The following is a 115343-nucleotide window of genomic DNA, read 5'->3' as shown; positions in this document are numbered from 1 at the left end:
CGGCACCCTGGGCGTCGTGGGCCCATATCGTCATGCCGTTGGCGTGGTAGGGCAGGGCCTTGCGGCGGTGCAGGACCAGGTGGTCGTCGTAGGAGAACGGGATCTCGTGCGAGTCCAGCAGCCGCAGCCGGCCGGAGCCCTTGATCTGCTCCACCCGGTCGTCCGCGCCCTCCACGTCCACCGTGCGCGGCGAGGAGCCCTCCAGGCCGAGCAGCACCGCCTTGGGCGTGCCGTGGCCGTGGCCGGTCGCGCCGAGCGAGCCGTACAGCTCGCAGCGCACCGACGCGACGGAGTCCAGCAAGCCCTCGCCCCGCAGCCGCCGGGCGAACATGCGGGCCGCGCGCATCGGGCCGACCGTGTGGGAGCTGGACGGGCCGATGCCGATCGAGAACAGGTCGAAGACCGAGATGGCCACGGGGAACTCCTCAATGCAGGGTGGTGCGGGGTGCCGCCCACACCTCTCAGTGTGCGCGGCACCCGGGAAAAGGAACTACTTGCTCAGACCGGGATACAGCGGGTGCTTGTCGGCCAGGGCCGTGACCCGGGCCTTGAGCGCCGCCGCGTCGGCCGCCGCGAACGGGGACGGCGCCTTCAGCGTCTCGGCGATCACGTCCGCGACCTCGGCGAAGTCCTCGGCGGTGAAGCCGCGGGTCGCGAGGGCGGGCGTGCCGATCCGCAGTCCGGAGGTGACCATCGGGGGGCGCGGGTCGTTCGGGACCGCGTTGCGGTTGACCGTGATGCCGACCTCGTGGAGCCGGTCCTCGGCCTGCTGGCCGTCCAGCTCGGACTCGCGCAGGTCGACCAGGATCAGGTGCACGTCGGTGCCGCCGGACAGGACGTTCACGCCGGCCGCGCGGGCGTCCGGCGCGGTCAGGCGCTCGGCGAGGATCTTCGCGCCCTCGACCGTGCGGGCCTGACGCTCCTTGAAGTCCTCGCTCGCCGCGACCTTGAAGGAGACCGCCTTGGCCGCGATCACGTGCTCCAGGGGACCGCCCTGGAAGCCCGGGAAGACGGACGAGTTCAGCTTCTTCGCGAACTCCTTCTTCGCGAGGATGATGCCGCCGCGGGGGCCGCCCAGCGTCTTGTGGGTGGTGGACGTGACGACGTCGGCGTACTCCACCGGGTTCGGGTGGAGACCGGCCGCGACCAGACCCGCGAAGTGCGCCATGTCGACCCACAGGAAGGCCTCGACCTCGTCCGCGATCCGGCGGAACTCCGCGAAGTCCAGCTGCCGCGGGTACGCCGACCAGCCCGCGATGATCACCTTCGGGCGGTGCTCCTTGGCGAGCCGCTCGACCTCGGCCATGTCGACCAGGCCGGCGTCGTCCACGTGGTAGGCGACCACGTCGAACTGCTTGCCGGAGAAGTTCAGCCGCATGCCGTGGGTCAGGTGACCGCCGTGCGCCAGGTCCAGGCCGAGGATCGTGTCGCCGGGCTGGGCCATCGCGAACAGGGCGGCCTGGTTGGCGGAGGCGCCCGAGTGGGGCTGGACGTTGGCGTACTCGGCGCCGAACAGCTCCTTGATCCGGTCGATCGCGATCTGCTCGGCCACGTCGACGTGCTCGCAGCCGCCGTAGTAGCGGCGGCCCGGGTAGCCCTCGGCGTACTTGTTGGTCAGGACCGAGCCCTGCGCCTCCATCACCGCGAGCGGAGCGAAGTTCTCCGAGGCGATCATCTCGAGCGTGGACTGCTGGCGGTTCAGCTCGGCGTCGACCGCGGCGGCGATCTCCGGGTCGAGCTCGTGCAGGGGCGTGTTCAGGACGGACATGCGTCTACGACTCCTCAGCCGGCGGTGAAGGCGGTGTATTCGTCGGCGGTGAGCAGGTCGTCCTGCTCGCCCGCCGTGCGTACCTTGAACAGCCATCCGCCCTCGAAGGGGGCGGAGTTCACCAGCGCCGGGTCGTCGACGACGTCCTGGTTGACCTCGACGATCTCGCCGGAGACCGGCGCGTACAGCTCGCTGACCGACTTGGTCGACTCCAGCTCGCCGCAGGTCTCGCCCGCGGTCACCGTGTCACCGACCTCCGGGAGCTGTACGAAGACCACGTCGCCGAGCGCGTTGGCCGCGTGCTCCGTGATGCCGACCGTCGAGACGCCGTCCTCGGCGACCGACAGCCACTCGTGCTCCTTGCTGTAGCGCAGCTGCTGGGGGTTGCTCATGGCTTGAATTCTCCTGTACGCGGGAGGGTGCTGGTGAATGGGGGACTGCTGAAACGCACGTGAGCAGCGCACATGTGCGCAGGGTCACGCGCGCGGGCGCCGACGCGCCCAGTGTCTACTTCCGGCGCTTGTAGAACGGCAGCGCCACGACCTCGTACGGCTCGTGGCTGCCTCGGATGTCCACGCCGACGCCCGGGGTCCCCGGCGCCGCGTGCGCGGCGTCGACGTACGCCATCGCGATCGGCTTGCCGAGGGTGGGGGAGGGGGCGCCGGACGTGACCTCGCCGATCACCTCGCCGCCGACGACGACGGCGAACCCGGCGCGCGGGACCCTACGGCCCTCGGCGACCAGGCCGACGAGGACGCGCGGCGGCTGCGAGGCGGCGCGCCCGGCGGCCGCCTCCAGCGCCGTACGTCCGACGAAGTCGCCGTCCTTGTCGAACTTCACCACCCGGCCGAGCCCCGCGTCGAACGGCGTGAGGGAGGTGCTCAGCTCGTGCCCGTACAGCGGCATGCCCGCCTCCAGGCGCAGCGTGTCCCGGCAGGACAGACCGCAGGGCACCAGTCCGACGCCCTCGCCGGCCTTGGTCAGCGCCTGCCACAGCTCCACGGCGTGCTCCGGCCGGACGAACAGTTCGAAGCCGTCCTCGCCGGTGTAGCCGGTGCGTGCGATCAGGGCGGGGACGCCGGCGACGGTGCCGGGCAGACCGGCGTAGTACTTCAGGCCGTCCAGGTCGGCGTCGGTGACGGCGGCGAGGATGCCGGGGGATTCCGGGCCCTGCACGGCGATCAGCGCGTAGGCGTCACGGTCGTCGCGGACCTCCGCGTCGAAGCCCTCGGCGCGCTCGGTCAGCGCGTCCAGCACGACCTGCGCGTTGGAGGCGTTGGCCACCACCATGAACTCGGTGTCGGCCAGCCGGTAGACGATCAGGTCGTCCAGGATGCCGCCGTCCGGCCGGCAGATCATCGTGTAGCGGGCGCGGCCGTTCCGGACCGCCCCGATGTTGCCCACCAGGGCGAAGTCGAGAAGGGCGGCGGCCTGCGGGCCGGTGACGGTGATCTCGCCCATGTGCGACAGGTCGAAGAGCCCGGCCCTGGTGCGGACGGCGTGGTGCTCGTCGCGCTCGGAGCCGTAGCGCAGGGGCATGTCCCAGCCGGCGAAGTCGGTCATCGTCGCGCCGAGCGCGCGATGCACCGCGTCGAGGGCGGTGTGGCGCTGTTCGGCGGTCTGGTCGGATGCGGGGTCGGTACTGCTCATCGGGCGTTCGTCTCCCAAGGCATGACGGCACGGCGAGGTCGTTCCTCCCCATCTGTCATCGGAACCTGAGAGGTTCGCCATGACGCCCCGCACGGGATCGGTCATGACTTGCACCTTGGGTGGGGCCACTGGAGACAGCGGCCCGCTTTTCAGATGTGCCTCGCCCGCGCGGTAACGGGGCCTGAGAGATTCAAGGGAGGGACTTGCTCCTTCGGCGCCCCAGCGAAGCTGCTGCTGAGGACTCTCCCGCGCGGATTCAAACGGCCGGTATGCAGTTGGCGCGGCCATCATTGCACGGCTCGCCCCGATCACGTCAGGCCGCATCTGTAACCGGCTTGTGGCGGTACGCGCACGAAATCGCCGGGCGCGGCGCATTACCTTCTCTTTACGCTCGGTGGGGATGAGGACACCATCTGACCCCAGGGGAGGACGATCACGGTGAACAGGACGACCAGGGCAAGGCCCACGGCATTCGCGACCGGCTCGGGGATCGCGCTGCCCGCGCAGCCCGTCGCCCCGGCCCGGGAGGCGTGCGGCCCGCAGTCGGCGCCCGTCGTCCGCGACCTGCGCGAACGGGCCGGCCGCAGCCCGCACGGCCTGCACTTCGGCCCCCGTGACCTGGTCGTGGTCACCGGTCTGCCCGGCAGCGGCAAGTCCACCCTCATGCGGCGGACCGTGCAGGGCATCCGCGTCGACTCCCAGGACACCCGGGACCGCTGGGACGCCCGCGCCCCCCGCTTCCTGCCCTACGGCCTCTACCGCCCCCTCGTCCGGCTCGCCCACTACGCCGGACTGCGCCGGGCGCTGCGCAGCGGCGAGGGCGTCGTCGTGCACGACTGCGGCACCCAGGCCTGGGTCCGTGACTGGCTGGCCCGCGAGGCCCGCCGCCGCGGCGGCACCCTCCACCTGCTGCTGCTGGACGTCGCCGCGGACACGGCCCTGGAGGGGCAGCGCGAGCGCGGCCGGGGCGTCTCCCGGTACGCGTTCCTGCGCCACCGTCACGCCGCCGCCCGGCTGGCGCGCTCGGTGGAGAAGGGCCGGCTGCCCCAGGGCTGCGGCTCGGCGGTACTGCTCGACCGCGCGGCGGCCGACACGCTGCGCCGCATCGGTTTCACGGGCTGAGGGCTCGGGTGCCGCCCCCGGTACCCGCTAGCCTTTCAGCCACAGCGAAGTGAGCGGTTCTCAGCAGGCGGTAGGCAGATGGATTTCCCCCCGGCGAACTTTCCGACGGACTTCTCCGCGGACTTTCCGGCGCAGGCACACCCTCATCCGCACGGCGGATGGCCCGGCAACGAGCTGGAGGAGGTGCTCTCCGTCTCCCTCGGCGTGCCGGGAGCCGGCGGCCGGATCGTCGAGGTGCTCGGACGCAGCTTCGTCTGGGTGCCGCTGCCCGGCGGCGGCGGCCCGCACAGCGGCCCCCTCGACCTGCCCACGATGGAGATCGAGGGCCAGGTGTACGTGCCGGTCTTCAGCTCCGAGGAGCAGTTCCGGCAGGTCGTCGGAGCGCACATGTCGTTCACGATCGCGCCGGCGGTGGAGTTCGCCCGGGGGCTGCCCCCGCAGGTGGGCATCCTGGTGAACCCGGACGGCGTGGTCGGTGTCCCGCTGCCCCCGCCCGCCGTGGCCGAACTCTGCCGGGCGGGCCGCACCCCGCTGGACGGCACCGCGGCCGGCGGCCGGGTCCGCCTCTACGAGCCCGACTGGCAGGACGACCCGATCGACTTCCTGGCCGCGGCCTCGGCCGAGTTCGAGGCCACGGGCGTGGTCCGCACGGCCCGCCGCTGCCTGGCCGCCATCGAGACGGCGGACCCGGTGATGTTCGTGGGCGTGGAACTCTCCCGGCTGGAAGGCGACCTGAGGGCCCTGCCGCTGGAGGCTCTGGGCAGGGCCCTGGGCAGGACCTCGGCCCCCTGGCCGGTCAACCTGGTCCTCCTGGACGTCGCCCAGGACCCGGTGGGCGACTGGCTGCGAGCCCGCGTCCGCCCCTTCTACACGAGGGACCGGTGAAGCCACCCGAAGGGCGCGGGGCCGTGTCCGTGGGCGGCTCCGCCGCCGGGCGCGCCCGGCCACACACGATCCGCGGCCCGAAGATCACAGCGGGCCCCGAGGCCTCAACGGCCGGACCGGCGGAGCGCCTAAGCTGGACTCCGACGCGGGGCAACTTCTCGAAGGGGCGATAAAAAGTGAGCGCTGGCACTGCCGCGACCGGCTCGGTCGAGCACATGCTGCGCCAGGTCACGCCCGGGCGCTACGACGCCTACGAGGCGCTCCTGCGCGCGCTCGCGACCCCCTCCTCCGGCCAGGTCTGGATGCTGCTGTGGCACGGCCAGGCCGGCTCCCCGGACGCCCAGTACGGAAACATGGAGGTCGAAGGGCACGGCTACGCCCCCTGCGTCACCTCCGCACAGGAGCTCAGCGCGAGTGGCTGGAACAGGTCGTACGAGGTGGTGGACGGGCTGGACGTGGCCCGCACCCTCTACCCCGACCACTACGGGCTCTGGCTGAACCCGCACGCCCCCGGCGGCGGGGTCGGTATCCCGTGGCTGGATCTGCGCCGGATCGCCACCGGTCTGGAGCGTCAGCCGGCCGGGCCGCTGCGGCTGTCCGAACCGGGCATCGAGATCCCGCAGTTCTACGCCCTGCTCGCGCAGAACGCCCACCGTACCCCGGCGGTCCGCGCGTTGCGCCGCGCCTGGGTGCAGCCGGCGCTCGGCGCGCCCTATCTGGCCATCGGGCTCGACGTGTACGACTCCTCCCCGCCGGCCGTGGACGCCGTACGGGCGATGATGCAGCAGTCCATCGGGGCCGTGCCGGACGGGCTGCCGGTGTCGACGGTCGCCATGACGGACGAGTACGACCCCGTCGTGATGTGGATGCGTGCCACCGCCCGGCCCTTCTACGACCGTGAGGCGCACGCACCTGCCCCGGCCCAGGCTCCCGCCGGCGGCTACGGGTATCCGCCCACCGGACGTTACTGACCCCCGGCACGGGTCCGCCATAAAGTGGAGACCGGACTTCTTCGCGCGTAGATGAAGGCGATTGGTCCGTTTTTCGCCCGATCTGCCCCAATAAGCCACTGTCCGGGGGGCGTTACCCGCCGTCCGGATAACGGAACCCCACTACCCGGATCACGTTTACGCATCCATTCACTGCCAAGTCTGGCAACAGATCGCCAAAGCGTTGAAGACTCCCGCTCCAGGGGACTTATCCCCTGCGTATTACGGACTGATCACGCCGCTACAGCGGCAAGTGCGGGCCGGCTACCGCCGGTTGAGAGGGGTCCCTGCCAGATGACGGCACCATTGCACGAGCCGACCGCGGAAGCGGCCCCGAGCGCGGCCGAGGAAGCGTCGGTCGCCTCCAGCGGCGCCAAGGCCGTTCAGGGCCGTTCCCTGGGCCGGATCGCCTGGGAGCGCCTCAAGCGGGACAAGCTCGCCCTCACGGGCGGCGTCGTCGTGCTCGTCCTGGTCGTGGTCGCGCTCCTCGCGCCGGTCATCACCGGGCTGCTCGGGCAGGACCCGAACGAGTACCACGAGAACCTCATCGACCCGCTCTTCGGTACGCCCACGGGCTCCCTGGGCGGCGTCAGCGGCGACCACCTGCTCGGTGTCGAGCCGGTCAACGGCCGCGACATCTTCGCCCGCATCCTCTACGGCGCCCGGATCTCACTGCTGGTCGGCTTCCTGTCGGCCGTGGTCGCGGTGATCCTCGGAACGGTGCTGGGCATCCTCGCCGGCTTCTTCGGCGGCTGGGTCGACTCCTTCATCAGCCGGGTGATGGACGGTCTGCTCGCCTTCCCGCAGCTGCTCTTCATCATCGCGCTGGTCTCCGTCATGCCGAACGACCTGCTCGGCCTCTCCGGTTCGAGCGTGCGTGTCTTCGTGATGATCCTGGTCATCGGCTTCTTCGGCTGGCCCTACATCGGACGCGTGGTGCGCGGCCAGACGCTCTCGCTGCGTGAGCGCGAGTACGTCGAGGCCGCCCGATCGCTGGGCGCGGGGCGGCTGTACATCCTGTTCAAGGAACTGCTGCCCAACCTGGTCGCCCCGATCGTCGTGTACACGACGATGATGATCCCCACCAACATCCTCACCGAGGCGGCGCTCAGCTTCCTGGGCGTCGGTGTCAAGCCGCCCACCGCCTCGTGGGGGCAGATGCTCTCGAGCGCGATCGACTACTACGAGTCCGACCCCATGTACATGGTGGTCCCGGGTGTGGCGATCTTCATCACCGTGCTGGCCTTCAACCTCTTCGGTGACGGCGTCCGGGACGCGCTGGACCCGAAGGCCTCGCGCTGATCCGCCCCGTCGGGGATCAGCGAGAACAGCGAGCCGCAGAACCGCCGAAACACGGCGCCCCAACCGTCCCGTGGTCTTCACACGGGGTATCTCTCATCTATCCGGAGGATCCGAGATCGTGACTACCCAACGCACCTCAGGGCGGCGGAAGCAGGCATTTGCCGCTGCTGCCGCGGTCGCCGCGCTGCTGACCACGGCGGCGTGCGGCGGCGGTGGAGACGACGGCGACAAGGGCTCGAGCTCCGGTGCCGCCGGCTTCGACGCCGCGAACAACAAGGTCGCCCAGGCCTCCGCCGTCAAGAAGGGCGGCACGCTGAAGTTCGGTGCCGCGCAGGATGCCGACTCGTGGGACACCACGCGTGGCTACTACGGCATGATGTGGAACTTCGCGCGCTACTACAGCCGTCAGCTCGTCACCAACAAGGCCGAGCCGGGCGCTGCGGGCGCCGAGGTCACTCCGGACCTCGCCACCGAGACCGCGAAGGTCACGGACGACGGCAAGACCTACACGTACACCCTGCGTGACGGCATCACGTGGGAGGACGGCAAGGCGATCACGTCCAAGGACGTGAAGTACGGCATCGAGCGTGTGTGGGCGCAGGACGTGCTGTCCGGCGGTCCGACGTACCTGAAGGACGTGCTGGACCCCAAGGGCGAGTACAAGGGCCCGTACAAGGACACGTCCGCGGACAAGCTGGGTCTGAAGGCGATCGACACGCCCGACGACAAGACCATCGTCTTCCACCTCCCGCAGGCCAACTCGGACTTCGAGGAGATGCTGGCCCTGGTCTCGGCCTCGCCGGTCCGCCAGGACATGGACACCAAGTCCAAGTACGGCCTGAAGCCGTTCTCCTCGGGCCCGTACAAGTTCGCGTCCTACAGCCCGGGCAAGGACCTCAAGCTGGTCCGCAACACCTCCTGGAAGCAGGCCTCGGACCCGATCCGCAAGGCCTACCCGGACCAGATCACCATCCAGTTCTTCTCGGACGCCAACCAGCTCGACCAGCGTCTGATCAGCGGTGACCTGGACCTCGACCTGAACCAGACCGGCATGTCGCCGCAGGGCCGCACCACCGCCCTGAAGCAGCACAAGGCCAACCTGGACAACCCGGTCACCGGTTACGTCCGCTACGCGGTCTTCCCGCAGAGCGTCGCGCCGTTCAACAACATCGAGTGCCGCAAGGCCGTCATCCTCGGCGCCGACCACGTGTCGCTCCAGACCGCCCGCGGCGGTCCGGTCGCCGGTGGTGACATCGGCACCAACATGCTGCCGCCGTCCGTCCCGGGTGCCGAGGGCCAGAAGTACGACCCGTACGAGATCTCCGGTGCCAACAAGAGCGGCAACGAGGCCAAGGCCAAGGAGGCCCTGAAGGCCTGCGGTCAGCCGAACGGCTTCAAGACCACCATCGCGGTGCGTAACAACAAGCCGGTCGAGGTGGCCACCGCCCAGTCCCTCCAGGCGTCGCTGAAGAAGATCGGCATCACCGCCGAGATCGACCAGTACGACGGCTCGCAGACCGCCGGCATCATCGGTAGCCCCTCGAACGTGAAGAAGAAGGGCTACGGCATCATCATCATGGGCTGGGGTCCGGACTTCCCGTCCGTCCAGGGCTTCGGTCTGCCGCTGTGGAACAGCAAGTACATCTCCGAGAGCGGTAACAACAACTACGCGCTCATCAACGACAAGACGATCGACGGTCTGTTCTCGTCGTACGTCACCACGCTGGACGACGCCGGCAAGACCAAGATCGCCACGGAGATCAACCACAAGGTGATGGAGGGCGCGTACTACCTGCCCTTCGTCTTCGAGCGGTTCCTCAACTGGCGCTCGGACAACCTGGCGAACGTCTACACCACCGACGGTTACAGCGGTCAGTACGACTTCGTCAACCTCGGCCTGAAGAACCCGAAGAAGTAGTCCCGGCACACCCGCCGAACGGCACGAAAGGCAGGTGAAGGCCGGCGCGGCGGACCCGCGGGTCACTGGACACAATCCGGTGGCCCGCGGTCCGCGGCGGGCCGAGAGCTGTGCTCGCTTACCTCATCAGGCGGCTGTTCGCCGCCGCAGTGATGCTCGTGGTCATCGTCATGGTGGTCTTCGGCATCTTCTTCCTCATCCCCAAGTGGGCTGGCGTAGACATCGCCTTGAGCTTCGTGGGCAAGCAGGCCGACCCTGCCGCCGTCGAGGGTGTGCGCGAGAAGCTGGGCCTGGGCGACCCGATCTACGCCCAGGTCTGGGAGTTCTTCAAGGGCATCTTCGCCGGGCGGACCTACACGGGCGGTGGCGATTCCATCCACTGCGCCGCTCCGTGCTTCGGCTACTCCTTCCGCAGTGAGCAGTCCGTCTGGCCGGTGCTGACCGACCGCTTCCCGGTGACCCTGGCGCTCGCGCTCGGTGCCGCCGTGCTGTGGCTCATCTTCGGTGTCTCGGCGGGTGTGCTCTCCGCGCTCAAGCGGGGCAGCCTGTGGGACCGCGGCGCGATGGTGATCGCGCTCTCGGGCGTCTCCCTCCCGATCTACTTCACCGGCATGGTCGCCCTGTCGATCTTCGTGTACGGATTCGACCTGTTCGACGGGCAGTTCGTACCCCTGGAGGACAGTTTCAGCGGGTGGTTCGGCGGCATGATCCTGCCGTGGGTCACCCTCGCGTTCCTGTACGCGGCCATGTACGCCCGCATCACCCGGGCCACCATGCTGGAGATCCTGGGCGAGGACTACATCCGCACCGCCCGCGCCAAGGGCCTCAAGGAACACACCGTCATCGGCAAGCACGCCATGCGCTCCACGATGACTCCGCTGCTGACGATGCTCGGCATGGACCTCGGCGCCCTCATCGGCGGTGCGATCCTGACCGAGACGGCGTTCAACCTGCCCGGCCTCGGCCAGGCGGTGCTCAACGCCATCAAGAACCAGGACCTGCCCATCATCCTGGGCGTCACCCTGATCACTTCTCTGGCGGTGCTCGTCGCCAACCTCGTGGTGGACATCCTGTACGCCGTGATCGACCCCCGAGTGAGGCTCTCATGACCGAACTCAGCAAGAGCGGAGCGGCCGTGGGCGAGCCCACCCCCGCCTCGCCCGCGCCGACCGCCTTCCTCGAAGTGCGCGACCTCAAGGTGCACTTCCCGACCGACGACGGACTGGTCAAGTCCGTCGACGGGCTCAGCTTCCAGCTGGAGAAGGGCAAGACCCTCGGCATCGTGGGCGAGTCCGGTTCCGGCAAGTCGGTGACCTCGCTCGGCATCATGGGTCTGCACACCGCCGGCCAGTACGGCAAGCGCAAGGCCCAGATCTCCGGTGAGATCTGGCTGGACGGCACCGAGCTGCTGTCCGCCGACCCGGACCACGTGCGCAAGCTGCGCGGCCGTGAGATGGCGATGATCTTCCAGGATCCGCTGTCGGCGCTGCACCCGTACTACACGATCGGTCAGCAGATCGTGGAGGCGTACCGGATCCACCACGACGTCACCAAGAAGACGGCCAAGCGCCGCGCGGTCGAGATGCTCGACCGGGTCGGCATCCCGCAGCCGGACAAGCGCGTCGACAGCTACCCGCACGAGTTCTCCGGCGGTATGCGTCAGCGCGCGATGATCGCGATGTCGCTGGTCAACAACCCCGAGCTGCTGATCGCTGACGAGCCGACGACCGCCCTGGACGTGACCGTCCAGGCGCAGATCCTCGACCTCATCCGTGACCTCCAGAAGGAGTTCGGCTCCGCGGTCATCGTGATCACCCACGACCTGGGCGTCGTCGCCGAACTCGCCGACGACATCCTGGTGATGTACGGCGGCCGCTGCGTCGAGCGGGGCCCGGCGGACAAGGTGTTCTACGAGCCCCGGCACCCCTACACCTGGGGTCTGCTCGGCTCGATGCCGCGGCTGGACCGTGAGCAGCAGGAGCGCCTGATCCCGGTCAAGGGCTCCCCGCCCTCGCTGATCAACATCCCGTCCGGCTGCGCCTTCAACCCGCGCTGCCCGTACGCGGACCTCCCGAAGGACAACGTCACCCGCACCGTCCGGCCCGAGCTGGCCGAGGTCGGCAGCCGGCACTGGGCCGCCTGCCACCTGGGCACGGAGCAGCGGGAGCGTATCTGGACCGAAGAGATTGCGCCGAAGCTGTGAGTGACGACGAGAAAGCGGTGAAGATCCCCGCGCAGGCCGAGGGCCCGACGCAGGGCGCGACCCTCACCAAGGACCCCGCCCCGGGCGAGGTCCTGCTGAAGGTGACCGGCCTCCAGAAGCACTTCCCGATCAAGAAGGGCCTGCTCCAGCGGCAGGTCGGGGCGGTGCACGCGGTCGACGGCATCGACTTCGAGGTGCGCTCCGGTGAGACGCTCGGTGTCGTGGGCGAGTCCGGCTGTGGCAAGTCCACGATGGGCCGGCTGATCACCCGGCTGCTCGAACCGACCGCGGGCAAGGTCGAGTTCCAGGGCAAGGACATCACGCACCTCGGCGTGGGCGGCATGCGTCCGCTGCGCCGCGATGTGCAGATGATCTTCCAGGACCCGTACTCGTCGCTGAACCCGCGTCACACCATCGGCACGATCGTCGGCGCTCCCTTCAAGCTCCAGGGCGTCGAGCCCGAGGGCGGCATCAAGAAGGAAGTCCAGCGGCTGCTGTCGGTCGTGGGTCTCAACCCCGAGCACTACAACCGCTACCCGCACGAGTTCTCCGGCGGTCAGCGTCAGCGCATCGGCATCGCCCGCGCGCTCGCGCTGAACCCGAAGCTGGTCGTGGCGGACGAGCCGGTCTCGGCGCTCGACGTGTCGATCCAGGCGCAGGTCGTCAACCTGCTGGACGACCTCCAGCAGGAGCTCGGCCTCACCTACGTGATCATCGCGCACGACCTCTCGGTCGTCCGGCACGTCTCGGACCGCATCGCGGTGATGTACCTCGGCAAGATCGTGGAGCTGGCCGACCGCGACCTGCTCTACAAGTCGCCGATGCACCCGTACACCAAGGCGCTGATGTCGGCGGTGCCGATCCCGGACCCGCGCCGCAAGCACGCCAAGAGCGAGCGGATCCTGCTCAAGGGTGACGTGCCCTCGCCGATCTCGCCGCCGAGCGGCTGCCGCTTCCACACCCGGTGCTGGAAGGCGACCCAGGTCTGCAAGACCACCGAGCCGGTCCTCGTCGAGCTGCGGACCGGCCAGCAGGTCGCCTGCCACCACCCGGAGAACTTCGAGGACCAGGCCCCGCAGGACACCGTCCTGCTGACCGTCGCGAAGGAGGCGGCGGAGCTGGTGGCCGACGAGGTGCTCGCGGAGTCGGCGGAGACGTCGGCCGCGGTGGCGGCGGAAGTGGCGGCCGAAGCGGCTGCCGAGCCCGTCGTGACCGCCGAGCCGACCGCGGCCACCGGGGACGCCGAGACGGCCGGCGAGGCCGCCCCGGAGGCTTCCGGTGACGACGCTCCGGCCAAAGAGAAGTAAGTAACACCGAGCCCCCGCCTTGCAATGTAAGGCGGGGGCTTCGTGCTGGGTGAGAATATAGGGGTGCTCCATCAAATCTTCAGCCCCTCCGTCCAGCACACGCTCGACCTGATCGGCATCTTCGTCTTCGCCATCTCGGGCGCGCTGCTGGCCGTCCGCAAGAACTTCGACGTGTTCGGCATCGCCATGCTCGCGGAGGTCACGGCGCTGGGCGGCGGAGTGTTCCGGGACCTGGTCATCGGGGCGGTGCCGCCGGCCGCCTTCACCGACCTGGGGTCCTTTCTCACCCCGCTGCTCGCCGCCCTCCTGGTCGTCTTCCTGCATCCGCAGGTGGAACGCATCCAGACGGGCGTCAACGTCTTCGACGCGGCCGGCCTCGGCCTGTTCTGCGTGACGGGGACGACGAAGGCGTACGACTACGGGCTCAACCTCACCGCGTCGGTGGCACTGGGCCTCGCCACCGCCGTCGGCGGCGGTGTGCTGCGCGACGTGCTGGCCAACGAGGTGCCCTCACTGCTGCGCTGGGACCGCGATCTCTACGCGGTCCCGGCGCTCGTCGGCGCCACCATGGTGGTGCTCTGCATCCACTACGACGTGCTCACCCCGCTGGCCAGCGGACTGGCCGCGATCACGGCCTTCGTGCTGCGGCTGCTCGCGATGCGGTTCCACTGGCGAGCGCCGCGTGCTTGGAATCGGCGCTCGACGGTGCGCGAGGAGTAGCCGCCTTCGCCTTCCCCTTCCCGTCGGGGGGCACCGGGCGCTGGTCCAGCTGCGTGGTCAGCCAGCGGAACGCCGGCACGACCTGCGGCCGCCACAGCGCCATGGTGTGGCCGCCCGCGCCGCTCGGGATGTAGACGACGTGCACGGCCGTCGGTGCCTTCGCCTCCTGCCGCAGGGCCAGGGCCGCCTCGTAGCCGTCCTTCGGCTGGCCGGAGAGGTAGAGGGCCACGGGCGGCGGCACGGTGGACCTGCGCAGCAGCAGGTAGGGGTTGTTGGCCCGGCGCAGGGCGGGGCTCTGCGCCGCGAGGGAGTGGGGCTCGACGATCGGGTCGCTGTACCCGGACAGGCTCACGGCCGCCCGGTAGCGGTCCGGGTGGGCGACGGCGAGCTTGGCCGCGCAGTGGCCCCCGGCGGAGTACCCGGCGACCGCCCAGCCCTTGGGCGCGGGCTGGGCCCGGAAGTTGTCCCTGACCATCTTCGGAACGTCGATGCTGAGCCAGCTGTCGGCGTTGACGGTGCCCGGCACGTTGGCGCAGCCGGTGTCCACGCCCGGCAGCAGTGTGGTGCGCGGCGCGACCAGGATGAACGGGGCGACCTTGCCCGCGCGCATCAGCGGTGCCAGCTGCTCGTGCACGTGCAGCGTCCCGTACCAGGACTTCGCGGAGCCCGGGTAGCCCGGCAGCAGCTCCACCACGGGGAAGGAGCGGTGCGCGTAGGCGGGCTCGTCGTACTGCGGGGGCAGCCAGACGTAGACCTCGGCGTTGACGCCGGAGACCCGGCCCTCGACCTGGGTGACGCGTACCCCGCCCGCCGCGTGCATGCCCGGCCCCTCGGCCTGGGTGAACGTCTGCCGGACCTTGGGCAGCCGGTCCAGCGCGATTCCGCCGGTGCCGTCGGCGCCCAGATCGGCGGCCTGCTGCACATGGGTGCCGGTGCCCAGCAGGTCGTCCCAGGTGTCGTACAGGCCGTTGGCGTTGTTGACCAGGACGAAGACCAGGGCCACGGCCGTGCCCTGGGCGAACAGCAGCATCACCATCCGGGCCGCGGCGCGCAGGACCCGCGGCCCGCGCAGCCGCGACCACATCAGCAGCGGCAGCGCGACGGCGACCACGGACAGCGCGATCAGGGTGTAGAGGAACGGAGTCCCGGTGAGGCTCATGTCCTTGCAGAGGGGAATCCGGGCGTCGAGGTTACGGACGAGTTCGGACACTTACCAAGAAATTGCCGACCGCTCACCCGAACCGGTCACCGGTGAGCCCTGAATCGGTCATGACCGGGGCTCGATCTGTTCATCCGGCCGTAGCGCGGTCGCCGCACGGCCGTAGCAGCCAAAGCTACCGCTTAGTAATGAGCTGTTGTACGGTTCAGGCATGCCAGAAGCAGCTACCGCGGCGGCCGAGCCGGCCTCCATCGCCCTCGTCACGGCCCCGACCGGAGACGGTGAGTTCGAGTTCGACCGCGACACCGCGCTCACCCGACGTGCGCCCGGCGTCTACGACATCGACCTCTCGGCCGGCTGGACGATCATCAGCGCCGTCAACGGCGGCTACCTTCTCGCCGTCCTCGGCCGCGCGCTCGCGGACGCCCTGCCGCACCGTGACCCGTTCACGATCTCGGCGCACTACCTCACGGCGTCCCAGCCCGGTCCCGCGGTCGTCCGCACGGACGTCGTGCGCACCGGCCGCACCCTCTCCACCGGCCAGGCCTCGCTCTTCCAGTACGACGAGAACGGCGCCGAGGTCGAGCGGATCCGGGTCCTCGCCTCCTACGGCGACCTCGACACCCTGCCGGACGACGTCCGTACGACGGCGAAGCCGCCCGCGATCCCGCCGATGGACCAGTGCTTCGGTCCCGAGGACGGCCCGGCGCCCGTCGACGGCAGCTCCGCGATCGCCGACCGTCTGATGCTCAAGCTCGATCCGTCGACCCTCGGCTGGGCGCTCGGACAGCCCTCCGGGAAGGGCGAGATGCGGGCCTGGTTCGGCCTGAAGGACGGCCGCGACCCCGATCCGCTCTCCCTCCTCCTCGCGGTGGACGCGCTGCCGCCCACCGCCTTCGAGATCGGCCTGCGCGGCTGGGTCCCCACGGTCGAGCTGACGGTCCACGTCCGCTGCCGTCCGGCTCCGGGCCCGCTGCGCGTCTCCATCACCACCCGCAATCTCGCGGGCGGCTTCCTGGAGGAGGACGCCGAGGTCTGGGACAGCGCGGACCGACTGGTCGCACAGTCACGGCAGTTGGCCCGGGTCAGGCTCGGCTGAGCCCCGGTGTGCGGGGGCTTGTGTCACGGAGCTGTACCAGCGCACCGACCGGTCCACCCGGGTGAACTCCCAGGTCGGCAAGGTTCCTTGAGAAGTGCTTTACCTGATTGACAGTCGGGGGACAGACGGGCCCCAAGGAAGGCCTAAGCACCGTTGGTTGAGTTCCGGTCTCAGGTTCTCCTCATCATCTCCGGAGCTGTTTCTCATGAAGCGTGCGCTGATGCCCGTCCGTCTCGTCCCCGCGGTGGCGTTGCTGGCGCTCTCGCCCCTCGCCCTGGTGGCCTGTGGCTCGGACGACTCCTCCTCGGGCAGCGGGACGTCCGCCCAGCAGTCCTGCTCGCCGCCGTCCGGCAACCCGTCGGGCATGCCGAGCGGCGCCCCCTCCGGGGCCCCGTCGGGTGCGCCGACCGGTGCCGCCTCGGGGCAGCCGACGGGCACCCCGACCGGCGTCCCGTCGGGCATGCCGAGCGGCGGTCCCGGCGGTGGTGGTCAGGGTGGCCCCGGCGGCGGCCAGGGCGGCGGCTGTGGCGGTCCGGGCGGCGGCCAGGGGCAGCAGGGGCAGCAGGCCCAGCAGCAGGGCTGACGGCGGTTCGACCACAGGGGCGGCGCACCCGTTTCCGGGTGCGCCGCCCCTGTGGCGTACGGGCGCGTCGGGGGGCCGTCAGTCCAGCCAGTGCCGGCGGCCGATGCTGATGAGCCGCATCTGACGGGCGGCGAGCCGGCTGACCCGCTCCCGCTCCTTCGGCGAGGACTCCAGCGCCTCCAGGAACAGCGAGGCCGTGATGAGCATCTGGTCGACGTAGAGGTGCGAGAGCATCAGCAGGTCGTCGTCGTTCCAGTCCTCGGCCTCGGCGTCCTTGGCCAGTTCGGTCTTCACCTCTTCGGCGAACCGGGCCAGTTGGTCCCGGATCGCCTCCCGTACCGGCTGTACTCCGCCATGTCGCTCACGGGCGATGAAACGGACGGGCGCGGGGTACGCGGTCACATGACCGGCGATCAACTCGACAGCGCGCGTGATGCGTTCCTCGCTCGTGCCGTCCGCGGTCACGGTGGTGCGGATCATCGGGTGGAGGCTGCCGAGCGCCTCCTCGACCAGGGCCACGCCCAGATCCGCGGTGGAGCGGAAGTGACGGTAGAAGGCGGTCGGGGCGACCCCGACGGCACGGGTGACCTCGCGCAGCCCCAGGCTGCTCAGGCTCTGCTCCTCCAGCAGCACCAACGCCGCGTCCATGAGCGCCTGCCGCGTCTTCTGCTTCTGGGCCTGCCGGATGCCGAGGGTGTGACTCATGTCATCCAGTTAACAACTGTTCTCTGGAATTGGAAAGCCGGGGTACACGCTAGACTCAAGAGTCAGTGAACAAGTGTAACCACAACTGTTCACCCAAACTTTACGGAGGGGGATCCGATCCCATGCTGTTCCTCGTTGCGGCCCTGCTGCTGTTCGGCGTGGTCATGGGCACCGTGGCCCACGCGCCGTTCGCCTTCACCCTCGTCGCCGCCGCCGTGATCGCCGCCTGGCTCGGTGTCTTCGCGCTCCGCGAGCGCCACGGCCGTCGTCGGCACACGACCCACTGACCCGTCGCACTTTCCTCCACAGGAGCTGACCAGCCATGCAACTCACCGCACCGGCCACCACCACCCGCCGCACCGGCATCCGGGACACCGACGGAATGGCCGTCGCGTCCTTCGTCCTCGGTCTCCTCGGCCTGCTCGTCCTCAACGTCTTCCTCGGCCCGATCGCCATCGTCCTGGCGTCGGTCGCCCTCTGGCGCGGTACGGCCCGCCGCGGGCGTGCCTTCCTCGGACTGGGTCTGGGTGTCGCCGACCTGCTGGTCCTGGTGGCGTTCATGCAGGCCGACTCGACGGTTTCCTGGAGCTTCTGACCGCTAGGGCTCACCTGGCAGCGAGGCGTGCCACCCGGCCCCCGTAGAATCGGGCCCACCATGGCATACCTCGACCACGCCGCGACCACGCCGATGCTCCCCGAGGCGGTCGAGGCACTCACCGCGCACCTGGGCGTCACCGGCAACGCCTCCTCCCTCCACGCGGCCGGCCGGCAGGCCCGCCGTACGGTCGAGGAAGCCCGGGAGACCCTCGCGGACGCGCTCGGCGCCCGTCCCAGCGAGGTCGTCCTCACCTCCGGCGGCACCGAGGCCGACAACCTCGCGGTCAAGGGCCTGTACTGGTCCCGCCGCGACACGGACCCGGCCCGCACCCGCGTCCTGGCCAGCCCGGTCGAACACCACGCGGTCCTCGACGCCGTGCACTGGCTCGGCGAGCACGAGGGCGCCACGGTCGAGTACCTGCCGGTCGACTCCTACGGGCGGGTCCACCCCGAGGCGCTGCGCGAAGCCGTCGCCCGCGACCCCCACGACGTGGCCCTGGCCACCGTCATGTGGGCGAACAACGAGATCGGCACGATTCTGCCGATCCGTGAACTGGCCGACGTGGCAGCCGAGTTCGACGTCCCGCTGCACGCCGACGCGGTGCAGGCCTTCGGTCAGATCCCCGTCGACTTCAGCGCCTCCGGCCTTGCCGCGATGACGGTCTCCGGCCACAAGATCGGCGGCCCGTACGGCATCGGTGCCCTGCTCCTCGGCCGCGAGTACACCCCCGTACCCGTGCTGCACGGCGGCGGCCAGGAGCGTCATGTCCGCTCCGGCACCCTCGACGTCCCCGCCATCGCCTCCTTCGCGGTCGCCGGACGCCTCGCCGCCGAGCAGCGCGAGTGGTTCGCCCGCGAGATCGGCGCCCTGCGCGACGCGCTGATCGACGCGGTCCGTACGGCCGTCCCGGACGCGATCCTCGGCGGGGACCCGGTGGACCGGCTCCCGGCCAACGCCCACTTCACCTTCCCGGGCTGTGAGGGCGACTCCCTGCTGCTGCTGCTCGACGCCCAGGGCATCGAGTGCTCCACCGGCTCCGCCTGCACGGCCGGCGTCGCCCAGCCCAGCCACGTCCTGCTCGCCACCGGCACCGACCCGGACCTGGCCCGCGGCACCCTGCGCTTCTCCCTCGGCCACACCTCCACCGAGGCCGACGTCGAGGCGGTCGGCAAGGCCATCGGCCCGGCGGTGGAGCGGGCGCGCGCCGCCGGACTGACGTAGCGCCGAGGGTCTGCGGGTGCGGTGATGTGCGGCTGCGGCTGCCGCCTCTTGTTCAAAGGTGCGTGCCGGCCGCCGCCCCCACCATGGACCTGGCCCGGTGCGCCGGGCCAGGGGCTGCGGCCGGCACTTCCACTGCCGGCGGCAGCCTGCTCAGGAGGCTGGAGCGACTGGCCCGGGGTGCGACCGGCCCGCTGGGGCCGGCCTAGCCGTCCGTGACCATGAGGGCCGCCATCATGCCCTCGTCCTCGTGCTGGAGAAGATGGCAGTGGAGCATGTACATGTACGTGTCGTCGGTGAAGTCGGTGAACTTCATCGCGATCTTGATGGAGCCGCCGCCGACCACCTCGAACGTGTCGAACCAGCCCAGGTCGACGCCGGTCGGCGCCTCGCCGTTGATCTCGATCACCTGGTAGGGCACGTCATGCAGATGGAACGAGTGCTCGAGCTGCGTGCTGTTCGCGATCGTCCAGACCTCCTCGGCGTCCAGCGTGGTGCTGATCATCGCCATTCCGGCCATGGTGGTGCCCACCGAGCCGTTGATCGACATGGTCCCGCCGGTGCCCTGACCGAGGGTGATCGTCCGCGCGGTGAAGTCGCTCGTGTCGTACCGGGTGATGGTGTTGAGCGTGCTCGGCAGGGCGGCCGGGGTGTCGGTGGCGTCCGGGGTCACGGTCAGGAAGTCGTACGTGCCGCTGCCGCCGCGGATCCAGCCGGTGGTGACGACGGCCTGGAGCGTGACCGCGTCCTCGAGGTCGAGGACGAACTCCGCGCGGGCGCCGGCCACCAGCCGGATCGTGGTCACCTCGGTGGGCTCGGTGAGATAGCCCTGGTCGGTGGCGATCTGGGTGAGCGTCCCGCCGTCGCCGCGCTGGACGGTCATGATGTCGGCGGGGGAGGCGTTCAGGACCCGGAAGCGGGTGCGCTTCTTGGTGGCGGTGAAGCCGAGGGTCGTCGAGTCCACGTTGGTGCCGTTGACCAGCACCGGGAAGACGACGCCGGAGCTGCGGTAGCCGGTGGCCTCGTACTTGATGTCGCCGGCGGCGTCGACCGCCAGACACTGCAGGATGAGCGGGATGTCGTCGACGCCGTACTCGCTCGGCAGCGCGGCCGAGACGTCCGAGTCGTCCTCCACGATGATCATCCCGGCCAGGCCGTGGACGACCTGTTCGGCCGTGGTGCCCAGGGCGTGCGGGTGGTACCAGAGGGTCTTGGCCTCGTCGAGGACCTCGAAGGTGGGCGACCAGGTCACGCCGTCCGCGAAGGCGTTCTGCGGGCCGCCGTCCATCTTGGGCGGGATGTGGGCGCCGTGGAAGTGGACCGAGGTGTCGGCGCCCAGGGTGTTGGTGAAGTTCATCAGGACCGTGTCGCCCTTGGTCCACTTCATGGTGGGGCCGAGGTACGCACCGTTGTAGCCGGCCGTGGTGCTGGTGACGCCGCTGAGCACCTCGCCGGTGCCGGTCTTCGCGGTCAGGGTGTAGGTGGTGGTGCCGTCGGTGGTGGTGGCCTCCAGCAGGTCGGGGATGGTGAGGGTGCCGGTGGCGTCGGCGGCGGACGCCTTGTTGCCGTTGCCGCCGGTCAGCAGGGAGAAGGTGACCCCGGCGGTCCCGACGGCGGCCAGCCCGGCCGCCCCCGCCATGCCGCTCAGGAACTTGCGCCGGTGCAGGCCCTTGCCGTGCCCGCCCTTGCTCTCGCCGCTCTTCGTGTGGCGCTCGTCCTTGGCGCCGCGGTCGCTTCGCGCGTGGGCGCCCTTGCTCTGCCGTCCCGCGCCGGAGGCGGGATCTGTGGTGTGGGTCATGGCCGTGGAGCTTTGGGCTAAGGCCTATGTGAAGACTGGGTCGAACATAGGAGTGAGCCGAGGAGGCTGTGCGGCCGCCGTGTGCTGCAACTCCCTTGAAGAAAAGCCAAGTTGGTGGAACGCAGGTCATGTTCATGGTGCGGGACACATCGGACGGCCGGCTCTCATCGACCGTTCACGATTTTGAGCACATGTGACCTGCATCACATTGCTCTCAAGCGGCCGCGGCCTGCGCCTCCCGCACGAGCCGCAGATACCGGTCCCAGTCCCAGTGCTCGCCCGGGTCGGTGTGATCCGTGCCCGGCACCTCCACGTGCCCGATGATGTGCTCGCGGTCGACGGCTATGTCGTACCGCCGACAGATCGCGGCGGTCAGCCGGGCGGAGGCGGCGTACATCGCGTCCGTGAAGTCCTTCGGCCGGTCCACGAAGCCCTCGTGCTCGATGCCGACACTGCGCTCGTTGTACGCGCGGTTGCCCGCGTGGTAGGCCACGTCCAGTTCCCGGATCATCTGCGTGACGTGGCCGTCCTTGCCGACGATGTAGTGCGCGGCCGCCCGGTGCCCCGGGTCCTCGAACGCCTTCACCGCGCTGTCGAGATCGCCCTGCGTGACATGGATGACGACCATGTCGATCCCGTAGTCGTCCGGCCGGTCCGCCCAGCGGAAGTTCGCCTCCGACGCCGCCACCCACCGGGCGCCCCGGAAGTCCACGGCGCCCTCCACCCGCTGCCTGCGCACGCCCGGCAGCCGCCAGTACAGCCGCGCCAGTTCGTCACGCGCCAGCACGCCCGTGCCGACGGCGGCCGCCGCCCCGCCGATCAGCAGGGCGCGCCGCCCGATCCGCCGGTCGGAGTCGCTCTTCCCGTCCCCCATGTCCGTGCCCTTCTTCGCCCCTTGTGATCGTCAACGGATACTCGCGGGCTCCGGTTCCCGGGGACCCGTACCCTGGAAGGGTTATGACTGAGACCTCGCAGCGCTCCCGCCCCCTTCGCGTACTCGCCGCCATGTCCGGCGGGGTCGACTCCGCCGTCGCCGCCGCCCGCGCAGCCGAAGCCGGCCACGACGTGACCGGCGTCCACCTCGCGCTCTCCGCGAACCCGCAGTCGTTCCGCACGGGCGCGCGAGGCTGTTGCACCATCGAGGATTCCCGCGACGCCCGCCGCGCGGCCGACGTCATCGGCATCCCGTTCTACGTCTGGGACCTCGCGGACCGCTTCCGTGAGGACGTCGTCGACGACTTCGTCGCCGAGTACGAGGCCGGCCGCACCCCCAACCCGTGTCTGCGCTGCAACGAGAAGATCAAGTTCGCCGCGCTGCTGGACAAGGCGCTGGCGCTGGGCTTCGACGCGGTGTGCACCGGCCACTACGCGAAGGTCCTCGTCGACGAGGACGGCACGCGCGAGCTGCACCGCGCCTCCGACATGGCCAAGGACCAGTCGTACGTCCTCGGCGTCCTCGACGACCGGCAGCTCGCCCACGCGCTCTTCCCCCTCGGCGACACGGTGACCACGAAGGACGAGATCCGCGCGGAGGCCGAGCGCAGGGGCCTGGCGGTCGCCAAGAAGCCCGACTCCCACGACATCTGCTTCATCGCCGACGGCGACACCCAGGGCTTCCTCGCGAACCGGCTGGGCCGGGCGGAGGGAGACATCGTCGACGAGTCCGGCGCCAAGGTCGGCACCCACGAGGGCGCGTACGGCTTCACCATCGGCCAGCGCAAGGGCCTGCGCATCGGCACCCCGGCCGCCGACGGCAAGCCGCGCTACGTCCTCGACATCTCCCCGGTGAACAACACGGTGACGGTCGGCCCGGCCGCATCCCTGGACGTCGCCGCCCTGACCGCGATCAGGCCCCGCTGGTGCGGCGCCGCCCCGACCGGCCCCGGCACCTACACGGCCCAGCTGCGCGCCCACGGCGGCGAGACCGAGGTGCGGGCCGAACTCGTCGACGGCTCCCTCGAGGTCACCTTCACGGAGCCCGTCCGGGGCGTGGCCCCCGGCCAGGCGATCGTGCTGTACGACGACACGCGCGTGGTGGGCTCGGCGACGATCGCGGCCACCGTGCGGGCGACGGCCGGGGTGTCCTGACCGTCAGTCGCGCGACCCGAGGAACTCCGCCAGCACCGGCGCGAGGACGGCCGGGTCCACCATGTGGGTCTGGCCCTCGAGCACGCGGTAGGTGCCGTCCGCGACCGCGTCCGCGACGGCGCGCGTCGCCTCGCGCAACCACGGGGGACTGGCCTCGCCCGCGGCGGCGAGCACCGGGACCGCGATCGAGGCCAGCCGCTCGCGGGGCGGCGCACCGCCGCCCATGACGGCGTCGTCGTGGGCGAGGGTCGGCGCGATGGCCTCCATCCCCGCCCACATCGGTGACTGCCGGGCGCCCCGGATCATCTCCTCGGCCAGCCCCGTCAGCCGCAGGAACAGCTCGACCGCGTCCCCGCGCCGCCCCTGCGCGAGCGCCTCGGTGAGGTTCGCCGTGTAGGCGGCGCGTCCCTGCACGCCCTCCTCGTCCAGGGCGTACGGCGTCTCGTACACGGCCACCCGCCGCACCGGCAGTCCGGCGGCCGCCGCCTCCAGCACCAGCGCGCCGCCCGAGGAGATGCCGTAGAGCGCCGCCTCGCCGTCCGCCGCGTCGATGAGGGCCGCCAGGTCCTCGATCTCGCGTTCCACCGCGTACGGTGCCGTGTCGCCGCTCTGGCCGCGGCCCCTGCGGTCGTACCGGAGGACGGTGCAGCGGTCCGCGAGCAGGCCGGCCAGGGGCGCCATGGTGCCGCCCGTGGACATCGCCCCGCTCACCAGGATGACCGCGGGCCCCTCGCCGGCGCGTGTGTACGCGAGTTCGGTGCCGTCGCGCGAAATGGTCTTCTTGTCCATGCCCATGCAGACTGCCGCACGGCACGGCGGTCATCGGCCTACGACACCTCCGCTTGCGGCACTTCCGCCTCCGAGACCTCCACTTCGTAGAAGCACAGGTGGTTCTTGATCTCGGCGACGTCGGGCTTGGGGTCGGGATAGCCCCAGACGAGGTCCGCCGCGTCCGGCAGCGACCAGTAGGAGGCCGTTCCCTTGAAGGGGCAGTACGTGTGGGTGTCGGAGGGGGTCAGCAGGTCGAGCCGTACGTCCTCGGCGGGGATGTAGTACCGCACCGGACAGCCGGTCTCGCGCAGGGCGAGCGCCCGGTCGGTCTCGGCCAGCACGTGGCCTCCGTGGACGACCCTGATGTGCCGGTCGCCCCGCTCGATGGTGATCGTGTGTCCTCGGGTCATGCCGGAACAGCGCCCGCGGGCCGCCGGTTCTTCCCGCGTACGGTGGCCGCATGCGTATCTGCGTCTTCCTCTCCGCCGCCGATCTCGACGACCGCTACACCCGCCCCGCGCGCGAGTTCGCCGAACTCCTCGGCAAGGGCGGCCACACCCTCGTGTGGGGCGGCTCGGACACCGGCCTGATGAAGGTGGTCGCTGACGGTGTGCAGGAGGCCGGCGGCCGGCTGTGCGGGGTGTCGGTGGACTTCCTCGCCGCCAAGGCGCGGGCCGGGGCCGACGAGATGGTCGTCGCGCGCGACCTCGCCGAACGCAAGCGGCTCCTCCTGCAGAAGTCCGACGCCGTCGTGATCATGGTCGGCGGGACCGGGACGCTGGACGAGGCGACCGAGATACTGGAACTGAAGAAGCACGGACACACCGACAAGCCGGTCGTGCTGCTCAACACGGCGGGCTTCTACGACGGCCTCAAGGAGCAGTTCCGGCGCATGGAGGACGAGGGGTTCCTGCCCCGGCCCCTCACCGACCTGGTGTTCTTCGCGGAGGAGCCGGTCGGCGCCCTCGCATACCTGGAGGAGAGCCAGGGCGTCGAGTGACGTGCCGGTGATGCGAGCATGGCGGGCATGGCTACTCATGTGATCACCGGAGCCGGTTCCGGCATCGGCGCGGCCGTCGCCCGCCGCCTGCACGCGCGCGGGGACGAACTCGTGCTGCACGCGCGCGACGCGGGCCGCGCGAAGGAACTGGCGGCGGAGTTTCCCGGGGCCCGGACCCTGGTCGGCGACCTGGCCGAGCCCGCCAAGCTGAGCTGGGCCTTCTCCCACCAGACGCTGCCCGACCGGGTGGACTCCCTCCTCCACATCGCCGGCGTGGTCGACCTGGGGCCGGTCGGCGACCTGACCCCGAAGTCCTGGCGCCACCAGCTCGACGTCAACCTGATCGCCCCGGCCGAGCTGACCCGGCACTTCCTGCCCCAACTCCGGACCGCCCGGGGGCACGTGGTCTTCGTGAACTCCGGGGCGGGCCTGCGGGCGAGCGCCGACTGGTCCGCGTACGCCGCCTCCAAGCACGGCCTGAAGGCGCTGGCGGACGCCCTGCGCGCCGAGGAGCACGGCAACGGCGTCCGCGTCACCTCCGTCTACCCCGGCCGCACCGCGAGCCCCATGCAGGCCAAGGTCCACCAGCAGGAGGGCAAGGAGTACGACCCGGGGGAGTGGATCGATCCCGAGTCGGTCGCGACGACGATCCTGATGGCGATCGACCTGCCCCGGGACGCGGAGGTCAACGACCTGACGGTGCGTCCGGGGCGGTGAACCGCCCGCGGGGGCGAGACCGCCCTCGCGCGTACGTAGGCTTCACCCCGTGAACGCACACTTCAGTTTCGGCCCCGCCACCGGTGTCGGCTCCCTGCCCGGCGGTGACGCCCGCGAGGCCGCCAGGACGGCCACCGGGTCCTTCGAGGACTTCCCGTTTCTCGCCGAGCTGCCGGCCCGCGGCCCGGGTGCCGACATGATCGGCCGCACCGCCGGGATGCTCGTCGAGCTGTTCGCGCGCGTGGAGCCCAGCGGCTGGCGGATCGGCGACCGGCCGGGCCGGGACACCAAGCGGGCCCGGTCCTGGCTGGGGGAGGACCTCGACGCGCTGGAGGAGTTCACCCAGGGCTACGAAGGCCAGGTGAAGGTGCAGGCCGTCGGGCCCTGGACCCTCGCCGCCGCGCTGGAGCTGAAGAACGGCCAGTCGGTGCTCTCCGACCACGGTGCCCGGCGCGATCTCGCCGGCTCCCTCGCCGAGGGGCTGCGCCTGCATCTCGACGAGGTGCGCCGCCGTCTGCCCGGCGCGCAGATCGTGCTCCAGCTCGACGAACCCTCCCTGACCGCCGTCCTGCGCGGCCAGGTGAAGACGGCCAGCGGCTACCACACCCACCGCGCCGTCGACCGGCAGGTCGTGGAGGCCACCCTCCGTGAGGTCGTCGGGGTGCACGGCGACGGCCCCGTCGTGGTCCACTCCTGCGCCCCGGACGTCCCGTTCGCCCTGCTGCGCCGGGCCGGCGCGGCGGCGGTCTCGTTCGACTTCTCGCTGCTCACCGAGCGTGACGACGACGCGATCGGCGAGGCGGTCGAAGGGGGGACCCGGCTGTTCGCCGGTGTCGTGCCGGGCGTGGACGCCCCATTGTCGGACCCTGCCGGTAGCGTCATGGGTGTCAGGACGCTGTGGCGCAGGCTGGGGCTGCGACCGGGGCTGCTCTCCGAGGCGGTCACGCTCACGCCGTCGTGCGGCCTCGCGGGAGCTTCCCCCGCGTACGCGCGCGAGGCCCTCGCGCACTGCGTCCGGGCGGCGAGATCCCTCGCGGACAACCCAGAGTAACGGGAGGACGACACGGTGGCCGGCGACAGGCAAGCGGAGACGACGGTGCCCAGCGAGGCACGGGAGAAGCACGCGCAGCTGGCTGAGCAGATCGAGGAGCACCGCTTCCGGTACTACGTGAAGGACGCTCCCGTCATCAGCGACGCGGAGTTCGACCGGCTCCTGCGCGCCCTGGAGGAACTGGAGCAGGAGTACGCCGAGCTGCGGACGCCCGACTCGCCGACCCAGAAGGTCGCCGGCGCGTACGCGACGGAGTTCACGGCCGTCCAGCACCGCGAGCGGATGCTCTCGCTCGACAACGCCTTCGACGACCTGGAGCTCGCCGCGTGGGCCGAGCGCGTCCACAAGGACGTGGGCAGCTCCGCGTACCACTTCCTGTGCGAGCTCAAGGTCGACGGCCTCGCCGTCAACCTCACCTACGAGAACGGCCGTCTCACGCGCGCGGCGACCCGGGGCGACGGTCGCACGGGCGAGGACATCACGCCCAACGTGCGCACCATCGCGGAGATCCCCGACCGCCTCACCGGTGACGGGGTCCCGTCCCTGGTGGAGATCCGGGGCGAGGTCTACTTCCCGATGGAGAAGTTCGAGGAGCTGAACGCCCGTCTGGTCGAGGCGGGCGACAAGCCCTTCGCCAACCCGCGCAACGCGGCCGCCGGTTCACTGCGCCAGAAGGACCCGCGCGTCACCGCCTCGCGTCCGCTGCACATGGTCGTGCACGGCATCGGCGCCCTGGAGGGCTACGAGGGACTGACCCGCCTCTCCGAGGCCTATGACCTCCTCGAGACCTGGGGTCTGCCCACCTCCCCGCACAACAAGGTGGTCGGCGACCTCGACGGCGTACGGGCGTTCATCGCGTACTACGGCGAGAACCGGCACTCGGTGGAGCACGAGATCGACGGCGTGGTCGTCAAGCTCGACGAGATCCGCCTGCAGGGGCGGCTCGGTTCCACGGCCCGTGCCCCCCGGTGGGCGATCGCGTACAAGTACGCGCCGGAGGAGGTCAACACCAAGCTCGTCAACATCCGCGTGGGTGTCGGCCGTACCGGCCGCGTGACGCCGTACGCCCAGGTCGAGCCGGTCACGGTGGCGGGATCGGAGGTCGAGTTCGCCACCCTGCACAACCAGGAGGTCGTCAAGGCCAAGGGCGTCCTGATCGGTGACACCGTGGTGCTGCGCAAGGCCGGTGACGTCATCCCGGAGATCCTCGGCCCGGTCGCCGACCTGCGCGACGGCAGCGAGCGCGAGTTCGTGATGCCGTCCGAGTGCCCGGAATGCGGGGCGGCGCTGCGGCCGATGAAGGAGGGCGACATCGACCTGCGGTGCCCCAACGCCCGCACCTGTCCTGCCCAGTTGCGCGAGCGGGTGTTCTACCTGGCGGGCCGCAGGGCGCTGGACATCGACCACTTCGGTTACGTCGCCGCGGCCGCCCTCACCCATCCGCTGGAGCCGGCCGATCCGCCGCTGCGGGACGAGGGCGACCTCTTCGATCTCACCATCGACCGGCTGCTGCCCATCAAGGCGTACGTCCTCGACCAGGACAGCGGCCTGCCCAAGCGGGACCCGAAGACGGGCGAGGAGAAGATCGCCACGGTCTTCGCCAACCAGCAGGGCGAGCCGAAGAAGAACGCGCTCGCCATGCTGGAGACCATCGCGGCCGCCAAGGAACGCCCGCTGGCGCGCATCCTCACCGGCCTGTCGATCCGGCACGTCGGACCGGTCGCGGCCGAGGCGCTGGCCCGCGAGTTCCGCTCGATCGAGCGGATCGAGCAGGCCTCGGAGGAGGAGCTGGCGGCCACCGACGGGGTGGGCGCCATCATCGCGGCCTCGCTCAAGGAGTGGTTCGCCGAGGAGTGGCACCAGGAGATCCTGCGCAAGTGGCGGGCCGCCGGCGTCCGCATGGAGGAGGAGGGCTCCGGGGAGGACGAGGGACCGCGTCCCCTCGAAGGGCTGACGGTCGTCGTCACCGGCACCCTCGAGCACTTCACCCGGGACGGCGCCAAGGACGCCCTGCAGAACCAAGGGGCGAAAGTGACCGGTTCGGTTTCGAAGAAGACATCTTTCGTCGTTGTGGGTGACAATCCGGGATCGAAGTACGACAAGGCGATGCAGCTGAAGGTGCCGGTTCTGAACGAGGACGGCTTCACCGTCCTGCTGGAACAGGGACCCGAGGCGGCGGCCGAAGTGGCCCTTCCGACCGAGGAGTAGCGACGAGTGGCGGTTGAAGGTCACCCGATCGGCGCATACCAGATGCATACGGGTGGCCGGGGCGCATTCGGGCAACCGTCGACGACCGCTGCCCGTGGAAGCCTTCTGCGGCCTACTGTTGAGACGTGCGCCTGCCGTGCCCAGCTGCGGTCGGGGCACCTCCGTGCTCCTGGTGAGCAGGGGGAAGGGTTCTCCAACGCGGCGCCGCCCGAGGTTGTCGGGCAACGGGCCGCGTGGCGTGGGCACCGCCGGCTGTGAGAGGGACGGGAATGGAACCGACCGAGAGCGCCGCCCCGGACGAACGGCTGCGCCGACGCCGGGTCGCCGGCGTCTGGTGGGGGAGCTGGCGGACGGCGCGCTCCGAGCGGCCTCGGGGCGTGGAGGCCTATGTGCCGCACACCGCGCCGTACACGACGCCGCCTTCCGGTCCGGACCTCCGCGTCACCTCCGCCCCGCATCCCGGGATGCCCGACACCGAGGCCGACCGGCACCTGTCCTGGCCCGCGCTGCCCGCCTCGGTCGTCTCCGGCGCCGCCTTCGCCCTCGGCGCCGGCTTCTACCGCGCCTTCACCGGCCACCACGCGCTGTTCCCGTCCGGCACGGCCGGCTGGGCCCTGGCCGTGCTGGCCGGCGTCATCGTCGGCCATCTGGTCCTGCTCGGCCGCGCCCGCTGGTGGGGCGGCACCGGCTCCGGCGCCGCGCTCACCCTCGCCGTCCTGCTGCTGTACGGCTGGGTGGCGGCCGGACTGGTCAGCCTCACCGTCGTCGTCCTGGTCGGCATAGCCCGGCGCCACCGCTGGCGGCAGGGCATCCTGCACGGCGCGGTGGACATCCTCGGCATCGGCGCGGGCGCGCTGCTGCTGGCCGCCTGCGGACCGATACCGTCCGTGGAGCGGCCCTGGACCCCCGACAGCTGGACGGTCTACACCGGCCCCCAGGTGGTCCTGGTGGCCGTCGCCTATCTCGCGGTCACCCGTGTTCTCCTCTGGTACCTGCACGCCCCGCGCTCCGGCGGACTGCCCACCGTCGCCCGCACGGCCCTGGTCAGGCAGGGCCTGGTCGCCGTCGCCCTGCTGGGCATCGCGCCCCTGATCTGCGTGGTGGCCGTGGCCAAGCCGATCCTGCTGCCGCTGTTCGCCATCCCGCTCATCGCCCTCGACTCCACCCTGTGGATAGCCCGCGCCCGCGCCGAGGAGCAGCTGCGTGACCCGCTGACCGGGCTGCCCAACCGCCAGTGGCTGCTGGAGCGCATCTGGACCGCCCTGGACGACGCGGAGCGCATCGGCGCCCGCGCCGCCCTGATGCTGATCGACCTCGACCGCTTCCGCTCGGTCAACGACACCCTCGGTCATCTCGCCGGTGACCGGCTGCTGCTCCAGATAGCCGAGCGGCTGAAGCTCGCCCTGCCCCGCGGGGCGGAGGTCGCGCGGCTCGGCGGGGACGAGTTCGCCGTCTTACTGCCCGTCGCCGACTCGACGACCTCGGCGTCACGGATCGCCCGCGGGCTGGTCTCCGACCTCGGCTCGCCGCTCGACCTCGACGGCCTCACCCTCGTCCTGGAGGCCAGCGCCGGCGTCGCCGTCTTCCCCGACCACGCCCTCGACGCGGAGGGCATGCTGCGCCGGGCCGACGTGGCGATGTACCAGGCCAAGCGGGACCGTACGGGCGTCGAGGTGTACGAGTCCAAGCGCGACTCCAACACTCCCGACCGGCTCGGGCTGCTGGGCGACCTGCGGCGGGCGCTGGACGCGCACGAGGTCGAGCTGCACTACCAGCCGAAGGTCCGCTTCGACGGACAGGTGGCGGGGCTGGAGGCGCTGGTCCGCTGGGTGCACCCGGAGCGCGGGAAGGTACCGCCGGACGAGTTCATAGCGATCGCCGAGTCGTCCGGGCTGATGCCCCTTCTGACGGAGTACGTGCTGGAGACGGCGCTCGGCCAGGTCGCGCGGTGGCGGGCCCAGGGACTGTACGTGCCGGTCGCGGTCAACGTCTCCCCCCGCGACGTGCACACCCCGGGTTTCGCCGGCTCCGTCGCGGCCCGGCTGGCCCGGCACGGAGTGCCCGCGGGAGCGCTCCAACTGGAGATAACCGAGCACGTCCTGCTGGAGGACCCGCAGCGTGCCGCCGACACCCTCAACGCGCTGACCGGGCACGGCGTGAAGATGTCGCTGGACGACTTCGGAACGGGCTATTCCTCCCTGGTGCACCTGCGCCGGCTCCCCGTGAGCGAGCTGAAGATCGACCGTTCCTTCGTGGCCCGGCTGGCCGTCGACACCGAGGACGCCGAGATCGTGCGCTGCACGGTCGACCTCGCCCATTCGCTGGGGCTGCTGGTGGTGGCCGAGGGCGTCGAGGACGACGAGACCTGGGAGCGCCTGCGTGACCTGGGCTGCGACGCCGTCCAGGGCTGGCTGGTGGCCGCGGCGATGCCCCCGGAGGAGACGACGGCCTGGCTGCGGGCCCGTGGCTCACGCGGCTGGCAGCGCCCCGCGGCGGCCCTCCCGGCAGCCGCGTCCGACGAGTAGCCGGCCCCTCCGCCCGCGCGTCACCGGGGAGGCGAGCCGAACCGTTTCACGGGTATGCCGCCCCGCACCCTAGGATTGGGCCAAACCACACACTCACTCACTCCACCCCAGAGGAACGCTGCATGCCTGGCATCACGCGCGAGGAGGTCGCCCACCTCGCCCGGCTGGCGCGTCTGGAGCTGAAGCCCGAAGAGCTCGAACACTTCGCGGGACAGCTGGACGACATCATCGGCGCGGTCGCCCGCGTCAGCGAGGTCGCCGACCAAGACGTACCGCCGACCTCGCACCCGCTCCCGCTGACGAACGTCATGCGGGCGGACGAGGTCCGTCCGTCGCTCACCCCCGAGCAGGCGCTCTCCGGCGCCCCGGCCCAGGAGCAGCAGCGTTTCAAGGTGCCGCAGATCCTGGGGGAGGACTAACCGCCATGACGGACAACGTCAACATCATCAAGCTCACGGCCGCCGAGACCGCCGCGAAGATCGCCTCCGGCGAGCTCACGGCCGTCCAGGTCACCGAGGCGCACCTGGCGCGCATCGAGGCCGTCGACGAGAAGGTCCACGCCTTCCTGCACGTCGACCGTGCGGGCGCGCTGGCCCAGGCGCGCGCCGTCGACGAGAAGCGGGAGCGGGGCGAGAAGCTCGGCCCGCTGGCCGGCGTCCCGCTCGCGCTCAAGGACATCTTCACCACCGAGGGCATCCCGACGACCGTCGGTTCGAAGATCCTCGAAGGCTGGATCCCGCCGTACGACGCGACGCTCACCAAGCGGCTGAAGGCCGCCGACGTCGTCATCCTCGGCAAGACCAACATGGACGAGTTCGCCATGGGGTCGAGCACCGAGAACAGCGCCTACGGGCCGACCGGCAACCCCTGGGACCTCACCAAGATCCCCGGCGGCTCCGGTGGCGGTTCCTCCGCGGCGCTCGCCTCCTTCCAGGCACCCCTGGCCATCGGCACCGACACCGGCGGCTCCATCCGCCAGCCGGCCTCCGTCACCGGCACGGTCGGCGTGAAGCCGACGTACGGCGCGGTCTCGCGGTACGGCATGGTCGCCTTCTCGTCCTCCCTCGACCAGGGCGGCCCCTGCGCCCGTACGGTCCTGGACGCGGCGCTGCTGCACGAGGTCATCGCCGGGCACGACCCGCTGGACTCCACGTCCATCGACGCGCCCGTCCCGCCGGTCGTCGAGGCCGCCCGCAACGGCAGCGTCGAAGGCATGCGCGTCGGTGTCGTGAAGCAGTTCCGCGGCGAGGGCTACCAGGCCGGCGTCATCCAGCGGTTCGACGAGTCCGTCGCGCTGCTGAAGGAGCTGGGCGCCGAGATCGTCGAGCTGGACTGCCCGTCCTTCGACCTCGCCCTGTCGGCGTACTACCTGATCGCGCCGTCCGAGTGCTCGTCCAACCTCGCCCGCTTCGACGGCCTGCGCTACGGCCTGCGGACCGGCGACGACGGCAGCCACTCGGCGGAGGAGGTCACCTCCCTCACCCGTGAGGCGGGCTTCGGCCCCGAGGTCAAGCGCCGCATCATGCTCGGCACGTACGCCCTGAGCTCGGGCTACTACGACGCGTACTACGGCTCGGCGCAGAAGGTCCGCACGCTCATCACGCGGGACTTCGAGAAGGCCTTCGAGCAGGTCGACGTGATCGTGTCGCCCACGACGCCGACCACCGCCTTCGCGATCGGCGAGCGCGCCGACGACCCGATGGCGATGTACCTGGCCGACCTGTGCACCATCCCGACCAACCTCGCGGGCAACGCGGCCATGTCGCTGCCCTGCGGTCTCGCCCCGGAGGACAACCTCCCGGTCGGTCTCCAGATCATCGCCCCGGCGCTGAAGGACGACCGGCTGTACAAGGTCGGCGCCGCCGTCGAGGCCGCCTTCGTGGAAAGGTGGGGTCACCCGCTTCTCGAGGAGGCTCCGTCGCTGTGAGCGCACTGAACAAGGCCAAGGGCTTCAAGAAGTCCAAGTCCGGTACGTACCTGTCCATCGCCGGGACCGCGTTCGGCGCGTTCGGCGTCGCCAAGCGGCTGAAGAAGGCCCGCGCCGAGAAGGACACCCTGGTCCTGATCGACGCCACCGTGTCCGCCGTCGCCATCGTCACCGGCCTCGCCATCCTCTACCGCGAGCTGAAGCGGCTGGGCGACGACGACGTCCTGCTGGGCTGAGAGGGAAGTTTCACCGTGACCACCACGACCGACCTGGTGTCGTACGAGGACGCGCTGGCGTCGTACGACCCCGTCATGGGCCTCGAGGTCCATGTCGAACTCGGCACCAAGACGAAGATGTTCTGCGGGTGCTCGACCGAGCTGGGCGCCGAGCCCAACTCGCAGACGTGCCCCACCTGCCTCGGCATGCCCGGCGCGCTTCCGGTCGTCAACGCGATCGGCATCGAGTCCGCGATCAAGATCGGTCTCGCGCTGAACTGCGAGATCGCCGAGTGGTGCCGCTTCGCCCGGAAGAACTACTTCTATCCGGACATGCCGAAGAACTTCCAGACCTCCCAGTACGACGAGCCGATCGCCTTCGACGGCTACCTCGACGTACAGCTGGAGGACGGCGAGACCTTCCGGGTGCAGATCGAGCGCGCCCACATGGAGGAGGACACCGGCAAGTCGCTGCACGTCGGCGGCGCCACCGGCCGTATCCACGGCGCGTCCCACTCCCTGCTGGACTACAACCGCGCGGGCATCCCGCTCATCGAGATCGTCACCAAGCCGATCGAGGGAGCGGGCGCGCGTGCCCCCGAGGTCGCGCGGGCGTACGTCCGTGAGCTGCGCGAGCTCATCAGGGCGCTCGGTGTCTCCGAGGCCCGTATGGAGCAGGGCCAGATGCGCTGCGACGTGAACCTGTCGCTGCGCCCGCACGGCCGGGAGAAGTTCGGCACCCGGTCCGAGACGAAGAACGTGAACTCGCTGCGGTCCGTGGAGCGCGCGGCCCGTTTCGAGATCCAGCGGCACGCCGCGGTGCTCGACGGCGGCGGCACGATCATCCAGGAGACCCGCCACTTCCACGAGGACACCGGGTCGACGACCTCGGGCCGCGTGAAGGAGGAGGCCGAGGACTACCGGTACTTCCCGGAGCCCGACCTGGTGCCGATCGCCCCGTCCCGCGAGTGGGTCGAGGAGATCCGGGGCGGTCTGCCGGAGCTGCCGCTGGCGCGCCGCAACCGGCTGCTCGCCGAGTGGGGCATCTCCGCCAACGACATGCAGTCGATCCTGAACGCCGGCGCGCTGGACCTGATCATCGCCTCCATCGACGCCGGCGCCGACGCTGCCTCCGCCCGCAAGTGGTGGATGGGTGAACTGGCGCGCAGCGCCAACGAGTCGGGCGTCCCGATCGACGCGCTGGCGATCACGCCGGAGCAGGTCGCCCGGGTCACCGAGCTGGTGAGCAAGGGCGATCTGAACGACAAGCTGGCCCGTCAGGTCATCGAGGGCGTCCTCGCGGGCGAGGGCACCCCGGACGAGGTCGTCGACAAGCGCGGTCTGAAGGTCGTCTCCGACGAGGGCGCGCTCACCACCGCCGTCGAGGAGGCCATCGCCGGCAACCCGGGCATCGCCGACAAGATCCGCGGCGGCAAGGTGGCCGCGGTCGGCGCCCTGGTCGGCGCGGTGATGAAGGCCACGCGCGGGCAGGCCGACGCGGCCCGTGTCAAGGAGCTGATCCTGGAGAAGCTGGGCGTCAGCGAGGGCTGAGCCCGCCGTTCTCCTCGCGCCCGGGGGGAGTGCGCCGCACCGGTGCATTTCCCCCGGGCGTCTCTCTTCTCGGCTCGACGCGCTACGCTCGCCCGCCATGAGGGCACGAACCGACTCCGACACGCAGGACGACATACACGACGGCCCGCAGGCCGAAACGACCGGAACGACCGAAGCCGCGGACGTGGCCGAACCGGACGACGACGCCGACGCGGACGAGGAACACGGCACCGAGGACGCCAGGCGGGCCCGCTGGACCGCGATCGGCACCGGAGCGCTGCTCACCCTCGCCGGACTCGCCGCGTCCCTCCTGCGCCTCACCGGCTCCGCCCCCGCCTTCGTCCCGGCGGCCTACGCCCTCGGCGCCGCCGTCTGTGCCCTCGCCGCCCTCCTGGGATCCCGCGGCCGTACCCGGCGCGCGCTGTGGCTGCTGATCGCCGGGGTGATGGTGATGGCCATCGGCGACCAGGCCGACTGACACGTGCCGTACTGACACGCGCCCGACGAGGCCTGACACAGCGGCCGTTATTGTCCTGTGATCTGCCTCCCACTCCTGTGAAAAGCCCCACGAAAACGGCAAACGATCACATTCGCCTGTAAGAGTGGCCTCGCATCGCTCATACGTTCTTTGCGGGCTGTTCAGGTCAGGCGCGACTGTTCCCGGTCAAAGATCCACAATTCACCCTCCGGGAGCACGTCAAGTGGCAGCCCTCGCACGCTGGTGTGTTCGCAACCGCCTCATGGCGGTGCTGATCTGGCTCCTGGCTCTCGGCGGCACCGCGACGGCCGCGCTCGCCGCCGGCTCCGCGTACTCGAACGACTACGAGGTCCCCGGCACCGAGTCCGACCGCGCCACCCGGCTGCTCACGGAGGGCTTTTCGGACCTCGGCGGCGACAGCGACACCGTCGTCTGGCACACCGCCTCGGGCTCCGTCCGCGCCGCCGACGTCGAACAGAGCATGAACCGCGCGCTGGAGAAGATCGCCGACCTGCCCGGCGTGGCCTCCGTCGCCGGCCCCTACGACGACCAGGGCAGGGCGCGGATCAGCGCGGACGGGCACACGGCGTACGCCACCGTCACCTTCGAGGACCGCGCCGAGGACATCGACGAGTCCGAGGCACGGGCCGTCGTCGACGCCGCCGAAGCCGCCGAGGACGACGGCCTCCAGGTCGAGCTGGGCGGCTCCGCGATCGGCCTCACCGAGTCCTCCGGCGGGCATCTCGCCGAGGTCGTCGGCGTGGTCGTCGCCGCGGTCGTGCTGTTCCTCGCCTTCGGTTCGCTCGCCGCCTCCGCCCTGCCCATCGCCACCGCCCTGGTCGGCGTGGGCACCGCGTACGCGGGCATCGTGCTGCTCGGACACGCCATGACCGTCGCCGACTTCGCGCCCATGCTCGGCCTGCTCGTCGGGCTGGGCGTCGGCATCGACTACGCGCTGTTCATCGTGACCAGGCACCGGCGCGGACTGAAGCGGGGGCTCACGGTCCCCGAGGCCGCCGCGAGCGCCGTCGCCACCACCGGACGCGCGGTCGTCTTCGCGGGCGCCACGGTCTGCATAGCCCTGCTCGGCATGCTGATCCTGCGGCTGAGCTTCCTCAACGGGGTGGCGATCGCCGCCTCCCTGACCGTGGCCCTGACGGTCGCCGCCTCCGTGACGCTGCTGCCCGCCCTGCTGTCCTTCATCGGCATGCGCGCCCTCAGTCGCCGCGAACGCCGTCGACTCGCCGAACACGGACCCCAGCCGGAGCTGCCGACCGGGCTCGCCGCCCGCTGGTCGGCGTTCGTGGAACGCCGGCCCAAGCTGCTCGGCGCGTTCGCCCTCGTCGTCATCGCCGTCCTCGCCGTGCCCACCTTCTCCCTCCGCCTGGGCACCTCCGACCAGGGCAACGCCCCCGAATCGGCCACCACCCGGCAGGCCTACGACCTCCTCGCCGAAGGCTTCGGCGCCGGTGTCAACGGCCCGCTGACCCTGGTGACCCGCGTCGGGGGCGCCGAGGACCGGCTCGCCCTCGACAACCTCGACACCGTCCTGCGCACCACCGAGGGCGTGGCCTCGGTGACACCGGTGACCTTCGGCTCCGGCGGCCGCGCCGCGTACCTCACCGTCGTCCCCGATTCCGCCCCGCAGTCGCGGCGCACCAGTGATCTCGTCGACCGGCTGCGCACCGAGGTGCTGCCCCGCGCCGAGACCGGCACCTCCCTCGACGTGCACGTCGGCGGGATGACGGCCGGCTACGACGACTTCGCGGACGTCATCGTCGGCAAGCTCCCGCTGTTCGTCGGCGTCGTCATCGGTCTGGGCTGTCTGCTGCTCCTGCTCGCGTTCCGGTCCGTCGGGATACCGCTCAAGGCCGCCGTGATGAACGTGGCCGCCGTCGCCGCCGCCTTCGGGATCGTCGTGGCCGTGTTCCAGTGGGGCTGGGGCAGCGATGCGCTGGGGCTCGGCCGCGCGGGGCCCGTCGAGCCCTTCCTTCCGGTGATCATGGTGTCGGTGCTGTTCGGTCTCTCCATGGACTACCAGGTCTTCCTGGTCAGCCGGATGTACGAGGAGTGGCTGGAGACCGGCGACAACCGGCGTGCCGTCCGGGTCGGCCTCGCGGAGACCAGCCGGGTGATCAACTCCGCCGCGGTCATCATGATCTCGGTCTTCCTCGCCTTCGTGCTCAGCGGCGACCGGGTGATCGCCATGTTCGGCATCGCCCTCGCCGCCGCCGTCGCCCTGGACGCCTTCGTCCTCCGGACGCTGCTGGTGCCCGCCCTCATGCACCTGCTGGGCAGCGCCAACTGGTGGCTGCCCCGCCGGCTCGACCGGCACCTGCCGCGGATCAGCATCGAGCCGCCCGAATGCCGTGCCGCCCATGAGAGGCTCACCGAGGTGGTTCACGGACTGGAGAAGGAGCGGCGGCCGGATGTACGCGATATCGCTGGGTGACGACGGGGCCGAGCTGCGCCCGCTGGAGCCCTGGCACGCGGAGGAGTTCCTGGCGCACCTGGAGCGCGGCAGGGAGTTCATCAACCAGTACGTCCCGTTCGGCTCGAAGGCCACCGACGTGGCCACCGCGCGGGAGACGCTCCAGAGGTACGCCGACATGCGCGCCGCCGACACCGGCTCGCTGCACGGACTGTGGCTGGACGGCACGCTCGTGGGCGGTGTGCTCTTCCTGAACTTCGACGCCGAGGACGCGAACTGCGAGGTCGGCTGCTGGCTGGAACCCGCCGGTACCGGGCGCGGTCTGGTCACCCGGGCCATGCGGGTGCTGATCGACTTCGCGGTGGAGCAGCGCGGGATCCAGCGGGTCGAATGGATCGCCTCCGCGGGCAACACCCCCAGCCTGGACGTGGCCCGGCGGCTGGGAATGACCCGCGACGGCGTCCGCCGGCAGTCGTACCCCTATCGTGGGGTGCGGCACGACCTCGAGGTGTGGTCCGTGCTCGCCCAGGAGTGGCGCGACGCACGCGCGCGCGGCGCTCACAACGATCATTAAGGGACCTCTCAGAGAGCGTCCGTACGGTGCGAGGTATGGGAACGAAGACTGTGGACGAGGCCGGCACGGAATCCGGCACCGAGGCGAAGCGCGACGAGGAGAAGGTGGACGTCACGAAGACCGAGGCGCCGGACGAAGCGACCGAGGCGGAGGCCGTCGAGGGCGCCGCCGCCGACGACACCGAGGACGGTGACGAGGTCCTCGCCGAGGAGGGCGCCGACAAGGCGGCGGGTTCCACCGGCGTCGGCCAGGGCGCCGGCGCCGTGGTCTCCGCCGCGCTCGGCCTCGTCTCTCTGACCGGTGGCTGGATCGGCACCATCGCCGCCCAGAAGGAGAGCCTGCTGAGCCAGATGCAGAACTCCTCCCAGACCTCGAGCGTCGCGACGCTGCTGAAGGAGGGCTACGGCGACGTTTGGAACGTTCAGGCCCTGTACAGCGGGACCTTCGCCCTCGTCGCCCTGCTCGTCGGCGTCTTCGTGCTGGTCCGGCCCGCCTTCGGGGCACCCGGCAAGCCGCAGGCCGCCTGGATCAAGTCGGTCTCCTGGGCGGGCGTCTCGCTCGGCGTCATCGGGCTGCTGATCGCCGTCCTCAAGTACACCGACGTGCTGGTCAGCCTGCCGTCGGCCAGCTGAATCACCGCAGGTCCCGAGGGGTCTTAGGCCCGCCGTAAGCACCTTACGGCGGTGCCTGAGGCCCCTCAGGCATGTCTAAGGCCCCCACGGCCCCCGAAGATGCGGAACTCTCCCGATGTGGCGGACCCCCCTGGGAGACGAAGGTTGAGGCATCGCAACAAGCGAAGCCGGAACAACCGACCTCTCAGGGGACACACCATGTACGAGTACGAACTCCAGCAGGCCCGTTCCGCCGAACTGCGCCGCCGGGCCGAGCACGAGCGACTGGCCCGCTCGGTGGTCCGCGGTCGTCGCGCCGCCCGCCGCGAGGCCGCCGATCGCGCCGCCGAGCGGGCGGAGGGCGGCGCCGGGAGCGAGTCGCATACCCACCTCCTCGATCGGCTCCGGTTCGCCCGGCCGGCGTGAACGCGGGGGCGGGGGAGGGCGGCCGCACGGGGGTCGGCCGCCCTCCCGCCGGAGCCCCGGCGATATCCGCTGGGCCGGCCTCCCACCCGCGTGCGATGCTCGCCTCCGTGGAGACCCGGTCCGTCAGCCCTGTCTTCGTCGGTCGAGCCGACGAGTTGCACACCCTGAACGACGCGCTCTCCCGCGCCGCCGCGGGAGAGCCACAGGCGCTGCTCATCGGCGGTGAGGCCGGGGTCGGCAAGACCAGGCTCGTCGAGGAGTTCGCCGCGGCCGCCCACCGCGGGGGCGCCGTCGTCGCGCTCGGCGGCTGTGTCGAGATCGGCGCCGACGGACTGCCGTTCGCCCCGTTCTCCACCGCACTGCGCGCCCTGCGCCGGTCCCTGCCGGACGAACTGGCCGCCGCCGCGGCCGGCCAGGAGGAGGAACTCGCCCGGCTGCTGCCCGAACTACGGAAGACGGCCCCCGGACGACGCCACGAAGAGGAGGGCATGGCCCGCCTCTTCGAACTCACCGCCCGCCTCCTGGAACACGTCGCCGCCGAGCGCACGGTCGTGGTCGCCCTGGAGGACCTGCACTGGGCCGACGCCTCCACCCGCCACCTGCTGTCCTATCTGCTGCGCACCCTGCGCACCGGCCGCCTCGTCGTCCTCGCCACCTACCGCGCCGACGACATCCACCGCCGTCACCCACTGCGCCCCCTGCTCGCCGAACTCGACCGGCTGCGCACCGTCCAGCGCCTCGAACTCGCCCGCTTCACCCGGGACGAGGTCTGCCGTCAGGTCGCCGGCATCCTCGCCGCCGAACCCGACTCCGCCCAGGTCGACGACATCTTCGAACGCTCCGACGGCAACGCCTTCTTCGTCGAGGAACTCGCCGTGGCGGCACACGAGGGCTGCTGCACCGGCCTCACCGACACCCTGCGCGACCTGCTGCTCGTCCGCGTCGAGGCGCTGCCCGAGAGCGCCCAGAAAGTCGCCCGGATCATCGCCGAGGGCGGCTCCACCGTCGAGTACCGGCTGCTCGACGCCGTCGCCCGGCTCGCCGAGGACGACCTCATCGAGGCGCTGCGCTCCGCCGTCGGCGCCAACATCCTGCTCACCACCCCCGACGGGGACGGCTACCGGTTCCGCCACTCCCTGGTCCGCGAGGCCGTGAGCGACGATCTGCTCCCCGGCGAACGCGCCCGCCTCAACCGCCGCTACGCCGAGGCCCTCCAGGCCGATCCGACCCTGGTCCCCGCCGACGAACGCGTCATGCGACTGGCCAGCTACTGGTACCACGCCCACGACCCGGCGAAGGCGCTCCCCGCCGTCCTGGACGCCTCCGTCGAGGCCCGCTGCCGACGCGCCTACAGCGAGCAACTGCGGCTTCTGGAAAGGGCGATGGAACTGTGGGAGACGGTCCCCGAGGACATCCGGGCAGCCCTGCGCCCCGTCGACCACACGGAGGCCTATCCGCCCTGCGGCTGCGATCCGGCCACCACACCGCTGCGCTACCTCGACCTGATGGCCGAGGCCGCCGTCGCCGGCCGCTACTGCGGGGAACGCGAACGCGCCCTGAAGATCACCAAGCGGGCGCTGCGCCTGCTGGAGGACGAGGACGACCCCCTGCGCTCCGCCTGGTTCTGGGTACAGCGCTCCCGGCTGACGCACTCCCTGGGCCGCGGCGGCGGCCGCGAGGAACTGGCCAGGGCCGAGGACCTGTTGCGCGGTCTGCCGCCCAACGAGGTGCACGCCGAGTTGCTCACCCACATCGCCTGCTGGTCCTTGGTGCACGTCCCGGGACCCGAGGCCTACGGAGCCGCCGAGCGGGCCGTGGAGTACGCCCGCCTGGTCGGTGTCCGTGAGATCGAGCTCGACGCCCGTCAGGTCCTCGGCGTCCTCATGGTCGACGCCGGCCACATCGAGGCCGGCCTCGCGGAGCTGCACGAGGTCAGGGAACAGGCACTCGTCGAGGACACTCCCTCCGTCGCGCTGAACGCGTACGTCAACCTCCCCTCCGAACTGGAGGGGATCGGCCGCTCCCGGGAGGCCGTGCCGATCCTGGAGGAGGGCCTCGCCTTCGCCAAGCGGCACGGACCGCCCGACTCCGAGGCGTGGGTGTGGGGCAACCTCGCCGAGTCCCTTCTCTCCCTGGGCCGCTGGGACGAGGCCGACCGGGCCTGCGCCGCCGCCGGAAGGGTGGGCCAGGGCGTGGCGGTCCGCGGCTTCCACGCCACCCTCGTCGCCGAACTCGCCCTCGCCCGCGGCGACCTCGCCGAGGCCGACCGTCAACTGGTAGCGGCGCAGGGCTTTTTCGGCTCCCACGAACACGCCCCGCAGAACCACCTGCCCCTGACCCGCCTCGCCATCGGACTCGCCGCGGCCCAGGGCCGGCCGCTGGACGCCCGCACCCACTTCGCGGGCGCGCTCGACCGGGACTTCCGGCCCGGCACCCAGCGCTACGCCTGGCCCCTGCTGCTCGCCGCGGCCTCCGCCGAGGGCGACGCCCGCGCGACCCCCGCCGCCGACACAGGCCGCGCCGGCCTCCTCGACCGGATCAGGGCAGCCGCCCGGCGGCTCGCCACCATCGCCCCCGTCTGGCAGGCCCACGAACGCTGGGTCCGCGCGGAGCTCCTGCGCGCCGAGGGCCGGACCGACCCGGAGGACTGGTCCGAGGTGGTCGCCGCCTTCGAGTGCCTGGAACGGCCCTACGACCTCGCCCGCACCCGGCACCGCCTGGCCGAGGCCCTTCTCTCCGTCGGCGGTGACGACGAACGCGACCGGGCCGCCGAGTTGCTGCGTCTCGTCCTTGCGGTCGCCGCCCACCTCGGCGCCCGTCCGCTCACCGAGGCCGTCACCCTGCTCGGCCGGCGCGCCCGCCTGTCCCTGACCCCCGCCGCGGGCCCGCCGGACACCCCGGCCGGTCCGACCGACCCGCTGGCGACGCTGGGCCTGACCAGCCGGGAGCGTGACGTGCTGCGTCTGGTCTCGGCCGGCCGCACCAACCGCCAGATCGCCGAGGTGCTCTTCATCTCCCCGAAGACGGCGAGCGTCCATGTCTCGAACATCCTGTCCAAGCTCGACGTCTCGGGCCGCGGTGAGGCGGCGGCGGTGGCCCACCGGCTGGGGCTGTTCCCGCCGGGGGCCGAAGAACGGCTGATCGCGCGATAATGGGGCAGGCCACCCCGGAGGAGCCGCACAGGCCACCGACCGTGATCCGGCCCGGCATGGGAGAACGATGTTCAACGCATTCGAGGACCTCTTCGCGCCGGGCCGCAAGCACACCCGGGACGAGCAGAACCGGCTGGAACTGACCCGGGAGGACGTCGGCGACGCCGATCCCGGGCACGGGCCGATAGACCTGGCGTCCGGAAAGGTCGTGGTGCGGCCCTCCGAGCCGGCGGCGGAGGACGGGTGACGGGTGACGCCGCTCGGCCGAGTGAGCCGTTCGGCCGGGTGAGGCCGCTCAGCTCACCTTCAGTTCCAGGATCCGGTCGTCCCCCGACTTCGGGTCGCCCCGGCCGTCCGTGTTGCTGGTCGTGACCCACAGCTTGTCGCCGCCCGCGGAGACCACCGTGCGCAGTCGGCCGTAGTCGCCCTCGAGGAAGGCCTGCGGGTCCGCCGAGGCCGCCGTGCCCTTCAGCGGGACGCGCCACAGGCGCTGCCCCTTCAGCCCCGCCATCCAGATCGAGCCCTCGGCGTAGGCGATACCGCTGGGCGAGGCGTCGTCGGTGTGCCACTGGGCTGTCGGGTTGCGGAACCTCGTGTCCTCGGACCTGCCCTCGGCCGTCGGCCAGCCGTAGTCGGCGCCCGGCACGATCGCGTTCAGTTCGTCCCAGGTGTCCTGGCCGAACTCCGCGGCGAACAGGCGCTGCTTGGAATCCCAGGCGAGCCCCTGCACATTGCGGTGTCCGTACGAGTACACCGCGGAGTCCGGGAACGGGTTGCCGGCGGCCGGTTCGCCCTCCGGGGTCAGCCGGAGGATCTTGCCGCCCAGGGACTTCTTGTCCTGGGCCAGGCCCCGGTCGCCGCTCTCGCCGGTGCCGACGTAGAGCAGCCGGTCGGGACCGAAGGCGATCCGGCCACCGTTGTGGATCATGCCCTTGGGTATGCCCTTGAAGACCGTGTCGGGTGCCCCCAGCTGGTCGCCGGCGGGCCGCGCGGGGTCGTAGATCATCCGGACGACGCGATTGTCCGAGGCCGAGGTGAAGTAGGCGTAGACCATGTGGTCCGACGCGTAGTCGGGGGAGAGGGCGAGGCCCAGCAGGCCGCCCTCGCCGGCCGCCGAGACCCCCGGCACCTCGCCCAGCTCGGTCTTCTTGCCCGTCTCCGCGTCCACCCGGGTGATCGTGCCCTCGTCGCGGGAGGCGACCAGGAGGCCGCCCTCGGGGAGGGGCGCGAGGCCCCAGGGCGTGTTCAGGCCCTCCGCGACCGTGCGCACCACCGTGACCGTGCCCTTCGCGGGCGGGGTCTCCTCGGCGGACGGGGAGACCTGGGCCGCCGTACTGCTCGGGGCCGCACTGGCCGAGGCGCCCGAGGACCTCCCGGCATCGGAGGAGCAGCCGCCCGTCACCAGCAGAGCACTCGCGGCCAACACGGCTGAAACAGCTCGACGTTGCACGATCATGGTCCCTTCGACACGGCGGTTCCTGCGGGGGCCTTCACCTGTCCTACGCCGTTCACGCCTCATGGGTTCCCGATCCGGGCCATCGCGACCCGAAAGCGGGACTACTCCCACGATCCCTGTGCTCCGGGCAGCTCCGCCACCTCCGTCAGATCCTGCGGCGTCAGACGCAGGGCGGCCGCCGCCGCGTTCTCCGTCACCCAGCGTTCCCGCTTGGCGCCCGGGACCGTGATCACGTGCCGACCCTGTGCCAGCACCCAGGCCAGCGCCACCTGCGCGGCCGTCACGGCCTCGCCGTGCCGGGCGGCGACCCGGCGCAGACCGACGACGATCGGCTGGTTCGCGGCCATCATCTCGGCGGTGAAACGGGGGTGCCGGGCGCGCATGTCGTCCGGTTCGAAGCCCTGGCCGGGAGTGAGCGTGCCGGTGAGGAAGCCGTTGCCGAGCGGCATCGCCGCCAGGAAGCCCACACCCCGCGCCTCGCACCAGGGCAGCAGGGTGTCCAGCGCCTCGGGCGACCACACCGACAGTTCCGCCTCCACGGCGCTCACCGGGAAGACCTGCTGGACGCGCCGCAACTGGCGAATCGTTCCGTCGTACAGTCCTCCCGAGCGGCGACCACCTCGTGCGCCCACCGCGCACAGCCCCAGCGCCCGCACCTTGCCCGCCCGGACCAGCTCGGCCATCGCGCCCCAGGTCTCCTCGACCGGGACCTCGGGATCCGCCCGGTGCAGTTGGTAGAGGTCGATGACGTCGGTCTGGAGGCGCCGGAGCGAGGCGTCGCAGGCCCGCTTCACATACGCCGGCCGGCCGTTGGCCACGATGTGCTGCTCACCGACGAGCAGACCGACCTTCGTCGACACGAACGCGTCCTCGCGCCGCTCCTTCAACGCCCGCCCCACCAGCAGCTCGTTGGTGAACGGGCCGTACATGTCGGCGGTGTCCAGCAGGGACGAACCCGCGTCCAGCGCCCGGTGCACCGCCCGGAGCGACTCGTCGCCCCGCTGCCGAGACCCGCTGTACGCCCAGCTCATCGGCATGCAGCCGAGACCGACGGCACCCACCTCGAGCGCCCCCGCGCCGATCGTCCTGCGCTCCACCTGCCCGTGACCCTCCCTCTCCCGAGCCCCCAACCTAACCTCTGCACGCGCGCGTACCTGACATAGCCTCCTGACCATGAGCGCTGACGTCTGGCTTCCCATCCCCCCGGGGGAGATCGAGGGCCTCCCGGAGGGGCCGAACTACCGCTTCTGGAACGGTGAGGAGGACTTTCCGGCGGACCCGGCCGACTGCGTCTTCTACGTCGTCCCCTACATGAAGCCCGCCGGTCTCGGGCAGCGGCCGCTGCCCGAGATGACCTCACTGGAGGTCGTCCAGACCCTGTCCGCCGGCATCGACCACGTGGTGCCGGCCCTCGCGTCGCTGCGTCCCGGCGTGCGGCTGTGCAACGCGCGGGGGGTGCACGAGGCGAGCACGGCCGAGCTCACGCTCACCCTGGTCCTCGCGTCGCTGCGTGGCATCCCCGACTTCGTCCGGGCCCAGGACCGGGGGGAGTGGCTCAGCGGGTTCCGGCCCGCGCTCGCCGACAAGAACGTGCTCATCGTCGGGTACGGCTCCATCGGCTCCGCCATCGAGGACCGGCTCGTGCCCTTCGAGGTGGCGCGGGTGGCGCGCGTCGCGCGCTCCTGGCGCACGACGGCGCGCGGCCCCGTGCATCCGATCGCCGAACTGCCCGCCCTGCTCCCCGAAGCGGACGTCGTCATCCTGTGCACGCCCCTGAACGACAGCACCCTCGGCCTGGTCGACGCCGAGTTCCTGGCCCGGATGAAGGACGGCGCGCTGCTCGTGAACGTGGCCCGCGGCGGGGTCGTCGACACCAAGGCCCTGCTCACCGAGGTGGAGAGCGGGCGCCTCACCGCGGCGCTGGACGTCACCGACCCCGAGCCCCTGCCCCCGGGCCACCCGTTGTGGAGCGCGCCGGGCGTCCTCGTCAGTCCGCACGTCGGCGGGCCCACCTCCGCCTTCCTGCCCCGCGCCGTGCGCCTGCTGGTGGACCAGTTGGGCCGCTTCGTGAACCGGGAGCCACTGCGCAACGTGATCCTCACTACGGGCACGGCGAACGGATCGTGACGGCCGGGGCGCTCCTGTAGTCCGGCGTCGGCACCCTCCGCAGTCCTCCGGACGCGGTCCGTACCCCTTCCGGGCGCATATGCCGATGATCGTCACGCAGCGTAGAGGAACTATGTCCCTGAGTGACGAGTCTGGTGTATCGTCCCGACAGGGGCTACGCCGCGCACGTTCGGCGTCAGGGATGGACATTTCAGACTTGCGAGGGGGGCGACGGGCGATGCACGGCCTATGGACGAACGATCCGACGCGGCGGAACCGCCGGCGGCGACCCTGGCGCTCCACCACGCGCCGACACGGTCACAGCACTCACCCCTGCCGTCACCGCCACCGGTGCGGCGGCCACGGGAAGCAAGCGCCACCGGCGGTCCGGGACCCGAGGGATCCGGGAGTGACGCGGACCGGGAGGACCCGGTGAGTCCGCCGCCGACCTCCACGCCCCTCCTCGACGGAGCGCCGCGGACGCAGTCCTCGACGAGGGCACCGCGTACCGCCCTGCCGTCCGCCGGCGGCTCCGGGACCAACCTGGTCCACCAAATGCTGCTCGCTCTCCTGTGCGCGGGATACGCCGTCGGTTCCGCGCTCGGCTGGGGCTCCGACCGACTCGCACTGATCATGGGCGACTTCGGGCTGTCCGCGGCGGCGGGCACCGCCGCCGTCTCCTGCTTCCTCTACGCGCGCAGCCGCCGCGTCCGTTTTCGACCCGCCTGGCTGCTGTTCTCGATCTCCTCGGCGATGGCCGCCCTCGGCAACCTGGTCTGGGGCTGGTACGAGGTGGTCCTGGGGCGGCCCGTGCCCAGCCCCAGCTTCGCCGACCTGTTCTTCCTGTGCTTCGCGCCCCCCGCCATCGTGGGGCTGCTCGTGCTCGCCGCCCGGCCCATGACGAAGGCGGGCTGGGTCTGCCTGGCCCTGGACGCCTGGCTGATCGCCGGCTCGCTGCTCACCCTCTCCTGGAGCCTCGCGCTCGCCCAGGCGGCGAAGTTCGACGGACCGAGCGTGGCGCACGCCGCGCTGTCGCTCGCGTACCCGCTGCTCGACATCGCCCTGGTGAGCATGGTGCTGGTGCTGCACTTCCGGCGCACGGCGGTGAACCGCACGGCGGTCAACACGGCCGTCGGCGCGCTCGCGCTGACCGTCATGTGCGACGCCCTGTTCACCTCGCCGCTGCTGCACAACAACTACCGCTCGGGCCAGCTCCTCGACGCGGGCTGGTTCGCGGGCTCGCTGCTCCTGGCGTACGCGCCCTGGGCCGCCTCCCGCCGGCAACGGTCGGCCGCGGACGAGGGGCACACGCGTGTGGTGCACGAACACGTACCCGGTCCGCGCCCCACAGGGCGCCGCCCCCAGGGGCCGCCGCGCACGCCGGCCGCCGCGTCCGGGCAGCCGTCCGCCCGGACAGCCACGCAGACCTCCGCGCAGGCGCCTCCCCAGGGAGGTGATCACAGCCGGTTTCCGGTCACCCGGCCCATCACCGGCTCCCTGGCCGCCCTCACGCCCTATCTCGCCGCGGCCGTCTGCACCCTGGGCATCCTCTACAACGTCCTCAACGGCCGCAGCGTCGACCGCGTGGTGCTGCTGACCGGCGGCACGGTCGTGCTCGCCCTCGTGGTGCGCCAGGGGATCATGCTGCTCGACAACATCACCCTCACCCAGGAACTGGCGCAGAAGGAGAACCACTTCCGCTCCCTGGTGCAGGGCTCCAGCGACGTCATCATGATCGCCGCGCCCAGCGGCGTCCTGCGCTACGTCTCCCCGGCCGCCGCCGGGGTCTACGGCCGGCCGGCCGAGGACCTGGTGGGTTCCGAACTGGCCGACCTCATCCACCCCGAGGACCTGGGCTGCGTGGTGCACGAGGTGCGCCGCTTCCTCGCCGCCAGCCCCCAGGAGGAACCCACCACACGCATCGAGTGCCGCTTCCGCTCCGGCTATGCGGGCACCTCCCGCTCGGGCGAAGCCGGGAGTGGGGGAGGTTGGCTCAATGTCGAGTCGACCGTCAACCGCCATCACGGCGGCCTGATCTTCAACAGCCGGGACGTGACCGAGCGGGTGCGGCTCCAGGCGCAGCTCCAGCACAACGCCGAACACGACCCGCTCACCGACCTGCCCAACCGCGCGCTGTTCACCCGCCGCGTCCAGCAGGCCCTGTCGGGCCGCCGCAGTTCCGACCGGGGTCCCGCCCTGCGCAACACGGCGGTCCTCTTCATCGACCTCGACGGTTTCAAGGCCGTCAACGACACGATCGGCCACGCGGCCGGTGACGAACTGCTGGTCCAGGCCGCCCGCAGGCTCCAGGACGCGGTCCGCAAGGGAGACACCGCCTCCCGACTGGGCGGCGACGAGTTCGCGGCCCTGATCGTCGGCGACGGCACCCGCGACCGAACCGCCCGGGAACGCCACATAGTGGAACTCGCCGACCGCCTCAGGCTCACGCTGTCGCAGCCGTACCTCATCGACGGCAACGAGGTCCGTGTCGCCGCTTCCATCGGCGTCGCCTTCGCCGAAGCCGGTCTGGGCGCCGGTGAGCTGCTGCGCAACGCCGACCTCGCCATGTACCGCGCCAAGGCGGGCGGCAAGGGCCGCGTCGAGCTGTACAAGCCGCAGATGCAGCAGGACGTCGTACGCAAGGCGGAGCTGGCCACGCGGCTGCGTGCCGCGCTGCACGACGGTGAGTTCGCGCTGCTGCACCAGCCCGTGGTGCGCCTGGAGGACGGCCGGATCTCGTCGGTCGCCGCACAGGCCCGCTGGCGCTCCTCGCAGGGGGTGCTCTTCACGCCCGCCGAATTCCTGCGGGTCGCGGAGGACAGCGACAAGACGGCCGAGCTGGGGCGCTGGGTGCTGGAGGAGGCCGTCGAGCAGGCCGCCGACCGGGCCGCGAGCGGGCTCACCCTGCCGGTGGTCGTACGGGTGGGCGCCCGACGGCTGCTGGACCGGTCGATGCCGCTGGGCTCCGTGGAGGCGCTGCTGACCCGGCACGGGCTGCCGTCGGGGTCCCTGGTGGTGGAGCTGTCCGACACCGACCCGAGGGTGCCGCTGGACGAGCTGGAGCGCCGCCTGGGGGCGCTGCGGCGCCTCGGGGTGCGGATCGCCCTCGACGGCTTCGGCAGCGGCTACGCGGCCCTCACGGCGCTGCGGAGACTCCCCGTCGACGTGCTCAGGCTGGACCGCTCGCTGGTCGAGGGGGTCGTCGAGTCCGCGCGGTTGCACAAGATCACCAGTGGGCTGCTGCGGATCGCCACCGACCTCGGGCTCCAGTCCGTCGCCGAGGGCGTGGATCTGCCCGAGCAGGTGGTCGCCCTGCGCGCGATGGGCTGTACGCACGGCCAGGGGATGGCGTTCTCCGGGCCGCTCGACGAGTACCGGCTGCGCCGGGCCCTCGCGACCGGCCGCTATCCGGTGCCCCACGGGCCGGCCGAGCCCGCGTTCGCGGGCGGCGGCGCGGGGGTGTACACCAGTGGTGTCCACGCCGGTGGGGTCGCCGGCGGTGTCACGGCCGTCCTGGGGAGCGGAAGTGCCCTTCGCTCACATAATGAGACTCCCGTCCCACCCACTTGACAGTCGGTGCGCGCCGGGGGGAGGGTCAATGCCATGCGCACCCGAATTCTCGTACTTGGAAAGCGCGTCGGCTGAAGTTGGTGACGCTCCGGACGGACCCGGAACTCCCAGCGACCCACACCCGGCGCGCTCCCCTCGCTTGCCTTTTGGCACGAGGGGTTTTTTGTTGCACAAAACCCGCTGCGGCCCGCGTGCCGCAGCTCTGAAAGACCCTGAGCAAGACCCTCAGTAAAACCCTCAGCATCGAGAAGAGAATGCCGATGACCGAGCAGGCCACCGGGGCCCATCCGCAGCCGCGGCCCCGATCCGGAGGACAGCACTCCGCGACCGTCGAGCACGTGACGGGTGCGCAGTCCCTCATCCGTTCTCTCGAGGAGGTCGGCGCCGAGACGGTATTCGGCATTCCCGGCGGCACGATCCTGCCCGCCTACGACCCGATGATGGACTCGACGAGGGTCCGCCACGTCCTGGTCCGGCACGAGCAGGGCGCGGGTCACGCGGCCACCGGATACGCGCAGGCCACCGGCCGGGTCGGCGTCTGCATGGCCACCTCGGGGCCGGGCGCCACCAACCTGGTGACCCCGATCGCCGACGCCCACATGGACTCGGTGCCGCTCGTGGCGATCACCGGCCAGGTGGCGTCGAAGGCGATCGGCACGGACGCCTTCCAGGAGGCGGACATCGTCGGCATCACCATGCCGATCACCAAGCACAGCTTCCTGGTCACCAAGGCCGAGGACATCCCCCGGGTGATCGCGCAGGCCTTCTACATCGCCTCCACCGGCCGACCCGGCCCGGTCCTGGTCGACATCCCCAAGGACATCCTCCAGGCGAGGACGACGTTCTCCTGGCCGCCGGTCATGGACCTGCCCGGCTACCGCCCGGTGACCAAGCCGCACGCCAAGCAGATCCGCGAGGCCGCCAAGCTGATCACCGCCGCCAAGCGGCCGATCCTGTACGTCGGCGGCGGTGTCCTCAAGGCCGGCGCCACCGCCGAGCTGAAGGTCCTCGCCGAGCTGACCGGCGCGCCCGTCACCACCACGCTGATGGCGCTGGGCGCCTTCCCCGACAGTCACCCGCAGCACCTGGGCATGCCGGGCATGCACGGCTCGGTGGCCGCCGTCACCGGTCTGCAGAAGGCCGACCTGATCGTCGCCCTCGGCGCCCGTTTCGACGACCGGGTCACCGGCAAGCTCGACAGCTTCGCGCCGCACGCCAAGATCGTCCACGCGGACATCGACCCGGCCGAGATCGGCAAGAACCGGGCCGCCGACGTGCCGATCGTGGGGGACGCCCGCGAAGTCATCGCCGACCTGATCCAGGCGGTGCAGAAGGAGCACAGCGAGGGCCAGGCCGGCGACTACACCGCCTGGTGGAAGGACCTCGACCGCTGGCGCGAGACCTATCCGCTGGGCTACGACCAGCCCGCCGACGGCTCGCTCTCCCCGCAGCAGGTCATCGAGCGCGTCGGGCAGCTCGCCCCGGAGGGCACGATCTTCACCGCGGGCGTCGGCCAGCACCAGATGTGGGCCGCCCACTTCATCCAGTACGACAAGCCCGCCACCTGGCTGAACTCGGGCGGCGCGGGCACCATGGGCTACGCCGTCCCGGCCGCGATGGGCGCCAAGGCCGGCGCGCCCGCGCGGACCGTCTGGGCCATCGACGGCGACGGATGCTTCCAGATGACCAATCAGGAACTCACCACCTGCGCCCTGAACAACATCCCGATCAAGGTCGCCATCATCAACAACGGCGCCCTGGGCATGGTCCGCCAGTGGCAGACGCTGTTCTACAACCAGCGCTACTCCAACACCGTGCTGCACTCCGGCCCGAACGACGTCAACCCGGACGCCCGCGGTACCCGCGTCCCCGACTTCGTGAAGCTGTCGGAGGCCATGGGCTGCTACGCGATCCGCTGCGAGTCACCCGAAGACCTTGACAAGGTCATCGAGGAAGCCAACTCCATCAACGACCGCCCGGTCGTCGTCGACTTCATCGTCCACGAGGACGCGATGGTGTGGCCGATGGTCGCCGCCGGCACCTCCAACGACGAGATCCTGGCCGCCCGGGACGTCCGCCCCGACTTCGGCGACAACGAAGACGACTGAGCGAGAGAGACGTAAGAAGACATGTCCAAGCACACGCTCTCCGTCCTGGTGGAGAACAAGCCGGGCATCCTGGCCCGGATCGCCGCCCTGTTCTCCCGTCGGGGCTTCAACATCGACTCGCTCGCCGTCGGCGTCACCGAGCACGCCGACATCTCCCGGATCACGATCGTGGTGAGCGTCGACGCCCTGCCGCTGGAGCAGGTCACCAAGCAGCTCAACAAGCTCGTCGAGGTGCTGAAGATCGTCGAGCTGGAGCCGGGACAGGCCGTTCACCGCGAACTCGTTCTGGTGAAGGTGCGCGCCGACAACGAGACGCGCTCGCAGATCGTCGAGATCGTCCAGCTGTTCCGCGCCAAGACCGTCGACGTCTCCCCGGAGGCCGTGACCATCGAGGCCACCGGCAGCAACGACAAGCTGTCCGCCATGCTCAAGATGCTGGAACCGTACGGCATCAAGGAGCTGGTCCAGTCCGGCACGATCGCCATCGGCCGCGGCGCCCGTTCGATCACGGACCGGTCGCTGCGCGCTCTCGACCGGTCGGCGTAAGTACGCAACCGGTCTTCGTACGAACGGATCCGGGCGGCCGGTGATCACTGACCGCCCGGATGCCGAGACCCCGAAACTTCCCTTCCGCTCGCCGTCATACGGTGGGACGCAACACCTGCACTCAAGGAGAGAACCCAAAGTGGCCGAGCTGTTCTACGACGCCGACGCCGACCTGTCCATCATCCAGGGCCGCAAGGTCGCGGTCATCGGATACGGCAGCCAGGGCCACGCCCACGCCCTGTCGCTCCGTGACTCCGGTGTCGACGTCCGGGTCGGTCTGCACGAGGGCTCCAAGTCCAAGGCCAAGGCCGAGGAGCAGGGCCTGCGCGTGGTGACCCCGGCCGAGGCCGCCGCCGAGGCCGACGTCATCATGATCCTCATCCCGGACCCGATCCAGGCCCAGGTCTACGAGGAGTCCATCGCCCCGAACCTGAAGGACGGCGACGCGCTGTTCTTCGCCCACGGCTTCAACGTGCGCTTCGGCTTCATCAAGGCCCCGGCCGGCGTCGACGTCGCCCTGGTCGCCCCGAAGGGCCCGGGTCACCTGGTGCGCCGCCAGTACGAGGAGGGCCGCGGCGTCCCCGCGATCGCCGCCGTCGAGCAGGACGCGACCGGCAACGCCTTCGCGCTGGCCCTGTCGTACGCCAAGGGCATCGGCGGCACCCGCGCCGGCGTCATCAAGACGACCTTCACCGAGGAGACCGAGACCGACCTGTTCGGTGAGCAGGCCGTCCTCTGCGGTGGCACCTCCGCGCTGGTCAAGGCGGGCTTCGAGACCCTCGTCGAGGCCGGCTACCAGCCGGAGATCGCCTACTTCGAGTGCCTGCACGAGCTGAAGCTGATCGTGGACCTCATGTACGAGGGCGGCCTGGAGAAGATGCGCTGGAGCGTCTCCGAGACCGCCGAGTGGGGCGACTACATCACCGGCCCGCGCATCATCACCGACGCCACCAAGGCCGAGATGAAGCAGGTCCTCGCCGAGATCCAGGACGGCACCTTCGCCCAGAACTGGATGGACGAGTACCACGGCGGTCTGAAGAAGTACAACGAGTACAAGGACGCGGACTCCGAGCACCTGCTGGAGACCACCGGCAAGCAGCTGCGCAAGCTGATGAGCTGGGTGAACGAAGAGGCGTAAGGCCTCGGGACGGGGGGCCGGAGCAGATCGCTCCGGCCCCGTTGTCCATCCCGTCCACCACGGACGGGTGATCCTTCCGCGGAGGCGTGAGGCGACCGCCGTCGCGGCACTAGACTGCTGCACTACATACGCGTCAGGCCCACAGCGTCGTGCGTCTTCCACGCGGCTAGCCCCTCCTCCGCCTGCGGCCGTCGGGACGGCCGTCCGCACGCATTGGACTTGTGAGGACTCACGTGAGCTCGAAACCTGTCGTACTCATCGCTGAAGAGCTGTCGCCCGCGACCGTGGACGCGCTTGGCCCGGACTTCGAGATCCGGCACGCCAACGGAGCGGACCGAGCCGAACTGCTCCCGGCCATCGCCGATGTCGACGCGATCCTGATCCGCTCGGCCACCAAGGTGGACGCCGAGGCGATCGCCGCCGCGAAGAAACTGAAGGTCGTCGCACGAGCCGGCGTCGGCCTGGACAATGTCGACGTTCCGTCGGCCACCAAGGCCGGCGTGATGGTCGTCAACGCCCCCACCTCCAACATCGTGACCGCCGCCGAACTGGCCTGCGGTCTGCTGCTCGCCACCGCCCGCCACATTCCGCAGGCCAACGCCGCGCTGAAGAACGGCGAGTGGAAGCGCAGCAAGTACACGGGCGTCGAGCTGGCCGAGAAGACCCTCGGCGTCGTCGGCCTCGGCCGCATCGGCGCGCTCGTCGCGCAGCGCATGTCCGGCTTCGGTATGAAGGTCGTCGCCTACGACCCCTACATCCAGCCCGCCCGCGCCGCGCAGATGGGCGTGAAGGTCCTTTCGCTGGACGAGCTGCTCGAGGTCGCCGACTTCATCACCGTCCACCTGCCCAAGACCCCCGAGACGGTCGGTCTGATCGGCGACGAGGCGCTGCGCAAGGTCAAGCCGAGCGTGCGCATCGTCAATGCCGCGCGTGGCGGGATCGTCGACGAGGAGGCGCTGTACTCGGCGCTGAAGGAGGGCCGCGTCGCCGGCGCCGGCCTCGACGTGTACGCGAAGGAGCCCTGCACGGACTCCCCGCTCTTCGAGTTCGACCAGGTCGTGGCCACCCCGCACCTCGGTGCCTCGACCGACGAGGCCCAGGAGAAGGCCGGTATCGCGGTCGCGCGTTCGGTGCGGCTGGCCCTCGCGGGCGAGCTGGTGCCGGACGCGGTGAACGTCCAGGGCGGTGTCATCGCCGAGGACGTCAAGCCCGGTCTGCCCCTCGCCGAGCGCCTCGGCCGCATCTTCACCGCGCTCGCGGGTGAGGTCGCGGTCCGCCTCGACGTCGAGGTGTACGGCGAGATCACCCAGCACGACGTGAAGGTGCTGGAGCTGTCGGCTCTCAAGGGTGTCTTCGAGGACGTCGTCGACGAGACCGTCTCGTACGTCAACGCCCCGCTGTTCGCGCAGGAGCGCGGCGTCGAGGTGCGGCTGACCACCAGCTCCGAGTCGGCCGACCACCGCAACGTCGTCACCGTGCGCGGCACGCTCTCGGACGGCGAGGAGGTGTCGGTCTCCGGCACGCTGGCCGGTCCGAAGCACCTCCAGAAGATCGTCGCGGTCGGCGAGTACGACGTCGACCTCGCCCTCGCCGATCACATGGTCGTCCTCAAGTACGAGGACCGTCCGGGTGTCGTCGGCACCGTGGGCCGGGTCTTCGGCGAGGCGGGCATCAACATCGCCGGCATGCAGGTCGCCCGCGCGGCGGTCGGTGGCGAGGCGCTGGCCGTTCTGACCGTCGACGACGCGGTGCCCGCCGGGGTGCTGGCGGAGGTCGCCGAGGAGATCGGCGCGACGTCCGCTCGTGCGGTGAACCTCGTCTGAGGCTGCCGCACGTACTGGGGGCTGCCGCCCCCAGGCCCCGGCTTCGGCCCTGAAGGGGCCTCGTCCTCAAACGCCGGACGGGCTGGAATCACTGAACGTGGCTCGAAAGCGGGAGCCGGGCGGGCCGGAGTGATCCGGCCCGCCCGGCTCCTTTCGTTCGTGTCACTTCACGCCGGTCCTGCGCAGCGTCAGTGAAGCCGCTGCCGCCGCTCCGGCGAGGAGTACCGCTCCGGCGATCGCCGCGCCGTGCATGCCACTGGTGAACGCCTCGCGTGCCGTCGTCGTCAGGGCGTCTCCCGTGCGCCCCGGGAGACGGCCCGCCACCGCCAGGGCGCCGCCGAGGGTCTCGCGGGCCTCGGCCGGGGCTGTGGCCGGGATGTCGTGGCGGTAGATCGCCGTGCCGATGGAGCCGAGGACGGCCATGCCGAGGGCGCCGCCGAACTCGGTGCCGGTCTCCAGCAGGGCGGACGCGGAGCCCGCCCGTTCGACCGGGGCCGCGCCCAGCGCCAGGTCCGTCATCTGGGACAGGACCATGACGATCCCGCAGGCCAGAACCGCGCAGGCGGTCAGCACGAGCCACATCGAGTCCGTACCGGCGAGGGCCAGCAGCGCGTAGCCGCTCGCGCCGATCGCGAAGCCGGCCGTCACCACGTAGGCGCGGTCGACGCCCTTTTGGACCAGGGAGGTCGCGACCGGGGCCGCCAGGCCGATCGGCACCGAGGGGAGCAGCGCCCACAGGGCCGCTTCCAGCGCGCTCCTGCCGAGGACCGACTGCAAATACTGGGTGGTGAAGAACGCCGAACCCAGCATGCCGAAGGCGGAGACCAGGTTGAGGGCGAGGGCCGGGGCGAAACCGCGGCCGCGGAACAGTGCCGGGGAGATCATCGGTGCGGCCGTGGTGCGCTGGCGGTGGACGAAGAGGGCCGCGAAGAGCAGACCGACGGTGACCGAGACGACGTACTGCGCGTGCCAGCCCTCGGAGGGGATCTCCTTGAGGCCGTAGATCACGGGCAGGACGGCGGCCATCGACAGCGGGACGCTCGGCCAGTCGAAGCGGCCGGGGGCGGGGTCGCGGGACTCCGGCAGGAGCGCCGGGCTGAGGGCGAGCAGCAGGACCATCGCGGGCAGGTTGACCAGGAAGACCGAGCCCCACCAGAAGTACTGCACCAGCAGGCCGCTCATCACCGAGCCGAGCGCGATGCCGCCCGTCATCACCACGGACCACATGCCGATCGCCTTCGCGCGCTGGCCCGGGTCGGTGAACATCGTGCGGATCAGGGCCATCGTCGCGGGCATCAGGGTCGCGCCGCCGATGCCGAGGACCGCGCGGGCCGCTATCAGGGTCTCGGCGCTGTTCGCGTACGCGGCGGTCAGTGAGGCGGCGCCGAAGGCGGCGGCGCCGATCATGAGCAGCCTGCGGTGGCCGATGCGGTCGCCGAGCGAGCCCATCGTCATCAGCAGGCCCGCCAGCACGAAGGCGTAGATGTCGAAGATCCACAGCTGCTGGGTGCCGGTCGGCCCCAGGTCCGCGCTGATCGCCGGGATGGCGAAGTAGAGGACGGAGACGTCCATGGAGACCAGCAGGAGCGGAAGCATCAGTACGCCCAGTGCGGTCCATTCGCGGCGGCCGGCGCGGCCTGCGGGAGGCGCGGGGGTGCTCAGCGTGCTCACCGTGGTCGTCGCGTCGGTCGCGTCGGTCGAGTTCGTCGGGTTGGTCATGACGGTGACTGTACGAGCGTATTAAACGCTTGTCTAGAACGCTTGTATAAGTCATGCGTATAGGACGGTTGTATGGATCGGAGGTAGGGTGGCGGGCATGGGACACCGTGAGGATCTGCTCGAGGGCGCCAAGCGCTGCCTGCTGGAGAAGGGGTTCCTGCGTACGACCGCGCGGGACATCGTCAAGGAGTCGGGGACCAACCTGGCGTCCATCGGCTACCACTACGGCTCGAAGGACGCGCTGCTGGTGCAGGCGTACGTCTCGTTGATCGAGGGCGCCGGTGACGAGTTCGACCCCGGGTGGGGTGCGGGGGGCGAGATGACGGCGGCCGCCGGATCGCTGGAGCGCTTCCAGGAGGTGTGGGCGGGCATCATCGGGTCGGTGCCGCGGACGCGGGCCGTCTGGCTGCTGAGCTTCGAGCTCATCGTGCAGGGCGACCGGCTCCCCGAGGTGCGCAAGCTGCTGGCCGAGGCGCAGGAGCAGGGCCGGTCGGGGATCGTGCCCATGTTCAACGGCGTCCCGGAGGACGAGCTCGACAAGGAGACCGTCGACACGGAGGGCCGCTTCTACCAGACCCTCCTCAACGGGCTCATGGTCCAGTGGCTCTTCGACCCGGACTCGGCGACCGACGCGGCACAGCTCACCGAGGGGCTGCGCCGGGTGATCGCGGGCGCCGCGAAGGGCTGACCCGGGCGGGTCGTCCGGGCGGCCCCGGAGGGGTTCAGGGCAGCCGGGCCGCCTTGAGCGTCATGTGCAGGAGCAGCCGGTCCTCGCCGTCGTCCAGGTCCAGGCCGGTCAGCTGTTCCACCCGCGACAGCCGGTAGTAGAGGGTCTGCCGGTGGATGCCCAACTCGGCTGCCGTGCGGCCCGCTTGGCCCGCGCAGTCGAGGTAGACCTCGGCCGTACGGGCGAGTTCGTGGTGGGCGGGGGCCAACAGGGTCCGTACGGCGGGGTCCTGGGAGCTCTCCTGGGGCAGGGCGGTCAACAGGCGGTAGGGGCCGATGGACGCCCACCGGGCGACCGGGCCGAGGCCGGGCTCCGCGAGCGCCGCCCGCGCCGACGCCGACGCCTCCTGCCAGGCGGCGCCGAGTTCCGCGAGGCCGGCCCGCCCGGCGGCCACTCCCGCGGCGGACTCTCCCGCCCGCTCCAGCAGCCGGGCCGCCGCCGTCGTCGCCGGGGTGAGGGTGTCCGTCGAGCGCAGGCGGACCAGCAGCGCCAGCGACTGGGACGCGGTGCCCCACGGCACGGTGCACAGCGCCGTCGCCCCCGGCAGCGTACGCAGCGAGGGCGCGTCGTCCGGGTCGGCGGACGGCCAGGGCGTCACGCACACCACCGTGTGCGGGCCGTCCGCGCGGGCGCCGAGCGCGGTGCGCAGCTCCGCCACTGCCATGTCCCGCTGCCAGTCGGGCTGCGCGGTGAGTACCGCCCGCAGCTCGCGGGTGAGGTCCGCGCCGTGCTGGGCCTCGTCGGCGAGCAGGGCGCCGATCCGGCCGGTCACCCCCATCGCGGCCGCCAGCTGGGGGTCCGAGGGCCCGGGGTCGTCGTCGAGCAGCCAGACATAGCCGAGGACGACCCCCCGGTGCCGTACGGGGAGGCAGACGCGCCCCCGGTACACCCCGGCCTCCGGGGTCGGCGGGATCCGGACCGGGCCGGTCGCGCGGGTGATGCCGAAGCCCTCGAACCAGGTGCGGACGGCCGCCGTGGAGCGCCGGGTCAGGATCGAGCGGGTGCGCACCGGATCCAGCGCCGACGCGTCGAGCTCGCCCTCGCTGTCGTAGGCGCCGAAGGCGATCAGCTCGAAATCCCGGTTCTCCAGGGTCGCGGGAGCACCGAGCAGCTCGGAGATCTCGTCGACCAGCTCCTGGTAGTCACCCGCGTGATTGAAGGATGGAGCATCGGCTGTCACTCAGGCATTCTCCCGCATTTCCGCACCTCGTCATACATCTGTCTGAGATCAGCGGCAGGGATGCGTGACAGCTGTCGATGGCCCACGATCGGAGGGATCCTTAGGTTTCACGGTGGTTCTCCGTGCCGTTCCCCGATCGTCGGGCAACGGCCTCGTATGGGTTGGTATGTGGAGGTGCCCCGTGCTGGGTCCCGTGATTCTCGCCGCTTCGCGCAGCGACCGGACGCGACGCCTGATCTCGGCGGCCCCGGTGACGAAGCAGGTCGTGGACCGCTTCATCCCCGGTGAGACGGTCGACGACATCGTCCCGATCGTCGAGGAGCTCACCGCCGGGGGGCTGGAGCTGACGATGGACGTCGTCGGCGAGGACATCACCACCCCCGAGCAGGCCGCCGCCGCCCGGGACGCCTACCTTGCGCTGATCGACCGGCTCGCGGAGCTGGAGCTCGGCGAGCGGGTCGAGATGTCCGTCAAGCTGTCGATGTTCGGCCAGGCGCTGGAGGGAGGCCACGAGCTGGCCCTCGGCAACGTGCGCCCGGTCGTCGAGGCCGCCGCGGCCATCGGCACCACCGTCACCCTCGACGCCGAGGACCACACCACCCTCGACTCGATGTTCGCCATCCACGAGGAGCTGCGGAAGGACTTCCCGCAGACCGGCTGTGTCATCCAGGCCTACCTCTTCCGCACCGAGGCCGACGCCCTCCGCCTTGCGGCGAGCGGCAGCCGGGTACGGCTCGTGAAGGGCGCGTACAAGGAGCCCGCCGAGGTCGCCTACCAGCAGAAGCACGAGATCGACAAGGCGTACGTCCGGATCCTGCGCACGCTGATGGAGGGCGAGGGGTACCCCATGATCGGGTCCCACGACCCGCGCCTCATCTCCATCGCGCAGGAGCTCGCCCGCAAGGCCGGGCGCAAGCTGGACGAGTACGAGTTCCAGATGCTGTACGGCATCCGCGGCGACGAGCACCTGCGGCTGGCGGCCGAGGGGCACCGCATGCGTGTCTACACCGCCTACGGCACCGACTGGTACGGCTACTTCATGCGCCGGCTCGCGGAGAAGCCGGCCAACCTGCGGTTCTTCGTCCGTTCGATGATCAGCAAGGGCTGAGCCCGCACCCCCCGCTCGAAACACCCGCTCAGAAGGAGTAACGGAAGACATGGACGCGGTAACCCAGGTCCCCACCCCCGTCAACGAGCCGGTGCACGGCTACGCCCCCGGCTCGCCGGAGCGCGCCCGGCTGGAGGCCAGGCTCAAGGAACTGGCCGACAACCCGATCGACCTGCCCTGCACCATCGGCGGCGAGCGGCGGATGGGCGGCGGTGAGCGCTTCGACGTCGTGCAGCCGCACCACCACAAGGCCCGCCTCGGCACCTACGCCAACGCCACGCAGCAGGACGCCCAGGACGCGGTCGACGCGGCGCTCGCCGCCGCGCCCGCCTGGCGCGCGATGTCCTTCGACGACCGCGCCGCGATCATCCTGCGCGCCGCCGAACTGCTCGCCGGTCCCTGGCGCGAGACGCTCGCCGCCTCCACCATGCTCGGCCAGTCGAAGACCGCCCAGCAGGCGGAGATCGACTGTCCCTGTGAACTGGTCGACTTCTGGCGCTTCAACGTGGCCTACGCCCGCCAGATCCTGGCCGAGCAGCCCCCGGCGAACTCCCCGGGCGTCTGGAACCGCCTCGACCACCGCCCGCTCGAGGGCTTCGTCTACGCGATCACGCCCTTCAACTTCACCGCCATCGCGGGCAACCTGCCGACCGCGCCCGCGCTGATGGGCAACGTGGTCGTGTGGAAGCCGTCGCCGACGCAGACCCACGCGGCCGTCCTGCTGATGCAGCTGCTGGAGGAGGCCGGGCTGCCCAAGGGCGTCATCAACCTGGTCACCGGCGACGGTATCGAGGTCTCGAAGGTGGCCCTGGAGCACCGCGACCTCGCCGGCATCCACTTCACCGGCTCGACCAAGACCTTCCAGTACCTGTGGAAGACGGTCGGCGCCAACATCGAGAAGTACCGCTCGTACCCGCGTCTGGTCGGTGAGACCGGCGGCAAGGACTTCGTCGTCGCCCACCCGAGCGCGGACCGCGCGGTGCTGAAGACGGCGCTCACCCGTGGCGCCTTCGAGTACCAGGGCCAGAAGTGCAGCGCGACCTCCCGGGCCTACATCCCGGCGTCGATCTGGAACTCCGGCTTCAAGGAGGAGTTCGCGGCCGAGGTCGACTACCTCACGATGGGTGACGTCACCGACCTCTCGAACTTCATCGGCGCCGTCATCGACGAGTGGTCCTTCGCCAAGAACAAGGCGGCGATCGACCGCGCGAAGGCGGACCCGACCTGCACGATCGTCGCGGGCGGCTCCTACGACGACTCGGTCGGCTACTTCGTCCGCCCGACCGTCGTCGAGTGCACCGACCCGGAGAACGAGGTCTTCACGACCGAGTACTTCGGCCCCTTCCTCGCCGTGCACGTGTACGACGACAGCTCGGCCGAGGCGTACGACGAGATGCTGACCCAGATGGAGTCGGTGTCGGACTACGCGCTGACGGGCTCGGTCATCTCCGGCGACCGCGCGGCCGCCGCGTACACGATGGAGAAGCTGCGCTACGCGGCCGGCAACTTCTACATCAACGACAAGTCGACCGGTGCCGTCGTCGGCCAGCAGCCCTTCGGCGGCGGCCGCGCCTCCGGCACCAACGACAAGGCCGGCGCGCCGCAGAACCTGATGCGCTGGACCCTGACCCGTGCCATCAAGGAGACGCTGGTCGCGCCGACCGACTACCCGTACCCGCACATGGGCTGACGCGTCGTCGTACAGCGGCGAAGCATGACGGAGGAAGGGGCCGGGCTACTGCCCGGCCCCTTCCCGTTCTCCGACGGCGGGTGCGTCAGCGGGTGGCGGCGCGGCCGAGGAAGTCGCCGATCAGCGCCGCGATCTGGCCCGCGTGTGTCTCCAGGGCGAAGTGCCCGGTGGGCAGCAGGTGCACCTCCGCCCGGGGCAGGTCGCGGCGGAACGCGAGCGCGCCGGTCGGGACGAAGATCTCGTCGCCGGCGCCCCAGACCGCCAGCAGCGGGACCTGGCTGGTGCGGAAGTACTCCTGGAAGGCCGGGTAGAGGGCGAAGTTGGAGCCGTAGTCGGAGATCAGGTCGAGCTGGATCTCGGGCTGGCCGGGCCGGGCCATGAGGGCCGCGTCGTGCTCGTAGGCGTCGGGGCTCACGAGCTCCTGCTGCTCCGGCGGAACCCCGTGCAGGTACTGCCACCTGATCCCGTCCGGGCTGCTGATCTCCCGCACCGGCGCCTCGGTCTTCGGGGTCCGCTCCGCGATCAGCGCCAGCACCGGCGCCCAGGCCTGAGCCCCGAGCCCCTCCTCGTAGGCGTTGCCGTTCTGCGTGATGATCGCGGTCACCCGCTCGGGGTGGGCGAGGGCGAGGCGCAGGCCGATGGGGGAGCCGTAGTCCTGGATGTAGAGCGCGAACTCCTTCAGACCCAGCTGCTCGGTGAACTCGCCGGTGACGGCGGCCAGTTCGTCGAAGGTGTACCGGAAGTCGGCGGGTGCCGCCGACCGGCCGAAGCCCAGGTGGTCGGGGGCGATGACGCGATGGCTGTCGGCGAGCAGCGGGATCAGGTCGCGGAACATGTGGGAGCTGCTAGGGAAGCCGTGCAGGAGCAGCAGGACCGGTGCGTCGGCCGGGCCCGCCTCCCGGTAGTACACCTCGTGGCCGCGGACGGTGGTGGTGCGGTGACGGACCTGGCGGTCGGCGTGGAGGGTCATGCCACGAGTGCACCACGCGGCCACCTAACCGGTCAAGAGACTTTTAGGGGTTAGGTGACCGGCGCACCAGGATCTTCCCCGTGTTCCCGCCGCGCAGCATCAGCAGGAACGCGTCCACGATCCGCTCGAACCCGTCCACCACCGTCTCGTCCAGCGCCAGTGCCCCGCTCAGCAGACGCGGTACGGCGAACTCGTACAACTCCTCCTGGACGTCGAGGTGATCGCGCACCAGGAAGCCCTCCATGCGCAGGCGCTTCTCCACCATGTCGGCGTGGTCGAAGACCACCGGCGGCGCGTCGGGCGTGTTGTACTGCCCGACCGTGCCGACGCGCACCACCCGCCCCCGCTCCCGCAGCGCGCCGATCGCCGCCCCGAGATGTTCGCCGCCCACGTTGTCGACGAAGACGTCGACGCCGGTGGGGGCGGCCTTCGCCAGCAGCTCGGCGACCGGGCCGTCGTGGTAGTCGAAGGCCGCGTCGTAGCCGACCTGCCGGGTCAGGTACCGCACCTTCTCCGCCGTGCCCGCGCTGCCGATCAGCCGGCCCGCCCCGAGCAGCCGCGCGAAGCGTCCCGTCGCCGTGCCGACCCCGCCTGCCGCCGCGGAGACGAACAGGTCCTCGCCCTCACGCAGCCGGGCGACGCGGGTCAGGCCGACGTACGCCGTCAGGCCCGTGCCGCCGAGGAGGCTCAAGTGCGCCGAGAGCGGCACCCCTTCGTACCGGGGGAGCCGTCTGACCTCCTCCGGGCGGACCACCGCGTGGGTGCGCCAGCCCTGGCGGTGGAAGACGATCTCGCCCTCGGGGAGGGCCGCCGGATCGCGGGTGGCGATGATCCGGCCGAGTGAGCGTCCCTCCAGCGGGGAGTTCAACTCGAATTCGCCGTCCATCATTTCGCGGTGGTAGGGGTCGACCGACCAGTAGAGATTCTCCACCAGGGCCGTCCCTGGGGCCGGTTCCGGGACCGGGGACTCGGCGAAGCGGAAGTGGCCGGGGGTGGGGAAGCCGGTCGGACGGGCGGTCTGCTGCACGGTGAGCGCGGTGCTGGTCATGGGAGGGGACCGTAGGCAGGAATGCGGGCGGCGGGCAGCGGGTTGCGTTCATGGAACGGGCCGATCCATGAGTCGCCCTCATGGCAGCAGGTGGGAGCCTCGCGTGAGCGCAGTCGATCTCGCGCCGCAGGAGTTGCGGACGCTGGTGGCCGTCGCGGACGAGGGAGGCTTCTCGGCCGCCGCCGCCCGGCTCGGGACCACCCAGTCGGCCGTCTCGCACGCAGTGCGCGGGATCGAGGGCAAGGTGGGGGTCGTGCTGTTCGAGCGCGGCCGGTTCGGCGCCCGGCCCACCCCGGCCGGCGCCCGCGCGGTCGCTCACGCCCGACGCGTGCTGCGGATGCTCCAGACCCTGGTCGCCGAGACACGGGGGGTCGGGGCGGCGGGTGCCGGAACGGGCCGGGTCGAAGGACCGTTGCGCATCGCGGCCTTCCGCAGCGCGGCCCTGTATCTGCTGCCGCCCGTCCTGGAGCGGCTGGCCGCGCGGCATCCGGGGATCGAGGCGAGCGTGACCGTCGTACGGGAGGTGGGTCCGGGGACGGCCGGCGCGGTGGCCGAGGGGCGGGCCGACCTCGGGATCGTCACCTTCGGCACCAGCGCGCTGATCCCGCCGGAGCTGGTGGGGGACGTGCTGCTGGAGGAGCCGTACGCGCTGGTGCACCCGGCGGGGCACGCCGACCCGCGCTCCCTCCCGCTCGTCGACTGGACGGAGAACTGCTCGTCCTACACGCGCGCGTGGTGGGCCGCGCAGGACTGGATCCCCGCGGCGACCGTCCGCGCCGAGGACGACGGGGCGGTGCTGTCGATGGTGAGCAGCGGTCTGGGGATGGCGATCATGCCCGCGCTCTCCCTCACCCGGACGCCCCTCGGGACGGAGGTCACCGACCTCGGCCCGGAGCGGCCCACCCGTCAGGTCGGCTATGTCACGACCCCGGAGCTGGCCGCGACCGCGGCCGTCCGGGCGCTCGTCCGGGAGTTGAGGTCGTCGGCGAAACCGCAGGTCGGCAAGGGGTGACCCGCGGGGCCGTCTCAGATAGTAGGAAGTCCGAGTAATTGTAGAGACAGGCGCGTGCTCCTCCCTTAGCTTTGTAGGAGCCGAACGTCTCGCTCGACCAAGCGAATGGCGGTCGTGAGCCGGGCCCCGCGCAGGCAACCCCTGCGGCCCGCTCCCCGCCCCATCCGGCGTCTCGAAACCCCCTTCCGCACTCCCTGGAATTCGAAGGAGTCGATTTCTCATGGCCGAGACGACCGTCCGCCGCCGAGTCCGCCACATCTCCCGTACGAGCGAGTCCGACCGGAAGAACGCCGCCGCGGCGCTCCAGCGCGCCCTCGACCGCCGTGACAACGGCGGCGAGACCGGCCACTGAGCCGAGCCGCCCCGCAGCCCGGGAGCCGCACCCGCACGGGGTGCGGCGCGGGCCCCGAACGGGACTTCGGGACCCGCGTCGCACCTCGACCCCGCGCGACGTCGCAGGTTCGCGCCCTCCGGTGCGCGCCGCGACTCCTCTGTCCGTATGGCGGACGGTCCATGTCATCCCCTGGGACGAGGAGTACGGTTCCCGTATGTCTCGCAGCCTCAATCTCGCAGTGATTCCCGGTGACGGCATCGGCCAGGAGGTCGTGGCCGAAGGTCTCAAGGTCCTCTCCGCCGTCCTCCCGCAGGATGTGAAGCTGGAGACCGAGGAGTACGACTTCGGCGCCCGGCGCTACCACGCCACCGGTGAGACCCTCACCGACGCGGACGCCGAGGCGCTCAAGCGGCACGACGCCATCCTGCTCGGCGCGATCGGCGACCCGAGCGTCCCCTCCGGCGTCCTGGAGCGGGGTTTCCTGCTCAAGCTGCGCTTCCTCTTCGACCACCACGTCAACCTGCGTCCGTCGAAGCTCCTCCCGGGTGTCGCCACCCCGCTGGCCGGCCAGCCCGAGATCGACTTCATCGTGGTCCGCGAGGGCACCGAGGGTCCGTACACCGGCAACGGCGGCACGATCCGCAAGGGCACCCCGCACGAGGTCGCCACCGAGGTCTCCGTGAACACGGCCTTCGGTGTCGAGCGCGTGGTCCGGGACGCCTTCGCCCGTGCCCAGGCCCGCCCCCGCAAGAAGCTCACGCTGGTCCACAAGAACAACGTGCTGGCCTTCGCCGGTCACCTCTGGACGAACGTCTTCAACCAGGTGGCCGAGGAGTTCCCCGACGTCACGACGGACTACATCCACGTGGACGCCGCGACGATCTACCTCGTCACGGACCCCGCGCGCTTCGACGTCATCGTCACCGACAACCTCTTCGGCGACATCATCACCGACCTCGCCGCGGCCGTCTCCGGCGGTATCGGCGTCGCCGCGAGCGGGAACATCAACCCGTCCGGCGAGTTCCCGTCCATGTTCGAGCCGGTGCACGGCTCGGCCCCGGACATCGCCGGTCAGGGCAAGGCCGACCCCACCGCCACGGTGCTGTCCGTCGCCCTGCTGCTGCGCCACCTCGGCTACGACGCCGAGGCGGTCCGCATCGAGGAGGCCGTCTCCGTCGACCTGGAGGAGCGCGGCTCGCTGCCCGCGCGCAGCACCTCCGAGATCGGTGACGCGCTCGCCGTACGAGTAGCCGGCTGACCCCGCGCTGCGCGAAACCTCTCGAAGCCGCCGGGTCGCATCCGCACCCGGCGGCTTCCGCATGTCCCCCGCCGGGTGCCACCATCAACCCTGGGTCTCATTCACGCCGTTTTGGCCCTCGTCCGCCGCTTGCGATAATCGAACGTGGAGCCGCGGTATGAGGGAATGCTCGGACGTCCCAGCACCGGCCACTGGCCGTACGGGCGTGAGCGCGGCCCCGTCACTACAACCGGTGAAGGACAACCACTCATGACGACGCCCACGATCGAGCTCAAGCCCTCCGCCAGTCCCACCTCCGCCTCCGAGCGGCAGGCGATCCTGGCGAACCCCGGGTTCGGCCGCCACTTCACCGACCACATGGTGACGATCAAGTGGACCGAGGGCCGCGGCTGGCACGACGGTCAGCTCGTTCCGTACGCGCCGATCCCCCTCGACCCTGCCACCAACGTCCTGCACTACGCGCAGGAGATCTTCGAGGGCCTGAAGGCGTACCGCCGTCCCGACGGGTCGGTCGCCACCTTCCGCCCGGACCAGAACGCCAAGCGCTTCCAGCGCTCGGCCCGCCGCCTGGCCATGCCCGAGCTGCCGGTCGAGACGTTCATCGAGGCGTGCGACGCGCTCGTCGGCCAGGACAAGGACTGGGTGCCCGCGCACGGCGGTGAGGAGTCCCTCTACCTGCGGCCCTTCATGATCGCGACCGAGGTCGGCCTGGGTGTGAAGCCGGCCAACGAGTACCTGTTCCTGGTCATCGCCTCACCGGCCGGCGCCTACTTCCCGGGCGGCGTCAAGCCCGTCTCCATCTGGGTCTCCGAGGAGCACGTGCGTGCCGTCCCCGGTGGCATGGGCGACGCCAAGACGGGCGGCAACTACGCCGCGTCCCTGCTCGCCCAGGCCGAAGCCGCCGCCCAGGGCTGCGCCCAGGTCTGCTACCTCGACGCGGTCGAGCGCAAGTGGGTCGAGGAGCTTGGCGGCATGAACCTGTACTTCGTGTACGGCGACAAGATCATCACGCCGTCGCTCACGGGCTCCATCCTGGAGGGCGTCACCCGTGACAGCCTCCTCACCGTCGCCCGCGACCTCGGCTACGAGGCCGAGGAGGGCCGGGTCTCGGTCGAGCAGTGGCAGCGCGACTCCGAGAGCGGCGCGCTCAAGGAGGTCTTCGCCTGCGGCACCGCCGCCGTGATCACCCCGGTCGGTACGGTCAAGCGCACCGCCGGCGAGTGGCAGCAGTCGGGCGGCGAGCCCGGCGAGGTCACCCTCAGGCTCCGCCAGGCCCTGCTGGACATCCAGCGCGGCACGGCCGAGGACAAGCACGGCTGGATGCACGAGCTGGGCTAGCCGCCCCTTTCCCCGTCAGGGCCACTCCGTCAGGGCCATCCCGTCAGGGCCACCCCGTCCGGGGTGGCCCTGCGGCGTTCTCGGGGTCCGCCCCTTTTTGAGCAGTGCTCAAAAGTTACCGGTCATGCCTTCTGATCATCCAGGCAGAAGGTTTAGAGTGCTGTTCAAAGAAAGGGAGAGCAACGTGCGACTCACCCCCACCGAACGGGACCGCCTTCTGCTCTTCGGCGCGGCGGAGCTGGCCCGGGCGAGAAGGGCCCGCGGGCTCAGGCTGAACGTCCCCGAGGCGACCGCGCTCATCGCGGACATGGTGTGCGAGGCCGCCCGTGACGGCGCCCGGCTCGCCGAGGCGATCGAACGCGCCCGGTCGGTCCTCGGCCCGGACGACGTGCTGCCGGGCGTCGCGGACGTCGTCACCGAGGTGCATGTCGAGGCCGTGTTCGACGACGGCTCGCGGCTCGCGGTCGTCGGCGATCCGATCGGCGGGGGCACGCTCGGGGACCGGGCCCCGGGGGCCCTGCTGCCGGGGCCCGAGCACGCCGAGCCCGAGGCGGCCGTACGGCTGGCGGTCACGAACACGGCGACCGTGCCCGTCTCCGTCACCTCCCACTTCCACTTCTTCGAGGCCAACCCGCGGCTCGACTTCGTCCGGGAGAAGGCCTACGGCATGCGGCTCGCCGTCCCCGCAGGGTCCTCCGTGCGCTTCGGGCCGGGGGAGAGCAGCGAGGTCGGGCTCGTACCGATCGGCGGCGACCGGGTCGCGATCGGCTTCGCCGGCCTGGTCGACGGGGCGCTCGACGCGCCGGGGGCGAAGGACGAGGCCCTGCGCCGGGCCGCCGCGTGCGGATATCTGGGAGCGACCGCGGGAGGGGCCCGATGAACCCGTACGAGTACGCCGCCACCCACGGCCCCCGGGCCGGCGACCGCGTCCGCCTCGGCGACTCGGGGCTGGTCATCCGCGTCGAGTCCGATGCCCAGCGGCACGGCGACGAGTTCCTGGCCGGCTTCGGCAAGACCGCCCGGGACGGGCTGCACCTCAAGGCCGCCGCCGTCCGCGAGACCTGTGACGTCGTGATCAGCAACGTCGTCGTGATCGACGCGGTGCAGGGGATCCGCAAGGTGTCGATCGGCATCCGGGAGGGCCGGATCCACGCGATCGGGCGGGCCGGGAACCCCGACACCCTCGACGGGGTCGACGTCGTCGTCGGCACGGGCACGTCCATCGTGTCCGGCGAGGGGCTGATCGCCACGGCGGGCGCCGTCGACACCCACGTCCATCTGCTGTCGCCGCGGATCATGGAGGCCTCGCTGGCCTCCGGGGTGACCACAATCATCGGGCAGGAGTTCGGGCCCGTGTGGGGCGTCGGCGTCAACTCGCCCTGGGCGCTGCGGCACGCGTTCAACGCGTTCGACGCCTGGCCGGTCAACATCGGCTTCCTCGGCCGTGGTTCGTCGTCGTCCGCCGCGCCCCTGGTGGAGGCTCTCGCCGAAGGCGGCGCCTCGGGCTTCAAGGTGCACGAGGACATGGGCGCCCACACCCGGGCGCTGGACACGGCGTTGCGGGTCGCCGAGGAACACGACGTACAGGTCGCCCTGCACAGCGACGGGTTGAACGAGTGCCTGTCGGTCGAGGACACCCTGAGGGTGCTGGAGGGCCGGACCGTCCACGCCTTCCACATCGAGGGCTGCGGCGGCGGGCACGTCCCGAACGTGCTGAAGATGGCGGGCGTCGCGAACGTCATCGGCTCCTCCACCAACCCCACCCTCCCCTTCGGCCGGGACGCCGTCGCCGAGCACTACGGCATGATCGTCTCCGTCCACGACCTGAAGACCGACCTGCCCGGCGACGCCGCCATGGCCCGCGACCGGATCCGGGCCGGCACCATGGGCGCCGAGGACGTCCTGCACGACCTGGGCGCGATCGGCATCACCTCGTCCGACGCCCAGGGCATGGGCCGGGCGGGTGAGACGGTCCGCCGTACCTTCGCCATGGCCGGGAAGATGAAGGCCGAGTTCGGAGCCCCGGACGGCGACCACGACAACGAGCGCGTCCTGCGCTACATCGCCAAGCTGACCGTCAACCCGGCCATCGCCCACGGCCTCGCGCACGAGATCGGCTCCCTGGAGGTCGGCAAGCTCGCCGACATCGTGCTGTGGCGTCCCGAGTACTTCGGCGCCAAGCCGCAGCTCGTGCTCAAGTCGGGCTTCCCCGCGTACGGAGTGGTCGGCGACCCGAACGCGGCCACCGACACCTGCGAACCCCTGGTCCTCGGACCGCAGTTCGGGGCGTACGGGGCCACGCCCGCCGACATCTCGGTCGCCTTCGTCGCCCGGGCCGCCCTCGACCAGGGCGGCGACTCGATGCCGACCCGCCGCCGCAGGGTCGCCGTCCGCGGCACCCGCGGCATCGGCCCCGCCGACCTGCTCCGCAACTCGCGTACCGGAGCGGTCGACGTCGACCAGCGCACCGGCCTGGTCACCCTCGACGGCGAGCCGCTGCGCTCCGAGCCGGCCGAGTCCGTCTCCCTCAACCGCCTGTACTTCCTCTGAGGACCGCTGATGTCTGCTGCCGCCGACGGCTTCCGCATGCCCCCCGAGTGGGCCCCGCACGAGCGCACCTGGATGGCGTGGCCGGGCCCCAACCCCACCTTCGACGACCCCGACGACCTGGCCGCGTCCCGGGCCGCCTGGGCCTCGGTCGCCCGCGCGGTCCACCGCTTCGAGCCGGTGACGGTGGTGTGCGGCCCCGGACAGTCGGCGCACGCCCGCGCTCTCCTGGGCCCAAGCGTCGACACGGTCGAGCGTGAGCTCGACGACGCCTGGATGCGGGACATCGGCCCCACCTTCCTGACCGGCGCGGACGGACGACTCGCCGCCGTCGACTGGACCTTCAACGGCTGGGGCGCCCAGGGCTGGGCCCGTTGGGAGCACGACGCGAAGATCGCCGCGTACGTCTCGGACCTCGCGGGCGCACGGACGTACGCCTCGAAGCTGGTCAACGAGGGCGGCGCCATCCATGTGGACGGCGAGGGCACGGTCCTGCTGACGGAGACGGTCCAGCTCGGCCCGGAGCGCAATCCGGGGTGGACGCGGGACGAGGTCGAGGCGGAGATCCACGCCATGCTCGGCACCCGCAAGGCGATCTGGCTGCCCCGCGGACTCACCGGCGACTACCCTCCCCACGGCTTCGGCACCCTCGGCCACGTCGACATCGTCGCCGCCTTCGCCCGCCCGGGGGTCGTCGTCGCCCACCACCAGCCCGACCCGGCCCACCCCGACCACGAGGTGACGAAGGAGGTCGTCGGGCTGCTGAAGGCGCAGACCGACGCGCGGGGCCGCCGTCTGGAGGTCGTCGAGGTCGCCGCCCCGACCGCCCTGGAGGCCGACGGCCACTGGGCCGACTACTCGTACATCAACCACTACCTCTGCAACGGCGGCGTCGTGCTCTGCGGCTTCGACGACCCGCGCGACGAACTCGCGGCGGGCGTCTTCCGCCGCCTGTTCCCGCAGCGCACGGTCACCCTGGTGGACGCCCGTACGATCTTCTCCGGCGGCGGTGGCATCCACTGCATCACCCAGCAGCAGCCGAGGGTCTGAGATCCGGGGACGAGACGAACGGGAGCCGGGAATGGCCGGAGCGGCACGGGCACGCAGGAACGCGCCGCCCCGCGAGGACGTCCTGGCCGCCGCCATGGAGATGATCGCCGAGCGCGGTCTGGAGACGCTCACCATGGCGGGGCTCGGCCGCGAGGTCGGGATGAGCAGCGGCCATCTCCTCTACTACTTCCACTCCAAGGACGAGCTCCTGCTGCGCACCCTGGAGTGGAGCGAGGGCCGGCTCGGCGCAGAGCGCGCCCGGCTGCTGGCCCGCGCCGCCCCCGCCCGCGAGCGCCTCGACGCCTATGTCGACCTGTACGTCCCCGACGGCCACCGCGATCCGCACTGGACGCTCTGGCTGGAGGTGTGGAACCGCTCGCAGAACGCCGCCGTCGACGCGGACTCCCGGGACCGCCAGGCGGCCATCGAGGGCGCCTGGCACCGTGATCTGGTCGCCCTGCTGGCGGAAGGGGTGTCGCGGGGCGAGTTCCGGCGCGTGGACCCCGACCGGTTCGCGGCCCGGCTGCGCGCCCTCCTCGACGGCTTCTCCATCCATGTCGCCGTCGGACTGCGGGGCACGGGCCGGGAACAGGTCCTCGGGCACGTCCGCGAGTTCCTGGCCGAGAGCCTGCTCGCGGATGTATGAGAACGCGCTGCTCGCATCCTGAGACACCCGGTGAGCAAACGGACGGACTGTGCCAGACTGCCGCCGTGCTCTCGTTCGCCACGATTATTGGCAGCAGGCGCGCCGGTCCGCAGTGACCGCTCCGTACGACCAGGTACGAGCGGCCATCGTCGTCCTCGACCCGCGCGCAGACCTCTCGCACCCGCGAGGGGTTTTTCGCTTTTCTGGCCCACCTACAGCCGGGAGCGAGAGCGCGAGGGAGCATGGGGGGATGGTGGAGCCGGTCATTCCGGTAACGACCGAGATCCAACACAGGAGCCTTCAGACCATGACCGCAACCAGCGAACTCGACGACTCGTTCCACGTCTTCGACACCACCCTGCGCGACGGCGCGCAGCGTGAGGGCATCAACCTCACCGTCGCCGACAAGCTGGCCATCGCCCGGCACCTGGACGACTTCGGCGTGGGCTTCATCGAGGGCGGCTGGCCGGGCGCCAACCCACGGGACACCGAGTTCTTCGCCCGCGCCCAGGAGGAGATCGACTTCAAGCACGCCCAGCTGGTCGCCTTCGGCGCCACCCGCCGGGCGGGCGCGAAGGCCGCCGAGGACCCGCAGGTCAGGGCGCTGCTGGAGTCGGGTGCCGGGGTGATCACGCTGGTCGCCAAGTCCCACGACCGACACGTCGAGCTGGCTCTGCGCACGACGCTGGACGAGAACCTGGCGATGGTGAGCGACACGGTGTCGTTCCTGAAGGAGCAGGGCCGTCGGGTCTTCGTCGACTGCGAGCACTTCTTCGACGGCTACCGCGCCAACCCGGAGTACGCGAAGGCGGTCGTCCGGGCCGCCGCCGAGGCCGGCGCGGACGTGGTCATCCTCTGCGACACCAACGGCGGCATGCTCCCGGCGCAGATCCAGGCGGTCGTCTCCACGGTCCTCGCCGACACCGGCGCCCGGCTCGGCATCCACACCCAGGACGACACCGGCTGCGCGGTGGCGAACACCCTGGCCGCGGTGGACGCGGGCGCGACGCACGTCCAGTGCACCGCGAACGGCTACGGCGAGCGGGTCGGCAACGCGAACCTGTTCCCGGTGGTCGCGGCCCTGGAGCTGAAGTACGGCAAGAAGGTGCTGCCCGAGGGCAAACTGCGCGAGATGACCCGCATCTCGCACGCGATCGCCGAGGTCGTCAACCTGACGCCGTCCACGCACCAGCCGTACGTGGGAGTCTCGGCCTTCGCCCACAAGGCCGGCCTGCACGCCTCGGCGATCAAGGTCGACCCGGACCTCTACCAGCACATCGACCCCGAGCAGGTCGGCAACACCATGCGGATGCTGGTGTCGGACATGGCCGGACGGGCGTCGGTCGAGCTCAAGGGCAAGGAGCTCGGTGTCGACCTGGGCGGCGACCGCGAACTGGTCGGCCGGGTCGTGGAGCGGGTCAAGGAACGCGAGCTCAAGGGCTACACCTACGAGGCGGCGGACGCCTCCTTCGAGCTGCTCCTGCGGGCCGAGGTCGAGGGCCGGCCGCTGAAGTACTTCGAGGTCGAGTCCTGGCGGGCCATCGTCGAGGACCGCCCCGACGGCACCCACGCGAACGAGGCCACGGTCAAGCTGTGGGCCAAGGGCGAGCGCATCGTCGCGACGGCCGAGGGCAACGGCCCGGTCAACGCCCTGGACCGCTCCCTGCGGGTGGCGCTGGAGAAGATCTACCCCCAGCTGGCCAAGCTCGACCTGGTCGACTACAAGGTCCGCATCCTGGAGGGCGTCCACGGCACCCAGTCCACCACCCGCGTCCTGATCTCCACGACGGACGGCACGGGCGAGTGGTCCACGGTGGGTGTCGCGGAGAACGTGATCGCCGCCTCCTGGCAGGCCCTGGAGGACGCCTACACCTACGGACTGCTGCGGGCCAAGGTGGAGCCCGCCGAGTAGGCGCCGCCGGGCAGGAGTCCTCGGCGAGCCCACGGACTCGCCGAGGCCCGGCCCGGCCGCCGGCCCGGCTTCGGTCGGGTTCCCGGGCGGCCGGGGCCGGGTGAGAACAGCCGGGTGAGAGAACCGGGTGAGCACAGCCGGCCGGGCAGGCCGGGAGGGCGCTGGAACCTCTCCGGGTCCGCCGCCACCGCGGCCCGGCACGGCTCACCGGCCCCCGGCACAGCTCACCGGCCTCCCCCCGGGGGGGGGCTACCGCAGTTGCCACTTCTGGTTGGCCGCCCCCGTGCAGGACCAGATCTGGCCCCGTGCCCCGTTCGCCGACGAGTTGTCCGTGACGTCGAGGCACTTGTTCGCCGCCGTGTTCACGACATCGCCGGTGGTGGCGTTGTACGACCACCGCTGTGCGCCGGTCCCGTTGCAGTCGTACAGCTGGGTCTTCGCGCCGTCGGCCGTCGAACCCCCGACGACGTCGAGGCACTTGCCGAGCGCCTGGAGCGAGCCGTCCGGCTGGACGGTCCAGCGCTGGGCGGCCGACCCGTTGCAGTCGTAGAGCTGCACGGCCGTGCCGTTCGCCGTCGCGCCACCCGCCACGTCCAGGCACTTGCCCGCGAGCCCGGCGAACGACCCCGACCGGCTCGCGTCACCCGACTGCGTCCCCGACCAGGTGAAGGTCGCCGACGTGTTCCCCGGCAGCGAGTACGTCGCGTGCTGCGCGCCCCAGTTGATCGTCACCGTCTTCGCGGTCGAGGCGTCGTTGAAGGCGATCAGCGCCTTGGAGCCGTCGGGGTTGCGCCATGCCACGTTCGGCACGGACGACGACGCCGTCGACGCGATCCGCTGCGCGCCCGGCCGGACGAACTTCGTCAGGTGCCCCATCGTGTAGTACTCGATCGTGTAGTCGACGGTCCCGCTCGCCCCGTCCCCGTTGTGCACGGTGACCAGCCCGTCGCACGTCCCGCAGCCGCCGTTGTGCGGTCCCCGGTTCTGGTCCACGGCCAGCGACCACTTCGTCACCGACTTCGCCCAGTTGCGGGTGTAGTTCACGATGTCGAGCATGTCCTCGCGCTGCTGGTCGGCGATCCACGTTCCGCCGGAGTGCTCGGTGGCGAAGGCGTCCAGCTGCGGGTACTGGTTGTGCACCGACGTCTGCTTCGTCACGTCCCCGCCGTAGCCGTGCCAGGCGATCCCGCCGAAGTTCGGGTGCGAGCGGACCGCCGCGTCGTCCACCGTCTGCGCCGCGTACGCGTCGTAGGTGTCCCAGTTCCAGTCGTGCGCCAGCACCTTCGTCGACAGCCCCGCCGCAGCCAGCTTCGGCAGCAGCTCGCTCTTCGTGAAGTACGCCAGCCCCGAGGCGTTCCAGCTCATCGACGGGTAGCCGGAGCAGCACGTCGGCTCGTTCTGCGCCGTCACGTACGCCACCGGTATGCCCTGGTCCCGGTACGCCTGGAGGTACTTCACGAAGTACGACGCGTACGCCCCGTAGTTCTCCGCCTTCAGCCAGCCGCCGTTGAGCTGTCCGCTGTCCTTCATCCAGGCGGGCGCCGTCCACGGCGACGCCATCACCGTCAGCGCCGGGTTCAGTTCCCGGGCCCGCCGGGTCAGCGGCACCACGTCCGCCAGGTCGTGTGCGATCGAGAACTCCGACAGATCGGCGTCCGTCTGGCCGGCCGGGACGTCGTCGTAGGTGTAGCCGAAGCGGGCGAGGTCCGAGCCGCCCATCGGATTGCGCAGGAACGACAGCCCGATGCCCTCGGTCGGGGAGAACAGCTTGCGCAGGGTCGCCTCCCGGGTCGCCGCGGACAGCGCCCCGCTGCCGTTCATCAGCCAGGCCGCGGTGTCGGTGAAGGACGCGCCGCCGCCGGTGAAGGTCTGGTACCCGGTGTTCTCGTCGACGGTGATGTTCTCGCCGCCGCCGCTGCCCGCTTGGAAGGCGAAGGCGGGCTGGGCCTGCAGACCGCGGACCACGTGCCGCCCGCCGGCGTCGTCCGTGGTGGTGAGCCAGGCCGTGACCTGCTCGCCGGCCGCGTGCGCGGGCGCGACCGCCGCGGTGATCCCGGCGGAGGTGAGCAGACCGGCGAGGAGCAGCCGGAGGACGCGAGTGGATCTCCTCATGGAGCGCCGCCCTTTCGAAGGTGGGGGATGGGGGCGTGCGAGGCGTGAGTAAATGACGGCTTCCAGGGCGCGTCAAGGGGTTGCGCGTTCATCTGTCGAACGAACAACGTCCCTGATCCGGACGGGTGTTGCGGCCGTACCAGTTCCGGTGTGAAGTCTTGACGGCGCAACGGCCCACCAGTTAACTCACGGCGTGATCTAAGTCATGAGTGGACCACGAGAGTAGAGGGACGTTGCATGCGAAGAACCGCCCTGCTCGCCTCCGCCACCCTGCTGGCCGCACTGCTCCCGATGACCACCGCCGCCGGCGCGTCCGGCGCCGACGACCCCGGCCCCGCACCCGTCCCGGTCGACCGCTTCGAGGGTGAGATCCCCTTCGCGAACCCGCCCGCCGAGGGCCTCTTCACCTGGGGCGGCGACGCCGACGACCCGCCCGCCCTCGGGCTGACGTCCCGTGCGGACGCCCCCGAGGGCGACAAGGTCCTCACCGGCAGCTACGACATCAGCGGCTACGGCGGCTTCACCCACGACTTCGCCTTCGCCGAGCCCGCCCACGACTGGTCCGCCCACCGGGGCATCCGGTTCTGGTGGGAGGGCCGGGACAACGGCAAGAAGATCGCCTTCGAGATCAAGGACGGCGGGGCGAACGGAGAGGCGTCCGAGCTCTGGACGACCTCCTTCACCGACGACTGGACCGGCTGGAAACAGGTCGAGATCCCCTTCACCGACTTCACCTATCGCACGGACTACCAGCCCGTCGGCGGCATCGACCAGATCCTCGGCCTCACCGAGACCTGGGGATACGCCCTCACCCTCCCGGTCGGCGTCAAGGGCGACTTCGCCATGGACGGCGTGGAGCTGTACGGCCGGGCGGACCAGTCACTGCGCGCCGCCGTCACCACCGACGCGGCCGTGTACCCGGTCCAGGAGGGCCGAGCGGCCGCCGTCCGGCTCACCGTCGCCACCACCGGCGCCGCCCCCCTCGCCGACCCCGTCACCGTCGCCTACGAGACCGCCGCGACCGGCACCGCCGAGCCCGGCAAGGACTACACTCCGGTCACCGGCACCGTCACCTTCCCGGCGGGCACCCCCTCCGGCACCACCCGCACGGTCGCCGTCCGCACGATCGAGGACAGGAAGGCCGAGTCCGCCGAGACCGTCCCGCTCCGGCTGACCGTCACCGGCGCCAAACCGCCGTCCGAGCACCCGCAGGTGGTGGTCGACGCGCACGGACTGCCTTATCTGAACGCCAAGTTGCCGGTGAAGAGGCGGGTCGCCGATCTCCTGTCGCGGATGAGCCTCGCGGAGAAGGCCGGCCAGATGACCCAGGCGGAGCGCGGCGCGATCACCGCTCCCGGTGACATCGCCGCGTACGACCTCGGCTCACTGCTCTCCGGCGGCGGCTCGACTCCGACGCCCAACACCCCCGAGGCGTGGGCGAAGATGATCGACGCCTTCCAGCTCCGGGCGCAGGCCACCCGCTACCAGATCCCGCTGATCTACGGCGTCGACGCGGTGCACGGCCACAACAACCTGGCCGGCGCGACCGTCATGCCGCACAACATCGGCATCGGGGCGACCAGGGACCCCGGGCTCGCCGAGCGGACCGGCGCGGTGACCGCCGCCGAGGTCCGGGCCACCGGGATCCCCTGGGACTTCGCCCCCTGCCTGTGCGTCACCCGCGACGAACGCTGGGGCCGCTCCTACGAGGCGTACGGCGAGGACCCGGCGCTGGTCCAGGCCATGGAGACGGTGATCCAGGGGCTCCAGGGCCGGGCGAGCGGCGCGGATCTGAAGGACGACGACAAGGTCCTCGCCACCGCCAAGCACTTCGTCGGGGACGGCGGCACCGCGTACGGCTCGTCCACGACCGGCACGTACACCGTCGACCAGGGCGTCACCTCGGTCACCCGGCAGGAGCTGGAGGCCGTGCACCTGGCGCCCTTCCGCACGGCCGTCGACCGCGGGGTCGGCACCGTCATGCCGTCCTACTCCTCGCTCGACATCGCGGGCGACGGCCAGGGGCCGGTGAAGATGCACGCCCGCGCCGACCTGCTGAACGGCGTACTGAAGGACCGTATGGGCTTCGACGGGTTCGTCATCAGCGACTGGGCGGCCATCGACCAACTCCCGGGCGACTACGCCTCCGACGTCCGTGCGTCGGTCAACGCGGGCCTCGACATGATCATGGTCCCGTACGCGTACAAGGACTTCCACGCCACACTGCTCGACGAGGTCGGGGCCGGCCGCATCGGCGAGCGGCGGATCGACGACGCCGTGTCGCGCATCCTCACGCAGAAGTTCAGGCTGGGCCTCTTCGAGAAGCCGTACGCCGACACCGACGGCGCGTCCGCCATCGGCTCCGCCGGGCACCGGGCCGTCGCGCGCCAGGCGGCCGCCGAGTCGCAGGTGCTGCTGAAGAACTCCGGTGGGGTCCTGCCGCTGAAGAAGAACCAGAAGGTGTACGTCGCCGGCTCCAACGCCGACGACATCGGCAACCAGACCGGCGGCTGGACCATCACCTGGCAGGGCGCCTCCGGCGACATCACGCAGGGCACGACGATCCTGGACGGGATGCGGAAGGCCGGCGGCGACGTCACCTACTCCCAGGACGCCTCGGCGTCGACGGACGGGTACGACGTCGGTGTCGTGGTCGTCGGCGAGACCCCGTACGCCGAGGGCGTGGGCGACGTCGGCAACGGCAACGACCTGGAGCTGACGGCCGCCGACCGGGCGGCCGTGGACAAGGTGTGCGCCGCGATGAGGTGCGCGGTGCTGATCGTGTCCGGGCGGCCCCAGCTGATCGGCGACCGGCTCGGCGACATCGACGCGCTGGTCGCCTCCTGGCTGCCGGGCACCGAGGGCGACGGTGTGGCCGACGTCCTGTACGGCAGGCGGCCCTTCACCGGACAGCTTCCGGTGACCTGGCCGAAGACCCAGGCCCAGCTGCCGGTCAACGTCGGCGACGCGGTGTACGACCCGCAGTTCCCCTACGGCTGGGGTCTGACGACGCTGAGCCGAGTGCCGCAGGGCGGCGTGACGGCCCTGAAGGGGCTGAGGGCCGCGGCCGCGGTGGCCGAGCGGGCCGGCGCCGACGAGGTGGGACGGGCGCTGGTCAGGCAGGCCCGGCTCCTCGTCCAGCAGAAGGTGGGCCAAGCCGTGACGGCGGCGGTCGCGAAGCCCTTCGCCGACGCGGACCACCTGCTGCTGACCGGTCGGTACGGAAAGGCGGTGGAGCAGCTGACGGCGGCGTACCGGGCCGCGGCCTAGCCACCGCGTTCGCGATTGCACGAAAAGACCGCTTTCGATGGCTTTCGGGTAGCTTCGAAGTATGAAGGTCGCTCTATCGGCCCGAAGCGTTGCCGGATCGCTGATCGCACTGGCGCTCGCCGTCCTGACCGCTCTGGCGGTCCTGACGGCGGGCGCTCCGCGCGCCTCCGCGGCCACGAGCGTCTCGGTGATCGCCGCGTCCCTGCGCGAGGGCGCGGTCTATGTCGATCCGGAGGCGGGCGCCCAGCTGTCCCAGGCGGAGGCGCACGCCCTCCAGCAGCAGATCGAGGGCGCCGACAAGCCCCTGTTCATCGCCGTCCTGCCCGCCGACTACCCCACGGCGGACCTCTTCACGGACCTGCGCACCGCCACCGGCGTGACCGGCCTGTACGCGATCCGTCTCGGTGACCGCTTCGACGCCCGCGCCGACTCCTCGGTCCTGTCCCGCACGGCCGTCCGCAACCTGGTGGCCAGTGTGCAGGGCGAGGACGACGCCAAGACCCAGCTGACCGACTTCACCGACCGTGCCCTGACGAACATGGGCGGCTCGGCACCCGAGAGCTGGAGCTCCTCGGGCGGCGGTGACGGGATCTCCTCCACCGCGCTGATCACGGCGGGCGTGGTGCTGGTCGCGGGCGGGGCGGGCGCCTACACCCTGGTGCGGCGCAACCGTCGGCGGCACGCGGCGGACCAGCGGGCCGCCCTCGACCGGCTGCGGGTCGTCGTGGACGAGGACATCACGGCCTTCGGCGAGGAACTCGACCGACTGGACTTCAGCCCCTCGGAGCCGGGCGCCGACGACCCCATGCGCGCCGACTACGAACGCGCCCTGGACGCCTACGAGCAGGCGAAGTCGTTCATGGCGGCGGCGACCAGACCCGAGGACGTCCGCCCCGCCACCCAGGCGCTGGAGGACGGCCGCTTCTCCCTCGCACAACTGGCCGCCCGCCGTGCCGGACAGCCGCTGCCCGAACGCCGGCCGCCGTGCTTCTTCGACCCCCGTCACGGCCCCTCGGTCGCCGACGCCGGCTGGACGCCGCCCGGCGGTGCCACCCGCGAGGTCCCGGTCTGCGCCGCGGACGCGACCCGTCTGGCCGACGGCCGCGACCCGGTGATCCGCGAGGTCGACAGCGACTACGGCCGCCGCCCGTACTGGGAGGCGGGCCCCGCCTACGGCCCCTGGGCGGGTGGCTACTTCGGCGGCGGCATCCTGCCCGGCCTCCTCGTCGGCACGATGCTCGGCGGCATCATGGCCGGCCCGTCCTACGCCTCCGACTACGGCAGCGGCTACGGCGACTTCGGCGGGGGGTATGACGGAGGCGACGTCTCCGGCGCCGACTTCGACCCCGGCGACTTCGGCGGCTTCGGGGGCGGCGGGGGAGGGGACTTCGGCGGAGGCGGCGGGGGCGACTTCGGAGGCGGGTTCTGAAGCCGGCTCCGGTGCCGCCGGTTCAGCCGCGCGTGTCGTCGTGCCGACCGGTCGTGTCGGCTGCCCTGCGGCGGCAGGCGGCGGCGGCGTCCGGTGCGCCCGCGCGGTCGTAGGCGCCGGCGGCAGCCGTCCACGCGACCGCGGCGTCGCCGTCCCGCCCGACGGCGGCCACGAGCGTGGCGACGTTCAGGTGTGTCTCCGCGACGCGGTACCAGTCGTCCACCTCGACGAGCAGGGCGACGGCCCGCCGGAAGGCGGTCAGCGCGGCGCCGACCTGGCCCAGGTCTCCCAGCGCGGTCGCGAGATTGTGCCAGGTGATGCCCTCCCACAGGGGGTTGCCCTGGTCGGCGTAGATCGAACGGGCCTGGAGAAAGGCCTTCTTGGCATCGCGGTGGCGGCCGAGCGCCGCCAGCACCAGGCCCTCGCCGTTCCAGGTGTTCGCGACGCCGTCCTGGTCGCCGAGTTCCGCGAAGACGCGCCGGGCGCCGGTGAAGGCGGTGAGCGCCTCGCCGAACCGGCGCAGGTCGTACAGGGCGTTGCCGACGGCGCACGAGGCGGTGGCCACGCCGTGCGGGACGCGCAGCTCCGTGTAGATCGCGACTGCCTGCTGGGACGCGACGATCGCCTCGGCACGTCGGTCCAGCTTCATCAGCGCGTTGGCGTGGTGGGTCAGGGCCGATCCCTCGTGCATCCGGTCCCCGCACCGTACGGCGGCCTCCCGGGCGGCCCGTGTCACCGCCGCCGCGTCGCCGAGGTACCGGCGCTGCTGGAGGTAGCCGGACAGGCTCAGGCCCACCGCCACGACATGCTCCGCGCACCCGGGCCGGTCCGTCCAGGCGGTGGCGCCCACGAGCCCCGCCCGCTCGGCGTCCAGCCAGGCCAGCGCCGCCTCGCGGCCGTCGAACAGATCCCCGTCGGGCAGCGCGGACCGGCTCGCGCGCCATTGCACGTCGGCGGCTCGGGCGTGGCGGGCGTAGTGGGCGAGCAACCGGGCGCGCGCGACGTCGTTGTCCCGTTCCGTCGGGAGGTCGCCCCGGCCGATGCCGAGGGCATGGGCCCGCACCAGATCGTGCATCCGCCATCGGGTGCCGTCCGCGGACGGTGTGACGAGTGAGGCGGAGTCCAGGTCCTCCAGCAGTCTCAGTACGGCGGACTCGGTGAGGTCGGTCAGCACGGCGGCGGTCCGGGTGCTCACGTCGTTCACCGGCGCCTGCCCCAGCAGCCGGAACAGCCGGCGCTGGTCCGGGCCCAGCCGGGCACAGCTGACGTCGAACACCGAGCGCAGATCGCGTGCGCCGCCGGTGCCGTGACTGAGGGTGCCCAGCAGGTCCTGGGCCTCCCGCAACTCCTCGACCAGCGCCGACACGGGACGGCGCCGGCGGCGGCGCAGCTGGGCCGTCGTGACCAGCAGGGCGAGCGGCAGATGGCCGCAGAGCGCGCAGAGCTCACGCAGGGCGTCGGGCTCGCGGGCGGCCCGGTCGTCGTCCGGGTCGGTGTTCCGCAGCAGCCGCTCCACCAGGGCGACGGCCGCGTCGGGTGCCAGCTCGTCCAGCCGGACCAGCCGCGTGGGCAGCCAGTCCAGGGTGTCGCGCGAGGTCAGCAGGACGCGGTGCCGGCCCTCGCCCGGCAGGAGGGGTTCGACCTGGGCCGGGTCGGAGACGTTGTCGAGGACGACGAGCACCGGCTCCCGTCCGGCGAGCTGCGAACGGTACAGCGCGTACTGGTCCGCGGGTGTGGCGGGCACGTCCGCGTCCCGTACGCCGAGGGCCCGGAGCAGCGACAGCACGGCCTGGTCCGCGGTCGTCCGTGCGCTGTCGTATCCGCGCAGATCGACGAAGAGCGCGCCGCCCGGGAACCAGCCCCGCTCGCGGGCGGCATGGGCCGTGTGCACCGCGAGGGCCGTTTTGCCGATGCCGCCCAGACCGGCGACGGCGGAGATCAGTACCGGTTCGCCGTCCGGCCCGGTACCGGGTCCGAGCGCGGTCAGCAGCTGCTCGACGGCGGCGTCGCGCCCGGTGAAGGCGGCCGGCCGGACGGGCAGCGCGGCGGTCGCCGTGGGGGCGGGGCCATGGTGGTGGTGTTCCGCCATGCCGGTGACGGGGCCGTAGTAGGTCCCCCCGCTGAACCCGACGTGATCACCGCTCAGCACGCGCTGCATCGACCCCCGTGTCCGTGGCGCGACTTGACGGTTCAGGACGGTACCGCACCCGCCACGGGCCCGGCACGCAGCGGTGCCGGGCCCGTGGTCGTGCGACGGGGGGTGTGCGTCAGAGCGAGGCCGCCGCCGAGGCGATGGCCGAGGCGAAGGTGGAGACCTCGGAGTAGACGCCGGGGGCGTTGGCCCGGGCGCAGCCGATGCCCCAGCTCACGATGCCGACCTGGATCCAGGCGTTGTTGGCGTCCCGGCGGAACATCGGGCCGCCCGAGTCGCCCTGGCAGGTGTCGGTGCCGCCGGCCGCGTATCCGGCGCAGATCTCGTCACTGGCGACGAGACCGCTGTAGCCGCTGTACGCGCGACAGGTGGCGTCGCTCACGAACGGCACGGTGGCCTTGAGCAGGTAGCGCTGCTGGGCGCCGCCCTCGGAGGCCGAGCCCCAGCCGGCGATGGTGAAGGTGCCGGTGTTGTACTGCGTGGTGGTGGCGATCTTCAGGGTGGACTGGGTGGTGATGGGCGAGGCGAGCTTGATGAGCGCCCAGTCCTTGCCGTTGCCGTTGTAGCCGGGGGCCCGGTACACGTAGGTCGACTTCACCTGGACCCGGCCGGTGGTGGACTGGAGGTCCACGACGCCGGCGGTGGCGGTGATGCTGGTGTTGGCGCCGGTCCCGCTGACGCAGTGCGCGGCGGTGAGCACGATCTGCTGGGTGTAGAGCGCCCCGCCACAGCCCATGGAGAGCCGGACCATGAACGGGAACTCGCCCTGCGCGGCACGGGTTCCGCCGACGACGGGGGCGGGGGCGGCCTGTGCTGACGAGAGGGGCTGAAGGCTGGCGATCGCGAGGGCTGCCGCGCCGACGGCTGCGAATCTCTTGAGCGCTGTGAGGAGCTTCTTCAAGGTGCTGCCTTCCGTGGGGGGTTGGCTTTGACGAGAGCATGTCAACGCAAACTGCGCACCGCGAAGCTGTGCACCGCAAAGAAACGTCCATGCGCTGGCATGGTCAGGTCAAATCTGTTGCTGGATTATGGGAACCCCGCAAGCCCTCACACAAGGGGGCTGATTCGGCCACATCAGCCCCCCGGCAGCCTCACCCCGCCACCGGCAGCCTCACCCTCCGGCGGCTCCGCCGTCCGGCTGGCGGCCGCGCTCGCCGGGGCGCGGCCGGCCGCCAGTACGTCTCGGCCGGTCTCAGTCCTGGACCGCCGCCTTGGCGAAGTCGAGCAGTCCGCCGAAGTCGAGCGCCCCGGGATCCCCGTGCGCGTTCTCCGGCACGTGCATGTGCCCGCACACGCCCTTGAACGCGTTCCACCGCTCCCCGCTCATCCGCTGACCGCCCCCATTTCCGGCGGACTTCGGGTAGGCGGGCCAGAGCGCCGGTCCGCGCAGGGGGACATGGTGGTGGATGTGCATCCAGGCCAGGTACTCGGCGACGGCGCGCAACGCCCACTCCGGTGCCTTCGGCCAGTAGACGTGGGCCTGGCCGCGGGCCTTCCACTTGGCGTGCAGGTCGGGGTCGCAGGTGCCGACGAGTTCCGCCTGGCAGACGTTCAGCGTGTTCGTCTCGACACCGCCGCGCTTGTTGACCAGCGCGCGCGAGGAGACGTCGATCTCGAAGTGCTGGTACCACTTCAGCTTCCTGGCGGCGAAGTCCGGCACGGCCGTCAGGTTGGGCGCGGCGGAGCCGCCCTGGTAGTCGGGCAGTGAACGCCCTTCGGTGGTGTGCAGAACGACGACGTTGACCTCCATGCGGTCACCGCCGAAGTCGTCCTGGTACCAGTGGTCGCGGTTCGCGCCGGGATAGTGCTGGGGTCCGGTCCTGGTGCTCATGCCTCGCGACTGTGACACGGAACAGGGAAAGGGGCCGGGAGCTCTTCGCTTCCGACCCCTATTCGCCGTTTTCCACCGTATTCAGCCGAACGCTTACGCGTTCTTGATCGCCGAGATGTCGAAGTTCAGCTTGATCTTGTCCGAGACCAGAACGCCGCCCGTCTCCAGCGCCGCGTTCCAGGTCAGGCCCCATGCCGAGCGAAGGATCTCGGCCTTGCCCTCGAAGCCGACACGCTCGTTGCCGAACGGGTCCTTGGCGGCGCCGTTGAACTCCAGGTCGATGCTGAGCGGCTTGGTGACGCCGAGGATGGTCAGGTCACCGGTGATCCGGTAGTCGTCGCCGCCCAGCGCCTCCGCCGAGGTGGCGCGGAAGGTCATCGTCGGGAACTCGTCGGTCTTGAAGAAGTCGGCGGTCTTCAGGTGGCCGTCGCGGTCGGCGGACCCGGTGTCGATGCTGTCCATCGTGACGTCGATGGTGGCGCTGGACTTCGACGGGTCGGTGCCGTCCAGGTGCAGCGAGCCGGTGAAGTCGTTGAACTTGCCCTTGACGTTCGTGACCATCGCGTGGCGCGCGACGAAGCCGAGCGTCGAGTGGGCGGGGTCGATCGAGTAGTCGCCGGTCAGGGCGGCGAGCTCGGGGCTCACCGTGGCGTCGGCGACGGCGGTGACGGTCTCGTCGGTGTTCTTGCGGCCGAAGATACCCATGACGTGCTCCTTGGGGACGGGAAGATCGAGTATGTTTAATCTTCAACGAGGTCAACAGGGACGACCGTAGACCTATTCCGTTCAATGTTCAACATCTTCGGCCCGGTAGGGTCTGCCGGGGTCCGGTTGCCGTGACCGCCGTCCGGACGCTCCGTTTCACTCCGGCGAGGGCATGTGCGCGCCCGGAATGTGAGGCGGGTCTCAGTCCCGGGGTTTGTGTGACCCCTACAAGCCCCATCCCCTCTGAGCAGTCGGAACGGCTGCATGCCCGCCCGGTTCTGTTCAGGGCTACCAGGAAAACGCTCCGGAGACTGTACGGAGTCGACGTCCCTCTTTCCTTGGTGGGCTTCGTAAGGTCACTACATGACCGTTTTGGAAGAGACGACGGGCGAGCCGATCGCAGAGCCTTCGGAACCCACGGATGCGCGCGGCCGCGTGGCCGAGCTGCACCAGATCCGTGCCCAGGCGCTGGCCGGCCCGAGCGAGAAGGCGACCCAGGCGCAGCACGCCAAGGGCAAGCTGACCGCCCGGGAGCGGATCGAGCTGCTCCTCGACCCGGGGTCCTTCCAGGAGGTCGAGCAGCTGCGTCGGCACCGGGCGACCGGATTCGGCCTCGAGGCCAAGAAGCCGTTCACCGACGGTGTGATCACCGGCTGGGGCACGGTGGAGGGCCGTACGGTCTTCGTCTACGCCCATGACTTCCGTATCTTCGGCGGCGCGCTGGGCGAGGCCCACGCCACGAAGATCCACAAGATCATGGACATGGCCATCGCGGCCGGCGCCCCGCTGGTCTCGCTCAACGACGGCGCCGGCGCCCGTATCCAGGAGGGCGTCTCCGCCCTCGCCGGTTACGGCGGCATCTTCCAGCGCAACACCAGGGCGAGCGGGGTGATCCCGCAGATCTCGGTCATGCTGGGCCCCTGTGCGGGCGGCGCGGCCTACAGCCCCGCCCTCACCGATTTCGTCTTCATGGTCCGCGAGACCTCGCAGATGTTCATCACCGGTCCGGACGTGGTCAAGGCCGTCACCGGCGAGGAGATCAGCCAGAACGGCCTCGGCGGCGCCGACGTGCACGCCGAGACCTCCGGTGTCTGTCACTTCGCGTACGACGACGAGGAGACCTGCATCGCGGAGGTCCGCTACCTCCTCTCGCTGCTCCCGCAGAACAACCGTGAGAACCCCCCGCGCACCGAGCCCACCGACCCGGCCGACCGCCGCGGCGACGTCCTGCTCGACCTGGTCCCGGCGGACGGCAACCGTCCGTACGACATGACCAAGGTCATCGAGGAGATCGTCGACGACGGCGAGTACGTGGAGATCCACGAACGCTGGGCCCGCAACATCATCTGCGCGCTGGCCCGGCTCGACGGCCAGGTCGTCGGCATCGTGGCCAACCAGCCGCAGGCCCTCGCCGGTGTCCTGGACATCGAGGCGTCGGAAAAAGCTGCACGCTTTGTCCAGATGTGTGACGCTTTCAATATCCCGATCGTCACCTTCCTGGACGTCCCTGGATTCCTCCCGGGCGTCGACCAGGAGCACGGCGGAATCATCCGGCACGGAGCGAAGCTGCTCTACGCCTACTGCAACGCGACCGTGCCGCGTATCTCCCTGATCCTGCGCAAGGCCTACGGAGGTGCCTACATCGTCATGGACAGCCAGTCCATCGGCGCCGACCTCACCTACGCCTGGCCGACGAACGAGATCGCCGTGATGGGCGCCGAAGGTGCCGCCAACGTCATCTTCCGGCGTCAGATCGCCGAGGCCGAGGACCCCGAGGCCATGCGGGCCCGCATGGTCAAGGAGTACAAGTCCGAGCTGATGCACCCGTACTACGCGGCGGAACGCGGACTGGTCGACGACGTCATCGACCCGGCCGAGACCCGTGAGGTCCTCATCAGGTCGCTGGCCATGCTCCAGTCGAAGCATGCGGACCTGCCCTCGCGCAAGCACGGCAACCCCCCGCAGTAACCCGGCAGATCCCACGGCTAACCCACTGGATCCCCTGCGGAAACCTCATCCACGGAGACTTGCACCCATGAACGCTCCCGACATCCGCGTCGAAAAGGGCCACGCCGAGCCCGAGGAAGTCGCCGCCATCACGGCGATCCTCCTGGCCCGCGCGGCCGCCCAGTCGTCCCCCACCGAGACCCACCGAGGCCGCCCCAAGGCCGGCTGGCGCCGCCTGGAGCGCGAGGGCGGCTTCCGCGCCCCGCACAGCTGGCACTAGGCACCGCGCCGCTCCCAGCCGCTTCACCGTACGAAGAAGGGGCCCCTCTCGCCGAGAGGGGCCCCTTCTTCGTGTTCCTCGTGCGTGTGGCGCAGACCCGGCCGAACACGTGGGCGGCCCCTCCCGAACCGGGAGGGGCCGCCCACCTGTCACTCCGTCGGCCTACCGCAGGCGGGCCATCAACGCGTGCTCCACGAGCGTGATCAGCGCCGACTTGGCGTCCGCGCGGTGGCGGGCGTCGGTCGTGATGATCGGGGTGTCGGGACCGATCTGCAGGGCCTCGCGGACCTCGTCCGGCTGGTAGGGCTGCGAGCCGTCGAAGCCGTTGAGGGCGACGACGAACGGCAGGCCGCTGTTCTCGAAGTAGTCGACCGCCGGGAAGCAGTCGGCGAGACGGCGGGTGTCCACGAGCACGATCGCGCCGATCGCGCCGCGCACCAGGTCGTCCCACATGAACCAGAACCGGTCCTGGCCCGGCGTACCGAACAGGTACAGGATCAGGTCCTGGTCCAGGGTGATACGGCCGAAGTCCATGGCCACCGTGGTGGTGGTCTTGTCCCCGGTGTGGGTCAGGTCGTCGATCCCCGCCGACGCGGACGTCATGACGGCCTCGGTGCGCAGCGGGTTGATCTCCGAGACAGCCCCGACGAACGTGGTCTTGCCCACGCCGAAGCCGCCCGCCACCACGATCTTCGCGGAAGTGGTGGAGCGGGACGGACCCCCGCTAGAGCTTGCGAAGTCCACTGAGCACCCTTTCGAGCAGTGTCACGTCTGGCTGGCCGCCGGCGCTCTCGTCGCCGCCGGGCTGATGGATGGCGACCAGTCCCGCCTCCGCCAAGTCGGCGACGAGGATCCTGGCCACGCCGAGAGGGATGGTCAGCAGTGCCGAGATCTCGGCGACCGACTTGATCTCTCGGCAGAGGTTGCAGATCCGCTGATGCTCGGGCAGTTGGCCCTGCATCTGGTGCGGCTGCGCAGTGGTGTGCACCAGCGCCTCGATGGCGAGCTGGTAACGCGGGCGGGTCCGGCCACCGGTCATGGCGTACGGACGCACCAGCGGGTTGTTCGACGCCCCTGCGGGCGCCGGCTCCGGGGTGCGGCGGTGCGGCTGTACGGGCTGGATGCGCGGGGCCGACGGCTGGTCGTACGGTGACGGCCCGGGACCCTGCGGACCCTGGGGCGTGTACGGCCGCTGCTGGCTGGGCGCGGAGGGGAAGTTGTAACGGTTCGGGTTCTGGGAACCGTCGCCCTGGCCCTGGGCAGGGCCGTACGACCAGTTGCCCGAATTCGATCCGCCTGGGGGTGTTGCCACTCTCTCTCCTCCTCCGATGTGCCTGGCACCCATCACGTGGAAGCCGCGTCCCGAAACCCTACGGCCTCGGGACGCCAAAACGCACCGTTCGTTTGTTAGTTGAGAAGGCTCCCTTGGAGCTCCGCACGAAGGTCAGGGGTCAGGACCGAACCCGCACGGTCCACCAGAAGGGCCATCTCGTACCCAATGAGGCCGATGTCCGCCTCCGGGTGGGCGAGAACCGCGAGCGAGGAACCGTCGGAAATGGACATGAGGAAGAGGAATCCCCGCTCCATCTCCACAACCGTCTGGTTCACGCTGCCTCCCTCGAAGATCCGGGAGGCGCCTGCCGTCAGGGACGTCAGACCGGAGGCGACGGCCGCGAGCTGGTCGGCCCGGTCGCGGGGGAAGCCTTCGGACATCGCCAGAAGGAGTCCGTCGGCGGAGACCACCACGGTGTGGGACACCCCCGGGGTGTTGTCCACGAAGTTGGTGATCACCCAGTTCAGGTTCTGTGCCGCCTGGCTCATCGGGCTCACACTAACGCTCCTGGTTGTAGGTGCTGTCAGGACCGAGGCCCTGGCCGTTCGTTTCACTGCTGCCTGCGTTGCGTCCGCGCTGGACGCCCCGACGCAGGTTGCTCAACCTGCCACGGACGTCCTCCGGGGCGCGGGAGACCTGAGGGCCTCCCTGGGGAGTGGTCTCGGCGGCGCCCTCGATCAGATTGGCCTTGGGCACCCGCCGCGGCAGGCCGGAGGAGGTGACCCCGCCCGCCTTGGGCTTCTTCAGAGCGGAGGCCTGCTGCCAGCGCTCGTCGTTGGCCGAGCGCCAGGAGTCGCCGCCGCCGTTGCTCTCCGCGGGGGAGGCCGTCGGCTCCTGCTTCGCGGGCCGGGCGCCGTTCGCACCGCTTGCGGCGGAGCCGCGGCGGGGGAGACCGGCGTCGGTCAGCGCGTGGGAGGCGGAGGAGGACGGTCCCGGACGGTCGAAGCCTACGCGGTTCTGCTCACCCGCGTCAGCGGCCTGCGTGGATTCCGGTTCCGGAGCGTACTGGTCCTGGTAGCCGTTCTGGTAACCGTTCGTGTGGCCGTTCTGCTGGGGCCAGTCGTCCTGGTAGGACTGCTGCTCCTGGTACGGCTGGAAGCCCTCGGACGCGGCGGCCGGGGCCGCCGGACGCTCCTCCCGGCCGGGCTCCGCATACGCGGGGTCCGGGTAGCCGCCGTTCGACGTGAAGCCGTCGCCCTGCGGAAGGCCGCCGTTGCCGGAGAACGACTCGCCCTGCGGCGTGCCACCGTTCGGCGCGAAGTACTGGTCGTCGTACGCCGGGCGCTGCTGCTCCTCGTACGACGTCTGCTGGTCGAACGCCGCCGGCTGCTCGGCGTACCCGGTCGCACCGTTGTCGTAGCCGGCCCCGGCACCCTGCTGGGCGGGGTCGTAGCCGTTCTGCCCGGCGTCGTACGACTGCTGCTGACGGGGCGCGTCGAAGCCATCGGCCGACTGCTGCTGCCCGGTCGGCTGGCCCGGCTGACCCGGCTGGGTCTCCAGGGCCGCACGGCGCTCCTCGCGCATCAGCGAGCGGCCCACCGGGTCCAGGTCGCGGATGTCGTCGGGGACCTCGTACTGGCTGTCGTCGAAGCCGAGCTCCGCGGCGGTGCGCATCGGCAGACCGTTGTTGAAGTCCTCGCCGCCACCGCCGTAGTTCTGCTCCGGGATGATCTGCGAGACGGTGAACTCGTCGCGGGGCTGCTGCTCGCCACCGCCACCGTGGGTGATGGCGTCCGGGAGCATGACCAGCGAGGTGGTGCCGGCCTGCTCGCCCGAGGGGCGCAGCTGGACGCGGATACCGTGCCGGTCGGACAGCCGGCCGACCACGAACAGGCCCATGCGCTGCGAGATCGCGGCGTCCACCGTCGGCGGGTTGGCCAGCTTGTGGTTGATGTCCGCGAAGTCCTCGGCGGTGAGACCGATGCCCTTGTCGTGGATCTCGATCATGACCCGGCCGTCGGGGAGACGGGTGGCCGTGACGCGCACCTTGGTCTGCGGGGAGGAGAACGTGGTCGCGTTCTCCAGAAGCTCGGCGAGCAGGTGCACGAGGTCGGTCACGGCACGGCCGTGGATCTCGGCCTCGGGTACGCCGGACAGCTCGATGCGCTCGTACTGCTCCACCTCGGAGGAGGCGGCGCGCAGCACGTCGACCAGCGGGACCGGCTGGTCCCAGCGGCGGCCGGGCTCCTCGCCGGCGAGGACCAGGAGGTTCTCGCCGTTGCGGCGCATACGGGTGGCGAGGTGGTCCAGACGGAAGAGGTTCTCCAACTGGTCCGGGTCGGCCTCGTTGTTCTCCAGGTCGGTGATCAGGGTCAGCTGACCCTCGATCAGGGACTGGTTGCGGCGCGAGAGGTTGGTGAAGATCGCGTTGATGTTGCCCCGGAGCAGAGCCTGCTCGGCGGCCAGTCGGACGGCCTCGCGGTGGACCTGGTCGAAGGCGCGGGCGACCTCGCCGATCTCGTCCCTGGTGTTGATGGGGATCGGCTGGACACGGGTGTCCACCCGGCCAGGGTCGGTGCGCGAGAGCTGGTCGACCAGCATCGGCAGCCGCTGCTCGGCGATGCCGAAGGCGGCGTTGCGCAGCTGGCGCATGGCCTGGCTCATCTGGCGGGCCATGAGACTGGCGACGATGAACGCGGCGAGCAGGGCGATGATGACGATGGCGCCGTTGATGATGGCGTCGCGCTGCGCGTCGGAGGCGATCTCACCGGCGTCGGTGACCGCGCGGTCGATGAGTTCGCTCTCGACCTGGCTGTAGCCCTCGAACTTCAGCGTCGCTGCCGTCATCCAGGCCTGGGCGGTGACGCCCTGCTCGGCGAGCTTCGACGGAGACTGCCCGCTGGCGATCGCCTGGATCATCTTGTCCATGGTCGGCGGAGCGGTGAACTCCTCGCCCTCGGCCTCGGCCTTGGCCTTCGCGTCGGCGGCCTGCTGCGCGCCCTCCTCGGTCTTCTCCTTCATGACCTCGGTGAGCCGCGCGGCGTCCTCGGTGGTGCCACCGGAGACGTACTCCTGCTGGGCGATGCCCTCGAGGTAGGCGTACGAGGTGAAGGCGGTGAGCTGCTGCCGGAAGACCGTCTCGTCGGGGCTGGGCCGGACCAGCAGGTGCATGCCGATCGCGCGCTGGAGGGACTCGGCGCCCTTGGCCAGGGCGACCGCGTAGACGGTACGGCCGTAGGCGGTGATGTTCCCGGTGCCGAGGCCGAGCTCGTTGGAGAACTCCATCAGCAGGTGCTCGACCGCGACGTAACCCTCTTCGGTCTTCACCGGGTCCAGGGCCTTGGTGTAGGCGGCGGCGCGAATCTTCGTCAGAGTCGGCTCGGCCTCCTCCACCAGCTTCAGGCGGCGCTTGAGGCCTTCCTTGTCCGGCATCCCGGCGACCTCGTCGTGGAAGGCGGTGGCCTTCGCGTCGGTCGTGGCGCGGGCCGCCTTGACGTTGGAGTCGTCCTTCTTGGACTGGAGCAGCGGCTGGGCGCTGATGTCCCGCTCGTTCAGCAGGGCCTCGGCGTACTCGCCGGCGGCGGCCACGATCTTCGCCGTCTTCTCGGCGTCGCGGGCCTCCTGCCAGGTGTCGATCGAGTTCTTCACCTGGAAGCCGCCCATGACCAGGCCGACCACCACGGGTATGAGCAGGATCGCGTTCAGCCGGGTGGGCACCCGCCAGTTCCGCGGGGAGAGGCGGCCGCCGCTCTTCGCGGGGGCGGACGCCGGCTCCGAACCGGGCACAGGGGCGGGCGCCGCTCCGCGCGGCGGCGGGGTGAAGTTGCCCCGGGCCGCCGGCTCGGGACTTTGCTTGCTTCGCCTCACTCGACCAACAACCTCTCGGCGGTCGGCACCTTCGTCGTGCCGCAGTGTCTCAGAGCCCGGTCAGCCATCGACCATCAGTACGTCATTGACTATTGGGCAGTTCAGGCATTCCAGCACGACGACCAGCGCTCTTCCAAACATGGGAAAGCGCTGGTTCGATGTGATGTAAGCCCCAGATAAAACGGTCAAACAGAACGAGCCCCGCCAAAAGGCGGGGCTTTCGTGCGCGCAGCGAGACCAAGCGACCGCGACGCGTGTCGGTACCTGTGGATTCCACTGCCGAAACGTTATGAACACCGGAGCCGACCGTGTCAAAGGCCACAGTCGGCTCCAGAGCGTCTACGACAACCGCCGTACGGCACCGGGTGCTTGAAATTACCGCAGTCGCGCCATGAGCGCGTGCTCGACCAGCGTGATCAGCGCACTCTTGGCATCCGAGCGGTGCCGGGCGTCCGTCGTGATGATCGGGGTGTCCGGTCCGATCTGGAGCGCCTCGCGCACCTCTTCGGGCTGGTAGGGCTGCGAGCCGTCGAAGCCGTTGAGGGCGACGACGAACGGCAGGCCGCTGTTCTCGAAGTAGTCGACCGCCGGGAAGCAGTCGGCGAGACGGCGGGTGTCCACGAGCACGATCGCGCCGATCGCGCCGCGCACCAGGTCGTCCCACATGAACCAGAACCGGTCCTGGCCCGGCGTACCGAACAGGTACAGGATCAGGTCCTGGTCGAGCGTGATACGGCCGAAGTCCATGGCCACCGTGGTGGTGGTCTTGTCCCCGGTGTGGGTCAGGTCGTCGATGCCCGCGCTCGCGGACGTCATGACGGCCTCCGTGCGCAGCGGGTTGATCTCGGAGACGGCGCCCACGAACGTGGTCTTGCCCACGCCGAAGCCGCCCGCCACCACGATCTTCGCGGAGGTGGTGGCCCGCCCCCCGTCAGAGCTTGCGAAGTCCACTGAGCACCCTTTCGAGCAGCGTCACGTCCGGAGCGCCGCCGTTGTTCTCGTCGCCGCCCGGCTGGTGGATGGCCACCAGTCCGGCTTCGGCGAGGTCCGCGACCAGGATCCGCGCCACCCCGAGCGGCATGGCCAGGAGAGCCGAGACCTCCGCGACCGACTTCACCTCGCGGCACAGATGGCAGATGCGCTGGTGCTCCGGGAGCAGCCCCATGAGCGCTGCCGGGTCGGCCGTGGTGCTGATCAGCGCCTCGATGGCGAGCTGATAGCGCGGCCGCGTCCGACCGCCGGTCATCGCGTACGGACGCACCAGCGGCTGGTCGCCCTCGTCCCCGTACGGCTCCGCGTACGGATCATGATGGGCGGTGGGCGGGGTCATGGATCCTCCGGGCGGGACAGCATTCGCGGTCAGTCGTGCCGTCCGTCGAGGCCGGTGGGGGGATTGTGTCGGCCGGACGGTGATTTCGTGAGGTGGGTAGTGCTGGGGCGGGTCAGTGGAGCAGACTGCCCTGGAGTTCGGCGCGCAGGTCGGGCGTGAGGACCGCGCCCGCGCGGTCCACAAGGAGCGTCATCTCGTAGCCGACGAGGCCGATGTCGCACTCGGGGTGCGCGAGAACGGCGAGCGACGAGCCGTCCGAGACGGACATGAGGAAGAGGAACCCTCGTTCCATCTCGACGACGGTCTGCGCGACGCTGCCGCCTTCGAAGATCCGGGAGGCGCCGGCCGTCAGCGAGGTCAGCCCCGACGCGACGGCCGCCAACTGGTCGGCCCTGTCGCGCGGGAAGCCCTCGGACATCGCGAGCAGGAGCCCGTCGGCGGACACGACAACGGTGTGGGACACCCCAGGGGTGTTGTCCACGAAGTTGGTGATCAACCAGTTCAGGTTCTGTGCCGCCTGGCTCATCTGACTCAACTAACGCTCCTGCTGGTGAGTGGGGCTCGGGAAACTGCCGGTCTGACCGTTGCCGGCCTGACGACCCTGCGCGATGCCCCGACGGAGATTGGTCAGCCGTCCGCGTACGTCGTCAGGCGCACGCGAGACCTGCGGACCGGGTTGGTGCTGTTGCTGCTGAGCCGTGCCCGGGACGAGGTTCGCCCTGGGCACCCGGCGCGGCAGGCCGGACGTGGTGACGCCGCCCGCGGCCGGTTGCCTGACCCGCTCGGCCTGCCGGACGAGTTCGTCGTTCGGCGAGGTGCGCCAGGAGGCATTGGCGGCGGGACGCTGGGGTGCAGCCGGAGCCTGCGGCTCCTGGTGCTGCTGTTGCTGCGGAGCCTGGGCCGCACCGCCCGCCTGCTGACCGTGGAACCAGTTGGTCTCCAGCGTGTCGTAGAGCGGGGTGCGCCCGTCACCGGGACCCGAGGCCGGCGGCAGTGCCTCCGGCTCCGGACGCCCGACGGGACGCTGCGGGCCCGACGGCTGCGCCGGGGTGCCGTAGCCGCCGGACTGCGGAGCGGCGAACTGGCCGGTGGACGAGGGGTCCTGGCGGCCGGGCAGCGAGTGCTGACCGGTCGAGGAACCGTCGTAGCCGGGTGCGGCGAACTGGCCGGTGGAGCCGTTGTCGTACGCCTGCGGAGCGAACTGGTTCGGGGCCGCGGAGCCGTTCTGACCGCCCGGGGTACCGAAGACGTCGGACCGGGTGAAGCCGTTCTCGTCCTGCTGGCCGCCGGTACCGGGGCGCTGGAACTGCGCCGGGTCCGGCCGGCCGTTGGTGCCCGGACGCTGGAACTGGCCGGTGTCCTGCCGTCCGCCCTGACCCGTCTGGGGGTTGCCCACGGCCGGGAACTGGCCGGTGCTGTGGAGACCGTTCGCGACGGGACGGCCGAAGTCGGCGGGGCCCGCCGGGCTCTGGCGGTCGTCGGTGCGCGGGATCGCCGGTATCTCGGCGGTGGCGCCGGGACCCTGGCGGTCGTCGATGCGCGGCATGCGCGACGTCTGGGCGACGTCCGGCTCCTCGTGACCGCGCGGGGCGTCCAGCGGGCTGCGGGGGACCGGCGGCTGGGCGTTCTCGTCGCCCCAGGAGGTCACCCGCGGCTGCGGGTTGCCGCCCGGCAGCTCGGCGCGCGGACCACCGCGCGGCGGCAGCTGCGGCTGACGGCCGCGGCCACCCTGATCGGCCTTGTTGCCCCGCTGCTGGGTCGGACGTCCGCCGAACATGTCCACACCCTGGGAGGCCGTACCGGCCGCCTGGAGACCCTGCGGCGCGCCCGGAGCCTGACCGCCGAAGCCGGAACCCGCACCGGCCGGAGCCGGTCGGCCCTGCTGGGGGGAGGCCGGCGGCTGCTGCGGTCCGCGCGGCTGCTGACCACCGGGGCGGCCACCGCCGTCACGGCCGGGCAGCGCGGCCCGGGGACCCTGACCGGGGGCGAGCCGGCCGCCGGTGCCGGGACCGGAGCCGAGGGCCCCGCCCTGCGAACCGTTCTGCGAGCCGTTCTGGCGACGCGCGGCGGCGACGCCCGCGGCGGCCTGCGCGGCGGCGGGACCACCCGCGACGCTGCCCTGGCCGGGCTTGGGCTGAGGCTTCTTGCCGCCCTGGGCGACGTCCACGGGCAGCATGACCAGCGCGGTCGTGCCACCGGAGTCGGAGGGACGCAGCTGGATGCGGATGCCGTGCCGCTGGGACAGCCGGCCGACCACGAACAGACCCATGCGTCGGGAGACCGACACGTCCACGGTGGGCGGCGAGGCGAGCCGCTCGTTGATCGCGGCGAGGTCCTCGGGGGAGAGGCCGATACCGGTGTCGTGGATCTCGATCAGGACACGGCCGTCGGGCAGCGCGTGACCGGTGACCTTGACCTTCGTCTGCGGGGAGGAGAACGAGGTGGCGTTCTCGAGCAGCTCGGCGAGGAGGTGCACGAGGTCGTTGACGACCCGGCCGGCCACTTCGGTGGTCGGCACGGAGGCCAGTTCGATGCGCTCGTACTGCTCCACCTCGGACGCGGCGGCGCGGAGCACGTCGACCAGCGGGACCGGACGGGTCCAGCGACGGCCGGGCTCCTCACCCGCGAGGACGAGGAGGTTCTCACCGTTACGGCGCATGCGGGTCGCGAGGTGGTCGAGCTTGAAGAGCGAGGACAGCTGGTCCGGGTCGGCCTCGCGGGACTCCAGTTCGGAGATGAGCGAGAGCTGACGCTGGATGAGGCCCTGGGAGCGGCGCGAGAGGTTGGTGAACATCGCGTTGACGTTGCCCCGGAGCAGGGCCTGCTCGGCGGCGAGGCGGACCGCCTCGCGGTGCACGTCGTCGAAGGCCGCGGCCACCTGGCCGATCTCGTCCCGGGAGTGCACACCGACCGACTCCACGGACGTGTCGACGTCCTGCGGGTCGGACTCGGACAGCTGCTTGACCAGCTCGGGCAGCCGGTCCTGGGCGACCTTGGTGGCGGTCTCCTGGAGGCGGCGCAGCGAACGGATCATGGACCGGGCGACGACGAACGCGCCGACCAGCGAGACACCCAGCACGAGCAGGATGAGCGCACCGGAGATGATCGCTTCGCGCTCCGACTCGGCGCGCAGCTCACGCGCCTTCTGCTCCATGTTCTCGAGCAGCGTGAGCTCGATGTTGTTCATCTGCTTGATCTTGGTGGAGCTGGCGTCGAGCCAGTCCTGGTACGACTGCTTGTCCAGCGACTCCAGACCGCTGGAGGAGCTGAGCGCCCGGGTGGCGTAGGTGTCGGCGTCCTCGATGACCGGGTTGCCCTGCTCGATCGGCTTCAGCAGCTCCTCGGCGCCCCCGTCGCCGTAGATGCTGCGGAAACTCGCGAGTTCGGAGTCCTGGTTCTCGAGTCCGGCCTCGGCGTACTGCCGGTCGTTCTCGGAGAGGTCGCCGTAGACGGTGTTGCCCACCGGCAGCGCCGCCGCGAGCACGGCGCGCTGGACGGAGGCGTACTCCTTGGCGGAGGAGAAGGCGGCCAGCGCACGCGTGCGCTGGATCATCTCCGGGTTGCTCGTGGCCTGCGCCATGTCCTGGGACAGGTCGAGCAGGCTGGTGATGAGGCGGTGGTAGGCCTCCACCGTCTGGGTGGAGTTGCCCTTCTCCGCGTAGGCCGTCGAACGGACCTTGGCGAGGTTGCCCAGGTCGCTCAGCAGACCGACGAGGCTGTCCCGGACACCCTGGAGGTTGCCGTCCGCGGTGGCGCCGTCGATCTCCTCCGACGAGTCCTGGAAGGCGCTCAGCGCGCGGTCCGTCTTCTCGCGCAGGCCCTTGATACCGGGGTCGGTCGCCTTGCCGTTGTGCGCCAGCGGGCCGGCCGAGCGGTCGCGCTCGTCCTGGAGCGCGTCGGCCAGGTCGGTGGCCTGCTTGGTCATGTCCGTCAGCAGCTTCATGTTGTCGAGCTGCTGGATGTCGTCCATCGACTGGTTGATGCGCAGCGCGCCCAGCGAGGTGGCCGCGACCACGGGCAGGGTCAGCAGCGCCACCAGACGCGTGGAGATGCGCCAGTTGCGCAGTGCCACCCGCGGGCCGGGGCCGCTGGGGCCGGTCGGCGGCTTCGTCGGAGCCGGGGGAGGAGTAGTCGCCGACGCGGACGCACCGGGTCGCCCGGAGCGCTCACCGCCGTCGCCGGACGGATTGGGGCCCTGGTTCTGGGCGTGCTGGGGCGAGGAGCCGACTGCCATCGGGCCAGTCCCGCCGTGCGGCTCCGGCTCGGCCGAAGCGCTGCCATCCCTCTTGAAACGTCCCTGCACTAGCGTCGCAACCTCTGGACCAGGCGCCCCTCCGCGCGAACGGAAGGACGGTGTCGGCGTGTTGGCGGGCGTCCTGAATACGCCCGCCAATTGGTCGTGAGTACCGGCGCTGGCTCCCCCTGTCCTCGCCGCCACCGGGCGCGCTGGGCGCCCTCTGTGCGCCGGCTCGATCCCGCGGCGGTCCGAGGAATTCCAGCACAGTGCAGGATCTCCAACAAGGCCCGTTGGCCAGGCTGTGACATCCGTGACACGACGTGAGGGTCAAGTTACGGGATGTAGAAAATGATCCCACGTAAGGCGGACATAAGGGTGGGAAGGGGTGGCGACCGGGGGGTGTCCCAGTCGCCATGATCAGGAGCGGAATGAGCGCTTCAGGTGACAAATGTCCGTTTGGTGTAGGTCACCGGGCAGTCGGAAATGACCGCTTTGCCCCTTGATTCGTGAGCAAACTCACACGCTGATCATGCGACCTTCACGTCTTCACCGGGAATCGCGTGTTTAGCCTGACGCTTTACAGGGATGACGCATCCGACAAACCGCGTCCGTGCGGAGGCCCTTGAGGGCTTCCCGGACGCCCGGACACGACAGGGTCACGTACAACAGTGAAGACGACGACGATGTTCCACAAGATCGCCAACCCCCGCCGCACGACCCTGGCGCACCTCACGGACGCCGACGAACTCCAGCTCCCCGAGCAGCAGGAGCACTCCGTCGAACTTCCCGCCCAGACTGCGAACCCCAAGCGCACCATCCTTATGGAGGTGCCGGTGGCGGCCTCCGTCGCGGAGTAGATCTTCACGCGGAGATACGGGCACCGGCCGCCGAATGCTCAAGGCGGCCACCCACGGATGTCAAGGGCGTCCCCGGCCGGGGGCGCCCTTCCGCGTTAGCCTGGGGCGTCACACTCCAGCCAGCTCAGTCAAGGGGCCAACCAACCCGTGCGCATCGCCAGGTTCTCCATCGACGGGAACGTCGCCTTCGGCGCGGTCGAGGGCGACAAGCCGGACGAGCTCGTCCTCGACATCATCAAGGGCATCCCGTTCACGGACTTCGAGCTCTCCGGCACCAAGGTGCCGCTGAGCAAGGTCCGGCTGCTCCCGCCCGTCCTGCCCAACAAGGTCGTGGCCTTCGGCCGCAACTACGCCGAGCACGCGCGCGAGCTGGGCAACGAGGTGCCGGACGCCCCGTTCGCCTTCTTCAAGCCGTCCACCTCGGTGATCGGTCCCGGCGACGCCATCCAGTACCCGGCCTTCTCCGAGGAGGTCCATCACGAGGCCGAGCTCGCCGTGGTCATCGGCCGGCTCTGCCGCGAGGTCCCCCGGGAGCGCGTCAAGGACGTGATCTTCGGCTACACCTGCGCGAACGACGTCACCGCCCGCGACGTCCAGAAGCGCGAGAAGCAGTGGGCCCGGGCCAAGGGCTTCGACACCTCGTGCCCGCTGGGCCCCTGGGTGGAGACCGGCCTGGACCTCGAGACCGCGGGCGACCTCACCGTCCAGCTGACGGTCAACGGGCAGCAGCGGCAGCTCGGCCGCACCAGCGAGATGATCCACTCGATCGAGGATCTGATCGTCAACATCACCGAGGCCATGACGCTGCTCCCCGGCGACGTGATCCTCACGGGCACCCCGGCAGGGGTAGGCCCCCTGGTCGTCGGCGACGAGGTCGCCGTCACCATCGAAGGCATCGGCACTCTCACCAACAAGGTTGTCAAGCGTGGCTAGCGCACCCGGCTCCCCCGTACGCGTCCGTTTCTGTCCCTCGCCCACCGGTAACCCCCACGTGGGCCTGGTCCGCACCGCCCTGTTCAACTGGGCGTTCGCCAAGCACCACCAGGGCACGCTGGTCTTCCGCATCGAGGACACCGACGCGGCCCGTGACTCCGAGGAGTCCTACAACCAGCTCCTGGACTCGCTGCGCTGGCTGGGCTTCGACTGGGACGAGGGCCCCGAGGTCGGCGGCCCGCACGCGCCGTACCGCCAGTCGCAGCGGATGGACCTCTACGCCGACGTCGCCCGCAAGCTCCTCGACGCCGGCCACGCCTACCACTGCTACTGCTCCCAGGAGGAGCTGGACACCCGCCGCGACGCCGCCCGCGCCGCAGGCAGGCCCTCCGGCTACGACGGGCACTGCCGCGACCTCACCGAGGCGCAGGTGGCGGAGTACAAGGCGCAGGGCCGCACCCCGATCGTCCGCTTCCGCATGCCCGACGAGACGATCACCTTCACGGACCTGGTCCGCGGCGAGCTGACGTTCACCCCGGAGAACGTGCCCGACTTCGGCATCGTCCGTGCGAACGGCGCCCCGCTGTACACGCTGGTCAACCCGGTCGACGACGCGCTGATGGAGATCACGCACGTCCTGCGGGGCGAGGACCTGCTCTCCTCCACCCCCCGCCAGATCGCCCTCTACAAGGCGCTGACCGAACTGGGCATCGCCCAGGGCACCCCGCACTTCGGTCACCTGCCGTACGTGATGGGCGAGGGGAACAAGAAGCTGTCGAAGCGGGACCCGGAGTCCTCTCTCAACCTCTACCGCGAGCGCGGCTTCCTCCCCGAGGGTCTGCTCAACTACCTCTCGCTGCTCGGCTGGTCGCTCTCGGCCGACCAGGACATCTTCACCATGGACGAGATGACCGCGGCCTTCGAGATCGCGGACGTCAACCCCAACCCGGCGCGCTTCGACCTGAAGAAGTGCGAGGCGATCAACGCCGACCACATCCGCCTGCTGGACGTGAAGGACTTCACGGAGCGCTGCGCGCCCTGGCTGAAGGCCCCCTACGCCCCCTGGTCCCCGCAGGACTTCGACGAGGCCCGGTGGGAGGCGATCGCCCCGCACGCCCAGACCCGTCTGAAGGTGCTGTCGGAGATCACCGACAACGTCGACTTCCTCTTCCTCCCCGAGCCGGTCTTCGACGAGGCCAGCTGGACGAAGGCGATGAAGGAGGGCAGTGACGCGCTGCTCACGACGGCCCGCGAGAAGCTGGCGGCCGCCGACTGGACCTCGTCCGAGTCCCTGAAGGAGGCCGTCCTGGCCGCCGGCGAGGCGCACGGCCTCAAGCTCGGCAAGGCCCAGGCCCCGGTCCGCGTCGCCGTCACCGGCCGCACGGTCGGCCTGCCGCTCTTCGAGTCCCTGGAGATCCTGGGCAAGGAGAAGACGCTGGCCCGCGTCGACGCGGCCCTGGCGAAGCTCGCCGCATAGCGGCGCGCCCGAGGGGCGGTACCCGGCGACCGGGTGCCGCCCCTTCGGCATCCCCCGGACAGGGCGGCCGCCGCCGCGTTACCGTTGGATCATGAGCATCCTCGCCGTGGTCTGGGACGTGGACGACACCCTGTTCGACTACACGACCGCCGACCGTGAGGGCATGCGGTCCTATCTGACCGCCGAGGGGCTGCTCGACCGGTTCGGTACCGCGGAGGCGGGGCTCGCGCGGTGGCGGGAGGTCACCGAAGAGCACTGGGCCCGCTTCTCGGCGGGCGGGATCACCTTCGAGGACCAGCGCCGGGACCGGGTACGGGCATTCCTGGGCCGCGAGATGGCCGACGCGGAGGCCGACGACTGGCTCCTGCGGTACCACGCGCACTACGAGGCGGCCTGGTCGCTCTTCCCGGACGTCCTGCCCGTGCTCGACGACCTCGCCGCCAGCCACCGCCACGCCGTGCTCTCCAACTCCAGCATCCACGTCCAGGACCACAAGCTGCGCACCCTCGGCGTCCACGACCGTTTCGAGGTCATCCTGTGCGCGGCGGAACTCGGCGTCTCCAAGCCGGAGGCCGGCGCCTTCCTCGCGGCGTGCGAGGCCCTGTCGCTGGCCCCGCACCAGGTGGCCTACGTCGGTGACCACCCGGAGATCGACGGCCGGGGCGCCGCCGACGCCGGCCTGCTCTCCGTGTGGATCGACCGCTACGGCGCGGCCACCGTCGAGCTCCCCTCCGGACGCCACCGGATCGTCTCGCTCGCCGAACTGCCCGCGATCCTCGGCCCCGATACCCGTTTTGGAGCCCGGTCCACCTTCAGGTAATGTTCTTCCTGCGCCGCCGGGGAGCGGGCCGAAAGGCCGGAACCGGAGGAGCAACGCTAGAACAAGAACCCCTGTGGGGCTTGCGTTCCAGTGGCCTATGGTGTAATTGGCAGCACGACTGATTCTGGTTCAGTTAGTCTTGGTTCGAGTCCAGGTAGGCCAGCTCGCAGAGCTTATCTGCGCCTGTGGAGATCTACTCCACGAAGCCCCCGTTGTGTAGCGGCCTAGCACGCTGCCCTCTCAAGGCAGTAGCGCCGGTTCGAATCCGGTCGGGGGTACAGATCCTTCCCGCGAGGAGAGCTCGGGTAGCTCCCTCTCACCTCGATGCAGGATCGCTAGGGCCCCCGTTGTGTAGCGGCCTAGCACGCCGCCCTCTCAAGGCGGTAGCGCCGGTTCGAATCCGGTCGGGGGTACGATTTTCATTGAATCACCTTGGTCTATGGTGTAATTGGCAACACTACGGTTTCTGGTACCGTCATTCTAGGTTCGAGTCCTGGTAGACCAGCTCTGATCTGCGGAAACGCATGATGCAGGCCCCCGTTGTGTAGCGGCCTAGCACGCCGCCCTCTCAAGGCGGTAGCGCCGGTTCGAATCCGGTCGGGGGTACGCGATCGGAAAGCCCCTCGCTTCGGCGAGGGGCTTTCCGCGTATCCGGACTCTTTCCGTGTCTCCGGTCTCATGCGAAGCCGTAGCGCCGCGCCGACTCCTCCTCCTGCGCCAGCCGGTGCAGCGCCTGCATCATCGGCTCGACGAGGATCGCGCCCAGCACCGCCGCCTCGATCCGCTCCGGCTCCGACTCCCGGGTCTCCACGAAGTCCAGGTCCAGCACGGCCGCCCGGTGCATCAACCGGGCGTAGGACACGAGGAGTTCGGCGTTCCAGTCGTAGCCGAGCCGGCGCAGTGCGGCCACGGCCACCACCAGCGAGCGGTAGGCGGGGGAGATGGTCGTCAGCTGCCGGGCGTTCGACCAGCCCAGGGTGCCCAGCAGTTCGTCCGCCTCCAGGTGGGCGGCGCGCACGTACTCGTCCTCCGCGTCCGGCTCTGCCACCTGCGGCAGCGCCCACAGGGCCGCGCCGAGTCGGATCGTGCGGCCCAGGGACTCGTCGTCGACATGGCCGAGCACGTCACGGACCGTGGCCACCGGCAGCCCGCCCACCTGGATCATCGCCCGCACCAGACGCAGCCGGCGCAGATGCTCGTCGTCGTACTCGGCGGTCGTGGCGTTCACCTGGCGGCCGGGCGGTACGAGCCCCTCGCGCAGGTAGTACTTGATCGTCGCGGTGGACACACCGCTGCGTTCGCTCAGTTCGGCCAGCCGCATGCCTTGTGCCCTTCATTGGTTAGCGGCACTATCCAAGCATGTCCTTCACCGCCAGCCGGACCACCGCGGACGCCCGGGGAGACGTGGTCGTCCTCCTGATCGGAATGCGCGTCAACCACTTCTGGGCCGTGCACCAGTGGGTGCCGGTCATGCTGGCGATGTTCCGCATGCTTGCGGAGCTGAAGAAGGATCCGGGCCGCGGTCTGCTCTCCCGGGTGCTCCTGACGGCCTCGCCGCGGACGTACTACGTCGTCCAGTACTGGGAGTCCAAGGAGAAGCTGTACGCCTACGCGACCGCGCCCGACGCGTTCCACCACGAGGCCTGGGCGAAGATCAACCGCATGGAACGGGGCGGGAAGGTGCGCGGGCACGTGGGGATCTGGCACGAGACGTACGTCGTGCCGGAGGGGTCGTACGAGGCTATCTACGGGGACATGCCGGCGTTCGGCCTCGCGGCGGCGCACGGGCAGGTTCCGCTGGCGGAGCGGGGGCGGTACGCGAAGGACCGTTTCTCGTACCGGTCCGCGCCGTAAGGGCTTTTGCCGTTCGGCGTTTGCCGTTCGTCGGTGCGGGTCCGTCGTGGCTTGTCGCGCCCGCGCGGCGGAGTCGCACATCGGCACGGCCCCGTACTTCCGGGGTGGGTGATCTTGCCGTACGGGAAAGGGCTGCCGCGGCGTTGAGGCCGCCCTTTCCCGTACGGCGTCAGCCGGTGCGGCGCAGGGCCTCCGAGAGGCGGCCGGCCGCGTCGATGACCGCCTGGGCGTGCATGCGGCCGGGGTGGCGGGTCAGGCGCTCGATGGGGCCGGAGACGGAGACGGCGGCCACCACGCGGTTGGAGGGGCCGCGGACGGGAGCCGACACGGACGCGACGCCCGGCTCGCGCTCACCGATGGACTGGGCCCAGCCGCGGCGCCGCACGCCCGACAGGGCCGTCGCCGTGAAGCGGGCGCCCTGGAGGCCGCGGTGCAGGCGCTCGGGTTCCTCCCAGGCCATCAGGATCTGGGCCGAGGAACCGGCCTTCATCGTCAGCGTGGAACCGACCGGGACCGTGTCCCGCAGGCCGGACAGGCGCTCCGCCGCGGCCACGCAGATGCGCATGTCCCCTTGGCGGCGGTAGAGCTGTGCGCTCTCGCCCGTGATGTCACGCAGATGCGTCAGCACCGGGCCGGCGGTCGCGAGGAGGCGGTCCTCGCCGGCGGCCGCGGCCAGCTCGGCCAGGCGGGGGCCGAGGATGAAACGGCCCTGCATGTCGCGCGCCACCATACGGTGGTGTTCCAAAGCCACGGCAAGCCGGTGAGCCGTGGGTCGTGCGAGTCCGGTGGCAGCGACCAAGCCTGCGAGGGTGGCCGGACCGGACTCCAGGGCGCTCAGGACAAGGGCTGCCTTGTCCAGAACGCCGACGCCGCTACTGTTGTCCATGCAACGATACTCCCGTCTCACTCTGTGAAACGCAAGTTCATTTTTCCGTGAGACGCGCAACCCTTGGACGCATGGTGGCCCGCGGACCAACGGGCCTGGCGGCGGGTGCCCGGGAACAGGGGCAACGGGCGTCGCCTCCACAAGATCTCTAGTTGGGCCGGTGCGTCATTGCCGGCCGGAGGGAAAGCGATGGGTAGGACACTCGCGGAGAAGGTCTGGGACGACCACGTCGTCCGGCGCGCCGAGGGCGAGCCCGACCTCCTCTTCATCGATCTGCATCTCCTGCACGAGGTGACCAGCCCGCAGGCCTTCGACGGGCTGCGGCAGAACGGCCGCCCGGTGCGCCGTCTCGACCTCACCATCGCGACCGAGGACCACAACACCCCGACCCTCGACATCGACAAGCCGATCGCCGACCCGGTCTCGCGCGCCCAGCTGGAGACGCTGCGCAAGAACTGCGCCGACTTCGGTGTGCGGCTGCATCCGCTCGGCGACGTCGAGCAGGGCGTCGTGCACGTCGTCGGCCCGCAGCTGGGTCTGACCCAGCCCGGCACCACCGTCGTCTGCGGCGACTCGCACACTTCCACGCACGGCGCGTTCGGCGCGCTGGCGTTCGGCATCGGCACCTCGCAGGTCGAGCACGTGCTGGCCACCCAGACGCTGCCGCTGGCCCGCCCCAAGACCATGGCGATCACGGTCGAGGGCGAGCTGGCCGACGGTGTGACCGCCAAGGACCTGATCCTGGCGATCATCGCCAAGATCGGTACCGGCGGCGGCCAGGGCTACATCCTGGAGTACCGGGGTTCCGCCATCGAGAAGCTCTCGATGGAGGCCCGGATGACCATCTGCAACATGTCGATCGAGGCCGGCGCCCGTGCGGGCATGATCGCCCCCGACGAGACCACCTTCGCCTACATCCAGGGCCGCGACCACGCCCCCGAGGGCGCGGACTGGGACGCGGCGGTCGAGTACTGGAAGACGCTGAAGACGGACGCGGACGCCGAGTTCGACGCCGAGGTCGTCATCGACGGCGCCGCGCTGTCGCCGTTCGTCACCTGGGGCACCAACCCCGGTCAGGGCGCGCCGCTTTCGGCGTCCGTCCCCGACCCGGCTTCGTACGAAGACGCTTCGGAGCGCCTCGCCGCCGAAAAGGCCCTGGAATACATGGGGTTGGAGGCCGGGCAGCCGCTGCGCTCCATCAACGTGGACACCGTGTTCGTAGGTTCGTGCACCAACGGTCGGATCGAGGACCTGCGGGCCGCCGCCGCCATCGTCGAGGGCCGCAAAGTCGCCGACGGCGTACGGATGCTGGTCGTCCCCGGTTCGGTGCGGGTCGGTCTCCAGGCCGTCTCCGAGGGGCTGGACGTCGTCTTCAAGGACGCCGGCGCCGAATGGCGGCACGCGGGCTGCTCGATGTGCCTCGGCATGAACCCCGACCAGCTGGCCCCGGGTGAGCGCTCGGCGTCCACCTCCAACCGCAACTTCGAGGGCCGGCAGGGCAAGGGCGGACGCACGCACCTGGTGTCGCCGCAGGTCGCGGCCGCCACGGCCGTCCTGGGCCACCTGGCCTCCCCGGCCGACCTGTCCGACGCCGAGACCCGTACGCCCGCTGGAGTCTGATCAGTCATGGAAGCATTCATCTCGCATACCGGCCGGGCCGTCCCGCTGCGTCGCTCCAACGTCGACACCGACCAGATCATCCCTGCTCACTGGCTCAAGAAGGTCACGCGGGACGGGTTCGAGGACGGGCTGTTCGAGGCCTGGCGCAAGGACGAGACCTTCATCCTCAACCGCCCCGAGCGGCAGGGCGCGAGCGTGCTGGTCGCCGGCCCCGACTTCGGCACCGGTTCCTCCCGTGAGCACGCCGTCTGGGCACTGCAGAACTACGGCTTCAAGACCGTGATCTCGTCCCGCTTCGCCGACATCTTCCGGGGCAACTCGCTGAAGAACGGCCTGCTCACGGTGGTGATCGAGCAGAAGATCGTGGACGCGCTGTGGGAGCTCACCGAGCAGGACCCGCAGGCCGAGATCACGGTGGACCTCAAGGCGCGTGAGGTGCGGGCCGAGGGCATCACCGCCGCCTTCGAGCTGGACGAGAACTCCCGCTGGCGGCTGCTGAACGGGCTGGACGACATCTCCATCACCCTCCAGAACGAGGGCGACATCGCCGCCTACGAGGCCAAGCGCCCGACGCACAAGCCGAGGACGCTCCAGCTCTGACCCCGGGGCCCGAGCAGGCCCTGAGCAGGTCGAGTTTCGGCCACCGCGACACCCCCGCCGTACCCCCGATCGGTCCGATCGGGGGTACGGCTGTGTCTGCACCCGTTCGGCCCCGTGAATCCTCTCCCCGCCTCTCAACTTCCCACGTTAGAGGGGTTGTTGCCGGGGTACGCGCCTTGTGTGGAAGCGACCGCCGGAAGTGCCGGGGCGGCCGTTTGAGGCGGCAGTTGCCCCCTGGGCGGGCGACAACTCGCCCCAGATGGCACAATCTGTGCATGGAACACGACGGCCAACTCGAGCTCTATACGGCGGTCGCGAACCAGCTCAAGGAAGCGCACACAAGAGTGCGTGCACTGCAAGTCCCGGAGGGCGTACGGATGGCGCTGACCCGGAAGCTGCTGGTCATTACGGCCGCGGCCAAGCACGATCTCGCCGATGCGACAAGGCGTCTGGAGCGGTTCATGGCGGACCTCGACGAGGGGCGAATGCCCGAAGGGGAGCGTTGATCGTCTCCGGAGCAGCCGATTTCGTTGCGGCACAAGGGTGATTAGCCCGTTTCGTGTTTGATTTGCGGTATATATCTGCCTAACGTGCGAAAAAGCTTGAACAGTTTCGTTCCGGCTAATGTCTCCGAAGGGGAAGACGTGAACAAGGCGCAGCTCGTAGAAGCGATTGCCGACAAGGTGGGCGGCCGCCAGCAGGCCGCCGAGGCGGTCGACGCGGTCCTGGACGCCATCGTCCGCGCGACGGTCGCGGGGGACCGGGTCTCGGTCACCGGCTTCGGTTCGTTCGAGAAGGTCGACCGGCCGGCCCGCTACGCTCGCAACCCCCAGACGGGCGAGCGGGTTCGGGTCAAGAAGACGTCCGTGCCGCGCTTCCGCGCAGGACAGGGCTTCAAGGACCTGGTGAGCGGCTCCAAGAAGCTCCCGCGCGGTGGCGAGGTCGCCGTGAAGAAGGCCCCCAAGGGCAGCCTGACCGGCGGCGCTTCCGCCACGGTCAAGAAGGCCGCCGCGAAGAAGGCCGCCCCGGCGAAGAGGGCGTCGGCCGCCGCGAAGAAGACCACGGCCGCCGCGAAGAAGACCACGGCCACCGCGAAGAAGACCACGGCCACCGCCAAGAAGACCACGGCGAAGAAGGCCACCACCAAGAAGACGACCGCGGCCGCGAAGAAGACCACCACCGCGAAGTCCGCCACCGCCAAGAAGACGACGGCCAAGAAGGCCCCGGCCGCGAAGAAGGCGACGGCGACCAAGGCCCCCGCCAAGAAGTCGACCGCGCGCAAGACCACCGCCAAGAAGACCACCGCCCGCAAGGCGTAGGACAGCAGGGGCACTCACGCGCCGGGCCGGACTCCCTCTCGGAAGTCCGGCCCGCGGCGTGTCCGGCGGGCGCCGGGAGGGCCCTCGGCCGAGAGCCCGAGTCCGTCAGAACGTCTGGAGCGTCACCAGGGTGATCCGGGGGCTGTCCTTCGCCCCCTCCACCTCGATCCGCACCCGCTGCCCGGGCCGCAGCAGCCGCAGCCCGCCCGCGTCGAACGCCGGGGCGTCGAAGGGCACCGGTGTGCCGTCGTCCAGCAGCACCTGTCCGCTGCGGGTGTCGGGGTCGTACGTGTATGCGGTCGCCTGCATGGCGGCAGCCTACTGCCCCGGAATCAGCAGATGCGCCGCCGCTGCGGCCGTCCGGGGACCCACCCCCAGGGACAGCGCCGCGCGCAGATCCTCGCCGGTGTCCACGTCCTGGCGAACGGAATCCACCCCTTCCGGGCGGAGTTCCACGGCTCCGGAGGAGCGATGCCGGGCCCGGGAATCCGTGCCGAATGCGGGAAGCAATTCACGGCCGGCGGCGACGGCGAGAAGCGTGGTGCCGATCCCGGCCGCGTCCGGGAGAAAAGAGCGGGGGAATTCCCCGGCCGCCTCGAGGACCCGGGCCAATTCCGACGGGCGCAGGGCCGGCAGATCGGCGTTGAGCGCCGCCAGCCGGGAATCGGGACGGAAGGCGCGTACGGCGGCGGCCCCGTGGGCCAGGGCGGCGTTGAGGCCCCCGCGCGGCTCGTCGGCGACGATCCGGGCGCCCAGGGCCGCCAGGACCCGCCCGGCCAGGGCGTCGTCCGTGACTACTGCCACATCCCGCACCGCAGGTGAGGCCAGTGCGGCCGCCACGGTGTCCTCGGCGAAGGCGAGGGCGAGGCCCGGGCGCAGCCCGTCGGTGGCGGTGTCCGCGAGCCTGCTCTTGGCCAGCGCCAAGGGCTTCAGGGGTATGACCAAGGTCCACTGCACCGGCGTACCGTCCCTCTCGTGTCGCGGCCATTGTCACCCGGCCCATCCGTCGGCCGGACGCGCGGGCGTACCGTGTTCTCGACAGACCGGCGGCCCGGGGCGACACTTGTGCGGCCCCCAGGCCCCGGAGCAGGCCATGGGAAGTCCTAGAGGAAGGTGTCCGCGTGCCCCGCCGCAGAATCGGCTTCTGGTACCGCTTCGCTGCGGTCCTCTGCAAACCCTGGCTGGTGGTTCTGATCAAGCGGGACTGGCGCGGAATGGAGCATATTCCGGCCGACGGCGGCTTTATCACCGCGGTGAACCACAATTCGCATGTCGATCCCTTCGCCTACGCGCACTTCCAGTACAACAGCGGACGCGTGCCGCGATTCCTGGCGAAGAGCGCTCTTTTCAAGGAGGGATTCGTCGGCGCCGCGATGCGCGGCACCGGGCAGATCCCCGTCTACCGCGAGAGCACGGACGCGCTGAGCGCCTTCCGGGCCGCGATCGACGCCGTGGAGCGCGGCGAGTGCGTCGCGTTCTACCCCGAGGGCACCCTGACCCGCGACCCCGACGGCTGGCCCATGACCGCCAAGACCGGTGCCGCGCGCGTCGCCCTCCAGACCAAGTGCCCGGTGATCCCCGTCGCGCAGTGGGGCGCCAACGAACTGCTGCCGCCGTACGCCAGGAAGCCCAACCTCCTTCCGCGCAAGACCCACCACGTGCTGGCCGGCCCGCCCGTGGACCTCACGCGGTTCTACGGCCACGAGATGACCCCGGAACTCCTCAAGGAGGCGACAGAGGTCATCATGGCGGCCGTAACCGCCCAGCTGGAGGAGATCCGCGGCGAGAAGGCGCCCGAGACGCCCTACGACCCGCGCCGCGAGCGGATCGAGCAGCGCCGCCGCACCCGGGCGGAGACCGGGGCGGTATCCGGTGTGCAGGCCCGTGCGGAGTTCGGTGCCGAGACCGCCGCGGAGATCGACGGCGCGGTGTCCGGACACGCGCAGACCAACCACGCGCAGAGCGGTCACGCGAAGACCACTCAGGCGCAGACCAGTCACGAGGGGGAGAACAGCAAGTGAGCAAGTCCGTGAAGGCGGCCGTCTTCGGTACCGGATCATGGGGGACCGCCTTCGGTACGGTCCTCGCCGACGCGGGCTGCGAGGTGACGCTCTGGGCACGCCGCCCCGAGCTCGTCGACGCGGTCAACTCCACGCACACCAACCCCGACTACCTCCCGGGCGTCGAACTCCCGCGCACTCTGCGCGCCACTGTCGACGCGGCCGAGGCCGCCCGGGACGCCGACTTCACCGTCCTCGCGGTCCCCTCGCAGACGCTGCGCGCCAACCTCGCCGACTGGACGCCGCTGCTCGCCCCGAACACCGTGCTGGTGTCGCTGATGAAGGGGGTCGAGCTCGGTACGACCATGCGCATGAGCGAGGTCATCGACGACGTCGCCAAGGTGGGTCCGGGCCGGATCGCCGTCGTCACCGGGCCGAACCTCGCGCGGGAGATCGCCTCCCGGATGCCCGCCGCGGCCGTGGTCGCCTGTACCGACGAGGCCGTCGCCCAGAAGCTCCAGGCCGCCTCCCACACGCCGTACTTCCGCCCCTACACCAACACCGACGTGGTGGGCTGCGAGCTGGGCGGCGCGGTCAAGAACGTGATCGGCCTCGCGGTCGGCATCGCGGACGGCATGGGCCTCGGCGACAACGCCAAGGGCTCGCTGATCACACGCGGCCTCGCCGAGACCACCCGGCTGGGCCTGGCGATGGGCGCGGACCCGCTGACCTTCGCCGGACTCGCCGGGCTCGGCGACCTGGTGGCGACCTGCTCCTCGCCGCTCTCCCGCAACCACACCTTCGGCACCAACCTCGGCAAGGGCATGACCCTCCAGGAGACCATCGCGGTCACCCGGCAGACCGCCGAGGGCGTCAAGTCCTGTGAGTCGGTGCTGGATCTGGCGCGCCGGCACGGCGTCGACATGCCCATCACCGAGACGGTCGTCGGCATCGTCCACGAGGGCAAGCCTCCGGTGGTCGCCCTCAAGGAGCTGATGTCGCGCAGCGCGAAGCCCGAGCGACGCTGAGCGAACCCGGTGGGCGGACGCTGACTCCCGGCCCTACCACCGGGTACTCTCAAGCCGATATGAGCACCGAGAACCTCCCCCAGAGCCCTCAGCAGCCCGTCCGCAAGCCGCGGGTGGCCGTTGTCTTCGGCGGTCGCAGCTCCGAGCACGGGATCTCCGTGGTCACGGCCGGCGCGGTCCTCAAGGCCATCGACCGGACCAAGTACGAGGTCCTGCCGATCGGCATCACGCGCGAGGGCCGCTGGTACCTCACCGCCGACGCACCCGAGCGCATGGCGATCACCGACCGCCGTACGCCCGACGTGGACGAACTCGCCGAGTCGCGGGACGGCGGCGTGGTGCTCCCCGTCGACCCCGCCAACCGCGAAGTCGTCTACTACGAGCCGGGATCGGTGCCAAAGGCCCTCGGCGAGGTCGACGTCGTCTTCCCGGTCCTGCACGGCCCGTACGGCGAGGACGGCACCCTCCAGGGTCTGCTGGAGCTCTCCGGCGTCCCGTACGTGGGTGCGGGTGTGCTCGCCTCGGCCGTCGGCCAGGACAAGGAGTACATGAAGCGGGTGTTCACCTCCTTCGGGCTCAAGGTCGGCCCGTACGTGGTGATCCGGCCGCGCGAGTGGGCCCGGGACGAGTCGGCCGCCCGCAAGAAGATCGTCGACTTCGCCGGCGAGCACGGCTGGCCGCTCTTCGTGAAGCCCGCGCGCGCGGGCTCGTCCATCGGCATCACCAAGGTCGACGACCTGTCCGGGCTCGAAGAGGCGATCGCCGAGGCCCAGCGCCACGACCCGAAGATCCTGGTCGAGGCGGCGCTGCGGGGCCGCGAGATCGAATGCGGTGTCCTGGAGTTCGAGGACGGTCCCCGCGCCTCCGTCCCGGCCGAGATCCCGCCGCCGGACGCGCACGCGTACTACGACTTCGACGCCAAGTACATCGACTCGACCCCGGGGATCGTCCCGGCGCCGCTGACGGACGAGGAGACGGCGCAGGTCCGCAGGCTGGCCGTGGAGGCCTTCGAGGCGGCGTCCTGCGAGGGCCTGGTCCGGGCGGACTTCTTCCTCACGGACGAGGGCGAGTTCGTCATCAACGAGATCAACACGATGCCCGGCTTCACCCCGATCTCGATGTACCCGCAGATGTGGCAGGCGACCGGCATCGGCTACCCCGAGCTGGTGGACCGCCTCGTCCAGGCGGCCCTGCGCAGGTCCACCGGACTGCGCTGACCCGGTCTCGCACCAGGACTCCTCCTAGTCGGCGATCCCTTCGGGGATCGCCTTCTTGACGGAGGGCGCCAGGTCGACGAGCGGCGCCATGCCGTCTCCCGCGCGGTCCTTCGGGATCGTCACCTCGACGTACGCCCTGCGCAGGGTGGTGGTGAACCGGAACGCCCCGTCGTCCCGCTCCTCCAGCAGCCACCCCACGCCGTCCACCTCGACCCCGTCCGCGTTCTCGTCGCTCATCTTCTCGGGTCGTTCGACACCGCAGCGCAGTATGATCGCCGGGTTCCCCCAGCCCGCGGTCAGCGCGGACGCGGGTGAGGGATCCCCGCGGCCGGACTCGTCCACGGTGGACGGCAGCGCCTCGTCCAGGTTTCGGCACAGCTTCGTGACCGAGGCCGAGGGGCTGGGAACCGCCACCGACGTGTCACCGTCTGCTGAGGAGCAGCCCACCGCAAGCAGCAGGAGGGCGAGCGAGGGCAGGCCGATGGGCCGGTGACGGAAAAGGTTCACCGGCCAAGGTTAGACGGGGGCTACAGATGCACGACCGGGCAGGTCAGGGTGCGGGTGATCCCGTCCACCTGTTGGACCTTGGCGACCACCATGCGACCGAGGTCGTCCACTGTGTCGGCCTGGGCCCGCACGATCACGTCATAAGGTCCCGTCACGTCCTCGGCCTGGACGACGCCAGGGATTTTGCCGATCTCCTCGGCGACGGTCGACGCTTTGCCGACCTCGGTCTGGATCAGGATGTACGCCTGTACCACGGAACCTCCAGGGCGGCCACGAGGATCATGTGGGGAAAAGGAACGCCACGGTATCGCGTCGCCGCTCGCCGCGGGGAGACCTGCGCGAACCACGGCTCGCGCGCCGGGGTGCAGGCACGACAGAAGTTGACGGCTGACTCGACCGTATCGAGGACACTGGTTACGCGCGACCGGGCACGGACAGGTACAGAAGGGGCGAAAGGGCAATGAAGGGCACTGTTGGTGAGCTCGGGGAGTTCGGGCTCATCAGGGAGCTCACCTCCCGTCTCACCACCACCCCCGCGGTACGGGTCGGCCCCGGCGACGACGCCGCGGTGGTCGCCGCGCCCGACCGCCGGGTCGTGGCCAGCACCGACATCCTGCTGGAGGGCCGGCACTTCCGACGCGACTGGTCCACGGCCTACGACGTGGGTCGAAAGGCCGCCGCGCAGAACCTCGCCGACATCGCCGCCATGGGCGCGGTGCCGACGGCCCTGCTGCTCGGCCTCGTCGTGCCCGCCGAACTGCCGGTCACCTGGCCGTCCGAGATGATGGACGGCCTGCGCGACGAGTGCCAGGTCGCCGGTGCCTCGGTGGTCGGCGGCGACGTCGTACGGGGCGACACGATCATGGTGTCGATCACCGCGCTCGGCGACCTGCGCAACCAGGAGCCGGTCACCCGGGGCGGTGCACAGCCCGGCGACCTCGTCGCGGTGACCGGCTGGCTGGGCTGGTCCGCCGCCGGGTACGCGGTCCTCTCCCGCGGCTTCCGCTCGCCCCGCGCCTTCGTCGAGGCCCACCGGCGTCCCGAGCCGCCCTACCACGCGGGTCCGGCCGCGGCCTCGCTCGGCGCGACGGCGATGTGCGACGTCAGCGACGGGCTCATCGCCGACCTCGGGCACATCGCCGAGGCCAGCAAGGTCCGGATCGACATCCGCTCCGGCGCCATCGACATCCCCACCCAGATGAACGACATCGGGCAGGCCGTCGGCGTCGACCCGATCCAGTGGGTGCTGACCGGGGGAGAGGACCACGCGATCGTGGCGACCTTCCCGCCGGACGTGAAGCTGCCCGCCCGCTGGAAGGTGATCGGCGAGGTCCTCAACCCGTCCGCCCTGCCCCAGGTGACGGTCGACGGGGCGCCCTGGACCAGCAAGGGCGGCTGGGACCACTTCGGGGACCAGGACATGGAGTCGTGAGCGCGCCCGGGACCCCGCCCCGGGTGCTGACCGTCGCCGGCTCCGACTCCGGCGGCGGGGCCGGGATCCAGGCCGACCTGAAGACGATGCTCGCGCTCGGCGTGCACGGCATGAGCGTGATCACGGCGGTCACCGCGCAGAACTCCCAAGGTGTGCAGGGGGCTTGGGAGCTGCCGGTGGAGGCGGTCCGCGCCCAGTACCGCAGCGTCGTCGACGACATCGGTGTCCAGGCGGTGAAGACGGGCATGCTCGCCTCCGCCGAACTGGTCCAGACGGTGGCCGAGTTGCTCGCGGGCACCGGTGCTCCCGTCGTCGTCGACCCGGT

102 protein-coding genes, 5 tRNA genes and 1 riboswitch (2 of these 108 cut by a window edge) are annotated in these 115343 nt (G+C 70.9%); of the genes, 72 read left to right on the top strand and 35 right to left on the bottom strand.

Features of this window, described 5'->3' with window-relative positions:
• The 4 genes from OHU34_RS13230 to gcvT form a co-directional block, all read right to left on the bottom strand.
• A protein-coding gene (locus OHU34_RS13230; RefSeq protein ID WP_020131384.1) for an L-serine ammonia-lyase crosses the window boundary here: on the bottom strand, positions 1-415 show its beginning. It extends 953 nt beyond the left edge of the window; only the first 415 of its 1368 coding nucleotides appear in the window; the start codon lies at positions 413-415; its stop codon lies off the left edge, out of view.
• A gap of 75 nt (positions 416-490) precedes the next feature.
• Positions 491-1768 carry a serine hydroxymethyltransferase gene (glyA, locus tag OHU34_RS13225; RefSeq protein ID WP_142266251.1) on the bottom strand — a complete coding sequence of 426 codons (1278 nt, stop codon included), beginning with the start codon at positions 1766-1768 and terminating at the stop codon, positions 491-493.
• Positions 1769-1782: 14 nt separating this feature from the next.
• On the bottom strand, positions 1783-2160 hold the full coding sequence (gcvH, locus tag OHU34_RS13220; RefSeq protein ID WP_020131386.1) for a glycine cleavage system protein GcvH: 378 nt from the start codon (positions 2158-2160) through the stop codon (positions 1783-1785).
• A gap of 115 nt (positions 2161-2275) precedes the next feature.
• Positions 2276-3418, bottom strand: coding sequence for a glycine cleavage system aminomethyltransferase GcvT (gcvT, locus tag OHU34_RS13215; RefSeq protein WP_142266252.1), 1143 nt, complete (start codon positions 3416-3418; stop codon positions 2276-2278).
• 159 nt (positions 3419-3577) lie between these two features.
• Positions 3578-3677: riboswitch (glycine riboswitch) on the bottom strand.
• Between the two features lie 173 nt (positions 3678-3850).
• Here gcvT and OHU34_RS13210 point away from each other — a divergent pair.
• The 9 genes from OHU34_RS13210 to OHU34_RS13170 all read left to right on the top strand — a co-directional run bounded on the left by OHU34_RS13210 (position 3851) and on the right by OHU34_RS13170 (position 13864).
• A complete protein-coding gene (locus OHU34_RS13210; protein WP_142266253.1) occupies positions 3851-4540 on the top strand; it encodes an AAA family ATPase in 690 nt (229 codons plus the stop codon).
• Positions 4541-4618: 78 nt separating this feature from the next.
• The gene (locus OHU34_RS13205; RefSeq protein WP_142266254.1) at positions 4619-5425 is read left to right on the top strand and encodes an enhanced serine sensitivity protein SseB; all 807 of its coding nucleotides are present in this window, start codon (positions 4619-4621) and stop codon (positions 5423-5425) included.
• 215 nt (positions 5426-5640) lie between these two features.
• On the top strand, positions 5641-6396 hold the full coding sequence (locus OHU34_RS13200; protein ID WP_020131390.1) for an enhanced serine sensitivity protein SseB C-terminal domain-containing protein: 756 nt from the start codon (positions 5641-5643) through the stop codon (positions 6394-6396).
• A gap of 312 nt (positions 6397-6708) precedes the next feature.
• Positions 6709-7716, top strand: a complete 1008-nt coding sequence (locus tag OHU34_RS13195) for an ABC transporter permease (protein ID WP_142266255.1) — start codon at positions 6709-6711, stop codon at positions 7714-7716.
• Positions 7717-7834: 118 nt separating this feature from the next.
• The gene (locus OHU34_RS13190) at positions 7835-9634 is read left to right on the top strand and encodes an ABC transporter substrate-binding protein (protein ID WP_142266256.1); all 1800 of its coding nucleotides are present in this window, start codon (positions 7835-7837) and stop codon (positions 9632-9634) included.
• Positions 9635-9744: 110 nt separating this feature from the next.
• On the top strand, positions 9745-10743 hold the full coding sequence (locus OHU34_RS13185; RefSeq protein WP_020131393.1) for an ABC transporter permease: 999 nt from the start codon (positions 9745-9747) through the stop codon (positions 10741-10743).
• Entirely contained in the window at positions 10740-11837 is a 1098-nt protein-coding gene (locus OHU34_RS13180) for an ABC transporter ATP-binding protein (RefSeq protein WP_020131394.1), read from the top strand. Before OHU34_RS13185 ends, OHU34_RS13180 begins: the two co-directional genes overlap by 4 nt.
• On the top strand, positions 11834-13144 hold the full coding sequence (locus OHU34_RS13175) for a dipeptide ABC transporter ATP-binding protein (protein ID WP_230194587.1): 1311 nt from the start codon (positions 11834-11836) through the stop codon (positions 13142-13144). Before OHU34_RS13180 ends, OHU34_RS13175 begins: the two co-directional genes overlap by 4 nt.
• Positions 13145-13207: 63 nt before the next feature.
• Entirely contained in the window at positions 13208-13864 is a 657-nt protein-coding gene (locus tag OHU34_RS13170) for a trimeric intracellular cation channel family protein (RefSeq protein ID WP_230194586.1), read from the top strand.
• Here OHU34_RS13170 and OHU34_RS13165 read toward each other — a convergent pair.
• The gene (locus tag OHU34_RS13165) at positions 13773-15023 is read right to left on the bottom strand and encodes an esterase family protein (protein ID WP_142268074.1); all 1251 of its coding nucleotides are present in this window, start codon (positions 15021-15023) and stop codon (positions 13773-13775) included. The two genes, OHU34_RS13170 and OHU34_RS13165, sit on opposite strands and share 92 nt — an antisense overlap.
• A 211-nt stretch (positions 15024-15234) precedes the next feature.
• On the opposite strand from OHU34_RS13165, the gene OHU34_RS13160 reads away from it, so the two are divergent.
• Complete coding sequence (locus OHU34_RS13160; RefSeq protein ID WP_020131398.1) at positions 15235-16122, top strand: thioesterase family protein; 888 nt, start codon at positions 15235-15237, stop codon at positions 16120-16122.
• 205 nt (positions 16123-16327) lie between these two features.
• Positions 16328-16705 (top strand): hypothetical protein, encoded by a 378-nt coding sequence (locus OHU34_RS13155; RefSeq protein WP_142266260.1) that lies wholly within the window; start codon positions 16328-16330, stop codon positions 16703-16705.
• A 78-nt stretch (positions 16706-16783) separates the two neighbouring features.
• On the opposite strand, the gene OHU34_RS13150 is transcribed toward OHU34_RS13155, so the two are convergent.
• Entirely contained in the window at positions 16784-17410 is a 627-nt protein-coding gene (locus OHU34_RS13150) for a TetR family transcriptional regulator (RefSeq protein ID WP_142266261.1), read from the bottom strand.
• Between the two features lie 122 nt (positions 17411-17532).
• Here OHU34_RS13150 and OHU34_RS13145 point away from each other — a divergent pair, with 122 nt between their 5' ends.
• Genes OHU34_RS13145 through OHU34_RS13135 form a run of 3 tightly spaced genes read left to right on the top strand, consistent with a single transcriptional unit; the run spans position 17533 to position 19229 of the window.
• Positions 17533-17697, top strand: a complete 165-nt coding sequence (locus tag OHU34_RS13145) for a hypothetical protein (RefSeq protein ID WP_200839816.1) — start codon at positions 17533-17535, stop codon at positions 17695-17697.
• A gap of 35 nt (positions 17698-17732) precedes the next feature.
• The gene (locus OHU34_RS13140; RefSeq protein ID WP_020131402.1) at positions 17733-18005 is read left to right on the top strand and encodes a hypothetical protein; all 273 of its coding nucleotides are present in this window, start codon (positions 17733-17735) and stop codon (positions 18003-18005) included.
• Positions 18006-18065: 60 nt separating this feature from the next.
• The gene (locus OHU34_RS13135; RefSeq protein ID WP_405766418.1) at positions 18066-19229 is read left to right on the top strand and encodes a cysteine desulfurase family protein; all 1164 of its coding nucleotides are present in this window, start codon (positions 18066-18068) and stop codon (positions 19227-19229) included.
• 202 nt (positions 19230-19431) lie between these two features.
• Here the strand turns inward: OHU34_RS13135 and OHU34_RS13130 are convergent, their stop codons facing one another.
• Positions 19432-21024, bottom strand: a complete 1593-nt coding sequence (locus OHU34_RS13130) for a multicopper oxidase family protein (protein WP_405766416.1) — start codon at positions 21022-21024, stop codon at positions 19432-19434.
• 214 nt (positions 21025-21238) lie between these two features.
• Positions 21239-21898, bottom strand: a complete 660-nt coding sequence (locus OHU34_RS13125) for an N-acetylmuramoyl-L-alanine amidase (RefSeq protein WP_405766414.1) — start codon at positions 21896-21898, stop codon at positions 21239-21241.
• A gap of 83 nt (positions 21899-21981) precedes the next feature.
• Here OHU34_RS13125 and mnmA point away from each other — a divergent pair, with 83 nt between their 5' ends.
• The gene (gene mnmA, locus OHU34_RS13120; protein ID WP_327185205.1) at positions 21982-23112 is read left to right on the top strand and encodes a tRNA 2-thiouridine(34) synthase MnmA; all 1131 of its coding nucleotides are present in this window, start codon (positions 21982-21984) and stop codon (positions 23110-23112) included.
• A 3-nt stretch (positions 23113-23115) separates the two neighbouring features.
• On the opposite strand, the gene OHU34_RS13115 is transcribed toward mnmA, so the two are convergent.
• Both OHU34_RS13115 and OHU34_RS13110 read right to left on the bottom strand, forming a co-directional pair.
• Positions 23116-23901 (bottom strand): alpha/beta fold hydrolase, encoded by a 786-nt coding sequence (locus OHU34_RS13115; RefSeq protein ID WP_230194581.1) that lies wholly within the window; start codon positions 23899-23901, stop codon positions 23116-23118.
• Positions 23902-23939: 38 nt separating this feature from the next.
• The gene (locus OHU34_RS13110; RefSeq protein WP_054239815.1) at positions 23940-24293 is read right to left on the bottom strand and encodes a DUF427 domain-containing protein; all 354 of its coding nucleotides are present in this window, start codon (positions 24291-24293) and stop codon (positions 23940-23942) included.
• Positions 24294-24343: 50 nt separating this feature from the next.
• On the opposite strand from OHU34_RS13110, the gene OHU34_RS13105 reads away from it, so the two are divergent.
• From OHU34_RS13105 to OHU34_RS13030, 16 genes are all read left to right on the top strand, one after another.
• On the top strand, positions 24344-24883 hold the full coding sequence (locus OHU34_RS13105; protein WP_142266268.1) for a TIGR00730 family Rossman fold protein: 540 nt from the start codon (positions 24344-24346) through the stop codon (positions 24881-24883).
• A gap of 27 nt (positions 24884-24910) precedes the next feature.
• Positions 24911-25600, top strand: coding sequence for an SDR family oxidoreductase (locus OHU34_RS13100; protein ID WP_142266269.1), 690 nt, complete (start codon positions 24911-24913; stop codon positions 25598-25600).
• Between the two features lie 49 nt (positions 25601-25649).
• Complete coding sequence (locus tag OHU34_RS13095; protein ID WP_142266270.1) at positions 25650-26651, top strand: methionine synthase; 1002 nt, start codon at positions 25650-25652, stop codon at positions 26649-26651.
• Positions 26652-26666: 15 nt separating this feature from the next.
• A complete protein-coding gene (ligA, locus tag OHU34_RS13090) occupies positions 26667-28859 on the top strand; it encodes an NAD-dependent DNA ligase LigA (protein ID WP_142266271.1) in 2193 nt (730 codons plus the stop codon).
• Between the two features lie 269 nt (positions 28860-29128).
• A complete protein-coding gene (locus tag OHU34_RS13085; protein ID WP_142266272.1) occupies positions 29129-31384 on the top strand; it encodes a bifunctional diguanylate cyclase/phosphodiesterase in 2256 nt (751 codons plus the stop codon).
• Between the two features lie 122 nt (positions 31385-31506).
• Positions 31507-31803 (top strand): Asp-tRNA(Asn)/Glu-tRNA(Gln) amidotransferase subunit GatC, encoded by a 297-nt coding sequence (gene gatC, locus OHU34_RS13080; protein ID WP_007384860.1) that lies wholly within the window; start codon positions 31507-31509, stop codon positions 31801-31803.
• A 5-nt stretch (positions 31804-31808) separates the two neighbouring features.
• A complete protein-coding gene (gatA, locus tag OHU34_RS13075; protein WP_142266273.1) occupies positions 31809-33311 on the top strand; it encodes an Asp-tRNA(Asn)/Glu-tRNA(Gln) amidotransferase subunit GatA in 1503 nt (500 codons plus the stop codon).
• Entirely contained in the window at positions 33308-33547 is a 240-nt protein-coding gene (locus OHU34_RS13070; RefSeq protein ID WP_020131415.1) for a hypothetical protein, read from the top strand. The genes gatA and OHU34_RS13070 overlap by 4 nt, the downstream gene beginning before the upstream one ends.
• A 15-nt stretch (positions 33548-33562) precedes the next feature.
• Entirely contained in the window at positions 33563-35077 is a 1515-nt protein-coding gene (gene gatB, locus OHU34_RS13065) for an Asp-tRNA(Asn)/Glu-tRNA(Gln) amidotransferase subunit GatB (RefSeq protein ID WP_142266274.1), read from the top strand.
• A 97-nt stretch (positions 35078-35174) separates the two neighbouring features.
• Positions 35175-35555: a hypothetical protein gene (locus tag OHU34_RS13060; RefSeq protein ID WP_405766407.1), complete on the top strand. Its 381-nt coding sequence runs from the start codon at positions 35175-35177 to the stop codon at positions 35553-35555.
• 223 nt (positions 35556-35778) lie between these two features.
• Positions 35779-38007: an MMPL family transporter gene (locus OHU34_RS13055; protein WP_405766405.1), complete on the top strand. Its 2229-nt coding sequence runs from the start codon at positions 35779-35781 to the stop codon at positions 38005-38007.
• Positions 37985-38560, top strand: coding sequence for a GNAT family N-acetyltransferase (locus OHU34_RS13050; RefSeq protein ID WP_057601581.1), 576 nt, complete (start codon positions 37985-37987; stop codon positions 38558-38560). The genes OHU34_RS13055 and OHU34_RS13050 overlap by 23 nt, the downstream gene beginning before the upstream one ends.
• A gap of 35 nt (positions 38561-38595) precedes the next feature.
• On the top strand, positions 38596-39192 hold the full coding sequence (locus OHU34_RS13045) for a hypothetical protein (protein ID WP_142266277.1): 597 nt from the start codon (positions 38596-38598) through the stop codon (positions 39190-39192).
• Positions 39193-39390: 198 nt separating this feature from the next.
• Entirely contained in the window at positions 39391-39597 is a 207-nt protein-coding gene (locus tag OHU34_RS13040; RefSeq protein ID WP_020131421.1) for a hypothetical protein, read from the top strand.
• Between the two features lie 95 nt (positions 39598-39692).
• Entirely contained in the window at positions 39693-42749 is a 3057-nt protein-coding gene (locus OHU34_RS13035) for an AAA family ATPase (protein WP_405766400.1), read from the top strand.
• A gap of 67 nt (positions 42750-42816) precedes the next feature.
• Positions 42817-42996, top strand: a complete 180-nt coding sequence (locus tag OHU34_RS13030) for a DUF6191 domain-containing protein (protein WP_057601577.1) — start codon at positions 42817-42819, stop codon at positions 42994-42996.
• Between the two features lie 48 nt (positions 42997-43044).
• On the opposite strand, the gene OHU34_RS13025 is transcribed toward OHU34_RS13030, so the two are convergent.
• On the bottom strand, positions 43045-44205 hold the full coding sequence (locus OHU34_RS13025; RefSeq protein ID WP_230194576.1) for a sorbosone dehydrogenase family protein: 1161 nt from the start codon (positions 44203-44205) through the stop codon (positions 43045-43047).
• A gap of 101 nt (positions 44206-44306) precedes the next feature.
• The gene (locus OHU34_RS13020; RefSeq protein ID WP_142266280.1) at positions 44307-45302 is read right to left on the bottom strand and encodes an aldo/keto reductase; all 996 of its coding nucleotides are present in this window, start codon (positions 45300-45302) and stop codon (positions 44307-44309) included.
• A gap of 76 nt (positions 45303-45378) precedes the next feature.
• On the opposite strand from OHU34_RS13020, the gene OHU34_RS13015 reads away from it, so the two are divergent.
• The 6 genes from OHU34_RS13015 to serA all read left to right on the top strand — a co-directional run bounded on the left by OHU34_RS13015 (position 45379) and on the right by serA (position 55496).
• Positions 45379-46332, top strand: a complete 954-nt coding sequence (locus OHU34_RS13015; protein ID WP_230194575.1) for a 2-hydroxyacid dehydrogenase — start codon at positions 45379-45381, stop codon at positions 46330-46332.
• A gap of 411 nt (positions 46333-46743) precedes the next feature.
• Positions 46744-49881 carry a bifunctional diguanylate cyclase/phosphodiesterase gene (locus tag OHU34_RS13010; protein ID WP_200839817.1) on the top strand — a complete coding sequence of 1046 codons (3138 nt, stop codon included), beginning with the start codon at positions 46744-46746 and terminating at the stop codon, positions 49879-49881.
• Positions 49882-50141: 260 nt separating this feature from the next.
• Positions 50142-51989: an acetolactate synthase large subunit gene (locus tag OHU34_RS13005; protein ID WP_230194573.1), complete on the top strand. Its 1848-nt coding sequence runs from the start codon at positions 50142-50144 to the stop codon at positions 51987-51989.
• Positions 51990-52010: 21 nt separating this feature from the next.
• Positions 52011-52535 (top strand): acetolactate synthase small subunit, encoded by a 525-nt coding sequence (gene ilvN, locus OHU34_RS13000; RefSeq protein ID WP_020131429.1) that lies wholly within the window; start codon positions 52011-52013, stop codon positions 52533-52535.
• A gap of 139 nt (positions 52536-52674) precedes the next feature.
• Positions 52675-53673, top strand: coding sequence for a ketol-acid reductoisomerase (gene ilvC, locus OHU34_RS12995; protein ID WP_020131430.1), 999 nt, complete (start codon positions 52675-52677; stop codon positions 53671-53673).
• 233 nt (positions 53674-53906) lie between these two features.
• The gene (serA, locus tag OHU34_RS12990; RefSeq protein ID WP_020131431.1) at positions 53907-55496 is read left to right on the top strand and encodes a phosphoglycerate dehydrogenase; all 1590 of its coding nucleotides are present in this window, start codon (positions 53907-53909) and stop codon (positions 55494-55496) included.
• A gap of 162 nt (positions 55497-55658) precedes the next feature.
• On the opposite strand, the gene OHU34_RS12985 is transcribed toward serA, so the two are convergent.
• Positions 55659-57215, bottom strand: a complete 1557-nt coding sequence (locus OHU34_RS12985) for an MFS transporter (protein WP_405766394.1) — start codon at positions 57213-57215, stop codon at positions 55659-55661.
• Between the two features lie 97 nt (positions 57216-57312).
• On the opposite strand from OHU34_RS12985, the gene OHU34_RS12980 reads away from it, so the two are divergent.
• Positions 57313-57903 carry a TetR/AcrR family transcriptional regulator gene (locus tag OHU34_RS12980; protein WP_142266284.1) on the top strand — a complete coding sequence of 197 codons (591 nt, stop codon included), beginning with the start codon at positions 57313-57315 and terminating at the stop codon, positions 57901-57903.
• Between the two features lie 34 nt (positions 57904-57937).
• On the opposite strand, the gene OHU34_RS12975 is transcribed toward OHU34_RS12980, so the two are convergent.
• Complete coding sequence (locus OHU34_RS12975; RefSeq protein WP_142266285.1) at positions 57938-59122, bottom strand: CdaR family transcriptional regulator; 1185 nt, start codon at positions 59120-59122, stop codon at positions 57938-57940.
• Positions 59123-59303: 181 nt separating this feature from the next.
• On the opposite strand from OHU34_RS12975, the gene OHU34_RS12970 reads away from it, so the two are divergent.
• Positions 59304-60230 (top strand): proline dehydrogenase family protein, encoded by a 927-nt coding sequence (locus tag OHU34_RS12970; protein WP_405766392.1) that lies wholly within the window; start codon positions 59304-59306, stop codon positions 60228-60230.
• A gap of 49 nt (positions 60231-60279) precedes the next feature.
• Entirely contained in the window at positions 60280-61920 is a 1641-nt protein-coding gene (pruA, locus tag OHU34_RS12965; protein ID WP_405766389.1) for an L-glutamate gamma-semialdehyde dehydrogenase, read from the top strand.
• Positions 61921-62005: 85 nt separating this feature from the next.
• Here the strand turns inward: pruA and OHU34_RS12960 are convergent, their stop codons facing one another.
• Both OHU34_RS12960 and OHU34_RS12955 read right to left on the bottom strand, forming a co-directional pair.
• On the bottom strand, positions 62006-62890 hold the full coding sequence (locus OHU34_RS12960; RefSeq protein ID WP_405766387.1) for an alpha/beta fold hydrolase: 885 nt from the start codon (positions 62888-62890) through the stop codon (positions 62006-62008).
• Positions 62891-62933: 43 nt separating this feature from the next.
• A complete protein-coding gene (locus OHU34_RS12955; RefSeq protein ID WP_405766385.1) occupies positions 62934-63938 on the bottom strand; it encodes an NADP-dependent oxidoreductase in 1005 nt (334 codons plus the stop codon).
• Between the two features lie 103 nt (positions 63939-64041).
• On the opposite strand from OHU34_RS12955, the gene OHU34_RS12950 reads away from it, so the two are divergent.
• The 9 genes from OHU34_RS12950 to cimA all read left to right on the top strand — a co-directional run bounded on the left by OHU34_RS12950 (position 64042) and on the right by cimA (position 74035).
• Positions 64042-64950 (top strand): LysR family transcriptional regulator, encoded by a 909-nt coding sequence (locus OHU34_RS12950; RefSeq protein ID WP_405766383.1) that lies wholly within the window; start codon positions 64042-64044, stop codon positions 64948-64950.
• A gap of 220 nt (positions 64951-65170) precedes the next feature.
• Entirely contained in the window at positions 65171-65302 is a 132-nt protein-coding gene (locus tag OHU34_RS12945; protein WP_099935881.1) for a hypothetical protein, read from the top strand.
• A 196-nt stretch (positions 65303-65498) separates the two neighbouring features.
• Entirely contained in the window at positions 65499-66542 is a 1044-nt protein-coding gene (locus tag OHU34_RS12940; protein WP_020131441.1) for a 3-isopropylmalate dehydrogenase, read from the top strand.
• A 249-nt stretch (positions 66543-66791) separates the two neighbouring features.
• Positions 66792-67880, top strand: a complete 1089-nt coding sequence (locus OHU34_RS12935) for a branched-chain amino acid aminotransferase (RefSeq protein WP_230194569.1) — start codon at positions 66792-66794, stop codon at positions 67878-67880.
• Positions 67881-68064: 184 nt separating this feature from the next.
• Positions 68065-68760, top strand: coding sequence for an urease subunit gamma (gene ureA, locus OHU34_RS12930; RefSeq protein ID WP_142266291.1), 696 nt, complete (start codon positions 68065-68067; stop codon positions 68758-68760).
• A complete protein-coding gene (locus OHU34_RS12925) occupies positions 68757-70430 on the top strand; it encodes an urease subunit alpha (RefSeq protein WP_142266292.1) in 1674 nt (557 codons plus the stop codon). The genes ureA and OHU34_RS12925 overlap by 4 nt, the downstream gene beginning before the upstream one ends.
• Before the next feature lie 9 nt (positions 70431-70439).
• Positions 70440-71477 (top strand): agmatine/peptidylarginine deiminase, encoded by a 1038-nt coding sequence (locus OHU34_RS12920; RefSeq protein ID WP_405766379.1) that lies wholly within the window; start codon positions 70440-70442, stop codon positions 71475-71477.
• A 31-nt stretch (positions 71478-71508) separates the two neighbouring features.
• Positions 71509-72123 carry a TetR/AcrR family transcriptional regulator gene (locus OHU34_RS12915; RefSeq protein WP_142266294.1) on the top strand — a complete coding sequence of 205 codons (615 nt, stop codon included), beginning with the start codon at positions 71509-71511 and terminating at the stop codon, positions 72121-72123.
• Positions 72124-72430: 307 nt separating this feature from the next.
• A complete protein-coding gene (cimA, locus tag OHU34_RS12910) occupies positions 72431-74035 on the top strand; it encodes a citramalate synthase (protein WP_054239782.1) in 1605 nt (534 codons plus the stop codon).
• 249 nt (positions 74036-74284) lie between these two features.
• On the opposite strand, the gene OHU34_RS12905 is transcribed toward cimA, so the two are convergent.
• The gene (locus OHU34_RS12905; RefSeq protein ID WP_405766377.1) at positions 74285-76147 is read right to left on the bottom strand and encodes a ricin-type beta-trefoil lectin domain protein; all 1863 of its coding nucleotides are present in this window, start codon (positions 76145-76147) and stop codon (positions 74285-74287) included.
• A 237-nt stretch (positions 76148-76384) separates the two neighbouring features.
• Between OHU34_RS12905 and OHU34_RS12900 the strand changes: the two genes are divergently transcribed.
• Together OHU34_RS12900 and OHU34_RS12895 are read left to right on the top strand one after the other, a co-directional pair.
• Complete coding sequence (locus OHU34_RS12900) at positions 76385-79417, top strand: glycoside hydrolase family 3 protein (RefSeq protein ID WP_405766375.1); 3033 nt, start codon at positions 76385-76387, stop codon at positions 79415-79417.
• A 61-nt stretch (positions 79418-79478) separates the two neighbouring features.
• Complete coding sequence (locus OHU34_RS12895; protein WP_142266298.1) at positions 79479-80846, top strand: hypothetical protein; 1368 nt, start codon at positions 79479-79481, stop codon at positions 80844-80846.
• Positions 80847-80868: 22 nt separating this feature from the next.
• Here OHU34_RS12895 and OHU34_RS12890 read toward each other — a convergent pair whose 3' ends face one another.
• The 4 genes from OHU34_RS12890 to OHU34_RS12875 all read right to left on the bottom strand — a co-directional run bounded on the left by OHU34_RS12890 (position 80869) and on the right by OHU34_RS12875 (position 85534).
• Positions 80869-83004 (bottom strand): tetratricopeptide repeat protein, encoded by a 2136-nt coding sequence (locus tag OHU34_RS12890; protein WP_405766373.1) that lies wholly within the window; start codon positions 83002-83004, stop codon positions 80869-80871.
• 109 nt (positions 83005-83113) lie between these two features.
• The gene (locus OHU34_RS12885) at positions 83114-83899 is read right to left on the bottom strand and encodes a trypsin-like serine protease (RefSeq protein ID WP_142266300.1); all 786 of its coding nucleotides are present in this window, start codon (positions 83897-83899) and stop codon (positions 83114-83116) included.
• A gap of 291 nt (positions 83900-84190) precedes the next feature.
• Positions 84191-84829: a hypothetical protein gene (locus OHU34_RS12880; RefSeq protein WP_020131453.1), complete on the bottom strand. Its 639-nt coding sequence runs from the start codon at positions 84827-84829 to the stop codon at positions 84191-84193.
• Positions 84830-84922: 93 nt separating this feature from the next.
• A complete protein-coding gene (locus tag OHU34_RS12875) occupies positions 84923-85534 on the bottom strand; it encodes a YceI family protein (protein ID WP_142266301.1) in 612 nt (203 codons plus the stop codon).
• A 363-nt stretch (positions 85535-85897) separates the two neighbouring features.
• On the opposite strand from OHU34_RS12875, the gene OHU34_RS12870 reads away from it, so the two are divergent.
• Complete coding sequence (locus OHU34_RS12870; protein WP_142266302.1) at positions 85898-87502, top strand: acyl-CoA carboxylase subunit beta; 1605 nt, start codon at positions 85898-85900, stop codon at positions 87500-87502.
• Between the two features lie 67 nt (positions 87503-87569).
• Positions 87570-87761: an acyl-CoA carboxylase subunit epsilon gene (locus OHU34_RS12865; protein ID WP_020131456.1), complete on the top strand. Its 192-nt coding sequence runs from the start codon at positions 87570-87572 to the stop codon at positions 87759-87761.
• A 162-nt stretch (positions 87762-87923) separates the two neighbouring features.
• Here OHU34_RS12865 and OHU34_RS12860 read toward each other — a convergent pair whose 3' ends face one another.
• The 8 genes from OHU34_RS12860 to OHU34_RS12825 form a co-directional block, all read right to left on the bottom strand.
• A complete protein-coding gene (locus tag OHU34_RS12860) occupies positions 87924-88505 on the bottom strand; it encodes an ATP/GTP-binding protein (protein ID WP_054239772.1) in 582 nt (193 codons plus the stop codon).
• A complete protein-coding gene (locus OHU34_RS12855) occupies positions 88486-89073 on the bottom strand; it encodes a DUF742 domain-containing protein (protein ID WP_028807404.1) in 588 nt (195 codons plus the stop codon). Before OHU34_RS12855 ends, OHU34_RS12860 begins: the two co-directional genes overlap by 20 nt.
• Before the next feature lie 95 nt (positions 89074-89168).
• Positions 89169-89582 carry a roadblock/LC7 domain-containing protein gene (locus OHU34_RS12850; RefSeq protein ID WP_037737006.1) on the bottom strand — a complete coding sequence of 138 codons (414 nt, stop codon included), beginning with the start codon at positions 89580-89582 and terminating at the stop codon, positions 89169-89171.
• A gap of 10 nt (positions 89583-89592) precedes the next feature.
• Entirely contained in the window at positions 89593-92901 is a 3309-nt protein-coding gene (locus OHU34_RS12845; protein WP_405766370.1) for a nitrate- and nitrite sensing domain-containing protein, read from the bottom strand.
• Positions 92902-93276: 375 nt separating this feature from the next.
• Entirely contained in the window at positions 93277-93852 is a 576-nt protein-coding gene (locus OHU34_RS12840) for an ATP/GTP-binding protein (RefSeq protein WP_054239771.1), read from the bottom strand.
• A complete protein-coding gene (locus OHU34_RS12835; RefSeq protein ID WP_009190816.1) occupies positions 93833-94231 on the bottom strand; it encodes a DUF742 domain-containing protein in 399 nt (132 codons plus the stop codon). The genes OHU34_RS12840 and OHU34_RS12835 overlap by 20 nt, the downstream gene beginning before the upstream one ends.
• 112 nt (positions 94232-94343) lie before the next feature.
• Positions 94344-94757 (bottom strand): roadblock/LC7 domain-containing protein, encoded by a 414-nt coding sequence (locus tag OHU34_RS12830; protein WP_020128762.1) that lies wholly within the window; start codon positions 94755-94757, stop codon positions 94344-94346.
• 9 nt (positions 94758-94766) lie between these two features.
• Positions 94767-98534 (bottom strand): nitrate- and nitrite sensing domain-containing protein, encoded by a 3768-nt coding sequence (locus OHU34_RS12825; protein WP_405766368.1) that lies wholly within the window; start codon positions 98532-98534, stop codon positions 94767-94769.
• 602 nt (positions 98535-99136) lie between these two features.
• On the opposite strand from OHU34_RS12825, the gene OHU34_RS12820 reads away from it, so the two are divergent.
• The 9 genes from OHU34_RS12820 (at position 99137) to OHU34_RS12780 (ending at position 103161) form a co-directional block, all read left to right on the top strand.
• Positions 99137-99325 carry a hypothetical protein gene (locus tag OHU34_RS12820; RefSeq protein ID WP_171399624.1) on the top strand — a complete coding sequence of 63 codons (189 nt, stop codon included), beginning with the start codon at positions 99137-99139 and terminating at the stop codon, positions 99323-99325.
• A gap of 147 nt (positions 99326-99472) precedes the next feature.
• Positions 99473-100258, top strand: a complete 786-nt coding sequence (locus OHU34_RS12815; protein WP_020128759.1) for a fumarylacetoacetate hydrolase family protein — start codon at positions 99473-99475, stop codon at positions 100256-100258.
• Positions 100251-101735, top strand: coding sequence for a glutamate--tRNA ligase (gltX, locus tag OHU34_RS12810; protein ID WP_142266304.1), 1485 nt, complete (start codon positions 100251-100253; stop codon positions 101733-101735). The genes OHU34_RS12815 and gltX overlap by 8 nt, the downstream gene beginning before the upstream one ends.
• Before the next feature lie 91 nt (positions 101736-101826).
• Positions 101827-102555, top strand: coding sequence for an HAD family hydrolase (locus OHU34_RS12805; RefSeq protein ID WP_142266305.1), 729 nt, complete (start codon positions 101827-101829; stop codon positions 102553-102555).
• Positions 102556-102646: 91 nt separating this feature from the next.
• Positions 102647-102718 (top strand) — tRNA-Gln (locus tag OHU34_RS12800).
• Positions 102719-102760: 42 nt separating this feature from the next.
• Positions 102761-102833 (top strand) — tRNA-Glu (locus OHU34_RS12795).
• A 62-nt stretch (positions 102834-102895) separates the two neighbouring features.
• Positions 102896-102968 (top strand) — tRNA-Glu (locus OHU34_RS12790).
• Between the two features lie 20 nt (positions 102969-102988).
• Positions 102989-103060, top strand: a tRNA-Gln gene (locus OHU34_RS12785).
• Between the two features lie 28 nt (positions 103061-103088).
• Positions 103089-103161, top strand: a tRNA-Glu gene (locus OHU34_RS12780).
• Positions 103162-103231: 70 nt separating this feature from the next.
• Here OHU34_RS12780 and OHU34_RS12775 read toward each other — a convergent pair.
• Positions 103232-103876 carry a MerR family transcriptional regulator gene (locus tag OHU34_RS12775; RefSeq protein WP_142266306.1) on the bottom strand — a complete coding sequence of 215 codons (645 nt, stop codon included), beginning with the start codon at positions 103874-103876 and terminating at the stop codon, positions 103232-103234.
• Positions 103877-103914: 38 nt separating this feature from the next.
• Between OHU34_RS12775 and OHU34_RS12770 the strand changes: the two genes are divergently transcribed.
• Positions 103915-104409: a DUF4188 domain-containing protein gene (locus OHU34_RS12770; protein ID WP_142266307.1), complete on the top strand. Its 495-nt coding sequence runs from the start codon at positions 103915-103917 to the stop codon at positions 104407-104409.
• Between the two features lie 169 nt (positions 104410-104578).
• On the opposite strand, the gene ndgR is transcribed toward OHU34_RS12770, so the two are convergent.
• Positions 104579-105295 (bottom strand): IclR family transcriptional regulator NdgR, encoded by a 717-nt coding sequence (ndgR, locus tag OHU34_RS12765; protein WP_028806673.1) that lies wholly within the window; start codon positions 105293-105295, stop codon positions 104579-104581.
• Between the two features lie 189 nt (positions 105296-105484).
• On the opposite strand from ndgR, the gene leuC reads away from it, so the two are divergent.
• From leuC to OHU34_RS12745, 4 genes are all read left to right on the top strand, one after another.
• Positions 105485-106915, top strand: coding sequence for a 3-isopropylmalate dehydratase large subunit (leuC, locus tag OHU34_RS12760; RefSeq protein WP_020128753.1), 1431 nt, complete (start codon positions 105485-105487; stop codon positions 106913-106915).
• 6 nt (positions 106916-106921) lie between these two features.
• Entirely contained in the window at positions 106922-107515 is a 594-nt protein-coding gene (leuD, locus tag OHU34_RS12755; protein WP_405766364.1) for a 3-isopropylmalate dehydratase small subunit, read from the top strand.
• 275 nt (positions 107516-107790) lie between these two features.
• Positions 107791-108021, top strand: a complete 231-nt coding sequence (locus OHU34_RS12750; RefSeq protein WP_028806672.1) for a hypothetical protein — start codon at positions 107791-107793, stop codon at positions 108019-108021.
• A 138-nt stretch (positions 108022-108159) separates the two neighbouring features.
• Complete coding sequence (locus OHU34_RS12745) at positions 108160-108834, top strand: HU family DNA-binding protein (RefSeq protein WP_405766361.1); 675 nt, start codon at positions 108160-108162, stop codon at positions 108832-108834.
• Positions 108835-108939: 105 nt separating this feature from the next.
• Here OHU34_RS12745 and OHU34_RS12740 read toward each other — a convergent pair whose 3' ends face one another.
• Both OHU34_RS12740 and cofC read right to left on the bottom strand, forming a co-directional pair.
• Positions 108940-109143 (bottom strand): hypothetical protein, encoded by a 204-nt coding sequence (locus tag OHU34_RS12740; RefSeq protein ID WP_020128749.1) that lies wholly within the window; start codon positions 109141-109143, stop codon positions 108940-108942.
• Between the two features lie 9 nt (positions 109144-109152).
• Complete coding sequence (gene cofC / locus OHU34_RS12735) at positions 109153-109791, bottom strand: 2-phospho-L-lactate guanylyltransferase (protein WP_142266309.1); 639 nt, start codon at positions 109789-109791, stop codon at positions 109153-109155.
• A gap of 164 nt (positions 109792-109955) precedes the next feature.
• Here cofC and OHU34_RS12730 point away from each other — a divergent pair, with 164 nt between their 5' ends.
• The 3 genes from OHU34_RS12730 to OHU34_RS12720 are packed head-to-tail and all read left to right on the top strand — an operon-like array spanning position 109956 to position 113079.
• The gene (locus OHU34_RS12730; RefSeq protein ID WP_405766357.1) at positions 109956-110855 is read left to right on the top strand and encodes a lysophospholipid acyltransferase family protein; all 900 of its coding nucleotides are present in this window, start codon (positions 109956-109958) and stop codon (positions 110853-110855) included.
• The gene (locus OHU34_RS12725; protein WP_142266311.1) at positions 110852-111862 is read left to right on the top strand and encodes an NAD(P)H-dependent glycerol-3-phosphate dehydrogenase; all 1011 of its coding nucleotides are present in this window, start codon (positions 110852-110854) and stop codon (positions 111860-111862) included. The genes OHU34_RS12730 and OHU34_RS12725 overlap by 4 nt, the downstream gene beginning before the upstream one ends.
• Positions 111863-111921: 59 nt before the next feature.
• Positions 111922-113079, top strand: a complete 1158-nt coding sequence (locus OHU34_RS12720; protein ID WP_142266312.1) for a D-alanine--D-alanine ligase family protein — start codon at positions 111922-111924, stop codon at positions 113077-113079.
• A 24-nt stretch (positions 113080-113103) separates the two neighbouring features.
• Here OHU34_RS12720 and OHU34_RS12715 read toward each other — a convergent pair whose 3' ends face one another.
• Both OHU34_RS12715 and OHU34_RS12710 read right to left on the bottom strand, forming a co-directional pair.
• On the bottom strand, positions 113104-113586 hold the full coding sequence (locus OHU34_RS12715) for a DUF3515 domain-containing protein (protein ID WP_142266313.1): 483 nt from the start codon (positions 113584-113586) through the stop codon (positions 113104-113106).
• A 20-nt stretch (positions 113587-113606) separates the two neighbouring features.
• Positions 113607-113840 carry an Lrp/AsnC family transcriptional regulator gene (locus tag OHU34_RS12710; RefSeq protein ID WP_020128743.1) on the bottom strand — a complete coding sequence of 78 codons (234 nt, stop codon included), beginning with the start codon at positions 113838-113840 and terminating at the stop codon, positions 113607-113609.
• Between the two features lie 206 nt (positions 113841-114046).
• Between OHU34_RS12710 and OHU34_RS12705 the strand changes: the two genes are divergently transcribed.
• Both OHU34_RS12705 and thiD read left to right on the top strand, forming a co-directional pair.
• Positions 114047-115018 (top strand): thiamine-phosphate kinase, encoded by a 972-nt coding sequence (locus OHU34_RS12705; protein WP_020128742.1) that lies wholly within the window; start codon positions 114047-114049, stop codon positions 115016-115018.
• Positions 115015-115343, top strand: the beginning of a protein-coding gene (gene thiD, locus OHU34_RS12700) for a bifunctional hydroxymethylpyrimidine kinase/phosphomethylpyrimidine kinase (RefSeq protein WP_230194559.1). 487 nt of this gene lie beyond the right edge of the window; 329 of the gene's 816 nt are visible here — the first part of the coding sequence; its start codon is at positions 115015-115017; the stop codon falls past the right edge of the window. The genes OHU34_RS12705 and thiD overlap by 4 nt, the downstream gene beginning before the upstream one ends.

It is taken from the genome of Streptomyces sp. NBC_00080, assembly GCF_045041255.1.
Lineage (GTDB): Bacteria > Actinomycetota > Actinomycetes > Streptomycetales > Streptomycetaceae > Streptomyces > Streptomyces coriariae.
This window is presented reverse-complemented; position numbering and strand designations above follow the sequence as displayed.

Bases quoted from the DNA above. Each gene is read 5' to 3' on its own strand.
- OHU34_RS12830 (WP_020128762.1), bottom strand. From the start codon at position 94,757: ATGAGCCAGGCGGCACAGAACCTGAACTGGTTGATCACCAACTTCGTG.
- OHU34_RS13035 (WP_405766400.1), top strand. From the start codon at position 39,693: ATGCTCGCCTCCGTGGAGACCCGGTCCGTCAGCCCTGTCTTCGTCGGT.
- glyA (WP_142266251.1), bottom strand. From the start codon at position 1,768: ATGTCCGTCCTGAACACGCCCCTGCACGAGCTCGACCCGGAGATCGCC.
- OHU34_RS12935 (WP_230194569.1), top strand. From the start codon at position 66,792: ATGACGACGCCCACGATCGAGCTCAAGCCCTCCGCCAGTCCCACCTCC.
- OHU34_RS12925 (WP_142266292.1), top strand. From the start codon at position 68,757: ATGAACCCGTACGAGTACGCCGCCACCCACGGCCCCCGGGCCGGCGAC.
- OHU34_RS13050 (WP_057601581.1), top strand. From the start codon at position 37,985: ATGTACGCGATATCGCTGGGTGACGACGGGGCCGAGCTGCGCCCGCTG.
- OHU34_RS13100 (WP_142266269.1), top strand. From the start codon at position 24,911: ATGGCTACTCATGTGATCACCGGAGCCGGTTCCGGCATCGGCGCGGCC.
- OHU34_RS13160 (WP_020131398.1), top strand. From the start codon at position 15,235: ATGCCAGAAGCAGCTACCGCGGCGGCCGAGCCGGCCTCCATCGCCCTC.
- mnmA (WP_327185205.1), top strand. From the start codon at position 21,982: ATGACTGAGACCTCGCAGCGCTCCCGCCCCCTTCGCGTACTCGCCGCC.
- OHU34_RS13005 (WP_230194573.1), top strand. From the start codon at position 50,142: ATGACCGAGCAGGCCACCGGGGCCCATCCGCAGCCGCGGCCCCGATCC.
- gatA (WP_142266273.1), top strand. From the start codon at position 31,809: ATGACGGACAACGTCAACATCATCAAGCTCACGGCCGCCGAGACCGCC.
- OHU34_RS12895 (WP_142266298.1), top strand. From the start codon at position 79,479: ATGAAGGTCGCTCTATCGGCCCGAAGCGTTGCCGGATCGCTGATCGCA.
- OHU34_RS13130 (WP_405766416.1), bottom strand. From the start codon at position 21,024: ATGACCCACACCACAGATCCCGCCTCCGGCGCGGGACGGCAGAGCAAG.
- OHU34_RS13115 (WP_230194581.1), bottom strand. From the start codon at position 23,901: ATGGACAAGAAGACCATTTCGCGCGACGGCACCGAACTCGCGTACACA.
- OHU34_RS13125 (WP_405766414.1), bottom strand. From the start codon at position 21,898: ATGGGGGACGGGAAGAGCGACTCCGACCGGCGGATCGGGCGGCGCGCC.
- OHU34_RS12870 (WP_142266302.1), top strand. From the start codon at position 85,898: ATGACCGTTTTGGAAGAGACGACGGGCGAGCCGATCGCAGAGCCTTCG.
- OHU34_RS13155 (WP_142266260.1), top strand. From the start codon at position 16,328: ATGAAGCGTGCGCTGATGCCCGTCCGTCTCGTCCCCGCGGTGGCGTTG.
- OHU34_RS13105 (WP_142266268.1), top strand. From the start codon at position 24,344: ATGCGTATCTGCGTCTTCCTCTCCGCCGCCGATCTCGACGACCGCTAC.
- OHU34_RS12940 (WP_020131441.1), top strand. From the start codon at position 65,499: ATGTCTCGCAGCCTCAATCTCGCAGTGATTCCCGGTGACGGCATCGGC.
- OHU34_RS12900 (WP_405766375.1), top strand. From the start codon at position 76,385: ATGCGAAGAACCGCCCTGCTCGCCTCCGCCACCCTGCTGGCCGCACTG.
- gcvT (WP_142266252.1), bottom strand. From the start codon at position 3,418: ATGAGCAGTACCGACCCCGCATCCGACCAGACCGCCGAACAGCGCCAC.
- OHU34_RS12880 (WP_020131453.1), bottom strand. From the start codon at position 84,829: ATGAGCACCAGGACCGGACCCCAGCACTATCCCGGCGCGAACCGCGAC.
- OHU34_RS13015 (WP_230194575.1), top strand. From the start codon at position 45,379: ATGAGCGCTGACGTCTGGCTTCCCATCCCCCCGGGGGAGATCGAGGGC.
- OHU34_RS12770 (WP_142266307.1), top strand. From the start codon at position 103,915: ATGTCCTTCACCGCCAGCCGGACCACCGCGGACGCCCGGGGAGACGTG.
- OHU34_RS13135 (WP_405766418.1), top strand. From the start codon at position 18,066: ATGGCATACCTCGACCACGCCGCGACCACGCCGATGCTCCCCGAGGCG.
- OHU34_RS12775 (WP_142266306.1), bottom strand. From the start codon at position 103,876: ATGCGGCTGGCCGAACTGAGCGAACGCAGCGGTGTGTCCACCGCGACG.
- OHU34_RS13200 (WP_020131390.1), top strand. From the start codon at position 5,641: ATGCTGCGCCAGGTCACGCCCGGGCGCTACGACGCCTACGAGGCGCTC.
- OHU34_RS12960 (WP_405766387.1), bottom strand. From the start codon at position 62,890: ATGACCCTCCACGCCGACCGCCAGGTCCGTCACCGCACCACCACCGTC.
- OHU34_RS12705 (WP_020128742.1), top strand. From the start codon at position 114,047: ATGAAGGGCACTGTTGGTGAGCTCGGGGAGTTCGGGCTCATCAGGGAG.
- OHU34_RS12875 (WP_142266301.1), bottom strand. From the start codon at position 85,534: ATGGGTATCTTCGGCCGCAAGAACACCGACGAGACCGTCACCGCCGTC.
- OHU34_RS13165 (WP_142268074.1), bottom strand. From the start codon at position 15,023: ATGAGCCTCACCGGGACTCCGTTCCTCTACACCCTGATCGCGCTGTCC.
- OHU34_RS13205 (WP_142266254.1), top strand. From the start codon at position 4,619: ATGGATTTCCCCCCGGCGAACTTTCCGACGGACTTCTCCGCGGACTTT.
- OHU34_RS13030 (WP_057601577.1), top strand. From the start codon at position 42,817: ATGTTCAACGCATTCGAGGACCTCTTCGCGCCGGGCCGCAAGCACACC.
- OHU34_RS13195 (WP_142266255.1), top strand. From the start codon at position 6,709: ATGACGGCACCATTGCACGAGCCGACCGCGGAAGCGGCCCCGAGCGCG.
- OHU34_RS13025 (WP_230194576.1), bottom strand. From the start codon at position 44,205: ATGATCGTGCAACGTCGAGCTGTTTCAGCCGTGTTGGCCGCGAGTGCT.
- OHU34_RS13150 (WP_142266261.1), bottom strand. From the start codon at position 17,410: ATGAGTCACACCCTCGGCATCCGGCAGGCCCAGAAGCAGAAGACGCGG.
- OHU34_RS12915 (WP_142266294.1), top strand. From the start codon at position 71,509: ATGGCCGGAGCGGCACGGGCACGCAGGAACGCGCCGCCCCGCGAGGAC.
- gcvH (WP_020131386.1), bottom strand. From the start codon at position 2,160: ATGAGCAACCCCCAGCAGCTGCGCTACAGCAAGGAGCACGAGTGGCTG.
- OHU34_RS13085 (WP_142266272.1), top strand. From the start codon at position 29,129: ATGGAACCGACCGAGAGCGCCGCCCCGGACGAACGGCTGCGCCGACGC.
- OHU34_RS12720 (WP_142266312.1), top strand. From the start codon at position 111,922: ATGAGCACCGAGAACCTCCCCCAGAGCCCTCAGCAGCCCGTCCGCAAG.
- OHU34_RS13180 (WP_020131394.1), top strand. From the start codon at position 10,740: ATGACCGAACTCAGCAAGAGCGGAGCGGCCGTGGGCGAGCCCACCCCC.
- OHU34_RS13140 (WP_020131402.1), top strand. From the start codon at position 17,733: ATGCAACTCACCGCACCGGCCACCACCACCCGCCGCACCGGCATCCGG.
- OHU34_RS12835 (WP_009190816.1), bottom strand. From the start codon at position 94,231: ATGACCCCGCCCACCGCCCATCATGATCCGTACGCGGAGCCGTACGGG.
- OHU34_RS13145 (WP_200839816.1), top strand. From the start codon at position 17,533: ATGCTGTTCCTCGTTGCGGCCCTGCTGCTGTTCGGCGTGGTCATGGGC.
- leuC (WP_020128753.1), top strand. From the start codon at position 105,485: ATGGGTAGGACACTCGCGGAGAAGGTCTGGGACGACCACGTCGTCCGG.
- pruA (WP_405766389.1), top strand. From the start codon at position 60,280: ATGGACGCGGTAACCCAGGTCCCCACCCCCGTCAACGAGCCGGTGCAC.
- OHU34_RS12865 (WP_020131456.1), top strand. From the start codon at position 87,570: ATGAACGCTCCCGACATCCGCGTCGAAAAGGGCCACGCCGAGCCCGAG.
- OHU34_RS12985 (WP_405766394.1), bottom strand. From the start codon at position 57,215: ATGACCAACCCGACGAACTCGACCGACGCGACCGACGCGACGACCACG.
- OHU34_RS12920 (WP_405766379.1), top strand. From the start codon at position 70,440: ATGTCTGCTGCCGCCGACGGCTTCCGCATGCCCCCCGAGTGGGCCCCG.
- OHU34_RS12805 (WP_142266305.1), top strand. From the start codon at position 101,827: ATGAGCATCCTCGCCGTGGTCTGGGACGTGGACGACACCCTGTTCGAC.
- ndgR (WP_028806673.1), bottom strand. From the start codon at position 105,295: ATGGACAACAGTAGCGGCGTCGGCGTTCTGGACAAGGCAGCCCTTGTC.
- OHU34_RS13060 (WP_405766407.1), top strand. From the start codon at position 35,175: ATGAGGGCACGAACCGACTCCGACACGCAGGACGACATACACGACGGC.
- OHU34_RS13045 (WP_142266277.1), top strand. From the start codon at position 38,596: ATGGGAACGAAGACTGTGGACGAGGCCGGCACGGAATCCGGCACCGAG.
- gatC (WP_007384860.1), top strand. From the start codon at position 31,507: ATGCCTGGCATCACGCGCGAGGAGGTCGCCCACCTCGCCCGGCTGGCG.
- OHU34_RS12955 (WP_405766385.1), bottom strand. From the start codon at position 63,938: ATGACCAGCACCGCGCTCACCGTGCAGCAGACCGCCCGTCCGACCGGC.
- OHU34_RS12905 (WP_405766377.1), bottom strand. From the start codon at position 76,147: ATGAGGAGATCCACTCGCGTCCTCCGGCTGCTCCTCGCCGGTCTGCTC.
- leuD (WP_405766364.1), top strand. From the start codon at position 106,922: ATGGAAGCATTCATCTCGCATACCGGCCGGGCCGTCCCGCTGCGTCGC.
- ilvN (WP_020131429.1), top strand. From the start codon at position 52,011: ATGTCCAAGCACACGCTCTCCGTCCTGGTGGAGAACAAGCCGGGCATC.
- OHU34_RS13110 (WP_054239815.1), bottom strand. From the start codon at position 24,293: ATGACCCGAGGACACACGATCACCATCGAGCGGGGCGACCGGCACATC.
- OHU34_RS12750 (WP_028806672.1), top strand. From the start codon at position 107,791: ATGGAACACGACGGCCAACTCGAGCTCTATACGGCGGTCGCGAACCAG.
- cimA (WP_054239782.1), top strand. From the start codon at position 72,431: ATGACCGCAACCAGCGAACTCGACGACTCGTTCCACGTCTTCGACACC.
- OHU34_RS13040 (WP_020131421.1), top strand. From the start codon at position 39,391: ATGTACGAGTACGAACTCCAGCAGGCCCGTTCCGCCGAACTGCGCCGC.
- OHU34_RS12850 (WP_037737006.1), bottom strand. From the start codon at position 89,582: ATGAGCCAGGCGGCACAGAACCTGAACTGGGTGATCACCAACTTCGTG.
- OHU34_RS12945 (WP_099935881.1), top strand. From the start codon at position 65,171: ATGGCCGAGACGACCGTCCGCCGCCGAGTCCGCCACATCTCCCGTACG.
- OHU34_RS12980 (WP_142266284.1), top strand. From the start codon at position 57,313: ATGGGACACCGTGAGGATCTGCTCGAGGGCGCCAAGCGCTGCCTGCTG.
- OHU34_RS12740 (WP_020128749.1), bottom strand. From the start codon at position 109,143: ATGCAGGCGACCGCATACACGTACGACCCCGACACCCGCAGCGGACAG.
- OHU34_RS12890 (WP_405766373.1), bottom strand. From the start codon at position 83,004: ATGCAGCGCGTGCTGAGCGGTGATCACGTCGGGTTCAGCGGGGGGACC.